This window comes from Rhizobium sp. WYJ-E13, from assembly GCF_018987265.1.
In the GTDB taxonomy this organism is placed as follows: domain Bacteria; phylum Pseudomonadota; class Alphaproteobacteria; order Rhizobiales; family Rhizobiaceae; genus Rhizobium.
In genome coordinates this window covers 1494586-1609928 of the sequence record NZ_CP076854.1, presented here as the reverse complement: position 1 = coordinate 1609928, position 115343 = coordinate 1494586, and the positions used below count along the sequence as shown (strand labels likewise).

Genomic DNA, 115343 nt, shown 5'->3' with positions numbered 1-115343 from the left:
TAATTGACCGGGATCAAACTGCGACCATTCATGCGGGCGTGCGTCTCTCATTTCGCTTTCCTGCTATCACAGTCTGAGCCTCGGCCGCGGGGCAGCAGGCTCAGCGCGACATATTTTCGAGGCCTTCTGACGCGGCACGCTTCGGCGGAACGGCTGATAATTGATCGCGGTCAAAGACGATTGCCGCGCAAATGCCAAAAGGGAGACATTCCAGTCCAGGAGACCCTCACCTTGATGATTGCCGCACACGACCGATCCGCCGCTCCGCCCGCCGACGTGACTGCGGGCTCCACACCGCAGCCGCGGAAAAAGAAGCCTGATGTCTCCGGCCTCGTCCGGTTGCTGCCCCTGCTGCGGCCTCACCGGGGCTTGGTGCTCTTGGCAGTGATCTCGCTCGCGGCCGCTGCGCTGATCTCGCTTGCGCTGCCGATGGCGGTCCGCCGGATGATCGATCATGGTTTTGGACAGTCCGACGGTGGCTTCATCAATAGCTATTTCCTGATGCTTCTTGCGCTTGCTATCGCGCTCGCCATAGCAAGCGCCTGCCGCTATTATTTCGTCACGACGCTTGGCGAGCGCATCGTCAGCGATCTGCGTGTGAAGACCTTCCGAAATGTGACGCGGCTGCCGGCAAGCTTTTTTGACGCCAACAGATCCGGCGACATCGCATCGCGACTGTCCGCGGATGCCGCACAGATCAAGTCCGCATTGAACCTCGCCGCATCGGTGGCCCTGCGCAATTCGCTGCTGTGCCTGGGCGCGCTGGTGATGATGTTCGTCACCAGCCCTGGACTTTCCGCCATCACATTGGGTGCCATTCCGCTCGTGATCGCGCCGCTCGTCCTTTTCGGTCGCTCGGTCCGCAGAAAATCGCGGGCAGCACAGGACGCTCTTGCGACCGCATCCGCTTTCGCCAGCGAAATGATCGCCGGAAGCCGGACGGTGCAGGCCTTCAACGGGGAGGCAGCGGCGAGCGAAAGATATGCTCGTGATGTCGAGGCGTCCTATCGCAGCGCCGTCTTTGCCGCCCGCTCGCGTGCGCTCTTGACCGCCGTTGCCATTGCCCTGATTTTCGGAAGCGTCGTCGGGGTTCTCTGGATCGGCGCGCATAACCTGCTTTCCGGGACGCTGTCGGCGGGGAGTCTGAGCCAGTTCCTGCTCTATTCCGTCATTGCGGCAGGGTCGCTGGGCTCGCTCTCGGAGGTCTGGGGCGAACTGGCGCAAGCGGCAGGCTCAGCCGAACGCCTTTTCGAACTGCTCGATGAAGATGCCGGCGAGAGCGAGCCGGCATCGGGTGCTTCGCTCGACCAGCCCGCAAAAGGCGCGATCGAAATCCGGAACCTGCATTTCGGCTATCCGGGCGCTCTGGACAGGCAAGTTCTCACGGGCCTGTCGATGAGCGTGCGGCCCGGCGAGACAGTCGCGCTTGTGGGTGCTTCCGGCTCGGGCAAGAGCACGATCTTTTCGCTCCTGCTCGGTTTCTACAAGGATTATTCCGGCGACATTTCGCTCGATGGCTGCGATGTGCGCACGATCCCCACCGCTGCAGTTCGAGGGGAGATTGCCATCGTGCCGCAGGACTTGACCATCTTCGCGGCGAGTATCGCAGAAAATATCAGTCTCGGACGACCCGATGCCTCGCAGGACGAGATCGCGGCGGCGGCCACGACGGCGAGGGCGCACGGGTTCATTTCCGAACTGTCGGAGAGCTATCGCACCGTGGTCGGCGAGCGTGGGCTCACCCTGTCTGGCGGCCAGCGGCAAAGACTTGCCATCGCCCGTGCTGTCCTGAAGAACGCACCGATCCTTCTGCTGGACGAGGCCACGGCATCTCTCGACGCGGAAAACGAAATGCTCGTGCAGAGGGGGCTCGACGAATTGATGTGCAACCGCACGACGATCGTGATTGCGCATCGGCTTGCCACGGTGCTCAAGGCGGATCGAATTCTGGTGATCGACGGCGGCCGCGTGATCGAGGAGGGGACGCACGCCACGTTGATCCGCAAGGGCGGCGCATATTCCAAGCTTGCTGAACTGCAGTTCGACCTCTCGGAAGCAGCGACGCTCAAGGATGACGCGGCGTGAGCGTTGTTCCAGTCGATCGCCCAGGAGCCTTATCTACTCGCCGTCCCCAGAGACAGCTCGCTTTCCTTGAAGACCGAGATCGATATCGAAGATCTGCGAGCTGAGAAGCCGGCCGATTTTCTCCTAAGCGAGATCCACCAGAGTTCTGCCGAGTAAGGCGAGGGGCGGCACACGTAATGCGCGAGTCTCACAACGGCAAGCCGATGCCGAGTTCAGAACATCGCACAGAGGTTATTGGTTCCGGCTGTTCGACTCCGAGCTAGGTTGACAGAATCGCGCTTCTCGATGAGAACATAAGGCGAACAAATGGGAAGGCGAGCATTCATGATACGTTTCGCGCCGAAGATGCAGCCGGACGCTGCCTCAGCAATCAAAAAGTCGAGCGCCAACATGCGACCCGGCATAGGGCTATCGGACACTTCAACCGGTGCCGCCGAGAATGAAACCGACAAGATGGAAGGGCAGACTGCCAAGGCGATATCGGGATCTGCAGGGCCTGCCGCTGAACTCCTGCAGTTGTCAGGGGAGCCACCTTCGAAAGGCAGAAAAACAGGTTCCAGGAAGCGCAAGGAGGTTGCGCGCATGGAGCAACTCGAAGTCGGCAACCACGGTCACGAACGTGTTGGCGATTTGCTGCTCGACCTTTAACGTAGGCTTCGATTACTGGTGCCGAGACTTTCTTGCGTTTATGATTCTCTTTGAATTTTAAGGGGTCATGCCGCTTCTGCGGTAGGACCTGCGACCGATTTCATGTTGCAAAGTTCATCGATAGTCTGGCGCTGACGGTGCGGCCGATCCATCGGCCACCGTCACAACTGGTCGATATTTTCGGGGCCGATTTGGCCCGGCAAGCAGGGTTGATCGAAGCCCGGCTTGCCGCCCTCATTGATCCCCAATGACGTCGTGGAGGCAGACGAGGTCGAGCGGGTCACCGATGCCCGTCACGCGTAACTAGTTCAGCACCGGTTCGCCAGCAGTGATGCGCTGCTCACCTTCGTCAAACAGGTGAACGGCATCATGGAGCGGAGCGATCCGCAGCACATCGCCAGGGGCCGCCCTGATCCGCTCCCGAAAGACGCAGCTGATCGTTTGCGTGCCAAGACGCGCAATCACCAATGTCTCGGATCCTGTCGGCTCGACGACGGCTGTTGTCACCTCGATGCCGTTGGGGTCGAGCGTGATATGCTCGGGGCGAATGCCGTAGGTGACGGCGCCGGAAGGGTGCCGCTCGCTCGGCAGGATAAACCCGTCTGCCGTCCGGAAACCTTCATTCGTCATGTTCCCCTTGATGAAGTTCATGGCCGGAGAGCCGATGAAGCCGGCGACGAAGAGGTTGTTCGGGCGGTCGTAGAGTTCGAGCGGCGAGCCCGACTGTTCGATCACGCCGTCCTTCATCACGACGATCTTGTCCGCCATCGTCATCGCCTCGATCTGATCGTGCGTGACATAGATCGTCGTGGTCTTCAGCCGCTGATGCAGTTCCTTGATTTCGGATCGCATCTGGACGCGCAGCTTGGCGTCGAGGTTCGACAGGGGTTCGTCGAAGAGGAAGACGGCAGGATCCCGAACGATGGCGCGACCCATCGCAACACGCTGTCGCTGGCCGCCTGACAGTTGCTTCGGATAGCGTTCGAGAAGCGCCTCCAGGCCGAGGATCTTGGCGGCATTGCCGACACGTTGATCGATCTCCGTCTTCGGCATGCGCTTCAGCCGCAACGAGAAGCCCATATTCTTGGCGACCGTCATATGCGGATAAAGGGCGTAGTTCTGGAACACCATGGCGATGTCGCGATCCTTTGGCGCCAGCTCATTGACGATATGCTTGCCGATCTGGATCTCGCCCGAGCTGATGCCTTCCAGTCCGGCGATCATTCTGAGAAGGGTGGATTTGCCGCAGCCCGAGGGACCGACGAGGACCACGAACTCGCCGTCGCGGATATCGACCGATACGCCTTTGATGGCTTTGAAAGCGCCATAGTCCTTGCGTGCATTGTTCACTCTAACATGAGCCATTTTTGTCCTCCCGGGTCGCGCTCAAAGCGTGTTCAAGACGTTTCTCAGGTAAGCGAGGCCGAGGCGTTCGCCCTCCTTTCTGGCCTCGAGATCCTTGCCCGGCCATCCGTAGGCGGGGTCCTCGTGCTCGATCGAAAGTGTGCCGTCGAAGCCGTTGGTCCGCGCCTGGCGCAGGAAACGCTGCCAGTCGAGAAGGCCCTGGCCCGGCAGCTTATACTGCCACCAGCCCTTGCCGTGATAGCCGACTGCCTGCTGCACGACCGCATCGATTGCAGTATCCTTGGCATGGAGAATGGCAATGCGATCCTTGACCGCGTCCATCGCGACATAGGGGTCTACGCCGATGCGGATGAGGTGCGACGGGTCGAATTCAAGACCGAAGCGCCGGTCGGGAATCCGCCTGAAGAGTTCCTGCCAGCCCTTCGGCGTGGTTCCGATGAAGTTGTCCTGGGGCCCCGGCCAGTTTTCGATCGCGAAGACGAGGCCGCTTGACGTCGTCCTGCTGATCAGCCGATTGGCGAATTCGGCAAAATCATCGTAATTGGCTTCGTCGTCGGCACTATCATCACGTCCGGGAAAGATCACGAAGATCGGCACGCCCGCTTCGCCGATCGCCTCGGCAAATTCTTCCGTGCGGGTGCGAAGCTCGCCGCGCTTGCCGCTATTGGCATCAAGCTGGTTGCCGAAGTAGGTGATCGAGGAAACGAAGAGGTTATGGTCGCGGGCAAGTGCCACAGCAGCCCGCACCCTGTCCGGCGTCTTGATATGGCCGCCGACATCGATTTCGATCGCATCGAAACCGGCAGAGGCAGCGAAATCCACCACCTCCTCAAGCGGCCGGTCGTTGAATGTCGATGTATAAAAACCAATTCTCATCAATATCCTCCCAGCGGTCCTGCCGGCTGTTTTAATTGTTCAAGCGATCCATGAATTTGAGAGGCGAGCGGGTGCGTTGCACGGCGTCGGCGGATGCCAGCATCAGGGACGCCGCCATTGGCATCGCCGCAGCACCGAGTGCTGAAGCGTCCTCGCCGATCGAAGCACGATGCAGCGAAGGCAGAGTGTTGTCTCCGGCCGTCAGATGTTCGTGAACGTAGCGCAGCAACTCGTCGATCATACGGATCGGCAGTCGGCCGCCGATGATGATGGCGTCGGGATCGACGATCATGCCGATATGCTTGACCGCAACGGCAAGGGGAGCGCTCATTTCCTTCAGCCACTTTGACACAAGGGCTTTGCCGCGGGCGTCGAGCGTCAGGAGGTCCTGCGGCACGCTCGCATCGACGCCGTGCTCTGCAAGGAACTTGTAGAGGAAAAATATCGTCACCATCTCGCCAAGAAGATCGACCTTGGGGGCGGTCTTGTCCCGGTTGTCGGCGATCGGCAGCCAGCCGATTTCGCCGCTCAGCGCCATGGCGCCGCGATGTCCATTGCCGTCGAGCACCAGGCCACCGCCCAGACAGGCATTGATGGCGATATAAAAGAAGCTGCGGCTTTCCGCGCCGAGGCCATAGTCAAGCTCGGCAAGCGCTGCGGCATTGGTCTCATTTTCAATGAAGACCGGATGCTGCGTCAGGTTTTCGAGTGCTGCGCGCACATCGAATTCCGTCCATTCGGAATAGTCGTCAGGCATGCCGAGGAAAGGAATCTCGCCAAGCCAATCCGGCATCGCAAGCCCGATGCCGGCCAGATGCGCATCATCGATCAGCCGGCTTCGCTGAAAATGCGATATGGCATCGGCCGTCAGCTGCATGAATTCGGCCGGACGGACGTAGCGCTTTTCGTGGTGCACGCGGGCACGCACGTTGCCGACGGCATCGACGGCGACGATCGTCAGATGATCGCGATCGATATTGATGCCGATCGCGAAAAACGCGTCGGGGTTGATCTCAAGCTCGATGGCCGGCTGCCCCCTCAGCCCGTGCCGCCGGCGCGCCTCGATGATCAGGCCTTCGTCCAGCAGACGATCGACGATCCGGGCGATCGCCGGCTTGGTGAAGCCGGTCTGTCTGGCGATTTCGGCACGCGAAATCGGCGCCTGCCGATGGACACAACGCAGCACGACGGCTCTGTTATGCTCGCCTGCATCCTCGACATTGGCCCCCGTCAGATCAGGAGACAATCTGGCGCCGGTCATCTGGTTCATGGTCGGGATCCTCTATCTGCCACGGACACGCAAACCGACCTTACCCTTTCACCGCGCCACTGGTCATGGCGCCGAGGATCAGCCGCTGGAGCGACAGGAACGCCACGATCGCCGGCACGACGGAAATCAGGCAGGCGGCCGCAAGCAGCTGGATGGACGAGTCGGTCTGCATGCCGCGGAAGTTAAAGATTCCGACGCCGATCGGCATCAGGTCATTTTTGGTCAGCAGCAGGAAAGGCACCAGAAATTGCGACCAGCCGGCAATGACGGTGATGATGAAGACCGAGGCGATGCCCGGCGCCGACAAGGGCAGGATGATGCGCCAGAAGACCGAGAAGCGGTTGCAGCCGTCGATCATGGCGGCTTCGTCGAGGCTGCGCGGAATGCCGTCGACGGTGCTCTTCAACAGCCAGGTCGCCAGGGGAACGCCGAGTGCGATATAGACCATGACGACGGCGAAATGCGTGTCCAGCAGGCCGAGGCGGTTCATGTAGCGGTAGAGCGGCACCATGATGACGAGCGGCGAAATCATCTGGAAAAGCAGCAGCCCCATCATCGAGAGGCCCTTGCCGCGGAACTGGAAGCGAGAGAAAGCGTAAGCGGCGGGCAAGGCGACAATCAGCACGCCGAGCCCGCTGAGTGCCGCAAGCTTGAGGCCGTTCCAGAGATAGATCGGAAAATAGCTGTTGTTGAGAACGGTGATGAAATTCTGGATAGTGGGATTGTCGGGAATATAACGCGCCGCGCCGCGATAGACCTCACGCTTGTCACGCAGCGCCATCGACAGGAGATAGGTGAGGGGGCCGGCAAAGAAGATAAACATCACCAGCATGAAGAGATAGCTCATGGCATCGCCGAGCCGTGTTCCGGTGCGTCCGCTCATTGCTCTTCCTCCTTCGGCAGGAACGATGCGTAGACGAAGGCGAGCCCCAGGCTGATGATCAGCATCAGCACCGACAGCACGCTGCCGCCGGAGAGATCGTAGTTTCGGAACACGATATTGAAGACGTAGAGTGAGATCACCTCGGTCGCGCGCCCCGGTCCGCCGCCGGTCAGAGTGATGATCGCGTCGAAGGTGTTGACCGTCTGGATGGTGATCAGGATCATGTTGACGAGGATGGCGGCGCGCAGCTGCGGAAGCGTCACGAAAAAGAACTGCTGCGAGGCGCTGGCGCCGTCGACCTCGGCCGCTTCGTAGAGCGAGGGATCGATCGATTTCAGCGCCGCATACATGACGACCATGGAAAAGGCCGTACCGCGCCAGATGTTCGAGATCAGCGTCGACCAGGGCGCCATAGCTGGGTCCGAAAGCCAGGCAACAGTCGGCATGTGCATGAGCCTCAAAATGCTGTTCAGCGCGCCATAAGGCGCTTCGGAAAACAGCATCTGCCAGATGATGCCGCCGGCAATGCCTGGCACGACCCAGGCGACGAGCGCCGTCGTCCTCAGGATCGTGGTGCCGAAGAGGCCGCGCTTTTCGCCGCGGATGACAGTGACAGCGACCGCAAGACCGAGAATCTGCTGGCCGATGACGCTGCCGCCGACGAAGATCAGCGTCGCCCAGAGAATGTCGGGCAGTTGCGGCGAGCCGAGCGCATTGGCGATCGACCCCAGCGTATAGTCCTGGTTTTCGCCGATTAGCGTCGCATTGGTGAAGGAAAGCCGGAAAACGTCGATGACGGGATACAGGTAGAATATGCCGATGACGACGATCACGGGCATGATCCAGGGCAGGGGCGCACCGGCGAACCGACGCATGAACGTTCTGCTTTGAGGCGGGCTGTCAGCCTCGATGGCAATAGGGCTCATTGGCTTCTCTGTCCGGGTTTGGCACTGTCGGCGGCGCCTGGGACCAGGCGCCGCCGCGGTCGGAAGCGTTGAAAACGCCCGGGATCAGAGACGCTTGTAAGCCTCCATCGCCGCGCTGAAAGCGGCATCCAGGGCTTCTTCCGGTTTCTTCGTTCCCGAGAGCACGTCGCCCATCATGATCTGGATCTGGTTCGAGATCTCCGGATAGATCGGCACGCCGGGACGCGCCTGGCCGTCGACCAGCGCATTGGCGAAGGTCTTGTTGGCTTCCGTCGAGAAGACCTCATACTTGTCGAAGAGCGACTTGCGGGTCGGCAGCTGCTGCTGCAGCGCGTTTGCCGGACCCATATAGACGTCGCGGGCAAGATTGGCGCACATTTCCACCTTGTCCTTGTCCTTGCTGAAGGACGCGATCGTCCATCCGCCGGTGCCTGTGGAACGCTGATCGGCGGTCGGGCCGGGGATCGGCGAGAAGGTCCAGTTCTTGAATTCCTCTTCGTCGAGGGTCGCCTTCAGCTGCGCATATTGCCAGTTGCCGCCGATGAAGAGCGCCGTCGTCGCCGCTGCTGCCGCCGCGTTCATGTCATCGTAATTGGCGATGGTGGTGACGCGCTTGGGAGCCGCACCGGAATCGACGAGATCCTTGAAGTAGTTCAGCGCTTTTAGGAATTTCTCCTTGTTTTCGCCCTCGCCGAAGACCGGCTTGCCGGAATCGTCGACGAGCTTGCCGCCGAGCGCCCAATAGTTCGCCAGCCAGTCGAAGGTGGTGCCTTCCCAGCGCCCGCCGTTGAAGAGGACGCCTTCCATGCCTTCCTTGGTGGAGGCTATAGCGGCCTTCTTCAGATCGTCCCAGGTCTGCGGCGCGTCGGCTACAACAGACTTGTTGCGGTAGAGGACGCGAAGGTCCGTATCCCACCACCAGGCGCGGATCGTCTGGTCCTTGTCGGTGATGCCGCTGCGGATGAAGGGGAAGAGATCGTCGACTTCTTCCTTGGAGAAATAGGGCGTGAAATCCGCCAGCACTTTATTGACCATGAACTGCGAGAGCACGAAGGAGTCGACGGCGGCACAATCCGGCGCATTGCCGGCCTTGGCCTGCTCCAGCATCTTGGCCTGTTCCGTGCCGATGTCGGAGGACATGAACTGCATCTGCAATTTCCAGTCCGGGTGTTTTTTTATGAAGTCGACAAAGAGCTTCTGGTAACCCTCTGCGATGTTGGGGTCGGAATTGTTCGGACTGTCGTTCGTGAGCCGAACCACAAGGGTTTTGGGCGCATCTGCAGCGCCGATCCTGTCCTTTGTCGCCAGCTCCTGGGCAAATGCGGCAGGCACTGAAAATAACATTGTGCTCAGCGCTAATGCGCTGACGAACGCTCTCTTCATGATGGGTCTCCTCCCCATTTTCAACGGATACAGCCTGGTGGTCGATTGACCTCTCCTCATTTCCATGCTGCATTAATTAGATTAAGTTACTTTGATTTGATGTCAAGCCGCAGCTTGGGAGGATTGAGATGCCGGCGACATTCAACACAAGTTAGCGGACCGCCGCCGCACGTCCAGATCACAAAAAATCCAACCACTCCGGGCATCCGCGATGGCGTGGAGAGGTTTTGCCTCGGATACGTGAGATGGCCGAACCTGACATCTATGGAGGATCCGATGCGCTTACTCATTCTCGGCACTGGCGGTATGGCCAACCAGCATGCTGCAAATTTCAAGGCGATCGAAGGCGTCAGCGTGGTGGGCGGGGTCGATGTCGTTCCCGAACGGCTGGCGGCCTTTTGCTCGGAGCACGGCATTCCCAACCATTTCGGCACTCTGGAGGAGGCGCTGGTCTGGGGCGAGTTCGATGCCGTTGCCAATGTCACTCCCGACCGCATTCACCACCCGACGACGCTTCAGGCGATTGCGGCGGGCAAGCATGTCTTTTGCGAAAAGCCGCTGGCGACGGATGCCGTCAAGGCAATGGAAATGACCGATGCCATCGAAAAAGCGGGCAAGGTCGGCATGGTCAACTTCACCTATCGCAATTCGCCCGCGCTGCAGAAGGGCCGGCAAATGGTCCTTGCCGGCGAGATCGGCGAGGTGCGACATGTCGAGGCATCGCACCTGCAGAGCTGGCTTGTGGGGCGTCATTGGGGCGACTGGAAGAGCGAGAGCAAATGGCTGTGGCGCCTCAGCAAGAAACACGGCTCGAACGGCGCGCTCGGCGATATCGGCATCCATATCGTCGATTTTGCGTCCTATGGTTCGGGGCTCGATGTCGCCCACGTCTTCGCGCGGCTGAAAACCTTCAACAAGGCTCCGGGAGACAAGATCGGCGAATATGATCTCGATGCGAATGACAGCTTCACGATGAATGTCGATTTCACAAACGGCGCGATCGGCACCATCCAGGCGACGCGAACGGCCGCCGGCCAGATGGATCAGCTGCGTCTCAGGGTCTATGGCGAGACCGGTTCGATCGAGATGATCTACGACACCGGGAAGTCGACGCTTCGCGCCTGCCTCGGCGAAGATGTTCACACCGCAACATGGCGCGACATCCCCTTCGATCCGGTCGAAACGAACTATCAGCGCTTCGTGCAGGCCGTCAGGGCAGGCAGAACGCAGGAACCTTCGTTCCGCAGGGCGGCGAATATCCAGAAAGTGCTCGACAAGGCGCTTGCCTCGGATGCCAGCCACACAGACGAGGCGCTTGCCTGATCCGCTAAGCCGGGGTCAGGCGGAAACCGGCGGCAGCAGGGTGTTGAGGAAGGGCAGCAATGCCGCCCCCAGCGCGACGCCGCCGCCGCTGAAGCTTGCCGGTTTCATCGGCGAAATCCACGGCGTCAGAAATGGTCGTTTGGATGTGTCGCGGCGTTCGACGGAAAGCTGGTGGATCAGCGCTTCGATAACGCTTCGCGGTAGGTCGCCGCCGATCATGATGACACCTGGCGCAATGAAGCCGGCCATCGCGATGATCGGGTCGAGCAGGTGACTTGCGGCATCACGGATCCACTGCGTCAATTGAGGGGACGACGGCTCCTCGCCCGCAATGAGCCGTTTGAATTCCTCATCGCCGACCAGCGCATGCAGGGCGCCGAAGCCGACCACGGTGTTCAGCCTGACGTTGTCGGGGCCGGTCAGCATGTCGCCGATGCTGCCTGCGCGTCCATGCACGCCGGAATACGGAATGCCGCGGACAAGGAAGCCAGCTTGCACATCCTGGTCAATGATGATCATCGCCAGTCCGCCTTCCGGGGCAGGCGCGCCGATGGTGCGCTCAGCGAGCAGGCTTGCGGTGCATTCGTTCTCGACGTGGCTGCGGAGAAGCGTCGACGTTGCGTCGAGTTCATCGCTTTCTTCTGCGCTCCAGTCGTTTGACCCGATTCCCAGGCCGATGATCGGCAGGTCGGCATGCCGCCCGATGATGTTCTTGGTCACCGAAAGGATTGACGGCACGCGCGTTGTCGGGGTGAGGGGAAAATATTCGCGGTCATGGACCTGACCACTGAGATCGATCAGGACGGCCTCGCCCCTGTCTTGGCGAACCCTGACGCCGATCGAAAACGCGCCATCGGGCCGCAAGGCGAATTCGGTAGCGGTTGCGCCGCTACCTGCGCCAGTGCGGCGATGCGACGTCACCAACCCTCCGTCGCTGAGACGGCGCAGAATGTTGGTGATTCCAGGCCCGGTAAGACCGGAATGCTGGCCGAGTTCCATGCGGGTCAAGGGACCGTGCCGGCGGATCGCCTCCAGGATGACGCGGATATTCCTGTCGGCGATTTCTCCCGATCGCAGACCGATTGTCTTATTCCGCGTAACGGCCGTTTCCTCTGCCTGACGTCGCCGCGGCCCGGATCGAAGATACCGCATGACCGTCTTCCCTAAGCACCTGAATGCTTGTGTATCACAGCCAAAACTCCCGCAACTTATTTCTTGGGCGCTTGACGTGAAAACAAAGTTACTTAATCTAAGAGCGGCCACGCGCCTCGGTTGGAGGAGACGGGACGCGGCGCCTGCGGCCTATTCGCGCGACCAGATTTTCTCCCCGTCCGTCAGTTGCTTATTTTCCAATAGGACCCGCCATGTCTCTCACTATCGCCCAACGCCTCGATCGTTTGAAGGTTCGTACAGCCGAGCTTGCTCACTGGCGCGACAGGCAAAGCGTCGTGATTGACGGCTGGACCTTCGACGGCGAGCCGATTGCCCATCATCAGGATTGGCCGCACCGCAAGGGGATGGTTCATTTCGCGGCATCGGCCACAGTGCCGCGCGACTGGCCGATCGATGAGGTTCGCTTGCAGCTCGATCTCGGTGGCGAGAGCCTGATTACATTGCATTATCCGGGCGGTCAGGCCGAGACATTCGGGCTTGATCCCTACCATCAGGAGTTCCCGATCAAGGGCAGGGAATTCTCGATTGCCACTGACAGCGTCGCGCGGTTTCCCTTTGGTGAGCCGAATAGGGCACCGCGGCTCAACAAGGCGAGGCTGATCTGGCTGGATGAACCGGTGCACAAACTGCACCTCCTTTTGCGGCAGATCGGCGAGGCCGCCGTCGTGCTCGAAAGCCATGAAGTGGTGTCGCACTTGATCGAGGCGGCCGAACGTGCGCTGCGCAGCCTCGACTGGCCCTCGGACACGCCAGCCTATATTTCGCGTATATCCGGTGCAGTCATGCAGCAAAAGATCTGGGAACTGCCGGAGCTTCAGGCAGATCCGGCAGGCCTGACTGAAGCGCAGAGTGCTTCGGCAGGTGCCGCCTATGATATGCTGATCGCACGACTGAAAGAGCTTCAAAAGCGTTTTCCGCCGAACGGCGAACTGCTGCTGACCGGCCACGCCCATATCGACCTCGCCTGGCTCTGGCCCTATGGCGAGACGCGCCGGAAGATGCGGCGCACCTTCAATACCGCGCTGTCGCTGATGGAGCGATCGGACGACTTCCGCTTCAATCAATCGACTGCCCATTATTATGCGCAGATGGAAGAGGATGATCCCGAGCTTCTCGAACGGATCAAGAAGAAGGTCGCCGAGGGCAAGTGGGAAACGGTCGGCGGCATGTGGGTCGAGCCCGATACCAATATGCCGACGGGCGAAAGTCTTGCCCGACAGGTGCTTTACGGGCAGCGCTATTTCGAGAAGCATTTCGGCTTGCGTCATACGGTCTGCTGGCTGCCGGACTGCTTCGGCTTTTCGGGGGCCTTGCCGCAGATCCTGCAACTCGGCGGTATCGACAGTTTCTTCACGATCAAGGTGAACTGGAGCGAGACCAATCACATTCCATCCGACCTTTTCTGGTGGAAGGGGTTGGATGGAAGCAAGGTGCTGACCCATACTTTCGACAATCCCATGCAGGGCTACAATGGTTTCGTGCAACCGGATTGCTTCGTGCCGACCTGGAAGAATTTCCGCGGCAAGGCGCAGCACGACACGTCGCTCTTGGCCGTTGGCTATGGCGATGGCGGCGGTGGCGTGACACCCGAGATGGTCGAACGCGAAGTGCAATTGCGCGACTTCCCGGCGATCCCCAAGGCGCGCTGGGGCACGGTGAAGGGCTTCTACGAAAAGGCTCACCGGACAGCGGCGGAAAAGGAGCTTCCCGTCTGGGATGGGGAAATCTATCTCGAACTGCACCGCGCGACGCTGACGTCGCAAAGCGGCGTCAAGCGCAAGCACCGGCAGGCCGAACGGGCGCTGATTACGGCCGAGACGATCGCTTCGCTCGCGCATCTGCTGGGTGCTGCCAAACCGCAAAGCCTGGAAGCGGACTGGCGCGTCGTCCTGAAGAACGAATTCCATGACATCCTGCCGGGCTCGAGCATCCGCGAAGTCTATATCGATGCCGAACGGGAGCTCGATGGCGCCATCGGCAATGCCAAGGCGGAACAGGACAAGGCGCTGAAGGCGCTATCGGCCCAGCTTCCGGCGGGCGGGGTGGCGGATGCGCTGATTGCCGTTAATCCGTCGCTCGCGCCACGGCCCCTGACCGCCACGCTTTCTGATGGAACGGTCTTGTCATCTGCCGATATTGTCGCTCCGCTTTCCGTCTTGGTCTTCGATCGCAAGGCATTGAAGCCGGCCGGCATGCTGAAAGCCGATGCGCGCAGTCTCGAAAACGAACATCTGTCCGTCGTCATCGGCGCGGACGGCGCCGTTTCGAGCCTTATTCACAAGGCAACCGGTAGGGAGGCTATCGAGGGTTCGGCAAATCAGCTCTGGGTCTACCCTGCCGACAAGCCGCGCAACTGGGATGCCTGGGATGTCGATGCCGATTATGCCGAAAAGGCTATCCGTCTCGACAAGCCTGAGAGCATTACGCTTGCCGAACAGGGGTCACATCGTGCGGCCATCCGTGTCGTTTACCGATACCGGAACTCGACGGTCACCCAGCTTTACGTGCTGACCGCCAATGCCCGCAGGCTCGATATCGAAACAACGATCGACTGGCATGACCGGCGTACCCTGCTCAGGACGCTGAACCCTGTCGCCGTGCGTTCCCGCACCGCCAGTTTCGAATGCGCCTTCGGTATCGTCGAGCGCCAGACGCACATGAACACCTCCTGGGAACAGGCGATGTTCGAAGCTGCTGCGCACCGTTTCGTCGATCTCAGCGAGCCGGGCTTCGGTGTCGCGCTGCTCAACAACGCCAAATACGGGCACAGCGCGCGCGGCAATGTCATAGGCATGAGCCTCGTGCGCTCGCCGATCTATCCCGATCCGCTCGCCGATGAGGGCGAACAGAGCTTCACCTATGCGCTGATGCCGCATGAAGGCGCCTGGCATGAAGGCGACGTTCTGCAGGAAGCGATCGATCTCAATCAGCCGCTCGTCACCCTCGAGGCTAGCGGGCTCTCGGCGGGCACGCTCTCGCCGCTCGGCGTGAAGGGTATACCGGTTGCTTTTTCGGGGCTGAAGCCGGCAGAGGAAGGAGACGGCCTTATCTTGCGCCTTTACGAGCCGGCGGGTCGGCGCGGCAGGCTTTCGCTCGCCTTGCCCTCGGGCTGGCAGGCTTCGGGGCCTTTGAACATCCTCGAAGAGCCGATCGAACGTGCGGGACCTGTCGACATCATGCCGTTTGAAATCCGGACCTGGCGGCTGCAACAAAGCTGATCGCGATGCGCAGCGCTTGTATCGAGAGGATGCGGAAAAGAGGCCGCGGCGGCTGCATGACGAGCGGATGATGACGTTCTTGGTCGGATTTCAACATGTCGCAGTAGCCCAGCTCGCATCGGGCACTATCTTCGGATCTGTCCTTTCACCAGACCCGAGGAAACGATCATGACGGAATCCGTGAAGTCCGTACCGGCGCCCCGCGATCAACATCTGCGCGACATGGCCAATTGCATCCGGTTTCTCTCGATGGATGCCGTCGAGAAGGCCAAGAGCGGGCACCCCGGCATGCCGATGGGCATGGCCGACATTGCCGTCGTGCTCTTTTCCGACTTCCTGAAATTCGATGCCGAAGACCCCTACTGGTTCGATCGGGACCGTTTCCTGATCTCCAACGGGCACGGTTCAATGCTGCTCTATAGCCTGCTCTACCTGACCGGCTACCGGGATATGACGATTGACCAGATCAAGAACTTTCGTCAAGTCGACAGCAGGACGGCAGGTCATCCCGAATATCGTCATGCCACGGGTATCGAGACGACCACCGGTCCGCTCGGCCAGGGCATTGCCAATTCGGTCGGTTTTGCGCTCGCCGAACGCATCATGAACGCCAAGTTCGGCGATAGTCTTTCGAACCATTATACTTACGTCTTCCTCGGCGACGGATGCCTGATGGAGGGCATCAGCCAAGAGGCCATATCGCTCGCGGGGCACTTGAAGCTCGGTAAGCTGATCGCATTCTGGGACAACAATTCGATATCGATCGACGGGGCGACAAGTCTGGCGGAATCCGACGATCAGCCGGCGCGTTTCCGTGCATCGAACTGGCATGTGCAGGAGATCGATGGACATGATACCGACGCGATACGCAATGCAATCGTCGAAGCTCAGCGGGTCACCGATCGCCCCTCATTGATTGCCTGCAAGACCATTATCGGTTTCGGCTTTCCGACGCGCGCCGGAACGCAGAAGGCCCATAGTGACGCGCCCGGCGAAGAGGAGATCGCCGGCGCCCGCAAGATTTTGGGCTGGACCGCGCCTCCCTTCGAGATCCCGTCCGACCTGCTGGAAGCCTGGAGGAAGATCGGCGCCAAGGGACGCAACGCCCGGATGGCCTGGGCGGTCCGGGTTCAGACGGCCAAGGCGGATATCCGCCAGGATTTCGAGCGCCGGATGAAGGGAGACCTACCCTCGGACTGGACCGCAGCGATCGAGGCAGCAAAACAGGAGCTTCTGTCGAGCGACAAGGACCTCGCCACCAGGCAGGCGAGCGGGGTTGTTCTCAACCACCTTGCCGAAGCCCTGCCCGAGCTTATCGGCGGATCGGCGGACCTCACGCCGTCGAACAATACAAAAGCCAAATCCATGATCGAGATCGCACCGGGCCAGTATAATGGATCCTATGTCCATTACGGCGTGCGCGAACATGGGATGGCAGCTGCCATCAACGGCATTGCCCTTCATGGCGGGCTGATCCCTTACGGCGGCACCTTCCTGACTTTTTCCGATTACGCTCGTCCGTCCATTCGGTTGGCGGCGATGATGGCGGTGCGTTCGATCTTCGTGATGACGCATGATTCGATCGGTCTGGGCGAAGATGGACCGACGCATCAGCCTGTCGAACATCTGACGGCACTGCGCGCCATTCCGGGTCTCGCCGTGTTCCGTCCGGGCGACCCGATCGAGACGGCGGAATGTTGGCAGGCCATTCTCAATGCCCCGCGGCAGGCAGCGCTGATCGCTCTGTCCCGCCAGCCCATGCCGCTTCTGAGAAAGCAGCCGGGCACTCTCAACCTGTCGGCAAAGGGCGGATATGTACTGCTTGAGGCCGAAGGTGGCGCGCGCGAGCTGACGATCATGTCAACGGGATCGGAGTTGCACCTTGCCGTAGAGGCAAGGGCGAGGCTTCAGGCGGAAGGCGTTCCGACCGCGGTCGTTTCCATGCCGTGCCGCCTGCTGTTTGAGGCGCAGGCGGCGGACTACAAGCGTGAGGTTCTGGGAGACGGAACTGCGCGCGTTGCGGTGGAAGCAGCAGTCCAGGATAGCTGGGACCGATATCTCGGGCTCGACGGCCGGTTCGTCGGCATGCACAGCTTCGGCGCGTCCGGCAAGATCAACGACGTCTACAGGAAATTCGACATAACCACCGATGCAGTTGTGAAAGCCGCGCAAGGAGCACTGGGTCTTCGCTCTTCGCCAAGGAGGTGAGAGCCGTTTTCAAATCGGTACGCTGACGATGTCGAAACAAGTGGTCCTCATTTGAGGGCCACCCACTGGCCTCGCCGCCACGCTGCGTCGTTTATGATCGCCGCGACCTCGGACATAAACCTCGTCCATGCCCCCGGCTCGAAAACCGGCATCAATGCCCTATACTTTGATCCACTTTCCAACTTGCGATCGGACGTAATAATCTTCCGGTAGCAATGCTTAAGCGTTTCAGTTCTCGACTTTTATGGAGGCTTCATGTCCGTCTCAGATGACCAGATACTTACGCTGCAAGTGGCAAATATGAGGCCGCAGGATGCGGGAACAAGCATTGCGCGGCTGTCTTCGGCAGCAATGGGCAAGCTTGGTATTCGAGAGGGTGACCTCATCGAACTCGTCGGCAAGCGTCATACGGCTGCGGTCGCCATGCGCCCTTATCCCGACGACGAAGGACTGAACATTGTGCGCCTCGACGGCCTGCAACGTGTGAATGCCGGAGTGACGAGCGGAGACCATATCGAAATCCGCAAAGCCGAGGCGCGTCCCGCGACAAAGGTCGTTCTGGCGCCAGCGCAGAAGAATTTGGTGCTACAGGGATCAGGTGAGGCTCTGCAGCGAACCTTCCTCCAGATGCCGATGGTTGCAGGCGATGTCGTGTCGACTTCGGTGCAGCAGCGCATAAGGGACCCGCGGTTCAGTCTTCCGGCTTACGGTCTTCAGGAAATCAGGCTCGTTGTCGTCTCGACGCAGCCTCGCGGCATCGTCCAGATGACGGAGCAGACCACAGTCGAGCTGCGTCCGCAGTTCGAGGAGCCGAAGGAAGCCCGCCGCGCGGATGTCACCTATGACGATATTGGTGGTCTCGGCTCGTCTGTCGAACAGGTCCGCGAGATGGTGGAGCTTCCCTTGCGCCATCCGGAGCTCTTTCAGCGCCTCGGCATCGATCCGCCGAAGGGTGTTTTGCTCTACGGGCCTCCGGGAACCGGCAAGACCCTTCTTGCCCGGGCGGTGGCGAACGAGACGGAGGCCAACTTCTACCATATCGCCGGACCGGAAATCATGGGAAGCCGCTACGGCGAGTCGGAGGAACGGTTGAGGCAGGTCTTCCAGGAAGCCTCGCAGAACGCTCCCTCCATTATCTTCATCGACGAAATCGATTCCATCGCGCCGAAGCGTGAACAGGTCACCGGCGAGGTCGAGCGGCGCATCGTTGCCCAGCTCCTGACCTTGATGGACGGGCTGGAACCCCGGCAGAATATTGTCGTCATCGGCGCGACCAATAGGCGCGATGCGATCGACGAAGCGCTGAGGCGTCCAGGACGTTTCGATCGCGAGATCGTCATCGGTGTTCCAGACCAGAATGGACGGCGCGAAGTCCTGGCCATTCACACACGTGGTATGCCGCTTGCGGAAGATACAGATCTCGACGAAATCGCCAGAACGACCTACGGTTTCGTCGGCGCGGATCTGGGGGCGCTCGTTCGGGAAGCCGCCATGGATGCGTTGCGGCGCGTGCTGCCCGACATCAATCTTCGGGAAGGGATCCCAAGCGACGTTCTGGAGAAGCTGACGGTTTCACAGGATGACTTCATGTCGGCGATGAAGCGTATTCAGCCATCAGCTTTGCGTGAAATCATGATCCAGGCACCCAACGTGCGCTGGGATGACGTCGGCGGGCTGGACGAAGCACAGATGAAGCTGAAAGAGGGTGTGGAGCTGCCGCTGCGTGCGCCGCAGTCCTTCAAGCGCATGGGCATTCGTCCGGCCAAGGGTTTCCTGCTCTTCGGGCCTCCGGGAACAGGCAAGACACTGCTGGCGAAAGCCGTGGCGCGCGAGGCTGAAGCCAATTTCGTGGCGACGAAGTCATCCGATCTTTTGTCGAAATGGTATGGCGAGTCCGAACAGCAGGTTTCGCGCCTCTTCGAGCGCGCCAGGCAGGTCGCCCCGACGGTTATCTTTATCGATGAGATCGACTCGCTTGCTCCGGTCCGCGGCGGAGGCTTGGGTGAGCCGGCGGTGACGGAACGTGTGGTCAACACGCTTCTGGCAGAAATGGATGGCCTGGAAGACATGCAGGGTGTCGTTGTCATGGCGGCAACCAACCGGCCAAACCTTCTCGATCCTGCGCTTCTGAGACCGGGCCGTTTTGACGAACTGGTCTACGTTCCGGTCCCTGATGCGAAAGCACGGCTAAAAATTCTCCGTATCCATACGAAGAAGATGCCGTTGGCAAAAAATATCGATTTGGATGAACTCGCCGAACAGACCGTACGCTTTACAGGAGCCGACCTTGAGGACTTGACGCGTCGCGCAGGTCTCATTGCGCTGCGCCGATCGCTCGACGCCTCCACTGTGACCAAGGAGGATTTCTCCAAGGCTCTCCACGAAGTCCGCCCGTCCGTCACCCCGGAAATGGAGCAGGAATACGAGGAGATGCTGCGGACGCTGAGGCAAGAAAGCCCGCAGCGACGACAGATCGGTTTCACGCCACTGCGGCAGGCTGCCGAGTAGAAACGATAGAGGCGACTTAACCGAGTCGCCTCCAATCTCTTTGGTCTGATGCGCAAACCGCTGGAGCGAAGCCAAGGAAGCCGGCTGCAGGCCTAGCATCGGCTTAACTGCGCGATCAAGTAGCGCATCGCCAATTTGATAAATTCCTGTAGCCAGGCGTTTTGGCCGGGCTGTTTCCACTCAGTAAAAAACGAACTTGTCTGACGAGTTTTTTCCGAGCCGATGATGCTGTGCCGAATCGAGTCTCGGGGCTCATTTATCGGACTTGGCACACGTGTGCATTTTCTTCGCTTTTGTCATTCCGATGTTACGCGCCGGAGCTAGCAAGTCTCAGAGCTCATCTGAGGCGCAGCCTCGATAACGAAGGGAGACAGGTATGAATAGGCGCGAATTTCTGATCACCTCATCGGCGGCTGCGGGTCTTTTCGCCCTTCCGCGTTTTGCCTCAGCCGCCGCGGGCACGATCGACCTCTACAGCGGCTCTGATGCCAATATTATCGACCTCTGGAACAACATCATCCGTCCAGCCTTCGAAAAGGCGCATCCTGACGTCGCGCTGAAGGTTACCGATGCCGGCGATAATAACGGCCTTCGGGCCATCGGCGACCGCGCGCTCGCTGCGTTGAAGACCAAGACCGATCCGCAGGCCGACCTCTTCGAATCCTTCGATCCGCGCCTTCCGGCCGGCGGCATCGATGCGGGTCTCTGGGTGAAGTTCTCGGCTGAGAATGTGCCCGGCTTCGAGAACGTCAATCCGCTCGCGATCGACACGCCCTACGCGCTGCCCTATCGGGGCTCGCAGGTTCTGCTGGCCTATGACAAGACCAAGCTTGACCCGAAGGATGCGCCGAAGACCTGGGAACAGCTGACCGCCTGGATCAAGGCCAATCCCGGCCAGTTCATCTACAACCGTCCGGACAAGGGCGGTTCGGGCCTCAATTTCGTTCGCCGCGCGATCCACGAAGCCAATGGCCGTGATCCCAAGAAGTTCAAGATCGACAACTTCACCGCCGAGTTTGCCGAACAGTCGCTGGCGCCCACCTGGAAGATCCTCAACGATCTCGCGCCGTCGCTCTATCAGAAGGGCGCCTATACTGCGGGCAATACACAGTCGATCCAGCTGCTCGCCCAGGGCGTCGTCACCATGGCTCCGGTTTGGTCCGACCAGGTTCTGCAGGCGATCTCGCAGGGCGTCCTGCCTGAGACGACCGGCCTCGTGCAGCTCTCCGATCTCGCGCTCTGCGGCGGTTTTTCGGCCATGACGATCTTCACCAACGGCGCGAACAAGGACGCCGCCCTCAAGCTCGCCGCCTTCATGTTGACGAGCGAGATGCAGGAAGCCATCATCACCGAAATCGGCGGCTTCCCGGGTGTTTCCTGGGATCACATTTCCGAGGACCTCCGCAAGAAATATGCCGATGTCATCCCGGCGACCATCCCGACCTTCCCGGGCGGCGATTGGGAAAAGGCGATCAACGACGGCTGGTACCGCAACGTCGCTCCCGGCATCAGCCGCACCTGATGGTGGTCGAAACGACACAGCCTGCGGTCGTCGACCGCGCTCAGCCTCTCAGCAGGGGGAGCCTTTACGGGCTCCTCCTCGTCGGCATGCCGGTCTTTCTGGTCGGCTGGCTGATCATCTTTCCGATCTTCTCGGCGGTCGCGACAACCATTTTCGTGCGCCAACCGGACGGGACGACCGCATTTTCGCTCGCCTCCTACCGTTTCTTCTTCACGGATGGGTACAGCCTGAACAATCTCTGGCTGACGCTCTGGACGACCCTTGTCTGCGGTCTGCTCCTGCTTGCGATCGGCCTTCCGATTGCGCTTTATCTTCGCTTTTCCGGAAGCCGCCTTGCCGGCTATGTGCAAGGTCTCGCGATCTTTCCAATGTTCGTGCCCTCGATTATTCTCTCCTATGCGCTCATCCGCACGATCGGACCGAACGGTACGGTCGACATCCTGCTCAATGCCGTCGGCCTGCCGAAACTACCGAGCCCCTATCTGACGCCCTGGGGACCGGTCATCGGCCTCGTCTGGGACAATCTGCCTTTGACCGTCCTGATGCTGACGGCTGGCCTCTCTTCCGTTTCCAACAGCTCCATCGAAGCGGCCCGCGATGTCGGAGCGACGCCTCCAAGGGTCTTCATCTCGATCATTTTGCCGCGCATGGGCAATTCGCTGCTGGTGACGGCTTCTTTCGCAGTGCTCGGCATATTCTCGGCCTTCACCTTGCCCTACGTGCTCGGCCCCGCCTCGCCGGAGATGATGGGGCCCTTCATGCAGCGCACGTTCGCCGATATGAACGACCCGTTGAATGCGCTGACGCAGGCCGTCATCAGCTTCTGCTTCTGCCTCCTCTTCGGTGTCTTCTATGTCTGGTCGATCGCCCGCAACCGCGAGGGCCGATGATGCGCCAGTCGACCGCCTTGAAATTCGATTGGATTGGCCTTGCCTTCTCGCTGCTGCTGACGCTCTTCATCGCGCTGCCGCTGCTGGTCGTTGCCACCTGGGCCTTCACCGAGATCTGGCGCTACCCTTCCGTCATTCCCCAGCAGTTCGGCCTGCGTTTCTGGTCGCAGACGCTGGCCCGCAAGGATGTCTGGGATGCGCTTTTCCTCAGCCTGCGGCTGACGGCGACGGTAACGATGTTGTCGGCGATCATCTGCCTGCCTGCGGCCTATGCCTTTGCGCGTATGCGCTTTCCCGGGCGCAACGTCCTCTTCCTCTCATTTCTCGCCTCGCATGCCTTTCCCAAGTTTGGGTTGCTGGTGGCGATTGCCGGCATCTTCCTGCAGCTGGGGCTGATCAGTACCTTCTGGGGCGTGGTGCTGATCCAGCTCGTTGGTACGCTTATGCTGATGATCTGGATCCCGGTCGCCGCCTTCCAGAATGTCGACCGGCGCATGGAGGAGGCCGCGCGTGACGCCGGCGCGACGCCGCTTCGCGTCTTCTGGTCGATCACATTGCCGCAGGCTGCGCCGACGATCTCAGCCGCCGTGCTCCTGACATTCGTCGGCACTTTCTATGAGACCGAGGGTGCCTGGCTGATCGGCGCGCCCGAGATCCGCACCATGCCGGTGTTGATGATCAGCTTCATCAATAGCCAGATCGTCGTGCAATACGGCGCGGTCCTTTCCGTCATGCTGTGGGTGCCGTCCTTTGCGGCATTGATGTTTGCGCAGCGCGCTATCGGGACTGGCGCCTTTGCGCGGGGCTTCGGCGCCTAGCGCCGATAGAAAGGATTTAACAATGGCACATCTGGCGATCGAAGGCGTTTCGAAGAGCTTCGGCCACACCTTTGCCGTCCGCGATTTCTCGCTCGAGGTGGGCGATGGCGAACTCGTCTGCCTGCTCGGCCCATCGGGTTCCGGCAAATCGACGTTGCTGCGGATGATCGGCGGCTTCGAACGGCCGACGGGCGGCAGCATTCGCATCGATGCCAAGGATGTGACCACCCTGCCGCCGGAGCGGCGCCCGACCGGCATGGTGTTCCAGAGCCATGCTCTCTGGACCCATATGGATGTCTTCAACAATATCGCCTTCGGTCTGAAGTTGCGGCGCCTGCCGACGGCAGAGATCCGTCAGCGTGTCGAGGATGCCCTCGTTCTTGTTGGCCTTGCCAATTATGGACCGCGTGCCGTGACAGAGCTATCGGGCGGCCAGCAGCAGCGCGTGGCGCTTGCCCGCTCGCTCGTCCTCGAACCGAAGATCCTGCTGCTCGACGAACCCTTTGCCAGTCTCGACCAACATCTGCGCGAGCGGCTGCGCGAGGAAGTGCGCGATATCCAGCAGCGGCTCGGCATCACCACGCTATTCGTTACCCACGGCCAGGACGAAGCCCTCGCACTTGCCGACCGCATCGTCGTCATGCGCGACGGCCGCACCGAGCAGGTGGCTCCGCCGAGCGTTATCTATCGCGCGCCGCAGACGGCTTTTGTCGCGGGCTTTATCGGCTCGATGAATTTCGTTCAGACCGAGATCCGCAACGGGGTCTGCACGCATCCGCTTTTCAGCTTCCCCGTCCCCGTTGCAGACGGGAAGGTGACACTGGCGATGCGTCCGGAAGCATTGACGGTTCGTTCCTCCAACCGGCCGGCAGAGGCGACGGTCCACCGCGTCACCGATTTCGGCACGCACAAGATCGTCGATATCGACCTTGCCGGTGGTGTCAGGCTGAAGGCGATGGTTGCGCCGAGCGACATGATCAGGGCCGGCATGCACATCACTCCGAGCTGCTCCGGCTTTTTCGCCTTCCGCGACAATGCCCTGATCCACCAGTCAGGATCTGCCGAAGCGGCTGCAACCGTGCAGCCGCTCTTCACGGCCTGACATGCCTCAGGCTTTCGACTGAAAGCCTTCCTGGAGCCAGGGATAAAGTGTCTTGCTTGCCGCGAGGATATCGCCTTTGCCCTTCACATCGGCGCCGGAGAAGCGCGTGACGATGCCGCCCGCTTCCTCGACCATCAGCGCCGATGCGCCGAAGTCATGAACCGCGAGGCCGTCCTCGAAGAAGCCGTCCAGCCGGCCGCAGGCGACATAGGCGATCGAAAGCGCTGCCGAACCGAGCCGACGCACACCGGCGGTATTGGCCATAAGACGTTTGACGGCATCAAAATAAAGCTCTTCCGGGATCGCCTTGACCTGGCCGGGGATCGGCAGGCCGGCGCCGACCAGCACGTTCTGGATATCGGCCACCTCGGCGCAATGGATCCGCTCGCCGTTCAGCCAGGCACCGCCGCCAGCCTCGGCGCTGAAGAGCTCGTCCTGCATGGCATCATAGACGACGCCTGTGACGACGCGGCCGGCCTCGGCGACCGAGATCGTCATGCCGAAATGCGGGATGCCCCAGGCGAAATTGGTCGTTCCATCGATCGGGTCGATATAGATGACTGGCGCATCCGTGCCGCCCGGCCTATTGCCGACTTCTTCCTCGCCCTTGATCGCATAGGTCGGGAATGCGCTCATCATCTCCTCGACGATGATCCGTTCGACCGCAATGTCGATTTCCGTCTGGTAGTCGCGCGGAGCCTTGTGGACCATCTCCGTCGCCGTGCGTCGTCTGAGTGCCTTGCGCGCCGTTTCGCCTGCCTTGAGGGCGGTTTCGGCGAGCACGAGAAGGCGGGGCGAGGCTGCTGGCGACAGGCGCGCGGCGGTCGAAGACAATTTCATGAAGACAATCCGTGTGATGACTGGAGGTGAGGGGCAGTTCTGCCATTCCCATTACAAATGTGCATGATGTTTTTATGAAGCGGGCGCAGTGGCATGCGCCACGGCGCTGTCGCGGCTAAGCCGGTCGTCTGCATAATCGGCTTGGTCACAGCCGCCGATGGGGCTCTTCCCACAGGCTGTTGTCGTGGCGCCCACCGGTTTGAGACACAGCGTCCGACGTCAGCGAGACAGGAAATTCGAGACCGTCAGGTCGACGAGCTCGTCTCCGCGGCCGTTCATCACCGCGCGAATGGCCCAAAGACCGAAACCCTTCACTTGCGCTGCTTCGATCCTAGGCGGCATCGATAGTTCCTGCGTATTCGTGACGATGTCGAGCAGTGCCGGGCCGGGATGCGTCAGAATTTCCCGGATGGCACCGTCGAGTTCGCCGGGATCTTCCACGCGAATGCCATGCACGCCGGCTGCCCGAGCAACCGCCGCAAAATCCGGATTCTTGAGTTCGGTTCCCGTCTCAAGGAAGCCTGAAGCCTTCATTTCCATCGCCACGAAACCGAGAACAGAATTGTTGAAGACGATAACCTTGACCGGCAGGTTCTGCTGAACGAGCGTCAGGAAGTCGCCCATCAGCATGGTAAAGCCGCCATCGCCGGACATGCTGATGATCTGGCGCCCCTTGTATGTCGCCTGTGCCCCTATCGCCTGAGGAAGTGCATTGGCCATCGATCCGTGAACCAGGGACCCGATCAGGCGACGCTTTCCGTTCATTTTCAAGTAGCGTGCCGCCCAGATCGTCGGGGTTCCGACATCGAAGGTAAAAACGGCATCGTCGGATGCATGCTCGCTCAGAAGGCGTGCCACATATTGCGGATGGATCTTGCCGCCCTCTCGGCCTGTGGCGAGATCGTCGAGACCCTCACGCGCCTTCCTGTAGGCGGCAAGACACGCATCCAGGTGATCCCTGTCGGCTCGCTCCTTAAGCTTCGGCAGCGCTGCTGCCAGTGTCGATTTGACGTCGCCGACGATTGCGAGATCGAGCGAAGCCCGGCGGCCAAGATTTTCCGGCCGAATATCCACCTGCACGATCTTTGCGTCGGTTGGGTAGAACTGCCGGTATGGGAAATCGGTGCCGAGCATAAGAAGCGTGTCGCATTCCAGCATGGCCTTGTAACCCGAAGAGAAGCCGATCAGGCCGGTCATGCCGACATCGAACGGATTGTCCCACTCGACATGTTCCTTGCCACCGAGCGCGTGGACAACAGGCGCCTTCAGCCGATCCGCGAAGGCGATCAATTCGTCATGCGCCCCTTCGCAGCCGCGTCCGCACAGAAGGGTGACTTTCGAACTCTCGTTGAGCAGCGCTGATAGTCGATCGATCTGATCGTTTGTCGGCACAATGTTCGGCTGGGACAGCGTGAGTGCAGCAGGTGTTGAAATCTTGGCTGCAAAATCGGTCAATGCCACGTCGCCGGAAATGACCACGATGGCAACGCCGCGCTTTCCGATAGCGGTGCGAATGGCCGTTTCGATGACACCAGGCAATTGCTCTGGATGGCTGACAAGCTCACAATAGTGGCTGCATTCCCGGAAAAGCTGGTCAGGGTGCGTTTCCTGAAAATAGCCTCGGCCGATTTCGGCCGAAGGTATCTGCGCGGCAATGGCCAGCACCGGGACCCGCGAGCGATGGCAGTCGAACAGGCCGTTGATAAGGTGGAGATTGCCCGGGCCGCAGCTTCCGGCGCACACGGCCAGATCGCCGCTGAGATGGGCTTCGGCCCCTGCCGCGAAGGCGGCTGTCTCTTCATGGCGGGTATGGACCCACTCGATGTCGCCTCTCTTTCGCAACGCTTCCGTGAGCCCGTTAAGGCTGTCGCCGACCACCCCATATATCCGCTTGACCCCGGCCGAATGCAGCACCTCTGTCAGGACATCAGCTACCTTGGATTTCATCGAACGGCTCCGGGCTTTGGGTTTCAGGTGGACGGTAAAAGGAAGCTAGGTTTCGCTCTGCGCTTCTCAACCCGGAGAATTATCAAAGTGGCGCAGACACCCAACTGTACCTTGGTATAGGGGCGGGCCGCGAAAAGCCCGCTTGCCTGAATCCCACGCGGCGGGCTGCCAGCCGAGCGCATGGGCCCGCTCGGCTCTCTCCTTTGGCGTCCTTTTACCGCGACTTATGCCTCGATCCGTTCCCGCCCCTTCATCGCTTCCGCGATAAGTTTCATGAAGCGCGGATCCTGGCGCAGGTTGTCCAGGTCTGAATCATGGATGAACCATTTGATGTGGTAGACCGAGCTGCGGGGCAGCAAGCCCTCCAGGATATTGATCGCACGTTCCACATGGCCGAGCACGGAGTGGACACAGGCAAGATTATATTGGGCGACGATATCATCGGGATCGATGGCGCTCGCCCGTGCGGCCCAGTCGCAGGCCCGCGCTGCTTCGCCGAGATGGGCAAGGGCAAGCGCGCCGCGATGGGCGGGACCGGAATTTTCCGGGTTCTGATTGAGTGCCCGCTCGGCTCTTTCAATGCCTTTTCGCGCCCAGCTTTCCCGGTCTGCCGTCCGACCGAGAGAATGGTATGAGGACATCAGATGGATCGGCGAAACATAGTCGTCGGGGCGGATTTCAGCGGCACGGGTAAAGTAGTGCACCGCCTCGGCGAAATTCCCGCGCATGAAGAAGATGCGGGCATAGTGGAAATTTGCTTCATAGAGGTTGGGATCGAGCGACAGCGCGCGTTCGAAGCACGCTGTTGCCTCGTCGTCATCGCCGTTCTGATGCAGCGCCAGGCCACGGGAGGCATGCGCCTCGGCAAGGTCGGGATCGAGTTCCAGGGCTTTGGCGCTCATGGCGAGGATACGCTCCAGAGGCACGTCGTCAGGCGCCCAGTCACGGATCGCCGCATCGCAATCGGCAATGCCTGCATAGGCGCGACCATAATCCGGATCGAGTTCGACGGCCTTGTAGAACATGCGCTGGGCAAGCTGCAGGTAGGACTTGGTCCAGGTGTGGGAGAGCTGCCGGCCTCTCAGATAATAGGTGTAGGCCTCGACATTGGCCGTCGGCTCGACGGCGATCGCCTTGCGCTCCTCCGGCAGCAGTCGCACCTTCAACTGGCTGACGATCGCGTGGGTGATCTCGTCCTGGATGGCAAAGATATCGGTGAGGTCTCGGTCATAGCGTTCGGCCCACAGGTGATCGCCGTTCATCGTATCGATCAGCTGGCCGGAAATGCGTACCCGCGACCCGACGATGCGCACACTGCCTTCCAGCATATAACGCACGCCGAGCTCCTGGGCGACCTGCTTCACCTTCACAGATGTGCCCTTATAGGTGAAGACGGTGTTGCGCGGCACCACATGCAGGCTGGAGATCTTGGAAAGATCGGTAATGATATCTTCAGTGATGCCGTCGGAGAAATAATCCTGATCTGCATCGCCGCTCATGTTGGTAAAGGGCAAGACGGCGATGAAACAGGTGTTTCGGTTCTGCGCGACGAGGCGAGCGGAACTCGGCTTCTCGATGGAAACCGTGTAGACCTGCACCGGCTGACGGATATTTTTGAACACGTGTTCACCCAAAAACTCGAAGCCGAGATTAAGGCGGGAACCGACCTGATCGCGCACGATCGACGAGACGGCAATGCCGCCGGCCGGAGCGATGCCTTCCAGACGCGCGGCAACGTTGACGCCGTCTCCGAAAATATCGTCATTTTCCACGACGACATCGCCGAGATTGATGCCGATGCGGAATTCGACGCGCTCTTCCTTCAAAACGTTTTCATTGCGCAGCGCCATGCTGCGCTGGATGTCTGCGGCGCAGGCAACGGCGTTCACGACGCTCTGAAATTCCACAAGGATGCCATCGCCGGTGAGTTTGACGATGCGGCCCTTGTAATCGGAAATGCGGATGTCGACCAGTTCGCAGCGATGCCGGTTCAAAGCCTGCAGCGTGCCTGTCTCGTCCATGCCCATGAGCCGGCTGTAACCGACGACATCGGCAGCGAGGATGGCACTCAATCGCCGCTCCATGATCCTCTCCATGGATTGTCTCATGTCAGTGTCTCGCTTTTTCCAGATTTTGACCGCGCTAGGGCTCCCTCCCTTGCAGCCGATATCTTTCGATTCGGCATGCTGTCACGGCGGCGCAGAGCCTATATCGTTACGGCGCAGCATCAATACTCCGAACGGGCGAAGATTGCGCCAAAAGCTAGCTATTTCGGATTAGACAAAACCCTGGTGTGGCAAGACCCACAGTTTTGAGGCACGAACCGCACGGTAATCGCCTGTTCGTTAGGAAGGCACACGCAGCAGCCATCCCTGATTCGAAGTAGATCCCACAATTGTACCACATTTTGACTCGCGAAAAGCAAGTCGCGTCTCTGCGGAAAGACCTGGTTGCATAAAAGGATGCCGCCCGTAAACCGAAATAGTTAAGATATACACTCTCATTTTTCGACTATAATTTAAAGCTGCATATCAACGATCCCCATAGATTTGATCCTGGCAACTTCTCGAAAGGGCAAGCCATGTATCGCAACGCGCGCCGGTGGGCTTCGCGCTCACTTCTAGTGGATTCGTGGGTTCCCCAGTGGCTGACTGTCGGTGGAAAGGTAAGGTCGCGAAAGACTGCCGATCGGCACGGGGAGTGCTCGCCAGCTTTCTGGGAGCCGGCAAGACGACGCTTCTCAGCCACATCCTGAACAATCGCGAGGGTCTGCGGGTCGCCGTCATCGTCAACGATATGAGCGAAGTGAATATCGACGCAAGTCTCATTCGAGATGGCGGCTGCAACCTGTCGCACACGACGGAGACTCTGGTCGAGCTCAGCAATGGCTGCATCTGCTGCACCCTGCGCAACGACCTGCTGACGGAAGTACGACGACTGGCAGAGGAAGAACGATATGACTACCTGTTGATCGAGGGCACCGGCATTGCCGAGCCGCGCCCGATCGCGGCAACATTTTCCTTCCGCGATGATAAGGGCGTTTCGCTCTCCGATTTTGCCAGACTGGACACGATGGTCACTGTGGTCGACGCCGCGAACCTATTAGCCGACTACAGTAGCGCCGATCTACTTGCCGATCGTGGCCTGCAGCGCGACGGTGAAGACCGGCGCACCCTCATCGATCTGCTGGTCGACCAGATCGAGTTTGCCGATGTTGTCGTGATCAACAAGATCTCGGACGCGACCGAAGAGGTCCGCGCGGAGGTCCGCAAGATCGTTGCGTCCCTCAATCCCGATGCGCGCCAGGTGAAGACGGATCTCGGCAGGGTTTCTCTGGCAACGGTCCTCGATACCGGTCTTTCGACGAAGAAAAGGCGGCCGCGCATCCCTTGTGGCACAAGGAACTGTATAGTCCAGGCGAGCATGTTCCGGAGACGGAGGAATACGGGGTCTCGAGCTTTGTCTATCGCACGAGGCGTCCCTTCGACCCCAAGCGGTTTCGCGCATTCCTGGACGAGCCCTGGCCAGGAGTGCTGCGCGCCAAGGGCCATTTCTGGCTTGCCACGCGCCCGCATCATGTGGGTCTGATGTCGGCTGCCGGGGTACAACGGCGCTGCGAGCCCATGGGGCTCTGGTGGGCGGCCGTTCCGCGACAAGACTGGCCGAGCCATCACCAGTTTCATCAGCACCTGCAGAGCCGATGGGACGGCGCCTGGGGCGACCGCCGGCAGGAACTGGTGTTCATCGGCGTTGGCATGGACGAGACAGGTGTGCGAGCCGCGTTGGACGACTGCCTCGCCAGTGCGGACCCACGCGACTGGTCAGCTCTCGAAGATCCGTTCCCGGCCTGGTAGCGCGGGGGGGCGCAAGGTTTGCGCCACGAACGCACCAAGGCGGGAGTTTACTTCGTGCTGCCGAAAGCTCTCATTCGTCGAGATAGCGTTCGGTCAAGCGTGCCCACATCGCGGCACCGACCGTCAGGGATTTGTCGGCAAAGTCGTATTTCGCGCTGTGCAGGATCGCCGAGTCCACACCGTTGCCGAGCCGCAGGAAGCTGCCGGGCTTGTGCTCGAGGAAGTGCGAGAAGTCTTCGCTGCCGGGGATCAGATTGCAAACGGATACCTTCTCCGCACCGACGAGCTCTTCTGCGACCTTGCGGGCGAATTCGGTTTCGGCCTCTGAATTGACGACCACGGGGTGCCCGCGCGTGTATTCGATCTCCGCCGTTGCGCCATAACCATCGGCAATTGTTTCAGCGAGCCTGCGGATCCTGGCCTCCAGCGTGTCGCGCACCTTCGGGTCGAAGGAGCGGATGCTGAGCAGCAGTTTTGCGCTTTCGGGGATGACGTTCGCGGCCTCGCCGGCATGGATCGCCCCGACCGTGACGACAGCGGTCTGTGTCGGATCGATGCTGCGGGAGACGACCGACTGAAGGCTGACGACGAGGTTGCAGGCAACGACCACCGGATCGACGGTGAGATGCGGCCGCGAGGCATGGCCACCCTTGCCCCTGATGATGATCTCGGCGCTGTCGGCAGCCGCCATCAGCGGTCCCGACCGCATCAGCCAGGTGCCCTCCGGCGCGCCAGGATGATTGTGCAGGCCGAAGATAACGTCGAAGGGAAAGCGTTCGAACAGCCCGTCGGCGATCATTGCAGGCGCGCCACTCAGCGCACCGGCCTCCTCGGCCGGCTGGAAAATCAGATTGACGGTGCCGTTGAAGCGGCGCGTGCGCGCCAGATATTCGGCCGCACCGAGAAGGATCGTCGTGTGGCCGTCATGTCCACAGGCATGCATCTTGCCTGCAACCGTGCTGGCATAGGGGCGACTGGTTTCCTCGGTGATCGGCAGGGCGTCCATGTCGGCGCGGATGGCGATGCTCTTCTTCCCGGCGCCGACCGTCATACGCGCAACCACGCCATGGCCGCCGAGGTTCCGGGTCACCTCATAACCCCAGGTTTCCAGCTTTTCGGCAACGAAACGCGCGGTCTCGGCCTCCTCGAATGAGAGCTCGGGATGGGCGTGGAGATGCCGGCGGATGGCCGTCAGCTCCGCTTCCATCGGTTCGAGATCGGAGAGGCGGGCAAAATCATTGTCGAGGGACATGGCAGTTCCAGTTTCATGGGCGTGGTATCGCCGGCCGGCTCACGGTAGAGCCAGCCCGCAGGGCAAGAGCATGGGGAGCTGCCGCGCTAGATGAAGCGCGACAGGAAGCTTCTGGTGCGGGGGTGCTGCGGGTTGCCGATTACATTCTCCGGCTTGCCCTGTTCCACGACCTTGCCGCCATCCATGAAGACCACGCGGTCGGCCGCTTCCCGCGCGAAACCGATCTCGTGGGTGACGACGATCATCGTCAGACCCTGGTTTGCAAGATCCCGCATGGTGGCGAGAACCTCGCCGACCAGTTCGGGGTCGAGTGCCGAGGTCGGCTCGTCGAAGAGCATCAGCTTCGGCTTGATGGCCAGCGCGCGGGCAATCGCCACGCGCTGCTGCTGGCCGCCGGAAAGCTGGCGCGGGTAGCTGTCGGCCTTGGCCGAAAGCCCCACTCGCTCCAGGAGCCTCAGTGCATTGTCGGTCGCGACCTTTCGGCTTTCGCCGTGTATGCCGACAGGTGCCTCGATGATGTTCTGCAGTGCCGTCATATGCGGGTAGAGATTGAACTGCTGGAACACCATGCCGATCTTTCGCCGCTGCAGGGCAATGGCGTGGTTTGACAGCTGCAGCAGCCGATCCTTGTGCAGGCGATAACCGATCTGTTCGCCGTCTACCTCGATCGAACCCTGGTTGATGGATTCGAGGTGGTTGATACAGCGAAGGAACGTCGACTTACCGGAGCCGGAGGGGCCAAGGACGACGACGACCTCACCGGGTGCCACGTCCAGGTCGATTCCCTTCAGCACTTCCAGATCCGCGAAGGACTTGTGGACATTGCGTGCCTTGACGAGAGGCTCGATAGTGGCGATCTCGTTCATGCACCTGCCTCCGTTGCCTGTGTCATGACGGCCGTTTCCTTTGCCGGCTTGGCGGCGCCCGTGCGGCGATCGCCGCGGCTGTAATAGCGCTCGATATAGGCCTGGCCGACATTCAGGACCGACGTGATGAGCAGGTACCAGAGGACGGCGACGAGCAGCATCGGCACGATCTCGAAAGTGCGGTTGTAGATCGACTGTACCGAATAGAGCAGATCAGCCATGGCGATGACGCTGACGAGCGAGGTCGCCTTGATCATGCTGATCAGCTGGTTGCCGGTCGGCGGAACGATCGAGCGCATGGCCTGCGGAATGATGATGCGGCGAAGCGCGCGGATGCGCGTCATGCCGAAGGCTTCCGCCGTCTCGTACTGGCCCTTGTCCACCGAAAGCAATCCGCCGCGGATGATCTCGGCCATATAGGCGGACTCATTGAGGGCGAGACCTGCGATCGCAGCCGTCATCGGACTGATCACCGAATTCGTATCCCAACTCATGAAAGTCGGGCCGAAGGGAATGCCGATCGAAAGCGTCGGAAAGAGCGTCGAAAGATTGTACCAGAAGATCAGCTGCACCAGGAGCGGTGTTCCGCGGAAAAACCAGATGAACAGCGAGGCAAGCGAACTTGCCAGCCGGTCGCTGGACATTCTCGCGACGGCCAGCACGAGACCGAGAGCGATGCCGATGATCATCGCGACGACCGTCAGACCGAGCGAGACGTAAAGGCCGCTGATGACGGTTGGGTCGAAGAAATAGTGTGCGACGACCGGCCAGCCGAAGTTCTCGTTATGCGCGACCGACCAGGCGCAGTAGGCGGCGATCGCAAGCGTAGTCAGCCAGGCCGCGACGCGACCTTTGGGGAAGGGCTTGTGGGCATGGGCCACGTCCCGGCTTCTCGCATCGCCGGAGGGCGATGCGAGTGTTTGTCGTTGTGTGCTCATTTCGGAAGCGTCCCGCCGAGGTTGATGCCTGGCTCCTTGATCATGTTGTTCTCGAGGCCCCACTTCTTCATGATCGCGGCATAGGTGCCATTGTCCATCAGCACCTTGACCGCATCACGCAAGACCGGGCCGAGTGGCGAGCCCTTTGCGACAACCGCGCCCTGATAGAGGTTTTCGAAGCCGTTCTTCTGTCCGACGCCGGTCAGCTCCAACTGGCCGTTGGCCTGCGACACGAAATAGGTGAGCGGCGCCTGGGAGGAGAAGAAGGCATCCGAACGCTTGGAGCGGACGGCAAGGATCGAGCTCGGCTGGTCGGTGAAGGACTGCACTTCGATCGCGCCCTTGCCGTCGGTCTTGCACTTTTCGGCCTGCACCTGGATGACCTTCTCAGCCGAGCCGCCAGCCATGACGGCGATGCGGTTACCGCAGGCGGTATCGAGCGAGGTGATGCCCTTCGGATTGCCCTTCTGCACCGAGAAGACCACGAATTCCTGCACCCAGTCGACAAAGTCGTTGGACTCTTCGCGGCTCTTGAAGTCGCCGACCGGACCAAAGGCAAACTGGTAACGACCGGAATTGACGCCGGCGAGCAACGCCGGCAGGCCACCGACAGTCTCATGCTCGATCTTGACGCCGAGAACCTGACCGAGCGCGTCGGTCAGATCGGCACTGGCGCCGCTCATCTCGGTACCCGTGACGATTTCATAGGGAGGAAACGAGCCATTGTTGACGGAGATCATCTTGCCGGACGTGCGGATCGCTTCGGGCAACTGCGCATGAAGCGCGTCGTTGACCGAAAGCTTGGGCAGGGCCGCGTCTTCAGCGAAGGCCGTTCCCGAGATCACCACGCTCGTCAGAGCAAGGCGTGCAATTTTCATGATCGACATTGTTATTTCCCCTGTTTGGTTCGAATTCATGCGTTTCGTGTTGCGCTCACCCGACGCGGCTACCGTCGACATCGAAGGAGAAGAGCTCTTCCGGCGTCATCAGCTGCGGCAGGATGCCCTGGACGTGAAGCTCGCTGGCGAAATCAGCGATCATCTTGCGGTTGACCGCAAAGCCGCTGGCGTCCCAGCCGACCGGAAGCTCGACCGCCGACTTCAAAAGCTCGTCCATCATGAAAGGCGAGGTGTCGGCGTATTTGCGGCGCTTGCTCAGCCACATCCGCTGCGATTCATCGATCAGCTTGCTGAGTTCTTCGATCACCCACGGGTTCTGCGCGACGATGCCCGCTTTGATGCCGATCAGATGCATGCCGGGAACATAGCCCACATCAGCGAAATATCGACGTTCGGCGCCTCTGAAATCGGAAACGACCTGCCGGAACGGCGATCCTCCACCGAAATAGCCATCGGGCATGAAAGGCGTGAAGATCGCGTCCAGGAAACCTTCCTCGAGCAGGTCGACCATGGGCCGCTCGCCGGGAGCCGCTTCGATGCGGCCGGGCCGGCCGAACCCGTCGAGGCGATCGACGACCGGATGCGCTTGCGTCAGGCGGCCCGCATACCACATGGCATCCTCAACGCCGACACCCTCGCGGCGCAGCGCCGCTCTGGTCCAAATGTTTCCGGAGTCGCGCCACCCGGTGACGCCGATACGCTTTCCGGCGAGCTCGCCGAGTTCGGTGATAGGGCCGTCCTTGCGGGTGATGACGCAGCGGTGACGGAAGCCGCGCATGATGAAGTTCGGGATGCCGACGATGCTCTCGTCGCCGTCAATGCGCAGCTGCGTATAGCGGCTGAAGGACATTTCCGCGACGTCATAGTCGTCGCTCTTGCCGAGATGCGAGAGCAATGTGCCGACACGATCGACCTTGATGTCGAGCTTGGGGGAGGAGACATCGCCGAGAACCAGGGGCGTCATGTAGTCCCAGTCACGCAGGGCAAGTCGGAGGCTAAGGGGCATCGGCATTCACTCGCAAGGACCTTGTTTTCGGAACAATTAAATGTTCAAATTTTCCTGATCAAATGTTATTACGTTATTGAACATTAAAAATGGCCATTAAATGAGCGATGTTGTCGATGCGGCTTGGTTTGCCCAAAAATTGACCGATCGGACAATTCGAGGAATCGCAATTGAAACCAGTGCCTTGATCCGGGCCGGGGCACTTCCCGTCGGAACGAAGCTGCCGCCGATCCGCGATCTTGCCTTTGCGCTTGGGATCAGTCCGGCGACGATCTCCGAGGCCTGGAGTGAGCTGAGACGCCAGAAGATCATTACCGGCAGGGGACGGAACGGCACCTGGGTGAGCGGCGACCGTTTCGTGGCAAAGCCCGAACGGCTCGGCAGCTCCGGTCGTTACGGAGCCGACGTCCTCGACCTGACCGCAGCCGTGCCGGATATCAGGCTTTTGCCGAAGCTTGAGGAAGCCATGGCTTACGGGGCGTCGGCGGAAAATCTCAACAGCTACGAGCGAAGCCGCATCCTTCCGGAACTCGAAGAGGGTGTCCGAAAGACCTGGCCATACGAGCCGGACGCATTCTTGGCAACGAACGGGGGCTATAACGCAGTCTACACGCTCATCCAGGCACTCGTCATGCCCGGTGCGTCCGTTGCGATCGAGGATCCGACCGCCATGCGGCTTCTCGATATTCTGGAGGATCGCGGCGTGCGGATCCTTCCGGTCCAGTGCGATCGCGAAGGGCCGCTGCCTGCATCTCTCGAAGCTGCAATGAAGCTGCGGCCCGTCGCCTTCATTTTCCAGCCGCGGCTTCATTCTGTGACCGGTCAGACTGTCAGCGGCGAGCGGTTGCAAAGGCTTGGAGACATTCTCGACGGCACCGACACCTTGATCGTCGAGGATGACGGTGTCGCCGATATTTCCACGGCTCCGCGTCATTCGCTCGGCGGTCGGTTTGCCGACCGGACAATTCACATTCTCTCCTATTCAAAGACGCATGGTCCGGATCTGAGGCTTGCTGTGCTCTCGAGCTCGCGGACGATCGTCGAACAGATCCAGTCCTACCGCAGCTTCAGCGCCGGCTGGACAAGCCGCATTCTTCAGGCGGCCACCGCATGGCTTCTGCGGGATCCCGCCACACAAACCTTGCTGCAACGCTCTCGCGATATCTATTTCCAGCGTCGGGCCGATCTGGTCGATGCGCTGGGAGAGCGTGGGATCGACGTGCAGCATGGCAGCGGCCTGTGTGCCTGGGTGCCGGTCGCATCCGAACCCTTCGCGATGGTCACGCTGGCGGCGCGAGGTATTGCGGTTCATCCGGGCGCAAAATTCTCCATCCTTCCAAGCGCACATCTTCGCGTGGCGACGGCCATATTGTCCGATCGGGTAAACGACGTGGCCGACTCGATTGCGCTGGCCGCCAGCCCGGCCTAGTCGTTGGTGCCGCTCCAGTTATTCCAGCACTTCATCGTGTTTGGAGACGTCAGCAGATCCGCGGTACTGCGCCGCGAGCTTCCGGCAGGCGCGCAGGGTCAGGGCCATGACGGTCAAGGTCGTACCCGCCGTGCCGCCACCGGGAAAGGCGCTGGCATCGGTCACGAGAAGATTGGGCACGTCCCAGCTCTGGTTCCAGCCGTTGAGGACGGAATTTTCAGGCGAGGTGCCCATGCGTGCGCCGCCGCTTTCATGGATTGCGGCACCCATGCACATCGTCTTTCGGAACCATTTGCGGAACAGGAAACGGCTTAAGGGGTCGGCATCCGGGAAGGCCCCACGGCCCATTTCCGTCAGGCCAAGCGGCGATCCGATGAAGTCGAGCTCCCCGCCGGCACCTTTTACCATGTCGATCAGGGTCTTTTCCTGTCTGCGGATCAGCGCCTGCTCCGGCTTATGCATGACGCAGCGGATGTGCGGCACCGGAATGCCCCAGGCGTCCCTGCGGTTGGCATCAAGGGTAATGCGATTGTCGGCATGCGGCAGCATCAGGCCGAAGCCGAAGAAGGCAAGGCTCGACGGCTCGTTGTCGCCGACCGGCGCGCGGCCGACGCTGCCCTGATAGGCGAAGTCGCCGCGCGGCGTCTTTCCCTCGATATTGTCGAAACGCGGCACGAAGATCCCGCCTGACGGATTGTAGAATGGGTCCTGCGGTGCCGAATCGTCATGCGACCAACCCCGGGCCTGCGGGAAGGTGCCGAAGGCCAGGCAGGGCAACTGATCCATGAAGTAGCGGCCGAGCGTGCCCGAGCTGTTGCCAAGCCCGTTCGGGTGCTTCTCCGAGGCAGAATTCAAGAGCAGTCGAACGCTTTCGATCGGCGAGGCGCAGAGGACGACGTTTTCGGCACGCACAGCGTGAACGGCGCCGGAGTTGCGATCGATATATTCTGCGCCAGTCGCCCGACCCGTCTTCGCATCCGTAGTAATGCGGCGCACGATCGCATCGTGACGGATTGTCAGATTGCCGCTTGCAAGCGCCTCGCGCAGCGGGCGCGGCATACGCTCGGCGTCCGGTGCGATATAACGCCAGGACACGACATGCCGTTCCGGCGCCTGGCTCTCGACGGTCTTCTTGAAGAGCTCTTCGGCCGGCGTCAGCTTGGCGGGGCGGGAATAGACGCCGTCCGGCAAAGTCGAGACATGGTCCTGATTGCCGTAGAGGCCAAGATGGCTTTCGGCTTCGGCATAGAAGGGAGCGAGTTCGTCGTAGGAAACAGGCCAGTCCACGCCGCGGCCGCTTCGGCTCTCGATCCTGAAATCGTCGTCGCTCCAGCGCAGCAGCACGCGGCCGAAACTGTGCAGGCGTCCGCCCGACTGCCGGCCGCGGATCCACAGGAAGGGTTCGCCGCGCGGCGTGGTATAGGGGTTCTTCCGGTCGTTGACGAAGAAGCGGCTGAAACGCTCGGTGAAGAAGGCGGCACGCGCCTGAACCGGCTGACCCTTGAGGGTTGCCCGCGCCCGCTCCCAGATGTTGATGGCGCTTGCCGGCGGTTTCTTACGCGTGGGATCGAAGTCTTTCTTGCCGATCTCAGGCCCGGCTTCGAGAAGCAGGACGGATAGACCATTGGCCGTCAGTTCCATGGCGGCAAAGGAGCCGGCCGCGCCGGAGCCGATCACCAGCGCATCATACACTTTCTCAGACATGTCGTTCAAAACCTGACTTCATCAATGGAATGGGGCGGCAGCGCGATCTCTCTGCTGCCGGGAGAGCAGGGCTCAGAGGCGATTGCCGTCCTCTCCGAAAAGAGATGCTTTGGAGAGATCGAGACCGATGCCGATGACATCGCCCGGCTGGAGCGTGAGATCGCCCATCACCCGTAGTGACAGGGGCGCGTCTTTCCAGGTGAGCCAGACAACCGTATCGGAACCCATCGGCTCCAGGACTGAGACGGTTGCCGGAAGCGCGGGGTCTGCGACATCCGGTCGGATGCTCAGGTGTTCCGGACGCACGCCAAGCGTTACCGGGCAGGCCTGCGGCCTTGCGGCAAAAGCATAACCAGACATGTCGAGGGTGAGATCGCCAGCCTTGAACAGCACCTTACCGCCGCCAGGTTCGATGCTGCCTTGAATGAAATTCATCGAGGGAGCGCCGATGAAGCCTGCGACGAAAAGGTTGGCAGGCCGGTGGTAGATCTCCGCCGGTGTGCCCAGCTGCTGGATCACGCCGTCCTTCATGATGGCAATGCGGTCGGCAAGGGTCAGCGCCTCCACCTGGTCATGGGTGACGTAGATCATCGTATTGCCGAGCTGCTGGTGCAGCTTCTTGATCTCGACGCGCAACTCGTTACGCAATTTGGCGTCGAGGTTCGACAGCGGCTCGTCGAACAGGAAGACATCGACTTCGCGCACCAGCGCGCGGCCAATCGCGACACGCTGGCGCTGGCCGCCCGAAAGCTCGGCCGGGCGGCGATCGAGCAGCTTTTCCAGATGCAGGAGCGATGCAGCCCGCTCGACCCGGCTTTCGATCTCCGGCTTCGGCAGGCCCGCGACCCTGAGGCCGAAGGAGAGGTTCTTGCGCACCGACATGCGGGGATAGAGCGCATAGGACTGGAACACCATGCCGATGCCGCGGTCTTTCGGCTCTTCCCAGGTGACGTTTTCCCCCGAGATCCAGATTTCTCCGTCGGTGATGTCGGAAAGGCCGGCGATCGCGTTCAGCAGGGTCGACTTGCCGCAGCCGGACGGGCCGAGCAGGACCAGAAATTCCTTCGGCGCGATATCGAGTGACATCTGCTCGATCACCGTGTGATCGCCGTAGCTGATCTTCAGGTCCTTGATGGAAACAGCAGCGTTCATTCAGCCTTACCCTTTGACGGCGCCGGCCGCGATCCCGCGGACGAACCAGCGTCCGGACAGGAAATAGATGGCGAGCGGGATGATGGCGGTGAGGATGGTGGCCGCCATGTTGACGTTGTAGTTGCGCTCGCCCATCGTCGTGTTGACGATGTTGTTGAGCTGTACTGTCATCGGCAGTTTGTCGCGTCCGGCAAAGACGACGCCGAGCAGGAAGTCGTTCCAGATACCCGTGAACTGGAACATCGAGGCGACGACGATCATCGGCAGCGCCATCGGCAGCATGATCTCGACGAAGATCCGCCAGAAGCCGGCGCCGTCGACGCGCGCTGCCTTGAAGAGCTCTTCCGGGATCGTGACGAAGTAGTTGCGGAAGAGCAGCGTCACCAGCGGCAGGCCAAACAGCACATGCACGAGAATGATGCCGCCAAGGCTGTTGTAGAAGCCCATCACCGCCATGGCCCGCACCAGCGGATAGAGAAAAATCTGGTAGGGCACGAGCGCGCCAGCCATCAGCAGGCCGAACATCAGGCGCCCCGCCTTCGGCCGCCAGAAGGACAGCGCATAACCGTTGACGGCGCCGATCAGTACGGAGATCACGACAGCCGGCACGGTGATCTTCACCGAATTCAGGAAGCCCATGCGCACGCCGGTGCATTCGCTGCCGGCACAGGCGCCGGCCCAGGCCGTTTGCCAGGCGGTAAAATCCAGGTGCAGCGGCAGCGCGAAGATCTGCCCCAGCCGGATCTCGTCCATGGTCTTCAGCGACGTGACGATCATCACGTAAAGCGGCACGGCGAAGAACAGCGCAGCGGAGATGAGAAAGGCATAAAGGCCGATGCGCGCTGCGGTGATCTGCGTCGGCCTGGGGCCACGGGGATGGGTCATAGCGTACCTGCCTGCCGCCGGGCGCGAATATGTTGGGCATAGCGGAAGGGCGCGACGATGATTAGCACGGTCAGAAGCAGGATCGTCGCCGCGGCCGTCGCAAGGCCGAGATTCTGGCGTTGGAAAAGATTGTCCATGATGAATTTCGCCGGCACCTCGGTCGCCGATCCCGGCCCGCCATTGGTGAGCGCCACAACGATATCGTAGGTCTTGATCACGCCCATGGAGAGCAGCGTGCCGGCGGCGGCAAAGGCCGGCGTCAGTTGCGGCAGGATGATCGACACATAGGTACGCCAGACAGGAATGCCGTCGATGCGGGCGGCGCGCCACTGCTCGCCATCGATGCCGCGCATACCGGCCAACACAAGGATCATGACGAGGCCGGCACCCTGCCAGAGGGCCGCGATCACCACCGCATAGATTGCAAGATCGCGGTTGATGATCCAGTCGAAGGTGAAACTCTGCCAGCCAAGCGCACGCACGCTTGCCTGAACGCCGAGCGTCGGGTTCATCATCCATTGCCAGATCAGGCCGGTGACGACGAAGGACATGGCATAGGGATAGAGGAAGATCGTCCGGAAGGCGCTTTCAAAGCGTACCCTGCGATCGAGAGCGGCGGCAAGCAGGAAGCCGACAAACAGGCAGCCGAAGACGTAAAGCACGCCGAAGATGATCAGGTTCTGGAAGGAGACCAGCCATTTGGCGGTCTGAAACAGCTTGGAATATTGCTCGAACCCAACGAAATTCCACGATGGGAACAGCCGCGAATTCGTGAAGGACAGGGTCACCGACCAGACCATGGTGCCGAGATAGACGACGATCACGGCAGCCCATGTGGGGGTAAGCGCAATGAGCGCCGCTTTCGAGCGGGTATGCTTCCGTTTCATCAGAGCGTCTTTGAGAAGGGGCTTCGAAAGTCGCCTGCACCGGTGTTGCAGTGTAGGCGACAGGCTTATCGATCTTACTCGAAGATCGCCGCGAACTGCGCGACCGACGCATCGATATCGGCGGACGGGTTGGCCCAAAATTCTCCGATGAAATCGGTCAGGGCGCCTACTTGCTCCGGCGTCGTGGTGATGGCGTGTTCGGGAACGATCTTGCCTTCGGCCATGAAAGCCATGCCCTTCTGGGTGCAGGCGTCGAACTTGGACTTGTCGACATCGATGCGGGCCGGGATCGAGCCTTTGTTCAGCGAGAATTCAACCTGAACTGCGGGGTCCATGACGACTTCGGCCAGCAGCTTCTGCGCTGCATCCTGGTTGGCATCGTTCGTCTTCAGGTAGCCGAAGGCGTCCGCGATATAGATGAGCCCCGGGGAGGCGGGGGAGATGGCGCAGCCGAAATCCTTGTCGGCGACTTTGCCGGCAGCCGTGAACTCACCCTTGGCCCAATCACCCATGAACTGGACACCGGCCTTGCCGGTGATGACCATGGCGGTTGCGTCGTTCCAGTTGCGGCCGGCAGAGCCTTGATCGACGTATGTGCGCATCTTGCCGAAGATTTCGAGAGCCTTCTTGACACCGTCGGAGGTCAGGGCTGCCTGATCCTTTTCGACATAAATCTTCATGAAGCCGTCCATGCCCACCTGGGACAGGAGAACCATGTTGAAGACCTTCACCTCCTGCCAGCCTTGGCCGCCCCAGGCGATCGGCGTCAGGCCCGCAGCCTTGAGCTTGTCCATATCGGCGAAGAAGGCGTCCCAATCCTTGGGCTCTTCGGTAATCGCGGCCTTGCTAAAGGCGTCCTTGGAATAGAACATCCAGCTTTCACCATGGATGCCGGTCGGCGTCAGATAAACCTTGCCGTCATAGGTAATGTAATCATAGAGCGCCTTCGGAAGTGCATCCTTCCACTTGCCGGCTGCCGCCACGTCATCCATCGGGTTCATCAGGCCCTGCTCGATGAATTCGGCCGGGTCCTTACCGACGACGACCTGCTTGGCCGTCGGCGGATCGCCAGCGACGAGGCGGTTCTGGAATGCGGCATTGGCATTTTCGAAGCCGGCAATCGTGGAGCTCTCCCACACGCCGCCGCGCTTTTCGAATTCCTTCTTGATGGCATCGACGGCGCGGCCTTCGCCACCCGATGTCCAGGAGGTGAAGACCTCGGCCTTCAGCTTGTCGTCAGCATTGGCAAGGCCGGCAGCACCAAGCAGGATTGTGCCGGCAAGCAGCATCGTCATTCTCTTCATTGTTCCACCTCTTGAATAGGCCCTCTTTGTGGAGCCGTTTGGTTGCAGGGATCGGTTAGCGATAGATCGGCAGAAGCGCCTGCCGTACGAGTGTCAGGCCATTGGCGATATCGCCGACAGGATCTGCGGCGGCGTCGAGTTCCAGGATTGCCCAGCCGCTGAACTGGCGATCGCGAAGCAGGCGGATCCAGGCCGGCCAGTCGACGCGGCCAAGGCCGAAACCGCAAAAGAAGGGACGGTGGCGCTCGTGGATGTCTGCGCCAACAGGCGTGTCGGCCGGCATTTTGCCGATCGCATCCTTCCAGTGGGCGATGATGACGCGCTCATGGTGTCGATCGACGAGCTGGATCGGATCGGAGCCCTCGAGAATGATATGGGCCGTGTCCGGGCACATATGTACGTAAGACGGGTCCGTCAGCAGCATCAGAAGGTCGACGTCGCGGGCAGCGGCAAAGATGGAATGTGCTTCCGTATGCACGGCGAGCTTGACGCCCTTCTTGTAAAGGATGGCACCTAGCCGATTCAGGAAATCGGCGATCACCTTGGCTTGGTCGAAATCGCGAAAATGCACTGGCTCTTCACCTGGTGTCTGGCGCATTGGCACACCAATGACCATGACGTCGCCGCCGCAGGCCTTGATGAAATCGGCATATTGTTCGGCCTTGGCGATGATGGCTGCCTGTGCGGCAGCCGCGGTAAAATCGCCGGAAGCCTCCAATTCCGCGAAGAAGCCGGAAGCCAGTTGAAGTCCGCGAGCAAAAAGCTCAGCGCTGAATGCCTCCACAGACCCGTAGGTCCTGATCGCGTCCTGCCAGTTGAAGGGGGAGAAGGTGAGCTCGACGCCGGTCACGCCCGAGGCTTGTACGCTGTCGAGGATCTTGTCCCAGAACTGCCGCGGCTGATCCTTCGCATGTTCGACGATTGCGTCATAGCTGTCGACGCCCCAGAAGCCCGGATGGAAGAAGGTAACCAAGTCCACACCAAAACGCAGGTTATCATGCGCAGCCATTTTTCATTCCTTGAATTGAGCACAATCAGCCAATCGCGGAAACGCTTTCCGGCGTCGAGCTTTATTAAATAATGTCAATGCGTTGCAATTAGGCAATCGATTGCCATGACGCGATATTAGGCAGGCTGATAAATTATGCAAGTCTTTTCTTCGAATTTTTGGCAATCGTTTGTTATAACGAGAATCACGCAGTGACCTGGGACTTGGTTGCCTTGCGCTAGGTGGATGGATTGATGAAGAAAACCGAAGACAGCCTGCCCACCGAGGGAGCGTCCACTCTAATGGCGGACGTAGCACGGCTAGCGGGAGTGGCGACTTCCACAGTCAGTCGCGCGCTCGCCAATCCCGGGCGGGTCAACGAGAAGACAAGGGCAAGGATTGCCGCTGCGGCAAAACAGCTCGGCTATACGCCGAATGCTGCTGCTCGCAACCTACGGGTCGGGAGGTCGAATGTTATCATGATCATCTTGCCGGGTTCGCCTCATTACGGCGCCTCACAGATCATCCCCCAGGTGCTAGAAGCCGTGAACCGCACCGTCATCCGCAACGGCTATAATTTGATGATTGCCAACCTTGACCGCGACGAAAGTTCAGAACGGCATATTCTCGACCTTGCATTCGGAGGGACGGTCAGGGGCGCTTTGATCCTGTCCTCGCAGCTGCCGGTCGTCGACAACCGGTCGCTGGCCGAAGCAGGATTGCCGATCGTATCGCTTCTGCTCGACGTGAGCGGCACGTCCGTTCCAAGCATCATCACCAATGACAGAATGGCTGTAAAAGAAGCGGCAATAGAGCTCCTGGCGCTTGGCCATCGCCGTTTCTTTTATATAGCAGGCCCGAGCGGAAACTACCACGAGCTCGAGCGCTATGCCGGTCTGGTCGAGGCCTTGCAGGAGGCCGGCCTCTCCGAAGGTCACATCACGCGTTCCGGCGGAGATCTCACCTTCCAGTTCGGTTTCGAAACCGGCCTACAGGCTGCCGAGGACTTTGCAAGGCTCGATGAAAAACCTACCGCGGTCGTGGCAGCGAGTGACGATATGGCGATTTCCTTCATGAGCAGGGTTCAGAAGATGGGCTGGCGCGTGCCGGAAGACTTGTCGGTCGTATCGTTCGACGGCTCACCTGTCTGTGAATATTGCGCGCCTCCGCTCTCGACGATCGAGCAGCCGATGGAGGCTCTCGGAGAGACCGCGACAGAATTCCTGATTGCCAGGATGGAAAAGTCGGATGAGATGCGAGAGCTGCGCGTTGTGATTCCGAGCCGGTTCATTCGCCGTGAAAGTATCGGAGTGAACTCAAAGTTTGCGACATGATTTTATTCGATACCCAGACGCATCCCGACCACCACACGCGACGGGATTTCGGCTGAAATAAAGGCAACCGTCATGCGAGACCAATAATTTCCATCCAGTGACGCTCGTCCTTAATTTGTGCAACTATAGAGAGAAAATTTCGCCTTTATTGATTGAAGTGCAATCAAAACACGAAAACGCCGCATTAGTGTGGCATTCTTCCCGTCGTAACTAATCCATTCAATCGCAGTCTGGCCCAAGGGGCTGCGCGAAAGGCGAAGGCACTATGGCAGTTTACTACGTGAATTCAGCAACAGGATCCAATAGCAACACTGGAACAGGCGAGAATTCGGCTTTTGCCACATTGTCCAAGGTAGAGTCCCTGAGACTGCAGCCCGGCGACAGCGTGCTTCTTGCTGCCGGAAGCGTCTTCAACGAACAATTCGATCTCAAATATTCCGGCAGCACTACCGCTCCGATCACGATCGGCAGCTACGGGGAAGGCGAAGCGCCTGTTATCCACAGCAGTGCCGGTAATGGCATTGCCAGCCAATATACGTCGAACATCGTTATCGAGAACATCAAGATCGCCGATACCGCAGGCGCGGCTATCTGGGCCAGCAATGTTTCGAACTGGACGGTCAACAATGTCGACGTCGAACATACTGGACTGTCCGGTTCCGGCTCGATCACCTTCAGGACCGGCCAGAATATCACGATCGAAAACAGCAGGATCAGCGACGTCAACAGTGACGGCATGTGGATCGAAAAGGTCACCGGCGTCAATCTCATCAACAATACCGTCACCAATAGCCACGGAAAGACGGCTGATGCCATTCAGCTGGACAACAGCAGCAATGTCCTCATCAGCGGCAACACCCTCGATCAAACAAATGCCGCCAGTCCAAAGGGCGTCCTTGTGCTCGGCACGGTTCAAAATGCCGTCGTCGAGAACAATACGCTGCTCGGTGGCGGCTTTGGGATCAGCGCGCAGGCCGGCACGAATATAGATATCCACGGCAATGATATCTCTGGTTATGGCGGCTATAGCTGGTCCTATGCTATCGGTCTCGGCGATCAGGGGGATGCGAGGGACTACACAATATCGGACAACCATATCCATGATGGTGGCTGGGGGGTTTCGATCAGCGCTGCCACCACACTGCCCTATATCCGCGAAGGGATCGATATTTACGGGAACACCTTCGATCATCTGTCGAACGCGGCGCTGAAGGTTGACAGGCCCGCATCAGGCTCTTTCCATGACAATCTTATCGCAAGCGATGTGACGCCGACCTACATTTCTCCGACGATCGTGGCCGCAGGCACATTTTCCGTCAGCGATAACCAGACGTTTGATGCGACCCAAACCCAGCTTGCATCTCTCGATAGTGCCCTTACCGCTGATGCAGCCCACGCTTCCACGGACCCCACGGCTGCCTCCTCCCATGAAAACGCGAAGATGTCGCCCGACAAGGCCGACGGAGATCACAAGGGTCTTGCCGCCGACAAGATGAGCCACGACGTCTTTGACTTCCAGCACTTTGCTAGCGACGATTCCGATGCACGTGGCCCGAACTCAACCCATGTCAATCATGGCGGCCCGCACATGGCCTTCAATCCCTCAGGTCTCGATGCTGGCGTCAACAACGTCGAGCATTCCCACCACCAGATCCCTGACGTGGCCTTGCAGCAGATCGACTTGCATACGCCCAACGCTCCCTTTGATGGGGACGGCCTGTTGCTCTGACAATAGCCGGAAATATAGGTATGGGAGGTTAATCCTATCGGATCGAGGCGATGAACAAGCCGGAGGTCATTACAGCGGGATAATCGTTTCCTGTCTTGAAAGGAACTACGGCGGGCATTGGAGTGCCCGCCTCGTTGGCGCCTGCTGAGCGCCTTCCGGAATTCTTCAGGTGCAGCCATTTGGCTGATCGCGTCTGCTTGCCGACATCTTGCTGCATCGAACAACGACTGAGACACCAGCCGCAGCACCGATCAGTGCAGCTCGATACTCACGTCCGCGAGCAGCGGTTCCAGACCGGGAAGATCTGCATCCGTCGCCCTGCGCAACTCCCGCGTAACCGCCGTCAATGCCAGGTCGAGAGACTGAGCGCCCAGTTCGATCTTCAAATCTTCCGCTAGCGCCCTTGCATAGGTGATCATTCGAGCCAAAGCTACCAGCTCGTCAAGATTATCCATATCTGCCGCCGCTGCGTGCTGAAGCTTTCCCGACCCTATGACCGTCATATCAATTCTCCAGATTGCGTTGATGACCATAGGGACAGTTCGGTACTAAAGTGCGTGAAAAACGCGTGAAACACTTTATGGGTGCAATGTGGTCTAAACCTTTGAGCGGGCTAGTTGTTCTGACCAAAGCGTCGTTTTCCTGAATTCCCAATGGCGATTTCTGGGCACGCGCTGATCATCTGCGCCGCCAACAGCGTCGAGAAGCGCCAGGGTATCGATCCGTTTCTGATCGACCGTGTGGGTCTTCAGCATGTCCAGCCAATACTGCTTTTGGGACGCCGGTATTGCCGCACATGCGCGAACGATGAGAGCCCAGCTTCTCTTCTTGAAGAAGAGGTTTGCAGCGGTTTGTTCGAGAGCCAGGCGAAAGGCTTTATCGAAGAGCTGCTGCCTTTCCATCTCGTCCAAAGTGCTTCTGACATTGACCATGGGTACGGTCAACGCTCTGCCACCCAGCTCCATCGGCTCGTGTAAAAGCGCGACATCGGCGTCGTCGACGGTGGTTCCACTGACATAGTCGTTGAAAATCCGTCCAACGCCGATCATTCCAAACGCTTGGCATTCGGCGGCACGCAAGGCGCCCATGCTGGCGGCGCCCAGCACCGTGACATCGAGCGAGAGCGCAAAGAGGATTTCCTTATGCCAAACCGGCGCGGTATTTTCAAAGCCACCGTCAACCAAGCCTATGACGTTGGCGCCATCTTCCACCGCTCTTAACACATCGCCCTGAATGGCGGGTGGCCGGAGAACGATGTCGCCGGAGGCGTGGCTTGCCGCATCCGGCAAGCTTGGACCGATGAAAACGACCTTCACCAGCGCATCGCCCTTGCAAGGGCACGTTGGCCGAAACGATGGAGCCTGTTGCCCTCGGGATTCTCGAGATCGGGAATGAAAATCTTCACCACCGAAAATGACCGGTCCTCAGGCATGAGAGGCAGGGCGATGACCGAACCGATGCCGCAAGCGCGAAGTCTGGCCAGCAGTTCATGCAAGAGGTTCGACACAGTTCCGACCGGTTTCGCGATGGTGGCGGCAGATACGGGCGCAGGGACGGCAAGAAAGGCGCTGCGGGTCTGTGCCGGAAGAGGCGTCGTGAACAGTTCGGGCCAGACATCGTCGCGGGCGCCGCTGATATAGGTCAGTCTCGACTGAAGCGCTTCCGTCACGGCGCGGATTGCCGCCCGCACGGCCCACGGATGAGCGCCGCTTCCTGCGGTGACCTCAACGAACCGGAGCGGCGCCTTGCTGTTGGCCGCTGATGGGGCAACGAGCGCGGTATAGCAGGGAATACCGATATCGCTCGTGATGTCGAAAAGTTTCACGACAAGCCCGGCCGCCTCGATCCTGTCAATCAGGCCCGAGAGTGCGGCGTCGGCAAAACTCTTGGGATCGACACAGCATGAGTCGCGCCTGTCTTCGCTGGCAATCTGCCAAAGCACATGGGCATCGCGCTCGATGCGCTCCAGAATGCCATGGAATATTGCTTCATCCATGGTGTTGCCCGAGGCAAGCCCGTCAGACGACATCCAGAACCGATTATGTCTTGTTCGGTCGAGGACGGCGGCATCCTGCGGAACATGGATCGGCTGGTCGTGCAGCAATTCCGTTGCCAGGCTCCAGGCCAATTCCTCGTCTTCGCCCACGACCCGCTCGCCGCTTGCGATCAGGCAATCGAGCGGTTCGACGCGATCGCCCCGGCGTTTGAGGTCTCGTGCCGACGACACCGTGGTGACGGTGATGGGGTCGCCCGCCACCGCACGTTCCAGGGCCTCCATTGCCGCCGAGACTTTGGCGTCGATATCCTCAAGTCCCTTGCCTTGGGCGATGACAATGGAGCGGGAGTTCGGTGTATAGGCGCACCAGACCGGAAGACCGACACAATCGAGATCAGTCTGTCGTGACAGGCGCGTGATGCCCATCGCCTCTAGATAAGGAGCGACACGGGACAACGTGTCCCGCGGCGCAATCGTTCGGTCAGAATAAGGATCGGAATGACCGGTCAGCGTCGCTCGCCTTCAGCCATCCACGTGGCCGGAGAAAACCGTCTGCGCTGACGAGACGGCGACCGCGAAATCGACATTCTTGATCAATGTGCCGCCGGCCTCTCGTTGCTTGACGGCTGCCGCCAGATCAGTGCCTGCTGGCACCTGCAATGGCGTCACAGTCCCCGCGTCAATGTCCACCAACCAAAGTCCCTTGTCGCCCGATACACCCAATACAACAACTTTTGCCATATCATTCTCCCGTTAGGTTTTTGAAAATCCGGCCTTGAAAAGACCGTCCCGGTAAAGCTCTTTTTGCCATTGCTCCTTGAAGGGCACCAAGGCGAGCCATTTCTCGACCTCGAAAGTAGGGTTGAGCATTTCGGCGCGTTGCCGGTAAAACTGTGCCCGTTTTCGATCGCCGATCATCGCGCAGCTGGCTGCTGCGATGCGGTAGGCCGGTGCCTTGTCTTTCATTTGATCGACATAGGCGAGCGCCTCCTCGTAACGTTCAAGGAAGTAGCTCGCCCCAGCCGCGCACCAGAGGTAGGCGTCGGGTGCGATCGGATTGAGTGAGATCGCTTTTTTGATTTTCTCCAGCGCATCTTGCGGCCGCGACGCATGGACCAGCGTATCCGCATGGCTGTAGATGACGTCGGCATAATGCGGGCTGAGGCTTTCGGCGAGCTCAAGTGCCGCAACACTGTCATCGACAGCACTCTGGTAGAGCTTCGTCACACCGAGTTCTCGATGCCCGGCTGCCGATTCTGAATCTCTTTCTATCGCCCGGAGCGCCTGATCTTCCGCAAGCTTCAGCAGGGCGGGATCGCCTTGCGTGGTCAACAGCCACTCGCTGGTGAATGTCCGCGACAGGCCTGTGAAAGCAGGGGCATAATCCGAAGAAAAATGCAGTGCGCGCTTGAAGGATTTCCGTGCACGCCGGATATCCGGCAGGCTAAGCTTGGTGAGCAAGCCGGCACCGACGAGATAGGAATGATAGGCTTGCGGGTCAGCCTCGTTGCGAAGGCGAGTGCTTTCGTTGCGCTTCAATTGTCCCGAAACCGCATCGGCAAGTTTCTGGGCGATCAAGCGCCTTTGCGTCGGCAGCGTCTCGACTGCCATTTCAAATCGGGCCGCCCACAAAATCTCGTCGGTCGGGAAATAAATGAGTTGCGCATAAAGCCCTTCTCCAGAAAGCCGTGTGTCCAGGAGGTAGGAAATCGAGTGCCGCTGAACGATCGTGGCCTTGTCGGAGTCGCGGCGGATCTGCTCGGCTGTATGGGGCGCGACGACGGATATGTTGCGTAGCGCGCAGAGCTCGATCGTGACATCCTCGATAAGGGCGTCGGCAATAGCCGCCTGCCGCGTCAAGGCCGCTGCGCCTGGAGGCAAGAGAACAAGCCGTGGCGCTGGTGTCGCGGTTACGATCTGCGGCAGGGTGGTGTCTTGTTGCTCCGCGATGGGGCTGCTTGCGACTCCTACGGATCTCGTCGCCCGCAGGTGGCGTTGCGAATGATCATCCGCCGTGCCGCGAAGGATGGAGCGGATCTGCTCGTCGTTGGGAAAGGTTTCAAGAAGTTGAAGTCCCGAGCGGCGCAGAAGGCGACGTTCCTCATCATCGCGAATGTGATCCGCAGCTCTGACGAAGATGTCCCTCAGGGTGAGCACTTGCAGCTGCCGTTCGCGCTCGATCCATCCGTCGATTGCCTTGGTTGATGCGCTGAGACCGGGAATGAAGCCGCGTTGCACAAGGTCGCTGACGACGGCCAGTTGCGCCACTGGCTGCTTTTTCGTTCGCAATATGTCGAGATCAACCGATATGGCGGCCTTGTTTAGGGTGACGAAAGGCGGCCCGAAACTCAGGATCTGTTCGTCGGATACGGTCGTTGTATCGCGAATGCGTGAAATCAGCTTCCGCAAATTGAGATCGGCAAGATGATCTCCGGTCTCGTTCCACAAGAACCGCGCAAGCTCTTGTCGGCTGCGCTGATGATCCGGCGAGCAACACAGATAGGCCAGCATCACCAGAGCCTTGACCGGATAGCGGATCGGCGCGCCCAGGCCATCTGTCAGTCGCAACTCGCCAAAGGTCTGGAGATGAATCACGAAAAGTCCTCAGGCGCCGGCCTCTGGATGGATGACGTCATCAATGTCGGAAGTCGTGTTCCTGGCAAGGCTCTTGGCCAGGGCGATGAGCTTCTGCCTGATCTCTGAGCTCTCTATCGCCATGAAGGCGCGATTGAGAGCCTGGGCATCCTTCGACATCAAAAAGGCATTCACATCATCACGGCCGTTGCTGACAAGGCTGTAAGCGGCAGGCTCGGTGTGATTTTCGAAGAAGAATTGAACGGGTACACCCAGTGTTTCGGCGATCGTCTGCAGCCGGCTCGCGCCAATGCGATTTATGCCTTTTTCATACTTCTGGATCTGCTGGAAGGTGACGCCGATCCGTTCGGCAAGACCGGCCTGCGATAGCCTGAGCAGCTTGCGGCGCGCTCGTACTCTGCTACCGACATAGACATCAATCGATGTGGGCGATTTGGCCTTCATGGCTGGTACCTCCGATCATGGAATGATCATTGCGGGGTTTGCGCGAAAATGCAACCGAAAGTAATATAATAGTTTTTATAACAGGCCGCGGCGCACGCGTGCGCAATTTGGGCACCAACCTGTGCCAGGCCCAAGAGCGTGCACGGATCAGCATGGCACGTATTGACCGGTTTGGGCTTGGCGAACCGATTACCCTCTCTTGCACCGCCAGGCGAGAAGCCCTTCCTCTCGGGTGACGATGGAAACATCCAGGCTCTTTTTGTAGACCTCGGACGGAGCGAACATGTCGATCGCCGGAAGGTCGTCGGCGACAAAGTGCTGGACGTCGTAGGACAGCCACCGGGATGGCAAACCGTTCACTGCCGGGCGTCGCATATTCGATCAAGCTCCTGAAGCAAGTCCATCCACGCGGATGCGGCACCTTCATCAACGCTTTTTCAAATCAGCACCTATCGCGACAATTGAAATTGCTGCTCGCCGTGCTAGTTTAAATTGTCAAGCCGTTGGCGTCGATGCGTCGGTCGCGATGCGCATGCCGCCAGCTCCGCTGTGACTGAAGACCCGGACACACCTGAATGATTGACCGTCTCCGGAAAGGTCCAAGAAAAAGAGATCGCGATCACGTGCCCACCGTTCGAATGACGCACGCCTAAAAATGCTTCATCGCCGCTGGGCTGAGCTCATCATCGTTCGGTAAACCGCCACACGGGGGTAGAAAATGTCTAAGCATGAACTGGTTGTTGTGGTTACGCTTGCATCTCTGTTTGTGGTTCAGGCTGCTCATGCAGACGGTCCGGGCGGCGTAGCCCGTGGCCTGAAGACGGCGCCGGTATTCAGCTATATTTCCGAAAAGCGCCGGACCGCAGCACCTTTTGCGCATGTAATGTTCTGCGCCCGAAATCCGGATGAGTGTACTGCTCGCGGCGACGCGTCCGAAATCTCCTTGAGTCCCCTTGCGGACAAGCAGCTTCACGCCGTCAACACCTCGGTCAACCGCTCGATCCGCCCAGTGGACGAACGGCCCGATCAGGGCGATGTCTGGCAGGTGAACGTAAAGTCAGGTGATTGCGAGGATTTTGCGCTGACGAAGCGCGACCACCTCATCGCTATGGGCTGGTCGACGAAGGCACTGCGGATCGCCGTGACCAAGACACCCACGGGCAAGGGCCACGCGGTTCTCGTCGTCAAGACCGATCGTGGCGATCTGGTCCTCGATAATCGCATGAATGAGATCAAGAGCTGGAAGGATACGGATCTTCGGTGGCTGATGATCCAGTCAGGCGATGATCCGCGGATATGGTACGAACTTTAGATCTACCTGTATGGTCTGATCTCCGACGCATGTGTGGTGTGCAGCTCTTTCGACGGGAGGGCCACGGCTTCGACGGAAGGGCCATGGCTGCTCGCCGCTCGGCCAGGAAGCCATCCGACAAATAGCCCGGCCCGCGTGAGCGCTGATCGCCGACCCGAAAGATCACATATCCGACTCCCGCGATTCCAGCCATCGGCGGTGTCACAAAGCTTCGTCAAAACAGTAGTCTCAGTCATCAATCAATCTCGGACATTGGTGAACCGTCAGCCGAGGAGATAGGCTGCCGTCCGCTCGCTTGGACCCTGATCTCAGGCCGCTGCACTCATCAGTGCTGTCGGCGCCCTGGCTGTGGCCAACCCGAGCGCCCACTTTCCAGCCAGCACGCCTGTCACCGGTCGCCTGATGAGATGGTTGCGGCGAGGGTGTGTCCGTCCTTGTGGTTTGAGCGATTTGGTACGGTTCTCGGCGTATCGTCGACTTACATCTCAATGCCCCGCTGAGATTGCAGTATCACAACTCCACCAGCCAGGCCGTTTGATTCACTAAATTTGCTGGTCATTTGCCCGTGGGTGTTTCTCTGTTGCTGCAGCGCTCCAGATATGAGCGAGGCGCAGGCATATTGATGCCAGGAAGCGCCAATTGAGGGAAACGTTCCATGACTGCACCGCATCCTCCAAGAACCCATATCGGCAATCATCCCCTGCATCCGGAAACCCAGATGCTGAACTACGGCTATGATCCGGAACTCTCCGAAGGTGCGGTCAAGCCGCCCGTCTTCCTGACGTCCACGTTCGTTTTCAACTCCGCCGAAGACGGTCGCGATTTCTTCGATTACGTCTCGGGTCGGAAGGAGCCGCCGGAAGGAAGAGGGGCAGGTCTCGTCTATTCGCGTTTCAATCATCCAAACAGCGAGATCATCGAAGATCGTCTGGCGGTCTACGAGCGAGCCGAAAGCGGCGCGGTGTTTTCATCGGGCATGTCCGCCATCGCGACGATCTTGCTTGCCTTTGTCCGTCCGGGAGATGCCATCCTCCATTCGCAGCCGCTCTATGGCGGGACGGAAACCTTGCTTGCGAAAACCTTCCTCAATTTCGGCGTTTCCGCAGTCGGTTTTGCCGATGGCGTGAGTGAAGCCTCGGTAAAGACAGCGGCCGAGGAGGCGATGGCCAAGGGCCGTGTCTCTGTCATCCTCATCGAGACGCCTGCAAACCCGACCAACAGCCTTGTCGACATCGCGATGATCCGGCGGATTGCCGATGCAATCGGTCAGAAGCAGGGCCATATGCCTGTCGTCGCCTGCGATAACACGCTGCTCGGTCCGGTCTTTCAGCGCCCGATCGAGCATGGCGCGGACATTTCTCTCTATTCCCTGACCAAATATGTCGGCGGCCATTCGGATCTGATCGCCGGGGCAGCGCTTGGCAGCCGGGCGCTGATCAAGCAGGTGAAGGCGCTTCGCGGCGCAATCGGCACGCAGCTCGATCCGCATTCATGCTGGATGCTCGGGCGTTCACTCGAAACGCTGCAGATCCGCATGGAGCGCGCCGACAGCAATGCCAAGGCGGTAGCCGACTTCCTCAGGCAGCATCCCAAGGTCGAAACGATCCACTACCTGCCATATAGCGATCCCGATTCCGCCGTCGGCAGGACATTTGCGGCCCAGTGCAGCGGCGCCGGTTCGACATTCTCCTTCGATATCAAGGGTGGCCAGCCGGCCGCGTTCCGGTTTCTGAACGCGCTGAAGATCTTCAAGCTTGCCGTCAGCCTCGGCGGAACGGAATCCTTGGCATCGCATCCGGCAACCATGACGCATTCGGGCGTGCCGGCCGAGGTGCGCCAGCGCATCGGCGTCCTCGATGCAACGATCAGGCTGTCGATCGGTATCGAACATCCAGACGACCTCATTGCCGATCTCACCCTGGCGCTCGATGCAGCATAAGCCGCGTCGTCAACCCGCAACCATATTGGGCCGCTCAGCGCCGGCCCGATACCGCTCGGCTGACGTGTTCGGGATTTGAGATGCAGACAGTGCCGCCACAGCCATCCGCTTGCGGTCATTTGCTACTGTCCATCCATCGCGAGGCCCCTGTGAATCCTGACGGTCGGATCGTCTCGCAGCACTAACCGCCCAAATTGTCGGGCCTTTCGACGAAGGCGTCGCCTGGGCCATCAGCGGCAGCTCTGCTGCCCGACATCTTCTGCGCCAGGCGTTTGATCGCATCGCCGAGGTCGGCGATCAGGACGTGGCTTGCAGGAACGACGACGAGCGAAAGGACCGTTGAAACCGTCAATCCGCCAATGACCGCGACCGCCATAGGCGCCCTGAACTCGCCGCCGATCTCGTGGCCGAATGCCGCCGGCACCATGCCGGCCACCATTGCCAGCGTCGTCATGACGATCGGGCGCAGTCGTTCGGCACAGGCCTCGATTGTCGCTTCGATACGTGACAGGCCCGACCGCTCGAGCTCGATTGCAAAATCGACAAGCATGATCGAATTTTTCACGACGATGCCCATCAGCATGAGGATCCCGATGACGACCGGCAGCGACACGGGATGGCCGGTGACGATGAGGGAGGCAACGACACCTGAAAGCGCAAGCGGAAGAGGGGTGACGATCGTCAGCGGCGTAAGCGGGCTGCCGAACAGCAAGATGAGCACGACCACCACAAGGCTCAAGCCCGCGATCATGGCGAAGGCAAAACTCGCAAAAACGCTGTCCTTGGAATCGGAATCGCCGGTAGCCCGCATTTCGACTTCCGCTGGCAGCGCCTTGACGGACGGCAAGTTCTTGAGCGCTGCAATGCCTTCGCCTTGCGTGATCCCTGCTGCAAGGTCCGCGCCGATTTCGACCCGACGCTGACGCTCCATGCGATGGATGACGGACACGCTTTCGCTTTCCTCCAGGCGTGCGACTGCCTCGAGCGGCACGAGGGTTCCCGATGACGTCACCACCCGCAACTGTCGCAGCTTCTCCGACCGGTCTATCCCGGCATCCTCGACGAGCGTGCGGATCGGGATCAACCTGCCGCTGTCCTTGAACGATGGCAGCCTGGAATCGGCATCGCCCAACGTCGCAACCCTGATTGCTGTCGCGACCTCTCTTGCACTGACGCCAAGATCGGCAGCTCGCTCCGGCGACACGACCACCCCGAGTTCCGGCTGGCGTGTCGCTTCCGACGAAGCCGGATTGACGAACATCGCGTTGGAGCGCATTTCGGTCAGGATTGCCCGGGCGGCCCTCGACGCCTGCTCACCATTGGCACTCAGGATTGCGAACGAGATATCCCGGCCGCCGCGGTCGTTGATGAATTCGAAGCGAAGGTCGGGAATGGCCTTCAATTGAGCCTCGACGCTTTCCTGGATTTGCTCAAGTGAAAGCTTGCGCTGGCTGCGATCTGCGATGGACATCACGATGACCGACTTGCGGATGTCAGGCACGCCGTCGGACCCTGATCCGGCGCGCACGAACACCGTCTCGATATCCTCGATCGTCTTGAGGCGACGGGCAACCAGATCGCTCACCTCTTCATTGTCGGTAAGGGTCGAGCCTGGCGGCAGCTCGATCGAAACCGTCATCCGACCGGTATCCTGCGCCGGCAGAAACGCGCTCGGCAGGAAACCGGCAAGCAGGAGCGTCATGGCAAAGAGGCCAGCCGCCAGCCCGGCTGTGATCCATCGCCATCTGATGGCCACGCCGACGAGCGCGCGATAGCGCGCGACTAGGCGCCCTTCCGCAGGCGCCTTGCTTGGCGACGTCAGGAAGTAGGCTGCAATCAGCGGGGTTACCAGGCGTGCGACGAGGAGCGAGAAGAAGACGGCGATCGCGACCGTCAGACCGAACTGCCGGAAATATTGACCTACTTCGCCGGGCATCATCCCGACAGGGGCGAAGACGGCAATGATGGCGGCCGAGATCGCAATGACGGCGAGGCCGATCTCGTCGGAGGCGTCGATCGCAGCCTTGTAGGCGCTTTTGCCGAGGCTTTTGTGACGGACGATGTTTTCGATCTCGACGATGGAGTCGTCGACGAGAATCCCTGTCACCAGGGTGATCGCAAGCAGGCTCAGCATATTGAGCGAGAAGCCGGCCAGTTCCATGACCCAGAAGGTCGGGATTGCCGAAAGCGGCAGGCTGATGGCGGCAATGACGGTGGCGCGCCAGTCGCGCAGGAACAGGAAGACGACGACCACGGCAAGAATGGCCCCCTCGATCAGCGTGCTGCGGGCAGACAGAAAATTGGCGAGCGTCAGCGTGACGCTGTCGTCGACGATCTTGAACTCCGTTCCGGGCCTTGAGTCGGCCATCTCCTCAAGGGCTGCGGCAACTTTTTTGGCGACGTCGACGTCTCCTGCGCCCGTCGCCTTGTAGACCGTAAAGCCGATCGCCGGCTCGCCGTCGACGCGCGCGAAATCCTGCCGCTTCTCTCTCGTGTCGGCAACCGCAGCGACATCGGAGACAGAGACGCTCTTTCCCTGCGGCAAGGCAAGACGAATGGCCCTGAGCTCGTCGAGGGAAGAAACGGCCGCCTTGGTTGCCACCGTCATGTCCTGCGTATCGACGCTGCCGCGCCCGGACGGCAGATTGAACTGGCTTGCGGCGATCTGATCGCTGACCGAGGCAGCCGTCAGGCCGAGAGGGGCGAGCCTATCCGCCTTCAGGAGAACATGGATTTCCCGATTGACGGTGCCGACGAGTTCGACGCGGCCAATTCCGGCCAGTCCCTGGAGTTTTCTCACGACGACGTCGCTGATGAAAAAGGACAGATCTTCCGCCGACATCGAGCCGTTATGGGCCGAGTAGGTGACGACCGGCTGGTTTTCGGGATCGATCCTGTCGATGACAGGTTCATCGATGGCCGCCGGCAGCCGATCACGGATCTTCGTGACCGCGTCCCTGACGTCGGAGACGGCCCGGTCGACCGGCACGCCGATTTCAAACTCGACCTTGGTCTCCGATCGACCTTCCGAAATTGTGGACTCGATATGTTTGATATCGGGAAGGGCCGCGACGCTGTCCTCGATAAGCCTGGTGATCTGGATTTCGATCTGATCGGGTGCTGCCGCGGTCTCTTCGACGGTCACACCCACTGCCGGGACATTGATGGCCGGAAAATAGGTGATCGGCAGCGTTGCGTAGCTCTTCAGCCCGAGGCCCGTGAGGATGACGAACAGGAGGATGACGGGCAGCGGCGTGCGGATCGCCCATGCGGAGATGTTCATCGGATAACCTCAGTTGCTTTCGGAAACCGGGCCTGCATCGGTCTGCACCACGACCGGGACTGCGTGATCGCCGGCCTCCATGAAGCCGCCCGACTTCGTCACCACCAGGTCGCCTTCGTCGACGCCGGAGCGGATCTGAACGAAACCGGCTTGGCGAAAACCGAGCGAAACCGGCTTTCGTTCGATGCTGTTGTCCTTGAGGATCTTGATCGACGGTTCCTCGCCGGAACCGGCAATCGCCGAGGCGGGCAGGAATATGCTTTTGCTGCTTCCGATCTCGACACGTGCAGAGGCAAAGGCGCCGATCGGGGCCGCCAATCCACCGGGCAGGGTGATCCGGGCGCGTCCGAGCCGTGTCCGGTCGGCAAGCGCCGGCGCGACGAAACGGACGATGCCTGTCAAACCATCACGACCGTCGCCGAGAAAAACATGAGCGACGGCGCCGACGGGTACGACATCGAACTGGGCCTGCGGGATTTCCGCTTCCAGTTCGAGCTGGTCGTCATTTGCGATGGTGAAGAGCTGCTCGCTGGATGAGGAAGCGGTTGCACCGACCTTGGCGGACCGGTTGATGATCCGGCCGGCGACAGGCGCGACAATTCTCGCATAGCTCAGTCGCAATTCAATATCCTTGCGCTCCGCTGCGACAGTTTTGGCGGCTGCTTCTGCCGACTGGACAGCCTGCCCGCTGGCTCGCACCGTCACCTCTGCGCGCGCGAGCGCCTTTTGTCGCTGCTCAAGCGCTTCTTGCGACATCAACCCCTTGGGAACGAGCTTTTGCGCGCGCGTAAGATCTGCCTCTGCTTCCTCCTGCGAAATCAAGGCATTGTCGAGCGCGCTTGAGGCCTGCCCGAGTTGTGCTGCCGCGCTCGCCGCCTGCGCGTCGTTTTGCATAAGCTCGACATCGATCCTTGATGTATCCAGTGTCGCGAGCACTTGTCCGCGGCTGACAAGATCGCCTTCTTCGGCGGCGATCGAGACTATCCGGGCTCCGGACAGATCGGTATTGACGAGCGTCGTTTCCATCGCAACGATCGTGCCGACGACGGAAACGCTCTGTTCGAGAACCTGGGCTCTCGCAGCGATGACCGACACTTTCGGCGCCTCCATGTCAGCGGCGAAACCGTCGATCGGCAGCCCCGCGGTCGCAGACAGCAGGGCGATCGATACCAGGCGACCCGTTCTGGAGTTTTGGAACGGTCGGTCGCCCTGCGACAGGCAGAGCGTGCGAGAGAGCGGCATGAAGGAGGTCATCTATTCATTCCCTGCGCGATTCTTGTTTGATTGCCGGATGTTCAGGGCCGCCGCGTCGGCGACCCTTCGGGTTTTGAACAGGATGCTTTGACCGGCCGAGGTCAGAACCGGTAACCCAGCATCAGCATGGTTTTCGACTGGATCTTTTCCTTGACGATTGGGCTGTCTGCCGCGTCTCCGACCAGGAAGCCCACGCCTTGCTCACCCCTGACCACCCAGTTCTCGTTGATCAGGTAGGTGGCCGAGGCGGAGAGATCGACGCTCTTGATCCCAGCCCCGGCCTTGTATTGCGGATGGCCGGAACGGGCCGATTGGGCCGCGTCGACACCGAAATAGGCTTCCATGTAGTTGTCGTCCGCAAAGGTGGCAGAGGCCTCGGCGCCGAGGATGAGATGCTCCGACAGGGGCTGCGAGATTGCTGCGCCGGCGGTTGCCAGCAGGCCGTCGCTTCCGCCGATCGTCTTGTCGACCGAGACGAAGAGATTGGCAGGCCCGAACGTGTAGGTGCCTTTGCCGCCGACCGTCACGCCGAAATCGATATCGCCCATGCCGCGCAGCGCGTCGGCATCGTCTTCGTTACGGCCCGAGTCGTAGCCGACATTGACGTCGAACCGGAAAGCATCCTTCTCGAAGGCGTTTATCTCGATGCCGCTTGGATCGATGGTGATCCGGTCGAAGAATTCGGCCGATATGAACGGGAACGGCGAGACTTCAAACTCGTCGCTTCCCTCATATTTCGGTTTGAAGGCAGCGCCGGCGCCGATGACGACGTGCCAATCGTGCAACGCCTGGCGGACCGGGCCGAAACGCTCCGGGTCCGGCGGTGGCGGTTCCTGCGCGGTCTGCCCGTCGCTTGTGAAGTCGGCGGCTTGCGCGGCAAAGGGCGATAAGAACAGCGACGCCACGGCGATGGAAAGCAGCCGGGACCGATCGACGGCCAGTTTGTTAGAGGCAGACATGAATGCTCCGAGGTTGACTTCGCGCGCATCCCCCGAAACCGACCTGGAAGCACGCCACGCCTCAGCAGTGCCATGCACGACGGGCATTGCGTGTTGGATGTTGTTAAGAATTGTTTCTGCTTGGGCGGGCCGCACTGCGCCATGGAAACAATTCTTCATAAATCGCGGGAGAGGAAGGCCTCGCCCTTCATGGTAAGGATGGAGCCGAAGAACGGAGGTGGCGTGATTGGTTGATGAGCGCGCACGAGCGGCCGTCGAACGGCCGAGGATCCTGATCGTCGAGGACGATCGTCAGATTGCCGAAATGCTGCGGGACAGTCTCCTCGAGCAGGGTATGGATGCGGAGCTCGCAGGCGACGGCGCAGCGATGGATGCGAAGATGCGGGCGATGCCCTTCGATCTCGTTGTCCTCGATGTCATGCTGCCGGGCGAAGACGGTTTCAGTCTCTGCCGGCGCCTGCGCGCAGGTGGCGGCATCCCAATCCTGATGCTGACATCCTTGAGCACCGACATCGACAGGATCGTTGGGCTGGAGATCGGTGCGGACGACTACGTCACCAAACCCTTCGTTCTGCGTGAGCTCCTGGCCCGGATCAAAGGCCTCCTGCGCCGGTCGGGCTTGTCGGCACAGCGGGAGGCGAGACCTGCGCCGCGATTGTTGCGTTTCGAGGGCTGGCGGATTGATCCGGCCCGGCGCCAGGTCCACGATCCGGCCCAGGCCAGGATTGCCATGACCACCCACGAGTTCGATCTGCTCCTTGCCTTTTGCCGCAATGCCGGCCGGGTTCTGACGCGCGAGCAGCTGCTTGCCGTGACGCATGCGGGGCTCGCCGGTCCGATCGAGCGCAGCATCGACGTGCATATCAGCCGGCTCAGACAGAAGATCGAGAAGGATCCCCGCGATCCGCTCCTCATCAAGACGGTCCGGCTTGGCGGTTACGTGTTTACCGCGCGGGTGGAAGAGGCCGATGTTTAAGCGCCTGCATCGTGTCACGATGACGATCCGCGGCCAGATCACCATCATCATTCTGGTTGCGCTGGTGACGATCATCACCATGGGCGATGCGGTGGAGCGCTGGGCCAGGGAAGATCTTGCCGCCCCGGATCTCGAGAATATCGCCGAAAAGCTGAACGCCATCGCCGAGCTTCTCGGACCCGCCTCGCCTGAAGACCGGCAGATCATCCTCGCCAACGCACGTCACGCCGGCTGGGACATCGAACTCACGCCGACGGCGACCGCGAGCCGGTTTGTACAATCTTCGAGCCACCAGAGCTTTCTTGACATCGTCACCGCGCGGTTGTTTCCACCAGACAACGAGCCGCCCATCGGCGGTTGGCAGACCTTCCTCGATGACCGGCGGGTGATTGCCGCGCGTGTCGACGACGGCACGATCGTCATCACGTCGGGTTTTCCGGATTCCATGCTGAGCAGCGCGTTCCTGGGACGCGGCCCCTATTACTTCGTCGCTTTTTTCGTCTTGATCGGTTTTTTCTTCATATTCGCAATCAGAGCGATCACGGAACCCATACAGCGCATTGCCCATGCGGCGGCGGTTTCCGATATCACCACCGGTTCGCCTGTTTTCGAGGAGAGGGGAACGATCGAGATCGTTGCATTGGCCCGGGCGCTAAACGGCATGCGTCGGCGCATCCGTCTGATGATCGAAGGCCGGACCCGGATGCTGCGCGGCATCGGCCACGATCTGCGCACGCCGCTGACGCGACTGAAACTGCGTGTGGAGCGGATGGGCGACGGCGGTCAGAAAGACGCCCTGCTTTCCGACATCGATCGGATCGAGAGCCTTCTGGTGGAGAGCCTGAACTATCTTAGAAACGACTATGCGACCGAGATGATCGAGCTCGTAGACGTCGCGAGCATCCTGCAGACGGTCTGCAGCGAGTTTGCCGATATCGGCCACGCCGTCCGATACACTGGGCCGAACCGGCTTCTGGCCAGGTGCCGGCCGCTTTCCATCACGCGCGCGGTCACCAATCTTTGCGACAACGCCGTTAAATTTGCGGGCAAGGTCGAGGTGACGATGGCAGAGCGGCCGGAAACCGTACTGATCATCGTTGAAGATGACGGCCCCGGTATTCCCCAGGAATTTAGAGAGCGGGTCCTTGAGCCGTTCTTCAAGTCGGACCAGTCTCGTGCTGGAGGCGGCTTTGGCCTTGGTCTATCGATCGTCGCAGATATCGTTCACGCCCACCAAGGCACATTGGAGCTGCGGCAGCGCAATCCGGCTGGCCTCAGCGTTGTTGTCGCGATACCGAAATGAAGGATGAAGCGGTGATCTGCTGTCGAAGGTTCTTCAACGATCGCCATCCGACGTGCATGCTCGATGTTGAAGATCAATTGCTCCTTGATCTATGGGCCCACGACAAAGGTGTCGTGCTCGGTGTCTCACGCGGCGGAAGTGTGAGCGTCAGGTTGTGATGCGAGCTCGTTGCAAGGCCTTAAAAGCCGTTGCTGTTGCGAGCCAAATTGAAACATTCTCGCTGGTTCAGTTGTCGTTGATAGGAATTCGTTACCGCTAGCCAAAGCGCATTCGCAATTATGCTAATATTTGGTGTAGATTGCCGTCGGATTTATGTTGTTGGCCAGGGCGGCAATAGAAAAAGAAATAGAACATTCGCCTTCTCGCTGCTGTTTGGCGAGAAGGTCACTATTCTTTCCTATCTTTTTCTTTGTGGTCGAATTGTCTTTCTTTTTTCGTGAATTGGTGGCTCCGGGCGCAACTGCCCGGGCATATGTTATTCTATCACTGCGGGGAGGGCGGATGATGGTAAAACGACCGATCAGGGCGGGAGCGCAGTCTCCGTCTCTCACTCAAATACGTGCGGAAGGCCTGGACGCCAGCACGAGCGTGCTGACGGGTGCGCCAGGCACAATCGTCGGCCCCGTGACCGGTATTGATTTGGGCACGATATTCGTCCCGCGCCCGCTCGATTTTGTCGGCAATCTCTTTGAGCAAAACCGGCCGGGCGATGCGGTTGTCAGACCCGATGACCTGGTTGCGCTGCGTATCGAGACGCGCAATCTGACGATCGTTGCAGGAACTCCGCCCCGACTGAAAAAGCAGGCTTCGGGAGCTGCCAACATAATCTTGCATTTTCCGCCCCAGTCGATCACCGAGGAAACGTTTTTCGAGACCCGGCCCTCCGGAACTCAAAATCCTGCCGCGCAGCGGCCTGACGAACAGGTCAAGCAAGACCCCGCGGGTGGTTCCGAAACTCCGCGCACGCCTCCGATCCGGGCACGCATTGCCGGGGAATCGCGACTGGTGTTCCAGGTGCCGGATGGCTTTGATGTTCCCTATACTTTGGAGGGCGTTCTCGACGCCTGTCAGGCTCTTAGTCTAAAAGTGGCGGCAAATGCGGGACCTCGCGGGGCGGGGCGGCGCGCATTCACCACGACCGATCTATTCGATAGCCGCAGATTGGCCGCCTTGCCGGCCGCAAAACGCGCCGCCTTGGCCAGTTTCGCCATCAGAAGCACTCAGATTGCCGCCGTCCAAAGTGATTTCGCAACATTGAGAGCGCGCCAGTTTTCGGGTGGCACCGCGCTTAAGGCGTTGCCACGGGATCGTTTCGATCTCGATGTTGTCGTGCCGTCCAGGCCGGGCGCGCCTCGTCCTGTGTTGCCGTCGGCGCTAACGACGTCGATCGAGTTGCCGTGGCGGCTGATCCTGTCGCCTCATGCAGCGGAAAAATGGCGCCACGCCACAGCTCCTGCAACCTCCCCGGCGACAAGCCGCACCGAACTCTGGCATTCCAGGCTCGTCGCTCCTGATGCCGACGGCAAGACGATCGAGCCGCCCTATGACGATCCCAACCGCACCGTGCGGGCCATTTGGGCGCTGAGCGGCGAAGGTTCGACCAAGTCCATGCAAAGCGGCTGGCCCGTCCCTGTTGCCGCCGCACTGCCCGCGCCGAGCACCGCTCCCTTCCGTATGCCGCTCGACGATTACGATCGGTTCCAGATTGCGCATCTTTCATCGAACTTCTCGGTGTCGAACTACACGCCACAGCCCGTCGATACCAATCTGATGATGCTGACGGCACTTGGCGGCTGGCTTGAATCACGCGGCAACTGGGATCCGTCGGGTCTTTCTGTCGAGGAGTGGGGTCATCGTGCCAGCATGGGGCGAGACCACTATGTGCGCGTCGTTTATCGCGGCTTCCTGTTCCCCTTTGGCCATCGTGTTTCCCTGGTCAAAGTCAGCGAGCGCAAGTTCCACAACGGCGCCAAGGACGGTGAGGGCAAACCGGTCATCGAGCAGATGCCGGGCAATGCTGCATATTTGCGTCAACGCCTGTTTCTCATCGTACGAGAACGCGAGCGCAATTATGTGGAGCCTGGTGCAGATCAGCTGCGAAACAATGCGGGCAATGTGTTCTATTCCCGCCAGTTCCCATTCACCAGCATACGGGTTCTCACGCAGGTAACGCCAAATCTCGATCAGCCAACGGCTTCGGACGTCGCCGGATTCGGGCAGCTTATGTTCTGGCCCAACGTCAATGGCCAGCCATTCAAATTCCAGTTCGTCGCAACCGATCTCGATGGGCGGCGCGTGGCCTTTGATCTGCCGATGATTTTCATGGACAACACCCTGGCATGTCCGCGGATTCTAAACCCGGGCAGCACCAAGCTCGTTCCCGATTTCGCCGCTGCGGAGACCAATGCGGCCATCGCGAACCAGGACTATGCCAATGCCGGCGCCAAACATACCGCGACGCTCAATCTGCAGCGTGTTGCGATGGCCACGAGCGTCAAGGCCGGCGATACATCGGTCCAGGTCGAGGAGATCGATTTTGGCGGCGAGGTTGAGGCCAACAACCAGACACTGCGCAATTTCAGCAACGGGCTGAACCGGCCCGTATTTTTCCCCAAGGTCTCCGAGACACGGGCTCGCATCGGTGCGCTCGCCCATCTCAGTGGCAGCACCAAATCGAACGCCCTGGTCTGGAACGCGTTCTATCTCAAGAAGGGCTTCGACACCAATGTCGGCGAGATCTTTGCCGACGTAAAGAACGATCCCAATATGGCCAAGCTCGACTTTTCGTCGCAGGGCGATCGGTCGGGCGGTTTTGTCCAGCCCAATTTGAAGCCGAACGCCTTGTCCCGTTTTGCCGGTCCGGTCATGGGAGATGTCGGCCAGTTTATCGACGGCAAAGTGCCTGCCGGCGGTGGCTTCCCGACGTCGATCAGCGATCTGCCTTTGCCTTTGCTCTTCGGCTGCATTCCGCTCGGCGAAGTCATCGAGGCCGTTGCAAATCTCGTCGACTCGCCGGAAAAAATTCCGAAGTTCGGCAGCGAAGCCAGCACCCAGGTCGAATCCTTCATCAACGGCCTGGTGCGTCTCTATGCGTTCATTGAAGGCATCGCTTCGCAGCCAAGCAGCATCGGCAATGCTGCAATGTCGGCCTTCAAGGCGTCGCTGAACGACCTGCTTGCGCAGGCAAAGGCCTATGCTGCCGCGCAAATTGCCCCTGTAGAGGCAGCCGCCAACCAGTTGATGACGGCGCTCAACGATGTCGCAGTCAAATTGCAGGCTCTCGCCTCGCTCGTCGTCAACGGAGCCGCCACAGCTCCGGATCTCACCAATATCCCGGCGAGCATCGCGACGGCCCGTTCGCACCTAGCCGACCTCAAGACCGCGGCTAACGCGAATATCGGCGGCGTCAATCTGCCATCGGGTATCCGCCAGAGCCTTCTCGGCTTTGTTGCCCAGCTCGACGCGGTTCTTGAAGACCTTCAGACCCTGCCCGTGCTCGTGGCACAGGGAAAGGCGCTGTTCGATGCGCTTGATGCCATCGTTGGCGATCCAAGCCAGATCGAAGCCCTGTTCTCCGATCCGGCGACGCTGAAAACCCGGGTCGAGGCGGTGGCTGCTGCGATCGGTCCGCTCAAGACGACCGTGGGCGGCTTCGATCTGCTTGACGGTGCCCCGCGCAAGGTCATTGTCGACGCGATGACCGCCGTCGAAGAGGTCCTGGGTGGCATTGCCGATCTGCTCAAACTGATAGAGGGGCTTGTCGGCGAAGAGCTGACAATTCGCTTCGACTGGAACCCGGAAATTGACAGCTGGTGGCTGCCGGGAACGGCACACACGCCTGACAAGGCGCTGTTTCGAGCCAACGATAAACATGGTTTCCTGATTGCCGTGGAAGCCAAGGTCAAGAAAAACGGTGCTTCGGCACCCAAGATCAGTGTCTCCTGCGGCCTCAAGCATTTTGATCTCGTGCTGATTGCGCCGGCCAGCTTTCTCGAGCTGAACTTCGAGAAAATTGAATTTTCCATCGACAGTGCCGCCAAGATGGATGTCGATGTGCTGCTCAACGACATCAAGTTCGTCGGTCCGTTAAGTTTTGTCGAAACCTTGCGCGACCTCATCCCACTCGATGGTTTCAGCGACCCGCCCTATCTCGATATCTCGACCAAGGGCATCGATGCCGGCTTCTCGGTCACATTGCCCAGCATCAGCATCGGGGTGATGAGTCTCAGCAATCTGGGGCTTGGCGCCGGGTTTACCGTGCCCTTCATCGGTCAGCCGCTCAGCGTCCGCTTCAATTTCTGCACCCGTGAGCAGCCGTTCTGCCTTACGGTCTACATGTTCGGCGGCGGCGGCTTCTTCGGAGTCACCATCGATCCGCACGGCGTCCAGATCCTCGAAGCGTCGTTCGAGTTCGGCGCCAGCATTTCCATCGATCTCGGTGTCGCCTCGGGTGGCGTGCATGTGATGGCCGGGATTTATTTCCGTATGGAGCAGGACGCCGCCTCGCTGACCGGCTATTTCCGGCTCGGCGGCCATGTGAGCGTGCTCGGCATCATCACGGCGTCGCTCGAACTCTATCTGGAGCTTCGTTACGAGTTCCAGTCGGGCAAATGCGTCGGCAAGGCGCAACTGACGATCGAGATATCGGTGTTCATTTTCTCCGGTAGCGTAACGATAACCTGCGAACGCAAATTCTCGGGCGCCAATGGCGATCCGAGCCTGCGCGAAATGCTCGGCTTTAATCCCACTGTCCCGCTGGATCAGGAACTCGGCCAGATCGATGCCGATACTGAATATGCATGGCGCGACCATTGCGAAGCTTTTGCCTGAGCGGGGAGGAAAATCGATGGCAACCCAGACACTTCTTTGGACGGTTCTGCCTCATGGGCGTTTTACCGACGGGCCGAATGCCGGCAGGCGCCGGGTGACGATATCCGTTTCTCCAAGGCTTCGGCCGCAGGCAGCCGACGAGCAGGTTCTCAAGGCGTTTCCGGAGTTTCTCGACTGGCCGGCGCTGATGGCGGATGCGAAATTCGGGCTTAGGGTAGGGCCTGCCGAGGTTCCCCTGAGACCCTTGAATCTGGGCGATTCCGATCTTTGGAAGCAACTGTTCGGTACCGCGACCCCGGTGGCGGGTTTCCAGTTCAAGGACATGAGCAAAGTCAATCTGCGTTCGTTCCAGGTCCGCAACGTGCTCAAATTCCTCCGACGCCACTATGGGCGGCTTGCGGTGCAGGCGGCCTCGAACCATCCGACCTTGCTGCCCTGGAAAGACGCACATCCCGACCTCAAGGACATGCTGACCGGCATTGGCACGCGAACGCAGAAATTCAATCTGGGCGATCGCCCGATCGAAGTTGCCTTGCCCGGATTTTCGCGCTTTTTCGGCGAGGCCGAAAACGGAAGATCGATCGAAAGCTTCCTGAATGACGCGGTCTTCGGACCGGGCGGACAATATCGCACCCCGGTTGCCGCGATCGATGCAGAGGAAACCGGAAGTCCTTCAGTGGCCGGGCAAGTCGTGCGGCGTACCCTGCCGGCCGACTGGTTCAACCCACGGCCCGGCGGACCCAACACGCCGCTTGTCGGCGCGCCGGACGCTTCGCTCATGGATCAGTTCGCCAGCGCGGACGAATATGCCTACTATCAAGCCAATCGTTTTTACAACCGTGAACCGCCGAGTGCGGCCGAGCGCGCCATGCGCCGTCCGTCCTATGCCGATATTCCGGCACCGCCGAAAGTGCCCGATTTCGATTTTCACCGGATCGTCGCTTCGTATGCAGACTATCCGTCCCTGCTGCGTGCGCTCGGGCTTTTGATCGATTGCGTGATCGAAGACGATGAGCCATTCGACCAGGCCATCGCCGCCGGCGGCGGCATTGGCAAGGGGCTGATGTCGCTGCTGGTCAGTCTGCCGGGCGGCCACGACCCGAATGACGATACCACGCCACGCACGGCCTGGCAGGACGACAAGGAGCGCTTCTTCACCCGGCCGCGCAGCAGTGACTTCCAGCGCGGCCTGCTCAGGCTCGAGGCCTCCGACGATAACTGGGGTCTGGTTGAAAAGGACAAGCCCGGCCTGTTCGACGTCTATCAGGTCGATCCGGATGGGGCCGTGCACAAGACGGTGGGCTTCACTCTCAGCGCACAGAACCTTGTCGGCAAAAGTCTCAGCCTGCGCCAGATCGATGGCGAGGTGACCTATACGACCGGCGACAAGCAGGCTGTTGCTGCCTTGCGCTCCGGCGGCCTCGGCGTGTCTCGTCACGGCCGGGCGGCACAAGTTGCCGCCGATGCCGCCGCCGCCGCCCTGAAAAATCAGGCTGTCGAATCTGCCAATGGCAACAGAATCGTGTTTTTTGCAGAGGACGTGATACGCGGCTTCCGGGTCGATGTCTCTCCCGTCAAGGATGAGGTTACCCCGGGCAAATGGTTCTCGCTTTGCGCCCGCGTCGGCGACTACCGGTTGATCAAATCCGGTACGTCGCTGCCTCTACCTCCAGACGAAGGTTATGTCTCAGGCGCGTCGACAACAAGCACTGCGAGCGACGGAGTAAATCCCGACGATCATTATCTGCACGAGTCGCTGTTTCGCTGGACCGGCTGGAGCCTCAGCGCCCCGCGTCCGGGCCTGGTGCTGCGATCCGCTCCGGTCAAGGATACGCAGCTGCAAAGTGAGCAGCACGCCGTGATCACCGACGAGGCAGCCGACGGCAATGGGATCGCCGCCCAGTTCAAGGCCGCCAGGGGCTCATTGCCGAAGCTGCGGTTCGGCCAGCTCTATCGTTTCCGGGCTCGTCTCGTCGACAGCGCCGGTAACAGCCTCGACAAGGACGATCCGACCCTTGGTGAACTCGAACAGGCAACCGATGCCGTCGGTTACTGGCGCTTCGAGCCCATCGATCCGCCGGCGCTGGTGCAGCGTCACCGGGTGAGCGAAGGTGAATCTCTCGAACGCATGGTGATCCGCAGCAACTTCGACAGCGATACGGCTGCCTATCTCGGCACGGCGGATTTTTCCGCGGCCATCGCCAAGCCGGAATCGCAGGACTTCGAATATAGAGCACGCAACGAGCGTCACTTGGTGCCGCCGAAATCCTCGCAGCAGCAATGCGAGCAGCACGGTCTTTTCGACCCCTTCTTTGCCGACCCCCTCACCATCAAGAAAGGCTACGAAATCGCGGCTCGCGAAGCAGGTACGCTTTACGATGCCGAAGCCGGCGCACAGGTCGAACTGATCACACCGACCTCACTTACCGAAATTGCCAAGACCAACGCCGTGCCGCCGGCACTGCCCGGGCCGGACAATCCCGAAGGCGACCGCCTTTCCGCCGGCCAATATGTCATTCATCGTGAAGCAACGGTTGAAACCCCTTATCTGCCGGACGCGGCGGCGGCCGGTATCGCGCTGCGGGCCGCGGCCGGACACGCGCTGCCTGGCGTCGCCACCGAAATGATCCTCGGGCCAAGCTGCGTCGTGCGCCGCGCTCCCAATCAGGAACTGGTGCTCATGGTGGCGAACCAGGAGGATTGGCCGCACAGCCGCGGTTTCCGCCTGATTGTTGCGGAGAGAAAGGCGGATCTGACGGAATTGCCCTGCAAGGAAGCATTCCTTGACGACGGCGCGCCGAAATGGGACGAGAACGAGAGAACGCTGACGTTTTTTGTTGCCAAGGGACGGATCGTGCGGCTCGTCTATTCGAGTTTTGCGGATCCCCATTTGATCGAAACGTTCGGTGTGCCCCGTTGGACGCTGAGCACGGCGGAGCGCAAATTCGTTTCCGGCATGGCCGTCATGGGTGCCAATTGGCTCCTGACGCCGTTCCGCAATCTGGTGATGGTGCATGCCACGCAGCAGCCGGTCTGCCTGCCCGAACTCATTGCGTTCTCCAACTTTCGAGAACCGGGCTCGAAATTCACCGATCTGCATTCCCGTATCGTTCGCCTGCACGGGCCTTCGACCGGCAAGTTCGAGATCGAGGCGGATTGGCACGAATGGGTCGATGACCTCAGCAAGCCCGCACCGGAGCGGATTGTCGGCAAGGGCCAGCTCGGCGAGATCCAGCTTGCTGAGAACCACGACAATGAATTCAATCTCGATGATGCCGTCAATAGCCAGATCCATGATCCGGCTCGGCCGCGAGCCCCGGCGAACCGCCATGAGTTCGGCGACACGAAATTCCGGTTGATCCATTATCGCCTGCGCGCCACGACGCGCTTCCGCGAATATCTGCCGCCGTCGCTCTATGCCGTGCGCGATCTTGTCAGCCGCCTTGGCCCGATCGCCACCGGCGCACCCGTCAAGCTTGCCGCTGACGACGATGCGGGTGCTCCTGTGTTGACCGATCCGGCAGGCGATACCGGCCAGACACTCGTACTCGCCAGTGCGCCACCCGATGATCCGCGTGTGCTTTATGTCGTGCCGACGTTCCGCTGGACCCGCACAGGTTCCGGTAGCGCTCAGCAGATTACCCGCATCGGCAACGGCCTACGCGTCTGGCTCGACCGCCCCTGGTTCAGCTCCGGAGACGGTGAACTTCTCGGCGTCGTCATCTTTGGCGAGAATGCCCGCTTCACAGACATTCCGGCCAAGATGCAGCCGGTCGTGACCCAATGGGGCCTGGACCCGATCTGGGATACCGATCTGCCGAAGACCAAGACAAGTGCCAGCGATTTCGCAGCACGGGTGGCGTCCGAGCAGCTCAAGCTTCAGGAACATCCGGACGGCACCTTTGTCGAAGTGATCGGCCATCGGGTCCACTGGGATGCAGACCGGCACCTGTGGTATTGCGATATCGAACTCGATCCCGGCATTGCCTATACGCCCTTTGTGCGGCTTGCGCTGGTGCGCTATCAACCCAACGCGTTGTCATCCGCCAAGATTTCAAAAGTGGTGATGACCGAATTCGCCCAGGTTCTGCCCAGACGCAAGGCCAGCCTGCAAATGACCGGCAACCAGATCAGCCTCAAGCTCACGGGCAGGGTGCCTCATTTTGGACCGATGAAGTTTCCGGTCGATTCGGAGTACACAAATATATCGTTCATCGGCGGCGTCCACGAGACCGGACGCAACCGCGTCGAACTGGTGCTTCAAACCCGTGAACCCGAGATCGATTCCGATCTGGCCTGGCGCGACCAAAGCGTCCTGGCGAGCGCGATTGTTGGTGGCGACGCGAGCGACAACCCGTTGGTGACGCCAGGCATCAATCCGGGCGGCATCTTTGCCCTTCCGGCCGCTGCCGCACCTGGCGCGCGGACGGTGGAGCCGCGTGCAGGCAGCGCCATCTCGCTGTCGTCGTCGCTGGACCTTTCGGCAGCAACAGTTGCAGTGCTTGACCCTACCATCATGCTCCCGGGCTTCCTCGATCCGGAAATATGGTCGGTTTCGCTGACGCTGCCCAATACCGGCGGCAAACCGGCGCGGCTGATGCTGCGTGAATTCGAACGCTATTACACCGACAGCACCGTTCCGGAACGGCGCGGCAATGCAGTCTTCAATCGCCGGGTGATCGAAGAACGGCTGGTTTATGCCGCGCTGTTCGAAACAGGCACCTGATCGGATGCTCATCGGCGGCACGCAATGGAGCGCCTCGGCCTCCGTTCGATGCTCGCTGCCCTCGCATGATATCGACAATGACGTGCGCAGCCCGGATGCGGGGAAATGCCCCTCCTATTCGCTGGTTTTTTCCGTCGACCGTTCGGCAATCGATCTGATACCACTCATCAAAGTGGCCGTTGCGGCAGCGGCATGCAGCTGGTTTTCAGTGATCGCGGTTCGGGTTTCCCAGTTCTGACTGCAAGCCACCGGGTTCAGGCATTCGGCGGGAAATTCGAACGTCAGAATACGGAGGGATGATTCAATGGATATTGCTGTTGTGGGCCTTGGCTCGATGGGAATGGGCATGGCCAGATCGGCTCTGGCGCATGGAGCCTCCATACGCGGTTACGATATTCGAGCAGACGTCCGGGCCGCCTTCGAGGCCGCAGGAGGAAGGACCGGCGACACGTTGGCGAGCGTGGTTCGGGACGCAGACGTTGTCTTCCTGGTTCTCGTCAACGCGAAACAGACCGAAGAGGTGATTTTTGGCCCTGATGGCATCGTCAAGGATTTGAGCAAAGGCGCGGTGATCGTCGCCTGTGCTACGCTCGCGCCGAAGGATGCGCGAGACTTCGCCGCAAGGGTTGAGGAAAAAGGGTTTCACTATCTCGACGCGCCGATCAGCGGGGGAGCCGCGAAGGCGGCGGAAGGCAGGCTGACGGTCATGGCGTCCGGATCTCCGCAGGCTTTCGCAGCGGCAAAACCGGCACTCGATATGGTCGCCGAAACCGTCTACACGCTCGGTGACGAGGCGGGCATCGGAACATCGTTCAAGATCGTCAACCAGCTTCTGGCGGGCGTGCATATTGCTGCGGCATGTGAGGCCATCTCCTTTGCCAAGAGGCTTGGTCTGGATCTGACGAAAGTCTACGAGGTCATCACCAAGTCGGCCGGTAATTCCTGGATGTTTGAAAACCGCATCCCCCATGTGCTTGAAGAGGACTATGCGCCGCGCAGCGCCGTCGGCATATTCACCAAGGATCTCGGCATCGTCGGCGACATCGCCCGAGAATTGCGGTTCCCGACGCCAATGGCAGCAGAGGCCCTGCAGCTATTTCTGATGACGGCCGCTGCGGGAATGGAGCGAGACGATGATGCCTCGGTCGCACGTCTCTACAGTCTGATCACGGAACTGCAGTGAAATCGTGGGAGCAATTGCGCGACACTGCCGACGGACGAGACACGGGGGAACGATCTTGACGAGTTCAACCGGGTTGCTGCCACCGGCTTCTTAACCCCGGTGGAAATTGTGACCTTGTGCCAATGGCAACCGTGTCGCTTATCTTGCGCTTTCGGGGAAGGCCGGCAGGCGGGAGATATGGGTAGGATCGTGCTGGATGACGAGCGTTGCGTTCAGCCCGGCTGCAATCGCCTGGAGCCGTTCCATCGATGCGAGCGTGTCGGCACGGTTTTCATTGAAACCCGGCACGCCGCGAGTGACGAGATTATCCTCGAAATGCACGACATCGCCGGAAAGCAGGACCGGCCCCATCTTTGCAAGCTTTACCAGGAGGGCGGCTTCCCCTTTCGTATGACCGGGCATCGACAGCATCATCACGGAACCGTCGCCGAAGACGTCACGGTCGCCGCTCACGAGGTCGAGTTTCGCCTTGCCATCGAGCCAGGGTTTGACGAGATCCGGTACGACCGCGAAGGGCAGAGGATTGTCGTGAAAAGTCTGCCAATCGGCAGCACCGATCATCAGCGTGGCTTTCGAAAAGGTCGCGGCCTGTCCGAGATGGTCGAAATGGTTGTGGCTGATGCCGACGGTTGCGATTTGCTCCGGTTTGATGCCGATCTCTTTCAACTGGGTCGGGATGTCGCTTCTGAGCGAGACGCCGATCTGTGCATCCTGATCCGGTGCCTTGCCGATGAGGCCGGCAGGAAGCCCGGTGTCCCATAGCAGGTAGTCACCGCCGTGGCGGATCACGTAGCAGCTATCCGTCAGCACGCCTTTCTTGCCGGCAGAAGCGAAGGTGTCCGAAAACATCGACAAATCCTTGACGACGACATCGCCGCAATCCAGACGCCAGAGCTCCAGGTCCGGAGCAGCGCGTGTCGGCGTGGAGGCGAAAGACAGCGATGCGACCGTTGCCCCGATCGCAAGCGCAAATTTGAAGGTCTTCATGAAGGTCTCCTTGTCTTGAAGACCCTCCTTGTGCCGTCCTCCGTCGCACGCTATGCGCCGGATTTGTGATCACTTGAGCCCGAAACGCTCACCCGCGGTATTTTTTCTTGCCGCGCCTTCTCATACATTGCGCTCATGAACATGATGATACGCGACCGACGTTCCGAGCTTTCTCGCCGCCTGCTCGATCGGCTCCGCCCCATGGTGGCGGGAAAGCTCGATGTGGGAATGCATCCTTATGGCGAGCAGCTTTTCGCCTATTGCTGCTTCGACCGCGAACGGGTGGCGGCTCTTCGGCTTGATTGTCCCATGATCTGCGTCGTGCTTTATGGCCAAAAGGACGTGTGGCTTGGCGATCGCACCCGGTCCTTCCCGGCCGGCTCGCTCTTCGTGTTGCCCGGTGGTGTGCCGATGGACGTCGTCAACATTCCAGACGATAAAACGGGCGTCTACGCAGCGTTGCGGCTCGACGTGCCGCTTCTGCCGGAGGGCATCCCACCGCTGTCCGTTGCGGAGCGCGCCCATAGTGCCGTCGATCTCGACGCCGTGCCGCTGAGCATCGATCTCGTCGAGACGATTGGCCACGCTGCATCCACGATCGCTGACGTCAGCGTCGGCGAAACGATCAAACGGCTCAGGCTGACGGAGGTTCTGGCGCTGTTGCGGCCACTTGCCGAGGCACGACCACTCTTTAGACAAAGCCTGTCGGACGACATCGCCTGGCTGATCGCAACGGCCCCTTCGCAGGCTTGGAACGTTCATGATGTCGCAGGAAAACTCGGAATTGGAGCGTCCACCCTGCGACGTCGATTGGCCGCAGACGGCACCTCCTTCCGTGCAATCTTGCGGCGCGAGCGTCTGAAGGCTGCGCAACATGCAATCACATCCGGCGCGACGGCAATTGCCGCCGCCGAGGCTGCGGGCTACGTGTCGCGCTCGCACTTCTCGCGCCGGTTTCGCGAGAGCTTTGGAACCAGCCCAACAGGGCGGGCATAGCATCCAAAGTCTGTAAACTGCGCAGCCGTCTTGGGAGCCGCGCCGTGCAAGGTGGACGGAGCCTTGAGCCCTGCAGCGCCTCGTGCGAACACGAACGCTGATGTCGCTACCGATCACTGGCCTCTTCGGTCCAAACGGGCAGATTTCTGGATCGACTTCTGACTACGGCGAACGTCATCGTCACCTTCAGCGGTCTTCGCGGAGGCAGGAACCATTGTCATGCGGGGCGATCTCTAAATCCCTGACCCGTCGAGGTTCTGGTCGTCATCGCCTTCCCAGGGTGAGGGCATTGAGGTGCGATTGAGGTTGGCCGACGGCATGGGCATCCAACACTTCAATTCCGGCTCGGCATATTCGATGACCTGTCCGGGCGAGGAATCCGATGCGCGCCAGCCTTCTCCAGCAAATTGATCGCCTTTCGACCAATACGCGAGGTCAACTTCTGCCGGCCCCTGTTCGGATGGGCGTATCGTGACGAGGATTCGACTGCCGTCTTTTGGTGCGCTTGCCATATGGCGCCAACTGTCCGACTCGCCCATCGTTTTTCCTCCTGCCTTGCCACAGGTTGCGAATGTCGCCTCGCCATCGGAAACGGTCAACTCAAACTTTAATAACGGTGTCTTCACGCGCAACGAAATCGTCTGGCGCACGCAGCCACGGGCAGGCAATAGGATGCTCGCCGACAGGCTGGGCGAGTTGCGTCCCTGTCCGGCATCGATTACGGCCATGTATTTGAGGAAGCGCGTTTCGGCATTGAAAGCGGTGACATTGCCCTGGACAATTGGAAGCCGGCTTTCGGGCGGGACGGTCAGCGCCGACCTTGGATATTCCCACATCTTCAAGAGCACCGCCGATTCCAACATGTGGGATCTGTTTTTCGTGAGCGCCTCGCTGCAGTTCTGAATGATCAGATCGGGCCAACGTTTCGAGGTTCGGCTGTGCTCACGCGCAAGGGCATGAGCAATCGCGAGTGTAATTCATGATGGGAAACTGCGGTTTCATTGCATGTTAAATTGAAAAAATCAGGCTTGCGGCGCCTATCAATCCAGCATGGCTCCCGAGTTGCGCCGGCACCACGGGCACGTCGCGATAAGCGGGCATCACTCGCTCGTGAATGGTAGTCTCAATCGCTCGCCGAAGGAGATCGTATCCGTGGGAAATTCCACCGCCCATGACGATCATGTCTGGCGAATAGAGATGGAGCAGATTGGTAAAGCCGATGCCCAGCCAACGGGCTTCCTGGTCCATCAGCGCGAGTGCCGTTTCGTCGCCGGCGCGCGCCGCCTCGACAACATGTCGACCGGTCACCTCGCCGTCGTGGGACAGCATTCGCAGCGCCGAGCCGTCGCCTGTTCTTGTAAGAGCCGTCGCACGCCGGCCGAGTGCCGTGCCTGACGCCACCGCCTCGAAGCAGCCCACCGCCCCGCAAAGGCATCGTTCGCTCTCGCTCGTAATGGTCATATGGCCGATTTCGCCTGCGAGCCCACGGCGCCCATGCACGATTCGGCCATCGGAGATCACCCCGCCGCCGATGCCGGTGGACACGGTGACGAATACCAGCGAGGCCGCGCCGCGGCCGGCGCCGAAACGCCATTCGCCGAGAGCGGCGGCGTTCGCATCGTTCTCCAGCCGCACCGGCAGGTTCAGGCGGTCCTCAAGAAGGCGCGCCAGGGGTACTTCACGCCAGCCCGAGAGGGTCGGTGGTGCGGTGAGAATGCCAGCGACCGGATCGAGCGGGCCGGGCGCTCCGATGCCAATGCCGAGCGGCTTGGCGTCGGGAACGTCCGAGCAGATTTTTTCCGCAAGCATCGCGATCTGCTCGATGACCGCATTCGGTCCATCCCTGGCGAGCGTTGGCACGGACGCGAAGGCCAGCAATTTGCCGCCGTCGCCAACCAATGCTGCGCGCAACTCCGTTCCACCCAGATCAAATGCAAGCGCAATCCTGCTCATCGGGGCTCAGTCTCCAGAGCATGCAGCCAGGCGATACGGCCCGGCAGATCCGTGTCACCGAACGCCAACGATCCGAGCACAACCGTCTCGGCGCCTGCTGCCCGCAACAGTGGGACCGTCTGTTCGCGGATGCCGCCATCTGCTGCAAGAACAATCTCCTGTTCGCGTCCGATACGCTTCATCAGCGACCGCGCCTCGCGCAGCCGGTCGCAAGCTTTATCCGAGAGGCTTTGTCCCTTGACGCCGATCGAGGTCCCGAGCAGCGTGAAGAAGGCGACATCTGCGAGGAACGGTTCTGCCTCGGCGACCGGAGTTTCCAGCCGCAGAACGACGCCGGCTTCGGCGCCGAGCTCCTTTGCGAGTGCCACGGCGCGCAGGCCGGCTTCGCCGTTCTCGGCATGGACGCTGATGAGATCGGCGCCCGCCTCGATGAACTGGCGTGTCTGCGCCTCGACGATCTCGGCCTCGACCATCAGATGCACATGAATTGGTTTTGCCGTCAGCTTGGCGATGCGGGCGACGAAATCGGGAAAAAACAGGAAGCCGGGCGTGAAGCGTGCATCGGCAACGTCGATATGGTGGAGATCGACATAGGGCTCGATGCGGTGAAGGTCGCGCTCCATATTGGCAAGATCTGCGGACCAGAGCGAAAACTCGCCGAGCAGTCTGTGCCGGGGTAATGCGGCGATGACGCCGCCCGGAAGAGTTTTCGATGTCATGGCTGAGCGATGCTCCGATGTTTGAATTCTGTGTCGAGGAATTGCAGGACGACCGCTCGGACAGCGGCGAAATGCGCTTGCGCACCCGCTGCCTTCGCAGGCACTTCGAGGAAATGCGCGTTTGGTAGTGTGTCAGCCATCACTTGTGCGACGGTGAGAGGGTGAATGGCATCCTGCCGGTTGCCGAGGACGAGAGCGGGAACAGCAAGTTTTGCCGCGTCCTCTTGCGAAACGCCCGTGCCATCCGAGGCGATGTCGTCAAGCACGTCGGCAAAGGCTAACGCATCCGGGCGTTCGAAATAGCCGAGCAGGGAAGCGAGATTGTCTGGCGCGTCCATCCGCAGACGTTCCGCCGTCGCCGATCTGGCAAAAAGTGTCTGGCCATCGGCACGCGAATGAGATCGAAGCAATGCCGCGATCTCGCGGATCGGCGCGAGATTGGCTGGGGCGCGGGCAAAAGACCAGGCCGGGCGGACCAGGATGAGGCCGGCAACGCGCTCGGGGTGCGTTTTTGCCAGATGAAGCGCGATGGCTGCGCCCATGGAGATACCGCCGGCGATGAAGCGGTCTACTCCCTTTTCGTCTGCTGCGGCGATGACGTCGGCAGCAAACATCGCAATCGAGAAGGGGCGTCTCGTGCCGAGCGTCGAGCTGCCATGCCCGCGGCACTCGGTCGTGATCCGCCGCCAGTCGAGCGCCTCGGGGATAACCTGTGCGACCTGTGCCTCATTGCCGCCGAGGCCGTGTTGAAAGAGCAAGGCTTTGCCTGTTCCGCAGTCGTAGACTGAAAGGTCGGCATCGTCTCGTCTGAAGGCGAGGCGCGTTTTCATCGGATCAGATCCGAAAGAAATCTGGCGACGGCGGGTGCTTCTTTTGCCGTAAGACCGTGCGTGACGAATGCACCGCTAAAACCGGTCGCGCGCAGGCCGTCGATGAAGGCGGGGAAATCGACGATGCCCTGACCCGCCGTCGCGAAGCGGCCATCGGCATAACGATCCTTCGCGTGGGCCATCGTCACGTACCCGGCCGAGATATCGATCGCCTTGGCGACGATGTCGGACACTTCGGCCGGTGTCGCCTGCTCGAAGAGGTTCGCTGGATCAAGCACGATGCGCAGGCGCCTCGAACCCATCTCTCCGATCAGCCTCACCGCATCGGCGGCGGAGGTGACGATATTTGCCTGTTCCGGCTCAATGCCGAGATCGATGTCGTGCCGCTCGGCAAGTTCCAGCGCTTTTTCCATTTCGGCAGCCATATCGGCCCAGGCGGACGGAAGCGCATTGTCCGGATGATACATCCATTGGTCCTGGGCATGGCGGCTGCCGGTGCAGAGCGTCACGAGCGGAATCTGCAAAGCCGCTGCCGTTTCGATCACCACGCCAAGCTGTTTGAGCCCTCTTTCCCGCACGAATTTGTCCGGATGGGCCATGTTATAGGTGCCTGAAAGTGCCGCGAGCGAAACGCCGGCCACTTCGGCTGCCGCCCGGATCGTTGTAATCGTTTCCGGCGCCACTGCATCCGGCATCGATGGCAGACCGACGCAGGCGAGATTGAACTGAGTCGTCGCAAATCCGCTGTTACGCACGGCCGAAAGCACTTGCCGGGGATCGGTGCCGGGGAAGGTCTTTGCAAAGATGCCAAGCTGCATCAGACCGATCCCGTGACGGTTGCGAGTTCGACACGTTCGCCCGTTTCGACCGAGCGGGCGATGGCGACCATGGCGCGGATGGAGGCGATGCCGTCCTCTATATCGGCGCCGCGCATCGGCGCGCCGTTCAGCACGGTATCGGCAAGCCCTTCCAACTGCCGGCGGAAGAAGTGCCCGTCGGCTCCGAGCGGCTTGCGGGTCGTTGCGTCTTTTTCGTGAAAGATCTCGACTTCACTCGCCCTGAAGTACCAGGGATTGAAGGTCTTGGCGATCACCGAACCATGTTCGCCATAGAGTTGAAAACCCTCATGCCAGTCCATGCGGACGGCGACCGTCAGATCGAGATGACCGAGCGCGCCATTGGCGAATTCGGTTTCCACGAACCAGCAATAGGTGCCGGCACGCTCGAGAAGGCGGGCTCGCACCGCGACGATCTCGCCACAAAGGAAACGGGCGGTATCGACGAGATGCGAGCCATGCGCCAGCATAAAATACTGGCGCAGGTCAGCCTTGGGATTTCCGGAGGGTTTTCTGGCGAATTTGCTGGTGATCGGCAGCGGCTGGACCGCATCGGTATTGGTGTAGCGGTGGGTGGAGTCGCAGTACCAGGCCTTCAGCGCGAAAATCTCGCCGATATCGTCACGGACGAAATCCCGGGCAGCCTCCAGCGCCGGGTCGAACCGCTTCATGTGACCGACCTGCAGCACCTTGCCGGAGCGCTTGACGGCGTCGGCGAGCGCCTGGCCTTCCTCGACCGTAACACCGGTGGGCTTCTCGCAGAGCACATGCTTTCCAGCATCGAGCGCTTTGATGGACATCGGTACGTGATAGGCATCGGACGTGGCGATGATGACGGCTTCGAGCTCGGGATCGGCGAGCATCGCGTCATAATCGGCGTACATCTTCTGAGGCTCGTATGTCGCGCCCATGCGCGCGAGCAGGTCAGGTGCTGCGTCGCAGATGGCGTAAAGGTCGGCATTCCCAGCCTTCACGCAGGATTCGAGATGGGCGAACTGTGCGATCGGGCCGCAGCCGAGCACACCCACACGCAGCCGTCGGTCTTCCTTACGGATCATATCTCTTCCTCAGGCGCCGTAGCGGCGCATCGTTTCGCGGTTCGTCCTGACGGCTGTCGCAGGGTCGGCAGCGGCCGTGTCTGATTCCTCTTCCAAGACCAGCCAGCCATTGAAGCGCGGCGCGGCAGCGACGATGTCGATCACGGCGGGCGTATCGCAGACTCCTTTGCCAAGCATGGCCCATTTGCCCTCTGCATCGACGTCCTTGAGGTGCAGATAGCGGATACGGTCCTGATAGGTTCGCAGCGTATCCAGAATATCGTCGTGGCCGCGCAGGATATGGCCGGTATCCGGCACCCAGCCGACGAGGTTCTTGTCGATAAGCGAGAAGATCCGGTCATAATCGGCACGGTCGAACAGCAGCGTATTGTGGTGCGAACTCGGATGCATAGCGATATCCACGCCGGAAGATCTGCCCAATTCGCCGGCCCGATTGTAGAACTCCGCGGCGATTTCGAATTTCGCTTCCCGAGGCCCTTCAGAGACAACCGTCGCCGAACCGATCGAAACGAGGGCGCCGGAAATGGCGGCCGCGAAATCGATCCAGCGTTGTGTGGTCCTGAGGTCATTCTCGATCTCTTGCCTGAGGGTGAAGCCGCTTTTGGATCCCATCGCAAAAGATACGAGCATCAGGCCATGTTTCTTCAGGCTCGCGGCGAAATGATCGGGATGATCCGCGTAGCGGCCGATCATCGTGTCGGTAATCTCGATGCCCGCATAGCCGCCCTCCGCAATGGCCTCCAGCAGATCGTCCGGGCCGCCATTCCAGTTTTTCCCGAGCATTTCCCAGGTGAATGTCTGGCAGCCGACTTTCAGGTTTTTGATACTCATGCCCATTCCTTGACTTCGTCTTGCGTAGGCCTTCGTTGATATGCCGCCGGACCCGCATGACTGCATTCTTGGCATGGCGGTGGAGTGGCGAACCTCCCCTGGCAAGCCGCATGTGACGTCGGATCGCTATTTCCGCATGGTTCATAAAAATTTATCGCGCGTCAACAAATAAAATGTTCTATAGCGGTTGTGGCGGCAGCGATGCCTGTCGATGATGGGCGAAACATCTGAAATTGGTGGGGAGGCCAATTCATGAGAGCATATCCGGGAACCAGGCTGGGCATCGGTGTCATCGGCTGTGGCAATATCTCGATGACCTATCTACGTAATGCCGCCCTGTTTGCCGGGGTCGAATTGAGGGCCTGTGCCGACATCTCATCCGACGTGTCGGCGCTGAGGGCGAAGGAATATGGCATCCGGGCAATGGAGGTCGATGCGCTCCTGGCAGACCCCGGGGTCGATCTTGTCCTGAACCTTACGATCCCTGCCGTCCATTTCGACGTGACGATGTCGGCGCTTTCCGCAGGCAAGCACGTCTTCACCGAAAAGCCGCTCGCGACGTCGGCCGCTGAGGGACGGAAGCTTGTGGCCGAGGCCAAAAGTCGCGATCTCTTGTTGGGTTCGGCTCCCGATACATTCCTCGGCGCCGCCGGCCGGCGGGCGCGAGGCCTGATGGATGCAGGTGCGATCGGCCGCCCGGTCAGCGGTACCGCCTTCATGTTCGGCCGCGGCATGGAGCATTGGCATCCCAATCCGCAATTCTATTATCAACCCGGTGGCGGGCCGATGTTCGACATGGGTCCCTATTATCTGACCATGCTGGTCAATCTGCTTGGCCCGGTGAAAAGCGTCATGGCGATGGCGACGAAAGGCCAGGAAGAACGGCTGATAACGGCTGATGGCCCCTTCAAGAACACGACGTTCAAAGTGGGTACGCCGACGAACGTGCTCTCGCTTCTCGAGTTCCAGTCGGGCGCGACGGTGAATTTCGGTACGTCGTGGGATGTCTTCCGGCATTCCAATCATCCGATCGAATTGCACGGCACGGAGGGTTCGTTGCGCCTGCCTGATCCCGATACATTCGGCGGAACGGTCTCGCTTTCCGAGCGCGGCGCGGAATGGAAGGATTTCGAGAGCGAATGCGAGCTGTATGGCGCCCTGAACTGGCCGTATAGCGCTCCCGACCGCGCCAACTATCGCATGCTGGGCGTTGCCGATCTCGTCCGCGCGCTTGGCGAGGGCAGGGCGCCGCGCGCCTCCGGCGATTTGGCGCTTCATGTTCTCGAGATCATGGAGGCGACCCTGGCATCCAGCGAGGCGAGGAGCGCGATTGCGATTGCGGGAACAGTCACGCAACCGCCGCTGCTTGGGGACGATGAAGCTCGCAGCCTGCTTGCTTGAGGTGAAGCGATGAAAGATCGATTGGATCCCGGCGCCGCGCATGTCCTGGCGCTCGGTCGCGCCGCAAACCAGCCGCCCTTTGAGCGGGGGACAGTAAACGAGGCCCGCGCTGCCTATGACTTGGGTTGCCCGACATTGCAGGGCGATCGTGAGCCGGTCGCGGCCATCGAGGACAAAACGATCGCTGGGACGGGTGGCCCGATCCGTGTCAGGATCTACCGAGGCGTGGGCGCTCCGACTAAGGATGCGCCGGCACTTCTCTATCTTCACGGCGGCGGCTGGGTCGTCGGTACGCTTGAATCCCATGACGAGATCTGCCGTTGGTTTGCAAATATCGGCGCCTGTATCGTATTTTGCCCGGATTACCGGCTGGCGCCCGAGCACAAGTTCCCGGCCGGACTGGAAGACTGCTTGTCGGCGCTAGCCTGTGTAGTGGAGCAGGCAAGCGCGCTCGGTATCGATCCAGAACGGATCGCGGTTGCGGGCGATAGTGCCGGCGGCAATCTGGCTGCTGTCCTATCGCTTCTCTCGCGCGATGGCGTTGCGCGGAAAATCTCGGCGCAACTTCTGCTCTATCCCAACACCGATGCCGGGCAGACGACCGACAGTTTTGTCAGGTTTTCGGAAGGATACGGTTTGACGGCCTCGACGATGCGCTGGTTCCGCGATCATTATGTCCGCGACGCGGCCGATATCGCTGATTGGCGCGTCTCTCCCCTGCGCGTCGGAAATGTCGCGGGTGTGCCGCCAGCCTTCGTCGCGATTGCGGGCCAGGATATCCTCGCAGACGAAGGCGAATCCTATGCCCGCCGGCTTGCCGAGGCGGGGGTCCCTGTAATCCTGCGGCGCTGGCAGGATCAGATCCATGGCTTCGTTTCCATGGGGCGGCACATTCCGGCGGCGCGGCGGGCGGTGGAAGAGGCGGTTGCCGGATGGCGCAGGCTCATCGATCACGCCGACTGACGCATCACCAATGTACCGTCGAGGATGATTTTTCGTGCAACGACCTGCGTGGTGTCATCGTCTTCGTCCAGCATCGAAAGCAGTGTGTCGACACTGCTGCGCGCCATGGCGGTGAAGTCTTGCGCCATCGTGGTCAACGGCGGGCAGGTATAGCGGCTGAGGGGGTGGTCGTCATGGGCGGCGATGCGCAGATCGCTGTCACTCCTGCGGCCGATGTGAAGGCCGCGCGAATGGGCGGCTGCCATCGTACCAAAGGCGAGGCGATCGTTCGCGCAGAGGATCGTCCTACCCGGAAGCGTACCAGCCGCGATCATTGCGTCGGTCTGCTCATATCCCATATGTTCGAAGTCCCAGCCGTAACTCTCGGTGTCGCCAAATACGACCGGTTCGAAACCGAGCGACCCCATCGTGGCGATATAGCTCGCCAGCCGCTCTCCGGAATTGTGATTGACATGCGGAATGTCGAAATATGCAGGCGGCTCGCCCGATCGGCAGAGATAGTCGACAATGGTCGCAACGCTTTGAGCGTTGTTATTGCCAATGAAGGGCGTGTCGCCTTCGATGAACGTATCGAAATAGACGATGGGAATGCTCTCCCGGAGTTTTTCGAAGATGCCAGGCTCAGAAGAAAGCCCCAGAGGCGCGATGATCGCGCCGGCAGCCTTCAAGGACAGAAGCGTGTTCACAGCCTCGGCTTCAAGATCTGGCAGGCCGTGGGACGAAATGACGATTGGCCAGTAACCTTCACCACGGACGAGCAATTCCAGACGGTTGACCATTTCGGCGTAGAATGGATCTGTGATGACGGGCACGAGAATGCCGATGTTCCGTGTCCTCTTGCGATTGAGGTTGCGCGCATAGAGATTAGGACGGTAATCCGATGCCGACAGCGCCTCCTCGATACGTTTACGCGTCACCGCCTTTACGCTGTTCGGGTCATCGAAATACCTCGAAAGCGTTGGACGGGAAACGCCACAGGACCGGGCGAAATCGTCCATGGTTTTGATCGTCATCTTGGCCATTGGCAATTCTGGTTGCACTGCGCCAAGGATCGTCTGTGTCAGCCGATATCGCAAAGGCGGTCAGTGTGAGGGCTTTCGAATTGCGTTGTAGCCTGACAATGTCGCATGCGCAAAATTTTTTGTTACGTGAAGCACAAACGGCAGCGTAGCCGCGCCCTACACGTAGCGCACTTCGACCCCCAGCTTGTCCAGCCGACTGCGAATCCCATGTGGCATACCGGTGTCGGTGATGATCAGATCGACACGTGAAAGCGAAAATGCCTTGGACGAGGCGCCAATATCCCACTTGCTGGAATCCGCCACGAGGATGACACGCCTCGCCATTCGGACCAGATTACGTTTTGTGCGCGCAATGTCCTCCGAGACATCGACGACATCGAATGCGTGATCGATGGCATGAGCACTGAGGAACGCCTGGTGGGCGACAAGGCCGCCCACGGCCTTGTCGGAATCAGAGACGATCGTGCTCACTGTACTGGGAAAGACCCGGCCGCCGATCATATGCACGTCCAGTCCCGGCCGATACATCAGATGCTGGGCGATGTTCATGGCGGTTGTGGCCACCACGACATTGTTGACCGGGGGCATTTGCATGGCGACCTGCAGCAGTGTCGAGCCGCTGTCGAACACCACGGACTGGTTGTCGATGATCTGGCGCGCCGCCATCTGCGCGATGCGTCGCTTGGCATCGAAATTGCGGTTCATCCGTTCTTCGAAGGCTGCCGCGGGCGAACTGGCCGGCAGTGCGATCGCGCCGCCATGTGTCTTGATGAGCTGCTTCTTGGCATCCAGAATTTCCAGGTCGGATCTGATGGTCACCTCGGAGACGCCGAAGTTTTCCGCCAGCTGCGTCGTGCGCGCTTGGCCGGTCCGCTGAAGTTCCAGCATGATCTGATGTCGCCGTTGTTCCGCAAGCATGTCTTACCTCGAATTCCTTTAGTGCCGGTACCGGAGCTTTCGAAAATCGAAAATACACGGCAACCATTGTGGTCAAAAGACGCGATGAAGGGCGGTATCAGCATATGTCCGGCCCACATTACAGCCATCTTAAATCAAAACGAAAGAAATCGAAATATTGAACATTCGTTTATTTTCGAGTTAGGGTCTCAGCGCGAAATCAAACTTGTAGAGGGACAGCATCGATATGGGCCTTGGAACCAAAATTCGCCTGTCACGGCTGTTTTCACATCCGTCGGGGCATTTGTTCGGTGGCGCGGTCGACCACTTCGTTGGTTATGGCAACGTCCGTGAGGGCGGCCTGGCGGATCTGCCGGGCGCTCTAAAGCGGGTGATGGCCGGAGAGCCGGACTATATCAGCATTCAGCCTGGTGCTGCGCGCCACTTGTGGCCCGCCTATGCCGGCAAGGCCGCGTTGGTCATTCAAGCCGGCTGTTTTACGCCGGACGACCGAATCCGTCAGTTGATCGCGACCCCTGAGGATGCCGTGCGCTACGGTGCCGATGCTCTGGCCGTTGCCATTCCGGTGCGCGGCAATACGGAAGGCGAATATATTCGCTGGCTCACCGATACCGTCAACGCCGCCGCTCGCTTTGAAATGCCGGTCGTTGCCCATGTCTATCCCCGCGACTATTCAAACGGCGGCAAGATCGTCTTCACCCCCGATGAAATCGCCTATGCCGTGCGGATCGGGTTTGAGACCGGCGTTGACGTGATCAAGGTCGGATACACCGGGGACTTCGATTCTTTTCGGGAAACCGTTGCCACTTGCCCGGTTCCCATCGTTATTGCCGGCGGTCCGAAAACGGAAGATCTGCTCGGTGCTCTGACGCAAACCTTCGATGCCTTGCGTGCGGGGGCAAAGGGTGCCGTGGTGGGGCGAAACCTTTGGGGGCACGGCGACACGACGATGGCGGCACGCGCCTTCAAGCTCGTCATTCACGGCGGTATGGCGCCGCAAGAGGCGCTCGCTGCGGCGGGCGGTTGACAGGTGGCACACAACCTTCAGGTTCTGGGCTTCGGGGCCTTGGCGATCGACGATATCATCTATGTTGACCGCCCACTGAGTGCCGGCAAGGGGAAAGTGACAAATCGTACCCAGGATCACGGCGGCAATGTCGCGACGGCCCTTGTCGCGGTCGCAAAGCTGGGGGGGCGGGCCGGTTTCATCGGTTGGCTGAGTGATCAGCCTCTCACCGATATCAGCGCCCGCGAGCTTGAACGGCACGGGGTCGATATATCCTTTGCGCCGCACCGTCCCGATGCCAAGCCAATACGGTCGGTGATCATGGTCGGGCCTGAAGGCGACAGGTTTATCGCCTATGACGACGACGTGCCGCACGGAACCTCGGAGTCGCTGGCCGACAGCATTCTTGCGCAGGCCCAGGTGCTTTTGATCGACGGTTATGCCACCCACGCCGATACGATCGTTGCGCGCGCCCGCAAGCTGGGCTTGGCAGTGGTGGCAGACATTGAATGGACGATCGGGCCGGCAACCGAACGATTGATGAGCCTGTCCAACCACTTGGTATTGCCATTGAAATTTGCGCAGGCCTATTCCTGCGAAACCGATCCGACGTCGATCCTGCGCAAGCTGTGGTCTGACGACCGTAGCGCAGTCGTTCTAACCGACGGTGAGCGAGGATCCTATATCAGGCAGACGGGAGACGCCGTTTTGTGGCACGTTCCGGCCTACGAGGTCAAAGCGGTCGACACGACGGGCGCCGGAGATTGCTTTCACGGCGCTTATGCCTTTGCGCTGACACGGGGAAAGCAGCCTGTCGATTGCGCCGTCTATGCAACTGCCGCAGCCGCGATCTCGGTGACTGGCCCCGGTGGCCGCATGGCCCTGCCGGATCAGAGCGCTTGTCTCGCATGGATGGTCAAGGAAAATGCGCCCGTGCCTAGAGCGATTGCGCCAGCAGACTGAGAGTTCATCACCGGTGTCCTGGACGATCGGCCTAGCGCTGCGCAGATGACGGTTTCGGTTCGATCTGAAGCGGTGCCGGGGAGGGGCTGTCCTGAGGATGGGATGGCGGTGACAATAAGGGAGGAAGTGCCGTGGCCGTTGTTGTATTGGACAAGATTTGCAAGACCTTTGGAACGAAATTCCACGCGATCAAGGATCTTAGCCTGACGATAAACGATGGTGAGTTCCTCATCCTCGTGGGCCCTTCGGGATGCGGAAAATCGACGGCATTGCGCATGATCGCAGGGCTGGAGGAGATCAGCAGCGGAACCCTGAGCATCGGCGGAGAGAATGTCGAGGACCTCGCGCCGAAGGACCGGGATATCGCGATGGTCTTTCAAAACTATGCGCTCTATCCGCATATGACAGTGTTCGACAACATTGCCTTTTCGATGAAGCTTGCGGGTAAGAGCAAGGACGAGCGCACGAAGCGGGTCCACGAAATAGCAAAGATCCTTCAATTGCATACGCTGCTCGACAGCAAACCGGCAGCGCTCTCCGGTGGCCAACGACAGCGGGTTGCCATGGGACGCGCAATGGTGCGGGAACCGGCGGCCTTTCTCATGGACGAGCCCCTGTCAAATCTCGACGCCAAGCTGCGCGTGCAAATGCGCGCCGAAATCGTCAGCCTGCAAAGGCAGCTCGGTGTGACGACGATCTATGTGACACATGATCAGACCGAAGCCTTGACCATGGGCGACCGGGTTGCGGTCTTGAAGGGCGGTGTCCTTCAGCAGGTCGACACGCCAAAGACATTGTATAGCCGGCCGGTCAACGCCTTCGTTGCGGGTTTCATCGGCTCGCCGTCCATGAATCTGTTCGAAGGCCGCTTGCAGAACGGCAGGATCGATCTGCCGAGCTTTTCCATACCGGTCGCGACAAGTGCATTTGAGCACTCTCCCGGTCTGGCGGCATTCGAGGGCCAAACGATCATTTTCGGCATTCGCCCGGAAGATCTTTACGACAGCGGTCTGGAATCGGGATCACGCTACCCGACGATACCGGCCCTTGTAAAATCGATCGAGGAATTGGGCTCTGAACTGATCGTTCATTTGAAGATCGACGCGGTGCGGATCGATTCCGGCGATCCCGATGCCGTCGAGGACTTGAGCGGTGCGGCAAACGCCGTAGCGAAGTTCGAAGCCGTCAGCCCGGTCCAGCCGGGCGCAATGATCAACCTGGCGATCGATACGTCCAAGTTGCACTTCTTCGACCCCCGGACGCATTTGGCAATTTAACCCGGAAACGCTCCAGGATGAACCGCGATAGCGGAGCTGGTCGGTGGCGATCGCAAGATCGCACGCTTGCTTCGTTGCTCGGACGTATTCGTCGCCAAGCTCCTTGCTTTTTGCGTAGCGGCTTGGCGCGCTCTCGTATCGAGATCGCAAGATCTCGCACCGTCTCGTAACCTTGTGACCGTGCAGCCATAGGCCAGGTTCCCCTGGTGCTCGTTGGTGCCTGAATGCAGCTTTAAAGCCGTATGTCGACGGCGAGCACGACGCAGCTTGGCCCCCCTTTTCGTCGCCCGCCAAGCCTTTCATTTGTTTTCCTTTGGGCGCCGCAGCTTTCATTTGTTTACGAAAGTAAAGAAAAAATGAGACACGAGAAAATGTCTTAGAAAGAAAAAACATCTCAAAGTCTGAGGTTAAAATCCAATTTAATCAATAGCTTATCTTAATTTTTCTTGCTCCTGCAGCCTTCTTGCTTTTACCGATTGCAGTTCTTCATTGACAGCCAGACCCCTAAGGGAACCTACTTTGGTCTCGATCGGGAGGATCGAGTGAAATATCGTTTTCAGGGAGGGAAACATGAACGTCAGAAGATTTATCGTGGCGGCTCAATCGGCTGTAGCCGCCTGGGCACTATGCGCCACCTGCGCCTTTGCCCAGACCAATCTCGAGTTTATCCAATGGTGGGAGCCAGAAATGCCCGCCGGTGCTCTGAGAGGCATCATGGACGACTTTGAAGCCAAAAACCCCGGCATCAAGGTGACGCTCGTCAGCGGTCCCTATTCTGCCACCCATGATCAGATCGTCGTTGGTGCGGCGTCCGGGACACTCAGCGACGTCGTCGGCCTCGACGGCGCATGGGTGAACGGCTTGGCAAAGCAGGGTGCAATCGCCTCGATGGACAGCCTGATGGCTGATGCCAAATATGATCAGAGCCAGATCGCCGACATCATCAAGGTCAACGGGCAAAGCGTCATGTTCCCGCTTGCCTCGTTCGTCTATCCGGTTTTCGTCAACCTCGATCTGGCAAAGGCCGCCGGCGTCGAAAAGATGCCGACGAACCGCACGGAGTTCGCCGCTGCCGCAAAGAAGATGACCAATGCGGACAAGAACCAATATGGTTGGGTGCTGCCGCTGTCGCTGCAAAATCCCGGCGGCATCCAGAATGACGTGATGTCCTGGGTCTGGGCATCTGGAGCATCCATGCTGAAGGATGGCAAGCCCGATCTGGAAAATGCCTCCGTCGTCGGCACACTTGAATACATCAAGTCGCTGCAGGACGCCGGCGTCATCTCGCCCGGTATTTTTGCCAAGAAGGAGCAGGACAAGGTCGAAGAATTCGTCAACGGGCGTGTCGGCATGATGATCGACTCGTTGGCTCACATCAATCTCATCCGCCAGCGAAACCCTGATCTGAAGTTCGGCATCTCCGCCCTTCCGGCCATCGACGGCTATACCGGCAAGCGCGGGCTGCCCTATGCTTCCTGGGGTATCGGCATCAGCGACAAAAGCGAGCACAAGGCGGAAGCCTGGAAACTCGTCGAATATCTGATGAGCCCGGAAGTGAACAGCCGCCTCGTGTCGATCGCCAACGCCTTCCCGGGCAATATCCACGCCAAACCCGATTTCTCCAAGTCGGACCCGCTGTTTGAAGAAGCCTTCAAGATATTCCAAAGCGGGAAGCTGGCCAACGAATTCGTCGGATTGCCGGTGGCCGAAGATCTCATGCGCCAGATGAACGTCGAAGTTCAAAAAATGTTCGACGGTCAGCAGACCGCAAAGGACGCGGCTGCCAATACGCAGAAGCAATGGTTGGTCGAATTTAGCAAGTAGTCTCCCAAGACGGTGGCGGCAGCGTGACAGACTTTTGTCACGCTGCCGCCGCATCGCGACGAAGCAATGCGTTACGACCAGGGAGAAAATTACCTCTCATGAGCCTCGCCACAGAAACCATGATCCGGACGCAATCAAAAACGCGCAAGCACGGCCTACTCTCTTACAAAGTAAGAAAGAGGCTGGTTCCCTACTTTTATGTTGCCCCAGCGACGTTTTTATTCTGCCTCCTGATGCTGTTTCCCATGATCACCGTTCTGCGCTATTCGCTGATGGACGGAGCGATCACGAAAAAGGACGCGTCCTTCGTCGGATTGCAGAACTATGTGACGATCTTCAGAGATCCGGTTTTCTGGCAGTCGGTCGGGCAGACCCTCTACTTCACGGTGATGAGCGTCATCTTCCATCTGCTGATCGGTCTGGCCTTCGCCCTTTTGCTCAACAGCCAGCGTGTCGATCCGCTGATCAGAAGCATTCTGCGGGTTCTCTACATTTTGCCGTGGCTCTTCACAGCTGTCATCATCGCCATCATCTGGCGGCTGCTGCTGGATCCCAACGGCGTCGTCAACAGTATCCTGATGACGCTGCATATCATCGACTTCAAGGTCGAGTGGTTCTCTTCGACGAAAACCGCGCTGCATGCGCTGACCTTTGCGAATATCTGGGCAGGATACCCGCTCTACATGGTCAGCCTTCTCGCTGGTCTTCAGGGCATCCCCAAGGATCTCTATGAGGCCGCCGGCATCGACGGTGCCAATGAGTTCCAGAAATTCCGCTACATCACCATCCCGCAACTGATGCCGATCATCATCAGTATCGCCTTGCTTGATTTCATCTGGACAATGCAGGTCTTCCCCCTCGTGTGGATGACGACGGGAGGCGGTCCGATCTATGCGACCGAGGTACTCAGCACCTACACCTACAAACTGGCGTTTTCGAGTTACGAATTTTCGCGCGCGTCGGCGAGTGCAATCTTCATTCTGATCATCTCGATGGGCGCCACATATTTCTACATCAAACATCAGAAGGCCAGGTAACCGGCAATGGCAAAACGCTCTCTCAGTCGCACCATCGTACCGACCCTGCTGACATATCTCGGGCTGGCGGTCGGGCTGGTCTTCGCGGGCTTTCCGATCCTGTGGATGTTCTTCACGTCCTTGAAGTCGAACACCGAGATCTTTGCCCTCCCGCCGCGGCTGCTGCCCGACCGTTTCACCAGCGTCGCCTATCTTGCGATCTTCAACGACCCAACGAAGGTTCGCTTCTTTCTCAACAGTTATCTCGTCGCAGGAGTGGTAACGGTTCTGACCGTGCTGATCGCCATCCTGACGGCCTATGCTTTCAGCCGGTATTCATTCCGGCTCAAGAAAACGCTGAATGTGTTCATCATCAGCACGCAGACCGTGCCGCCGATCACGCTTTTGATCCCCTATTTCGGCATGGTCGTCGCATTCGGTATCTTCAACACCTATTTTGCGCTGATTTTGACCTACATGGTCTTCACCTTGCCTTATGCAATTCTTCTCATGACCGGCTATCTCAATACCCTGCCAAGGGAGCTCGATGAGGCAGTGCTTGTCGATGGCGGGTCAAGCTGGACGGCGCTGTGGCGTGTGATCATCCCCTTGTCGGTGCCTGGCATCGTGGCGACTGCCGTCTATACGTTTCTGTTGGCATGGAACGAATTCCTCTTTGCCCTGACTTTGACGAAGTCGATGGACATGCGGACTGTTCCCATCGGCATCGAATTGCTCATGGGCCAACATGCGTTTGAGTGGAACCAGATGATGGCGATGAGCGTGCTTGGATCGCTCCCACTTCTGGTCCTGTATCTGATTGCGCAACGCTACTTTCTCGCGGGAATGGCCGCCGGATCGGTGAAGAGCTGAAAACGAACCATTCTCCGGCCTGGTCCAAGGCTCAGTCGAGAGACTGATGAACTGTGAGCTAAGGTGATGTCACGTCGTCTTTATCCCTTCGATCGTTAAGCCGCAGACGACGTGACACCACCCAGCAAGCCACCGGCCTTGATCCTCATTCGTCGCCTGGGATGCCATAGGACGGCGCTGCCGAAGGGGCCAGCGCGCGGGTGACACAGGCGCTCGCCTGTGGCTGACAGCTTTCCCAAGCGCGTCCAACAGCAGCCACCGGGCAGCCATCGTCCAGCCAGTCGACCCGCAGTTCCGCATAGGGCCAGCTTTGGCTGTCGACCACAACCAGGCCGCCGGGATTGAGACACATGTCTCGCCGGATCTGCATCTCATTTCGTTTCTACTGGAATGAGTAATCAGCGGGCACCATCTGCGTTTCTATGGCGAAGGTGACGACGTCACCAAGTTCGGGTATTGCGAAATCCATTCCCCATTGGCTGCGGCGGATCCTGCCGGTCGCCGAGAAACCGATCTTCGGGACGCCCATCATCGGGTGCTCGGCCATTGAACCGTTGAACGTGACGTCGAGCGTTGCCGGGTGCGTCTCACCGCGGAAGGAGAGGAGGCCTTCGACGGTGCCGGTCTTCTCGCCCGTCACGTGGATCGTCTTGGAGACGAAGGTGATCGGCTTGGCTGCCAGGAAGGCCTCCCCGCTGCCGATTTCCGCATCGAAGTCGACCTTTTTCGGCCAGGGATAGTCGGTGCGGACCGAGAGCGGATCGATTGTAACGGAGAGCGTGGAGGTTTCCGGCTTTTCCGGCTTCCAGTCGAGCCGCGCATCGACTTTGGTGAAGCGCGCGGTGTAGCGCGACAGGCCGGAGTGGTTGAACGACCAGCTGAAGCTCGAATGCGAGGGGTCGGTCTTATAGGCCCCGCCCGGCGCCGGATCGGTGGCAAGGGCGGGGATCGTGCTCAAGGCAAGAGCAAGGGCGAATACAGTTATGCGAAGCATGGAGTTTCCTCAGGCGTGGAATGTTGCGGGGTATCGGCTCAGGCCGCCTTGTCGCGGCTGATGGCCTGGAGGCGCTCCCAGACGCGGTCGGGTTGTGGAATGTCGAGGGCGAATACGGTCTCGAACGTGTCGCAGAGATGGTCGGCGCTCGTGATGCGCTGCTCGCTGAGGCTGTTTGCCGTTACCCGGCGCAGGCGGTCGTTCTGAAGGGCGACATAGCCGTCCGCCGTGTGCCGCAGGACCGCGAGCGCATTTGTGAACGGCGAGCCGGGATCCTGCATCAGCCAGCCATGCGCTGCGGCCATCGCGGCTTCATCGCTATATTCGGGCTGAAAGTCGAAGCTTTTCGCGATGCCGCGCACGTGATTGTTGAAGCGCAGCCAGCGACCGTCCGCCGGCATGATCGAGAAGTCGAAACCGCGCTGGCTGATCGGCCCGGCGGCGATCGGCACCGGCTCGACGATGGCGTCCGCCACGCCGACTTCGGCGAGATAGGGACGGTCGAGGTCGACACGCAGCGTCAGATGATTGCCGATGGCGATGTCGCCAAGCTTTTCCCGGTCGACGCCGCCGCAAAGACGGGTCACACGGAAGCCGAGTGCTGCAAGCGCGGCGCCGAAGAGGCCGTTCATCTCGTAGCACCAGCCGCCGCGCCGCCCCTCGACCATCTTGGTGAAGGCCGCAGCCGGGGTGATCGCGGAGGGCCATCCCATGAAGGCGTCCAGCGTCTCCCATGTAAAGCTCATGAGATGGGCGCGGTGCAGCTGCGACAGGCTGCCGATGTCGAGACGCGACGGGCGCTCGATCCCGATCCGGGCCAGATAGGCATCGAGCTGCGTTGCTGTCAGGGTCATTCCGTTTTCATTCGAAGGGACATGTGTCATCCTTCGGTCTCCTTTCGATGGACCGTTGTTCAGGTTCTGGTGATGCGACGTAGAAATCCGTGCCGCGCTCCGGTATGCGGGCGGTGCGCCGATGTCTTTCGCCTGATGGCACGAGGCCGCTGACGACGGGCAGATGATGATTTTGAGGCCGTCCAGCCGGTGCGGCGCTTCTATAGCGCACCGCGAAAACCGCCGTTCCTAAATGAATGTGCAAGCCGTGCCGAATATCCTAAAAGTTTGCTAAGAAGACCAGGGATAGGCAACAGGGGACGGCTATGAAGGTCGACGACAGGCTGCTCGATTTTTTCAATCGGCCGCTGATGTGCATCATCGCCGTGGCTGACGAGACCGGCCGTCCTTCGGCAGGACGCGGCGTCGGCTTCCATCTGCTGGAAGACCGCGAGACAATCGACGTCATCTTTTCTGCCTGGAAGTGGCCACGGCTCGAATCCTGTATCCGGCAGACCGGGCGGATCGCGGCCACCTTCGTCAGCCCGTCGGATTACGTCAGTTTTCAGCTGAAAGGGTCCGCCGAGATGCGAGAAACGGAAACACCCGACCTCGATCGTGCCGATCGTTTTATGACCGCGGCGACGGACGAGCTCGAATCCCTCGGCGTGCCGCGACGCCTTATCGCGCCTTGGCTGACGGCGCGCCAAGCGCGGGTCGCCCGGCTGGTGATCAGTGAAATCTACGTCCAGACGCCCGGCCCGCTCGCCGGCATGCTGGCAGGCACGCAGGCTGGCGCGAGGTCTCAATGAACCTGCGGCTTTCCGATCTTTCCGCCTGCTTCGAGGGTGTCATTCCCTCCATCATCGCCACGGCCTCGGCCGATGGCATGCCGAACATATCCTATCTCTCCCATGTGGTGCGGGTCGATGAGGAGCATGTCGCGCTCTCCAACCAGTTTTTCGCCAAGACGGCGGCGAATGTGCGCGCCAATCCCAAGGTCACGCTGATCGTCGTCGACGGGTTCACTGGAGATCAGTTCCTGCTCGATATCGGTTTTGTGCGTTCCGTCGATGCCGGCGCACTGTTCGACAAGATCGCCCGCCAGCTCAAGGCGAGCAGCGCGCAGGTCGGCATGTCGGATGTCATGCGGCTCAGGAGCGCCGATATTTTCCGGGTGCACGGGATCGAAAAGATTCCCTCGCCGGTGGAAACGGCTCCGCCCATGACCGGCCGCGCGCCTGTCAGCCTTCCCGCCCTTTCCGAGGCGATCAAGGCCATCGAGGGAAAGGCGGAGGCCGATGAGATCATCGAAAGCCTGCTGTGCGGCGTCCAGCACGTTCTCGGATACGATAATGCGCTCGTGCTGATCCATGACAACCATCGCGGCTGCCTCACCACGACCGGCAGCATCGGCTACGAGCGCTCGGGCCTCGGATCGGAAATCGCCGGCAGCGAGGGATTGATCGGCGCTGCGGCAACGAGTGGCCAGACGATCAAGGTCAGCGATATGAGCCGCGTGCGTCGATTCGGCGAAGCGATCGGTCTGGAGGCGGACGGGGCTGAAAATGTCACGCGCATCGTCGCTTTCCCACAATTGCCGACGGCTATGAGCCAGATTGCCGTTCCCATGACCGTCCGCGGCACGGTGACGGGCGTACTCTTCGTCGAGAGCACGGAGCGGCTCGCCTTCCGCGAAGAGGACGAGGCTGCTCTCGAAATTCTGGTGGGACAGGCCGCCCGCGCCCTCAGGGACAGCGAACGGGAGGCGGCAGCCGCCGAATTGAAACCGGTGGTGAGTTTGTCCAAACCTGCTGCCGCTGGGCGAGAAGTCCGCGTCGTTCATCACCGCTTCGACGACAGCGTTTTCGTCGACGGTGCCTACATAGTGAAGGGCGTTGCCGGCACCCTGCTGCGGCTGATGCTCGATTGGCATCTGAGCGACGGCAGAAGCGAATTCACGAACCGGGAAATGCGGCTCGCGGCGGGTGCCCGCATGCCGGAGATCAAGGACAATCTCGAAACCCGGCTCCTGCTGTTGCGTCGCCGCCTCGAAGAGAAGCAGGCGCCCATACGCCTCGTTCGCGTCGGAAGAGGTCGGGTAAAGCTGGAGGCAGAAGGACCTCTCACGCTCGACGCGACCGCAGGCGATTATCCATGAACTGACAAATCAGGCAGGCAATTCTCTCTCGTGCTGAAGCTGGTGTCAGAAACCACAATCGGGATAAAATCGACATCGCCCATCAGCCTAAGCTGAGACGTTGAGCCGCTATTGAGGCGAGAACCGACAAGAGAGTTGACAGTAAAAGAATGCAGGATGTTGCAATTAGAGAACCTGTCGCGCCTGGTTCTTCCACAATTCCAGCAACATGACTGATGAGGGAGGCAAATGCTGCTGCCATCGCGACTACGGTTGCCGCACTGAGGAAGATAACGACGGCTACCAAGCCGTCCAGCACAACTTCAATAAAGGGGTTTCCATCGTTCACGATTGAACCTCCACGCTCGCTGCGCCATAGGTCGCCACCCATCTTCCGCGAAAAGTTTACAAGCTGCAACCCTGAATCGTTAGGCTGATGTGGTACGGCCGATGCCTCATCAAAGGTGATTCGGCGCGTCTCCAAATTTCGCGCATCGCAGCAATGGCTTCAGTATCTGAAGTATGGTGCGCCCTCCTATCGCCGTCGACGGCCGTCGTCGACCGCGAAGTTCCTTCAGCTTCTCGTGATGATCCTCGGCCGCTCGGCGAGCCTCAGGCGGAGTCAGCCCAGCCTTGCTGCTGCAGGTCAGCCACGCTGCTGGACGTGTAGCATGCGCTCGCGTGTCGCGAACCATTCCTCGGCGTAATCGTCGTTCCTGTATTCGTCGAAATAGGGTCCGCCATCTGTGAAATGCACGATCTTGGCGTCATCGCGTTTGTCATATTCGTTGACGAGATAGTTCCAGATAATGGGTAGCTCGCCGATCAAATCGTCGCCGTCGAGCCACTTGAACTGGTGCAACTGCAGCCCGGTCGCGGTGTTGACATAATCAGGCGTCAGCGCCCTGCATTTCGCGTTATTGAAGAGGATCAGGCTCGACCAATTCTTCTTTTCGTATTTCGTCTGTACCTGGCCGAGAAATTTCGTTTCGACCTTCGGCTGGTAATCGTGTTTTACGCACATGACGGAATAGCGCTCATCGCGCAGCACCCAGAGCTCGGCAATATCCGCGCGCGCAAGCATGTCGCAATCCATGAACAAGCTCCATCCCTCATACCGACTGAGATAGGGCGTCAGGAAGCGTGAGAAGGAGAACTCCGTCGACTGCAGGGCGTTGCGCTCACGCGTGAATATGCTTGCGATATTGTGCAGGTAGATCGGCGTGATCCTCACCGGCACGCTCGATTTTTCCAGAATGCTCTGTGATAGCACGTGATGGGCGACAACTTCCTTTGAATCAAAACCAACATAGATGTTGACGATATCGGTCATATCAATTTCTCCGTGGGACGAATTCTGTGTTGCCTTCAGGAAGCTTGCTTCTTTTGGCGGTCGAGTGCGCGCTGCTTGCGGGTCTTTGGCCGCGCCTTGCGGAAGGCCTGATCGAGCGCCCGCTGCCATTTGGTTAGCGACATCAGGCCGTCGATGAGGGTCAGCGCGTGATCGAGACGCGTCGAAAGTGCGTCGTTGATCGCCCTCTGGATCTCCTCGCTTTCCGCATCCGGAAATTGCCGGGTCAGAAGATCGAAGCGTGACGGCCCGGCATGTTCGGCGCTGGTGATGATACCTCTTCGCGCCAGAATCCCGAAATAGATCCGCTCGAATGTCCAGTCATGAACGTCGAAGACCTTCCAGCGCGCACTCCGTTTCCCGGAAAATCCGGCGAGCACGATCTTTGGTGTCACCTCAAGCTCGCGCATCCACACAACCAGCGCAAAGCCGCTCGTCGGAATCTTGTCCGGCGGATAGTGCCCCGACATCAGCATCTCGAGATCACTGTACATGACTGTCGCACCCTTGAATGCGCCGACCGGGCTGAAGCGTTCCTCGGGTGCCGTACGGATATTCAGAACGCCGAGGAACTTGTCAGACGTGAAGAATTTCAGGACCTCGTCCACCTCTCGCCGATGGACGATATTGGCGCCCATCATTCCGCTGCGCGCCACAAGAATGGCATGCCCGGGAAAACTGTCGTCGAGAACCTTGTAGACCTTGTTGAAGAAGACGAACAACGTATCTCCGGGAAACTCCGTCCGCATCGACTGCGGATCGAGCGCCTCGCTATTGGCGACCAGAACGATGTGCGAGTAGCGATTGAAGAATGCGCGCCACGCATCGGCGCCCTGCGTGTGAAAGACGGGGCTTCCGGAATTTTCGGATCCGGGGCTCCTGTCAGCACTAGGGACCTCACTCGCGCCAAAATGTGCTTTCAGTTGTCGTGCGCGGTTCATCGCGCCGGCGCGCTTGCCGAGCGCCAGGAGATGGTCGGCTGCCTTTCGGAAGCCACTGCGCTGGCTAACAAATCCCGACCACGGCGTTTTCGAAAGCATGTTCTTATAAATATCGGCATAGTCCGACTGTCCAGCCTGCACCGAAAGATGCCACGGCTTGCGACGTCCGGTGAAATGCAGGAGCACAGCATTGTGGATATACGGCATGATACCGGTCTGGACATTCCAGCGGTTGTCCAGCCTTTGCCACATCCCACGAAAGGCAATATTGAGAATATCCTGGTCGTTGGAGGCAAAGGATCGCCCTGATCTGAGCAGGGAACGCGCCATCTCGAAAAAGCCGCCGGCCCGGATGGCGGCGCAATCCATGAGAAGGACGCCGGCATTGAAATATCCCGCCCCCGGGTCGAGGCCAAGCTCCCGCTCCAGCTGTCTGATCTTGTCGGGGAAGGCAATGCGGTAGTCGTCAACCGCGCCGATCGCCTTGCCATTGAGATCGACATCGAAGAGTGGATCGACATTGGCGACGGCCAATATATCCGCGTCAAGGTAAAGAACGCGCTCGAGTTCCTCGCCCATCAGCTTGTCGAGATAGAGGCGCGCAAGCGTCGACTTGTGCCAGCGGCCTGCCGTCTCGGGCGTATCGGTGGGAAAGGTGAAATCGACGACGTCGATATCGATGCCGTTGACGGCGTTGAAGGTCGCAATCCGAGCTTTCTGGTCCTCAGGCAAATCGATGCCGACAATGACCGGCTTGATATCGTTCCTTTGACTGTTGCGTCCGACAGACAGAAGCGCGCAGCAGGCTGCCGGAAGCATTCGCGCATCCGTAAACAGGTATATGGCCTTGCTGCGTATAGGAACCGACATCCCACCTCCTGAGATATGCAGTATTCAACGACAAAAGGAGCCTTATTCGAGATTGGATATTCAATGAAAATTCGGAAAAGTCATTTCAACTTAACCACCTCAAGGCCCAAACATTGTGCGCAAGAGAGTTTTGTCAATGCCATCAGAGGGTTTTACCTCTTTTGGTATTCGCGGCAGCCTCGCCGACAACCGGCACGGTGTGGAGCCTACGGCCTCCGTGATCGCAGGCGTCAAGAGCAAGATCGGCATCGACAATCTGCGCGGTGAGAAGATCATCTCATTCTCACGTTTTGACGCTGACTTGGAGCGCCTCGGCAGCCTCGCTAACCGAAAGCATCGACGGTTCCTGGTGGAGCGATGCTGTGGAGCCTTCAGCCTATTGTCAGGATTCGATGTTAACGTTTTGTGACGCAATGGGCCGGGGAAAGACGCGCCCGATTTCCATTCATTGAACACCGGAGCGGATATGACCGAACAGTCTAACCGTCTAATATTGCATACCAATTCGCGAGACGAAGTTTTCGCCGAAGAACACGATTCCGTTGCCGACTTTTCGTTCAATTCGACCGTCGCGAATGTCTTTGACGATATGGTCAGCCGATCGGTTCCTTTTTATGGCGAGATGCAACGGATGGTCTGCGAGCTTGCCAGGGATTTCGCGCAGCCCCAGTCGAAGCTCTATGATATCGGCTGCTCCACGGCCACGACCCTTCTGGCGCTGGACCGTGAAGTTGACAATCACATCGATTTCGTCGGAATCGACAATGCTCCGGAGATGCTGAAGAAAGCTGCAGAAAAGATCGCGGAGTCCGGAACCAACCGCTCCATCGATCTTCACACGGTCGACCTCCATCGCGGATTCTCGATTGAGAAGGCAAGCGTCGTAACGATGGTGCTGACGCTGCAGTTTGTTCGGCCTCTCTACCGCGAGCGGGTCATGCGGACAATTTACGACGGGCTCAACGAGCAGGGGTGCCTGCTCCTGGTTGAAAAGCTAACCAGCGAAGACACGACATTCAACCGCCTGTTCATAGAGCATTATTATGATTTCAAGCGACGGAACGGCTACTCCACAATCGAAATTTCGAAGAAGCGGGAGGCGCTGGAAAATGTCCTTATTCCTTACCGGTTGGACGAAAACATCCAGCTTCTTCGTGAGGCTGGCTTCAAAAGCACCGAGGTCTTTTTCCGCTGGTACAATTTCTGCGGGATCGTCGCAATCAAGTGAGCATCATGAAATACTTTATGCTGAGGATCGGCACGTTCTTCTTCAAATATCGCAATCAGGCTTTCCCACTGATCATTATCGCACTCTTTGCCGCTGTGCCGCCCTCGACCGCGCCATTGGGAAATCCTGCTCTCGAACTGCCGAAGGACATGGTGGCCCTGCTCATCGTGCTCAGTGGGCTGATTTTGAGGGCGAGCGTCATTGGCTATGCCTACATCAGGCGGGGCGGCTTGAACAAACGTGTCTATGCCGATGACCTTGTCACCGAGGGCATGTTCGGCGTCTGCAGAAATCCGCTTTACGTGGGCAACATGCTGATCTACGTCGGACTGTTTGTCTTCCACGGCAATCCGTTCGTGATCGCGGTCGGATGCACTCTCTTTGCCTTTATCTATCAGTGCATTGTCTACGCCGAAGAAGCGTTCCTGCACGATAAGTTCGGCGCCGCTTACAAAGCCTACTGCCGAGATGTCCCGCGATGGGGATTGAAGCTCGACGCCTTCGACGAATCGACGAGAGGGATGGCGTTCAATCTGAAACGGGTCGTGGCAAAAGACTATTCCACGGTGTCGTCAACCTTTATCGCGCTGTTGGCAACCGAGTTTTATAGGGTCGCACTCGGCTCGATTACGGAACAGGAACGAGCCTTTGCAATCGTGCTGGGATTGCTTTTTGGGGCGGTTCTCGCCCTCACGGGATTAGTCAGTGCCTTCAAAAAGCGTGGTGTATTTGAAGAAATCAAGACTGAAGGTATTCAATGAGACCCGACTTGCGCCTTTCCACCTCGCTTCTGGCAGGCCTTGCGTTTTCCGCTCTTGTATCGATTGCCGGCACGGCTTCCGCCGAAGATCTGGAATTTTCCATTTACGGCGGTTACCAGACGGCACCGCACAGCCACGTCGACGTTTCCGACGGCACATCCTTCAGCGCCGGCTGGGAAGGCAAGTCCTTCGGCAGCCCGCCCTATTACGGCGGCCGTGTCACCTGGTGGCTCGGCGACTTCAACCTGCCGAACTGGGGCGTGTCGCTCGACTACACCCATGACAAGGTCTATGCCGACGACGAAACCATGGCGCGTTCGCCGGGCTGGACGCATTTCGAATTCACCGACGGCCTGAACCTTGTGACGGTCAACGGCCTTTACCGCTTCAAGGACCCGGCGCGGCCCTGGACACCCTATCTCGGTGCCGGTGTCGGCGTGAACATTCCGCATGTCGAAGTCACCCGTCCCCAGGGCACGACCTTCGACTACGAATTCGGCGGCATGACCTTCCAGGCGCAGGCCGGCGTCGACTACCGCATCACCGACAACTGGTCGACCTTCGTCGAATACAAGGGCACCTATTCGCGCGTCGACGTTCCGATCGACAGCGGCGACCGCCTGAAGACGAACATCGTCACCAACGCGGTCAACGTCGGTATCTCGTACCACTGGTAGTCTATATGGCGCGGACAGCCGTGACCTCCGCACGTTGGTCGCTCTTGGCGATATCTGACGGCGGCTTAAGTTCTTGTAAGGCGTTGGCTCCATGCTGTCTGTCGCGTTGCAGACCAACATAAGGTTTGCGCGAGCTTGTCCGGAGGCGCTCGCGGGTCCAAAGCCGGTCCATCGACACAGGCACCGTGCGCGCTCTACATTGAACTAAGGGGGTGGATCGTGCGCATACTCTTGGTCGAAGACGACGACCTCATCGGCGAGGCCGTCCGAGACCACACCAACACGGCCGGCTATGCGACGGACTGGGTCCGCACGATCGTCGATGCCGAGGCCGCGAGCAAATCTGTCGAGTACGGCCTCGTCCTCCTCGATCTGCAGCTTCCCGACGGCGACGGGCTCGTTCTCCTGGAGCACTTCCGGGCGCGGGGAGGCGATGCACCGGTAATCGTCCTGACTGCGCGCGATCAGATTTCCGACCGCATCGCCGGTCTTAACGCAGGCGCTGATGACTATCTGATCAAGCCGTTCAACCTCGATGAGCTCGAGGCACGGATCCTTGCCGTCCGTCGTCGCTACGAGGGACGTCCGCAAAACATCGTTCAAGTTGCTGACATCGTGATTGAACGAGCAACCCATTCGATAACAGTCAGCGGACAGGACGTTCAGTTGACCCCACGCGAATGGGCGTTGCTCGATCTGCTTGTCCAGAGGCCGGGAAAGTTAGTGACGCAGAAGCGGATCGAGGAAGCCCTCTATGCGTTCGGCGAGGAAGTCGAGAGCAATACGGTGCAGGTCTACATCAGCAGGCTGCGCAAGAAGATCGGGATGGAGAAGATCAGGACAGCGCGCGGCATCGGCTATATGCTGGTGGTTGAATGACGAAAAACCGCAGCATCATCTGGCCGCTCATGACCGCGCTTTCGGGCGTCATGGTCGCTTTCTGGCTTGGGGCCATCGGACTTGGCATCCATGTGATGCGCTCGGAGTTTGACGAGGTCTTCGATAATGCGCTCGAGGAAACTGCCGAACGACTGTTGGCGATCGTCGAGGAGGGGCGGATTCCGGATATTCAGGACAGCGATCAGCAAGAGCGGGCGCCGGCGACCCCTCCCGCCCGAGAATATCTAGTCTATCACGTGCGCGCAGCAGATGGGCACATTCTCTTCCGCTCGAAAGACGCTCCCGCGGAGCCCTTCGACGTGCCGCTGACGGTCGGCTTTCATGATTCCGAAAAGTACCGTTTCTACACGGCTGCCAGTACAAATGGTGCGATATTCCTGCAGGCCGCCGACAAGTTCAGCAATCGGCGCGAAGCAGTCCGCGAAAGTGCGGTGACTATGCTCATCCCCCTTGCCGTCTTGCTGCCGCTCAGCTTGCTCTTGATGGCGTGGATTACAGGAAGAGCGGTGGTCCCTATCAATAAGCTGCGCGAAGCGATCTCGGAAAAGAACGGGGGAAACCTGTCGCCGCTCGAGACTGAGACGACGCCTCGAGAACTGAAACCGATCGCCCAGTCGGTCAACCTTTTGCTTCAGCGAGTGCGTGCCACGATCGATGCCGAAAGGGAGTTTGCCACCCACAGCGCGCACGAACTGCGTACGCCTGTGGCTGGAGCCTTGGCGCAGACGCAAAGGCTTCTGGCGGAGCTGCCGGACGGGGCCTTGAAGGCGCGGGCGCGCAATATAGAGCGAGCACTCACCAAGCTTGGACACACGTCCGAAAAGCTCTTGCAGCTCGCACGGGCGGAGGCCGGCCTTGGGCAGACCGCGGTCATGACCGACATCCGGCATGTGCTCGATCTGATCATAGGCGACTACAGGCACGATTCAGCAACGACGCAGCGGCTCGTTTACGCAAGTTCGACCAAACCACTGATGCGTGCTGTCGATGTTGACGCGCTTGGCATTGTCGTAAGCAATCTCATCGAAAACGCAGTTGTTCATGGAGAGCCGGGTGGCCGGATCAGGATTTCCGTCGACGATGAAGGTATCATTGGCATCGCCAACGACGGTCCGGCGCTCTCTCCGACCGATCTCAAAGGCTTGAAATTGCGGTTTCGTCGCGGTGCGACCTCCGCCAAGGGTTCGGGGCTTGGCCTCGCGATCGCCGACACGATCGTCCGGCAGATGGGCGGGGTACTCGAGCTTCAATCGCCTGCAAGCGGTCGGGTGGATGGATTCGAGGCCCGAATCCTCCTTCCGTGATGACGGTTGGCGTCGTGGCGTCCGGCGGGAACGAGATTGCTCCTCGACGAAGGAGGTGACCTTGTCGCTCCCGCGCCAGAGATTCATTTATAACTGGCGAAGTCGAAATCGGCTCCGCTCTTCAGTGTGGCTTGATGTCGGAGGAGGTAATCCACACCCGTCCATCATATGCCAGTTCGCCGTCTGAGAACTTGCGATCGGCGATATCCTCATAAACATGAAGATACTGAAGGAGCCCTTGCATAACGTCGCCTTCACCGGCAGGCATTGCATCGTCGGTGATGCATACTGCCTGGTGCAGGTTTCCTTCCGTCATGATCAGGATAGCGTGACCGCCATAGAGGCGAATTTTACCGGGCACGGTTACGAGCGACATGGCACCCTCCTCGAAAATAGCCGGACAATATTGTTCACTTTCCGGACGCTAAGGAGCCATGGTTAATGAAAGGTTAACGCTTAGCAATTCTGCAATCAGGAGAGGCTGCCACACTAAAAGGTCGTAACATATTCTCCGGTAGCGACCAACCAAACGCGCGCAGCTCTAGGGGGAGCGTTGGCAGTTTCGCCCGCGTTCAGAATGGGTTGGTGAGTTCGATCTGGCGATCAGCCACAGTGAACACCGCGCGGACCACGCAAGAGGGACCAAAACCGTGGCTAGTCCCGCAACTGTAGTCCGATTGCTTGTCATCTGAGTAGTGGTTGTCTGCCGATCATGGCCGAAGACCCAAAGGACACGCCACTGCACCGCCACTCACCCTTGATGCCTCAGCTGAGACTATTGGGGCACGCTACTCATCTTCCAGGAATTTCCTGAGCGGCACGCCACGCCGACAAAACGTGTCATTCCATCAAGAGTTTGCTGACTGGTGACGAAGCTGCGGCATCCCTGCCCACCATCGCTGCTAGCATCGATCTGATCAATGACGCCGGCGCTGCCCGTCGAAGGATTCGCCCAAGCGAGAGGACTTGAGCCAACTGTCCCCTGGCCAACCGCGTCCGCAATTACCGCTTGGTCGGTTTGCGGAACGGCCTTCGAGACGACCGGTGACGTGATCGCTGTTTCGAGAGGCTCGGAGTGAGAACAAGCATTGAGCGCTGGGATCACGATCAGACAGACGAGCGCTACTCGGTAAATATTGGCAGGCATATATGTTGCAACTCTCTTTTGATTTTCACCTGCCATCCAATTGTGGCAAGGTCCGGACGAAGATGGAAATCCATGTCGGCCCGGCCACGGATCTCGCCGCAACTTCCTGACATTCATCGTGCACCGGTGAACTCTTGACTTTGGCAAGAAAGAGAAATTGCGTTAAAAGGCAGCAGCAGTGCCCTTCCGAAAAGGGATTGTCGCTGACGCTTGAAGCGCGGAGTAGGGCGTATATGGTCTCGTCGGGCAGGGCATCATTTCGCGTGGCGGCGGTATCGTTGCCGCTGATATTTATGGGTTTTCACCCTGCCTCGAGCCAGGATGCGAAATCCTCCAAAAGCCAGTGGATCATAACACTTGGAGGTTCCATCGAGTACGGTCCCTCTTTCGAAGGATCGAAGCACCTTTCCTTCAGCGGGATGCCGTCTTTCGATTTCAGGCGCCTCGGCGAAGCGCCTGAGTACAGCGCGCCGGACGATAATATCGACTACGGGCTGTTCAAAATCGGCGGCGTGGAAATCGGCCCCGTCGTCGGCCTGAGAGGCGGACGGTCGGCATTCGACGATTCTGAACTGCAGGGTTTACATCCGGTCCAGTGGAATCTGGACGCCGGGGTCTTTGCGCAATACTGGCCGATAGAGGATCGCCTGCGTGTGCGGGCGGAAACACGTCAGGCGCTGTGGGGCGGCGACGGTCTGCTTGCAGATCTTTATCTCGATTGGTTCCAGCCGGTCGGCGATCGCTGGCTGCTGTCTGCCGGTCCGCGCCTGTCTCTGGCAAACGGCACCTATATACGCAACAATTTCGCGGTTTCCGCCGAGGAAGCCGCCAATAGTGGTCGCGTCGAGGCGTTCGACGCGAATGGCGGTCTCAAATCCATCGGTTTCACAGTGGCCGCCACCTACACGCTCTCACCGGCCTGGAGCGTGCAGATCTACGACAAATATAGCCGCCTGGTGGGCGATGCTGCCGACAGTCCGATCACCTCTAGACTTGGCTCAGCTGATCAGAACGTCATCGGTATCACGCTCAACCGCTCCTTCCAGATCGGCTTTTGAGCTCTGCGCTGTCGCTTTCTCATGCTGGCCGATATAGTCCCGCGTCACGGGAATGACATCGTTGGGCTTGCTTAACTGGATCTGGAAAACCACCAGATCTTCGTAGTGGAACGCGGCTTCGGCGTTTGCAAGGTAGAATTCCCACATGCGGCAGAAGCGTTCGTCGTAATGTGCGGAAGCCTCTTGCCGGCGCGCCAGGAAGCGCTTTCCGTCGGATCCGTCGCTGAAGGAAAGCTACGGCTCATTGGATGTGGTGTCGTTGAGGCAACCGCGGGTGACGATGCGTGAGTGCACGCTCCAGGACCCAATTGCTGAACACCGACGCAGCCGCCTTACCATGGCGGAGAATGAGATTTTGCGTTGGCCGCATCACCCATCCTTGTCGGCGTTTGCATGCGGCAGGATCGGTTCAACATCATTGTCACTGACGGAGCCCGTTTTTTCCGATGCGCCGGCGATCAGCCAGACACCGGCGAGGATCAGACCGCTGCCGACGATCTGAAGGCCGACGATCGGTTCACCGAAAGCGAACCAACCGGCGGCAATGATCAGCACGTAGCTGATGCCGGAAAGCGGAAAGGCCTTGCTGAGGTCGAGTTCGGCGAGCACCGTCATCCAGATGAAGAAGCAGACGATCTCGACGACAACGGCTGCCAGGATCCAGTGCGAGGTCAGCGCATCCTCTAGCCAGGTCGCTCCCTCGGTATTGCCGAGTTGCGTCACGCCAAGCTTGGTGAAAATCTGGAACAGCGTGTTGAGCACAGGCACGGCGAGCCATATCAGTCGCATCGACGTCATCACTTGGCCTCCTCCTGCGAAAAGAGCGGGGAGACCAGCCGTAACAGCGCCTGCAGCAGCCGATTGCGGTGGCGGAAGAACATGGTGTTTGCCGTGAGCCGGCTGCCGAGCCGCACCTTGTTTTCATAATAGGCCTGCCCGCTCTGGTAGCGGCGAAGGCCATGATCGAGGCAATAGCGCAGATTGGTGAACCAGCTGAGGAAATAGAGGTTGTAGAGCCGCCCTTTCTCGCCATCCATGCAGAAGAACTTGTCGATCGCAAGCCGCTCGTCATGAACGATCAGGTTGGCTGCGAGCAGCTCGTCGCCGACGAAATAAAGGGCGCAGAACGAGCGGCCCGCCATATGGGTGAGAATCCCCTCAAAATAGGCCAGGGTCAGCTCCTCGAACTGCCATTCGCTGCGATTGCGCGTGTCATGATAGAGCGTCATGACACGGGGCAGCAGATCGCCGATATCGGTCCTGATTTCGACCCTGACGGCATCAAAGGATTTCAGTTTTCGCCGCATGTCCTTTCGGGTGCCGGCCGACAGCCGGCCCATGTAGTCGTCGATGGTCCTGAAATCGATATCGAGCCAGGCGGACGGCAGGCCGCCGATGGCAGCATAACGGCGTTTTGAAAATAGCGCGCCGAATTCGGCGGCAACCGGTGCCGGAATATCCTTGATCCCCATCAGCGCGCAGCCTTCTTCGGCCGCAAGGGCCTCGAAGGCGGTGAGCAATTCGCCAAAAAGCGCCTGGCGGCGCTCCTCCGGCACGTCGGCGTGAAAGCCGATCGCGCCGGTTTCGGTGCAAGGCGAGCCAAGGCAGGCAAGCCGCAGAACGAGAAAACCCGATGCATGCTGCCGCACGCGACGTATGAGCCGGCGCGGCATGCCTTCTTCCAGCGTGGTATCCAGCGGGTAAGGGCATAGGAACGCCGGCATGGCGGCGCTTATTTTTCCGTCTTCCACGACGGTCAGGTAACGCCACTCGAAGTCGCCGATGCCGGCGCCTTCTATTGCCAGAAGGCAATCATAATCCTCGACATGACCGCGGAAGCAGGCGTTCCACGCCTCGCGGCCGATGGCGCGGATCGTGTCGTAGACCTGTGTGACCGGCTCGGCGCTCCCGGGAAAGGGACGTTTATGCGCGAATTGCAGCATGGCTTGCCTCGAAAAAATCCGCCGTAAACGCTGCGACCTGCCGATGCTGGCGATCGAGATGGATCATGTGGTAGCTATCCTTGATCCACCTGAGCTCGTGCGGCCCGCCAATATGCTCGCAAATGTAGCGGGCGTGCCTCGGATTGCTGAGATCGTCTTCTTCCGCATGCAGGATCAGCGTCGGTGTCTGGATCTGCGGCAGGGTTCCGCGAAGCGCCTTGCCCAGCCGGTACATTTCGACGATGCCGCGTCCGGGGAACTTCTCGAGCATGCCTTCGCCTGCCATGCCTTCGACCATGCGCCGCATCCGCTCGTCCTTGATGCCGAGCGAGCCATTCTCCCTGAAATTGAGACGGTCGAGGAAAGGAATGCGCGACAACCATCCGATATGCGGTGATAGCAGCGTATAGTGTCTGGGAACATCCCAGCCGTCATAGCGGAAGCAGGGCGAATAGATAGCGACCGCCTTGATCAGGTCCGGCCGCTGTTCGGCGGCAAGCAGTGACAGTTTGCCGCCGACGCAGATGCCGGCCGCAAATGTCTCCTGCGTTCTCTGAGCCAGGAATTCGGAGGCCTGTATCACACTTGTGAGCCAGTCTTCCCAATGCGTCCGGCGCAATGTCGTGATATCCTCACCATGACCGGCCAGCAGCGGCGCATGGACGCTGTAGCCACGACGATTGAGCTGGCGGGCGACAAGCTTCATTTCGGCCGGCGCTCCGGTCAGGCCGTGGATCAGCAGCACACCTTTGCCATTCGTGCCTTCCAGGAAGAAACTCAATTCCTCAGACCTCATGGCGAAGCTCCGGCTCGCGGTTTTCCGGGGCCATGAAGCCGAATGCATGGCAGGTGCTGATCACGTGGGTGCCGGCCCTTTCCTGCTCGTCCTTGATCTGCTCGTGCAGGGCCGAGAGCTTCGTCCAGTGGATGCGTGGCCGGTAATGATGTTCGGCATGATAGCCATTGCCGAACCACAGCCAGTTGTAGAAGGGCTTGTGGCTGCTCACACCCCAGGCAATCGGTTCGTCCGGATCACCGTGAAGATGCTCATAATAGCCGTTGAGCGACGAGAGGCAGTTGCCGGCGTAATAGAAGGGTATGAAGAACAGTACGGCCTTCCAGTCGTAGGTCAGCGCAATCGCCGCCAGGCCGAGAAAGGCCAAAAGCTCGAAACGTCCCCATGCGGCATCGAAGGGACGCCGCTTGGCGATGGCCTTGTGGATATCGCCGAGACTGTCGCGGAAGAAGCTCTTCAGCGTATAGGACCAGACGTTTTCCGGCTCGCCGTTCCGGCCGTGGCGATAGATCGACAGAAGATCGATCGTCTCGCCCTTCTCGTCCGGCCGGTCACTGTTGCCGGAATGATGGCGCATATGCACCCAGTGGTAATAGGTCTGGGAAAAGCCGATCGCCACCGACTCCATCAGGCTGAAGGCGTAGTTCATCCAGCGCGGCTTGAAATAGGGGGTATGGATGAAATTATGCGAGATGCTGTTGATGTTCCAGGATATCGACACGGCATAGAGGCAGCCCAGGATCAATGAGGCCCAGAGCGGCCGGCTCTGGAAGCCGGCGATCAGGTAGACGTCGAAAACGAGATGCGCCACGGCGGCAAGCACGGGGGCAGCATCCCACCTGGTATGAGCAAAGATCTTCATAGTCCGGTTGCTCCGACACAGGCCACGCCGGCGGTAACGAGAAACACGCCCGTCGCGTGACGAAGGTTGATATTTTCCCTGAAGATGACGGCGCCGGCGACGACAGTCGCCACATAGCTCAGCGCCATCAGCGGAAAGGCGATGGTGAGCGGCACGCTGGCAAGCACCGCCGTCCAGGCAAGCAGTTCGATGGCCCAGAAGACGATGCCGAGCCAGGTCAGCGGCTTGGTGAGCGTCGCCAGTACGGGGCTGTCGCTGGCAGCCTGCTTGAAGCAGACCTCGCGCACCGTTTCCGCCAGCACGCAGAAGAGGATCAGGCCGAGCATCGGCAGTGTAAGGCTGCTGGTCATCCCATCGATTCCGCCAGGATTTCCAGCAATGCGTGATTTGCAGCGCTATTGATATTTCGCACCGCATCGGCCGCTTGCCGCAGACGCGGTTGATCGATGAAGATTTCGGCCTGCTTGAGCAGGCGGGTGGTGAAGCCGCCGGCATAGCTCGGCACCGAATAATCGCCGATGACATCGGCGCCGATGATGCGATGGCGGCTGCCGATCTCGCTGATCAGCGCCATCAGATAGGGCAACCGCATGCGCCCCTGATCCCAGTTGGTTACGGCGTCATCGGCAGCGAGCACGTCCTTGTCGATTGTGACATAGACTGCTTCGGTACCTATGCGGCTGAGGATCCGGTCGATGAAATTGTCCTCGCCGATCTCGGAGATGGAATTCCAGTGCAGAGCGCCATTGTCCTGGCGGTAGCTCGCGCCGCTGCCAAAGTCGGCCTTCACGCGGCTCGGCGGATGCTCGTAAGGGTAAAGCTCCAGCTTGCCTTGCCTCAGCCAGCCGAGATTGGCTCCCTTGCGCTCGGGATTGCGCAGATCGCGGCTGCAAACCCCAACGGTAACGACCCTTTCGATATTGGGGTTTGAAAGTGCGCTGTTGACCCATGAGCCGCAATGCATGCCGCCCTCGAAGTTCACCCAGTCGGGGTGATTATCGAAATGAACGAGCGTGGTCGAAACCGGTCGCCGTTCGAGAGCGGCATCGAGCAGCAGGGCGGTCACATGGTGGAAATCGCCCGAGCCCATGAAGGCAAGCTGCGGCCCTCTGGCGCGCGGCGGCAGCGATCTGGCTATGTCCCGGCCGAGTTCGGCAAGCATCTTCTGCCTGCCCCACAGTCTGATCGCCTTGCCGCTCAACTTGTCGACATGGTGGCACGCGCCCGCAAGCGTGCAGGCGCGCACGAAGTCCGGCTGCAACTCCAAAGCATCGTCGAGATGAAGGAGGAGGAGCTGCACCATTCTACCTCCGGACCGCGCGCGTGAAGAGTTGGTCGAGCAGCGTCAGCGCCAGGTCGATCTCCTCGCGGGTAATCAGCAGGTTCGGAGCCAGCGTAATGACGTTTTTGTGGTAGCCGCCGACGTCGAGAACGAGGCCATAGGTTTTGTTGCCAACCCTGAGATCGCCCTTCATTCCCTCGTCGCACAGCCAGTCCATCGTCGCCTTGTCCGGCGTGAAGCTGTCTTCCTTGCAGATCTCGCATCTGAGCGCCAATCCAAGCCCGTCGACGTCGCCGATGATCGCATGGCGTTTCTGGAGCTGTTTCAAGCCATCGAGGAAATACGCCCCCTTGGCCATGATCGTTGCGCCGAAATCCTCCTCTTCCAGCATCTTCATGGTTTCGAGCGCTACGGCCGTGCCCATCGGGTTGCTGGCGAAGGTGGAATGCGTGGAACCGGGCGGGAAGATCGTCGGATTGATCATTTCTTCCCGGGCCCAGACGCCCGACAGCGGATTGAGCCCGTTGGTGATCGCCTTGCCGAAGACGAGAACGTCGGGTGAGACACCGAAATGTTCGATCGACCAGAGTTTACCAGTCCGGTAGACCCCCATCTGGATCTCGTCGACGACGAGCAGGATGCCGTGCTGGTCGAGAACCTTCTTGAGTTCGGCGAAGAAATTCATCGGCGGGATGACATAACCGCCGGTGCCCTGGATCGGTTCGATATAGAAGGCCGCGTATTCGGCGCTGCCGACTTTCGGATCCCAGACGCCGTTATATTCGCTTTCGAAGAGACGGGCGAACTTGCGCACGCATTGCTCGCCATATTCCTCCTTCGTCATGCCTTTCGGGCCGCGGAAATGGTAGGGAAACTCGACGAACTGCGCCCGTTCGCCGAAATGGCCGAAGCGGCGGCGATAGCGATAGCTGGAGGTGATCGCCGAGGCGCCGAGTGTGCGGCCGTGATAGCCGCCTTCGAAGGCAAACATCAGGCTTTTGCCGCCGGTATAGTTGCGCACCAGCTTCAGCGAATCCTCGATCGCCTGCGATCCGCCGACATTGAAATGAACGCGTCCCCTGTGGCCGAATTTGCGTTCGGCGTCCTGCGCGATCATGGCGGCCAGTTCGACCTTCTCGCGATGCAAATATTGCGAAGCGACCTGCGGCAGCCGGTCGAGTTGGCGATGAACGGCGGCATTCAGTCTTTCGTTGCGATAGCCGAAATTAACGGCGGAATACCACATCTGCAGATCGAGAAACGGCGTTCCCTTGGCGTCGTAGACGTAGGAGCCTTCGCATTCTTCGAAGAATTTCGGTTCCGCCATATAGTGGACCGTATCGCCGTGCGAGCAATAGGTCTCCTCCAGCAAGCGCAACTCGGCTTCCGATCGCTCGGACAGCAGCCTCTTTTCGTTGAAGGTTTCGACGTTCACAATGTTCATAAGGTGGGCCTCTTGCTCTTCTGGTTCAGGCGATTTTGGATTGCAGCACCGCGCGGTGCTGACGCGCGATTCCTGGAATGACGGCTTTCATCTTGGAAAGCAGGTCGGTGAAATCATCGAAGCCGATGAAGGGGATGTTCTTGTCGCCGCAGTAGTCGGCGAGCCTGTCCTTGGCGAAGACAAGGTCAGCTCTGCCAGCGACGCAGAAATCGCTCCGTCCGTCGCCAATGTAGACCTGCGGCTCCATGCCGGCGACGACCCGGCATTTGCACACGCCCGAGCCGGATGAACAGCCGGCCGCGTTCGGGGCGGGGGCGAGGGTGTAAGTCTCAAGGCCGCCGACGACGCTACTGTGAAGCAGATTGGCGACGACGGGCAGATCGGTGATGCCGTTGCGCCTGAGCACATGGCGGATGAAATAATCGACGCCGTCGCTGACGATCGTCAGGGCCATGTCGTTGAGGCGGCAGTAGTTGCGGAATGCAGGGAAGCCGGGATCGATGGCCACGGTGTCGAGGATCGCATCGAGTTCGCGGCGGCTTGCCCGGATGAGGGCGACCTGGCGGCGCATGCACTCTGCCGATCCGATCAGACCGTCTTTCCAATGCCGCTCGATGTCTTCCCATTCGGGCTCGGCAAAACAGGACAGCACGACATCCGTCACGTCCTGAATGGAAATCGTGCCGTCAAAATCAGAAAATACCTGCATCAAATAGTCCTTCGATCTGCCTTGCGGTCGTGTTTACCGACGGCCGATGAGGCAGACCTGAGAGGAAAATGATGCGAAAATGAAAAATGACGGAGCCGTTGCCGCTGGCTGGGATCGCGGCTGTCCGTGCCACGTCAGTTCTTGGGTAGTCGCAGCTCGACCCGCAGGCCGCTACCTCGGGACGGTGTGGAAAGCTGTACGGAAGCGGCAAGCCGGTCCGCCGTATCGGCAACGATTGCAAGCCCGAGGCCTGCCCCTTCGGCATTCAGCGTGTCGAGGCGATAGAAGCGGTTGAAAACGGCCTCCCGCTCCTCAGGCGGTATGCCCGGTCCGCTATCGCTGATCGATATCAGCCAGAACTCGCCCTCGGAGGCGAGGATGACCTCGATCCTGCCGCCGACCGGCGTATATTTGATGGCGTTGTCCAAAAGGTTGCTGATCATCATCTGCAGCAGCGATTCATCCGTCCTGATCTCCGCCGATTCGGGGCCTTCCAGCGAGACGTCGAGGTTGCGGCTATTGATGATATTGCCGAAGTCCGCCAGGGTCGTCGCGATCATGTGATAGAGCGGAACCGGCATCGGGTTGAGCGGATGGTGGCTGACCCTGGCAAGGCGC

At 59.8% G+C, this 115343-nt stretch carries 95 protein-coding genes and 2 pseudogenes (1 of these 97 running past the window's edge); 40 read left to right on the top strand and 57 right to left on the bottom strand.

Translation table 11 applies throughout. The features are described from left to right. Window positions 1-234: 234 nt before the first annotated feature. The 3 genes and pseudogenes from KQ933_RS28825 to KQ933_RS28820 all read left to right on the top strand — a co-directional run bounded on the left by KQ933_RS28825 (window position 235) and on the right by KQ933_RS28820 (window position 2733). Window positions 235-2085, top strand: a complete 1851-nt coding sequence (locus KQ933_RS28825; protein ID WP_216760855.1) for an ABC transporter transmembrane domain-containing protein — start codon at window positions 235-237, stop codon at window positions 2083-2085. 6 nt (window positions 2086-2091) lie between these two features. Further along, window positions 2092-2193, top strand: a pseudogene (locus tag KQ933_RS33860) (LysR family transcriptional regulator); the annotation flags it as partial. 216 nt (window positions 2194-2409) lie between these two features. Next, the gene (locus KQ933_RS28820; protein ID WP_216759403.1) at window positions 2410-2733 is read left to right on the top strand and encodes a hypothetical protein; all 324 of its coding nucleotides are present in this window, start codon (window positions 2410-2412) and stop codon (window positions 2731-2733) included. 303 nt (window positions 2734-3036) lie between these two features. On the opposite strand, the gene KQ933_RS28815 is transcribed toward KQ933_RS28820, so the two are convergent. The 6 genes from KQ933_RS28815 to KQ933_RS28790 form a co-directional block, all read right to left on the bottom strand. Beyond that, the gene (locus KQ933_RS28815) at window positions 3037-4098 is read right to left on the bottom strand and encodes an ABC transporter ATP-binding protein (protein WP_216759402.1); all 1062 of its coding nucleotides are present in this window, start codon (window positions 4096-4098) and stop codon (window positions 3037-3039) included. Between the two features lie 21 nt (window positions 4099-4119). Further along, entirely contained in the window at window positions 4120-4974 is an 855-nt protein-coding gene (locus KQ933_RS28810) for a sugar phosphate isomerase/epimerase (RefSeq protein WP_216759401.1), read from the bottom strand. A 31-nt stretch (window positions 4975-5005) separates the two neighbouring features. Beyond that, on the bottom strand, window positions 5006-6244 hold the full coding sequence (locus KQ933_RS28805) for an ROK family transcriptional regulator (protein WP_216759400.1): 1239 nt from the start codon (window positions 6242-6244) through the stop codon (window positions 5006-5008). Window positions 6245-6284: 40 nt separating this feature from the next. Continuing rightward, window positions 6285-7127 carry a carbohydrate ABC transporter permease gene (locus tag KQ933_RS28800; protein ID WP_216759399.1) on the bottom strand — a complete coding sequence of 281 codons (843 nt, stop codon included), beginning with the start codon at window positions 7125-7127 and terminating at the stop codon, window positions 6285-6287. Then, window positions 7124-8053 (bottom strand): carbohydrate ABC transporter permease, encoded by a 930-nt coding sequence (locus KQ933_RS28795; protein ID WP_216759398.1) that lies wholly within the window; start codon window positions 8051-8053, stop codon window positions 7124-7126. Before KQ933_RS28795 ends, KQ933_RS28800 begins: the two co-directional genes overlap by 4 nt. 84 nt (window positions 8054-8137) lie before the next feature. Next, a complete protein-coding gene (locus tag KQ933_RS28790; RefSeq protein ID WP_216759397.1) occupies window positions 8138-9436 on the bottom strand; it encodes an ABC transporter substrate-binding protein in 1299 nt (432 codons plus the stop codon). A 276-nt stretch (window positions 9437-9712) separates the two neighbouring features. On the opposite strand from KQ933_RS28790, the gene KQ933_RS28785 reads away from it, so the two are divergent. After that, window positions 9713-10759, top strand: a complete 1047-nt coding sequence (locus KQ933_RS28785; RefSeq protein WP_216759396.1) for a Gfo/Idh/MocA family protein — start codon at window positions 9713-9715, stop codon at window positions 10757-10759. A gap of 15 nt (window positions 10760-10774) precedes the next feature. Here KQ933_RS28785 and KQ933_RS28780 read toward each other — a convergent pair whose 3' ends face one another. After that, the gene (locus KQ933_RS28780; RefSeq protein WP_216759395.1) at window positions 10775-11911 is read right to left on the bottom strand and encodes an ROK family transcriptional regulator; all 1137 of its coding nucleotides are present in this window, start codon (window positions 11909-11911) and stop codon (window positions 10775-10777) included. A gap of 212 nt (window positions 11912-12123) precedes the next feature. On the opposite strand from KQ933_RS28780, the gene KQ933_RS28775 reads away from it, so the two are divergent. The 7 genes from KQ933_RS28775 to KQ933_RS28745 all read left to right on the top strand — a co-directional run bounded on the left by KQ933_RS28775 (window position 12124) and on the right by KQ933_RS28745 (window position 24198). Then, the gene (locus tag KQ933_RS28775) at window positions 12124-15150 is read left to right on the top strand and encodes a glycoside hydrolase family 38 C-terminal domain-containing protein (protein WP_216759394.1); all 3027 of its coding nucleotides are present in this window, start codon (window positions 12124-12126) and stop codon (window positions 15148-15150) included. Window positions 15151-15318: 168 nt separating this feature from the next. After that, complete coding sequence (gene tkt, locus KQ933_RS28770) at window positions 15319-17358, top strand: transketolase (protein ID WP_216759393.1); 2040 nt, start codon at window positions 15319-15321, stop codon at window positions 17356-17358. A 255-nt stretch (window positions 17359-17613) separates the two neighbouring features. Beyond that, window positions 17614-19866, top strand: coding sequence for a CDC48 family AAA ATPase (locus KQ933_RS28765; protein WP_216759392.1), 2253 nt, complete (start codon window positions 17614-17616; stop codon window positions 19864-19866). A 376-nt stretch (window positions 19867-20242) separates the two neighbouring features. Then, window positions 20243-21388 carry an extracellular solute-binding protein gene (locus KQ933_RS28760; protein WP_216759391.1) on the top strand — a complete coding sequence of 382 codons (1146 nt, stop codon included), beginning with the start codon at window positions 20243-20245 and terminating at the stop codon, window positions 21386-21388. Between the two features lie 2 nt (window positions 21389-21390). Next, entirely contained in the window at window positions 21391-22278 is an 888-nt protein-coding gene (locus KQ933_RS28755; protein ID WP_216760853.1) for an ABC transporter permease, read from the top strand. Further along, complete coding sequence (locus KQ933_RS28750; protein WP_216759390.1) at window positions 22275-23096, top strand: ABC transporter permease; 822 nt, start codon at window positions 22275-22277, stop codon at window positions 23094-23096. Before KQ933_RS28755 ends, KQ933_RS28750 begins: the two co-directional genes overlap by 4 nt. A 22-nt stretch (window positions 23097-23118) precedes the next feature. Continuing rightward, entirely contained in the window at window positions 23119-24198 is a 1080-nt protein-coding gene (locus KQ933_RS28745; RefSeq protein WP_216759389.1) for an ABC transporter ATP-binding protein, read from the top strand. A gap of 6 nt (window positions 24199-24204) precedes the next feature. Here KQ933_RS28745 and KQ933_RS28740 read toward each other — a convergent pair whose 3' ends face one another. The 3 genes from KQ933_RS28740 to KQ933_RS28730 form a co-directional block, all read right to left on the bottom strand. Further along, a complete protein-coding gene (locus KQ933_RS28740) occupies window positions 24205-25038 on the bottom strand; it encodes an inositol monophosphatase family protein (RefSeq protein WP_216759388.1) in 834 nt (277 codons plus the stop codon). A gap of 219 nt (window positions 25039-25257) precedes the next feature. Further along, the gene (poxB, locus tag KQ933_RS28735) at window positions 25258-26985 is read right to left on the bottom strand and encodes a ubiquinone-dependent pyruvate dehydrogenase (protein ID WP_216759387.1); all 1728 of its coding nucleotides are present in this window, start codon (window positions 26983-26985) and stop codon (window positions 25258-25260) included. Window positions 26986-27209: 224 nt separating this feature from the next. Beyond that, the gene (locus tag KQ933_RS28730; RefSeq protein WP_216760852.1) at window positions 27210-29069 is read right to left on the bottom strand and encodes a tetratricopeptide repeat protein; all 1860 of its coding nucleotides are present in this window, start codon (window positions 29067-29069) and stop codon (window positions 27210-27212) included. Window positions 29070-29666: 597 nt separating this feature from the next. Between KQ933_RS28730 and KQ933_RS28725 the strand changes: the two are divergent. Then, window positions 29667-30839 (top strand): annotated as a pseudogene (locus tag KQ933_RS28725) (GTP-binding protein). A 70-nt stretch (window positions 30840-30909) separates the two neighbouring features. Here the strand turns inward: KQ933_RS28725 and KQ933_RS28720 are convergent. From KQ933_RS28720 to KQ933_RS28700, 5 genes are all read right to left on the bottom strand, one after another. Further along, window positions 30910-32091 carry a M20 aminoacylase family protein gene (locus tag KQ933_RS28720; RefSeq protein ID WP_216759386.1) on the bottom strand — a complete coding sequence of 394 codons (1182 nt, stop codon included), beginning with the start codon at window positions 32089-32091 and terminating at the stop codon, window positions 30910-30912. 86 nt (window positions 32092-32177) lie between these two features. Next, complete coding sequence (locus KQ933_RS28715; protein ID WP_216759385.1) at window positions 32178-32957, bottom strand: amino acid ABC transporter ATP-binding protein; 780 nt, start codon at window positions 32955-32957, stop codon at window positions 32178-32180. Next, on the bottom strand, window positions 32954-33895 hold the full coding sequence (locus KQ933_RS28710) for an amino acid ABC transporter permease (protein ID WP_216759384.1): 942 nt from the start codon (window positions 33893-33895) through the stop codon (window positions 32954-32956). The genes KQ933_RS28715 and KQ933_RS28710 overlap by 4 nt, the downstream gene beginning before the upstream one ends. Further along, a complete protein-coding gene (locus KQ933_RS28705; RefSeq protein ID WP_216759383.1) occupies window positions 33892-34782 on the bottom strand; it encodes an ABC transporter substrate-binding protein in 891 nt (296 codons plus the stop codon). Before KQ933_RS28705 ends, KQ933_RS28710 begins: the two co-directional genes overlap by 4 nt. 46 nt (window positions 34783-34828) lie before the next feature. Further along, window positions 34829-35800: a nitrate ABC transporter substrate-binding protein gene (locus tag KQ933_RS28700; RefSeq protein ID WP_216759382.1), complete on the bottom strand. Its 972-nt coding sequence runs from the start codon at window positions 35798-35800 to the stop codon at window positions 34829-34831. 100 nt (window positions 35801-35900) lie between these two features. On the opposite strand from KQ933_RS28700, the gene KQ933_RS28695 reads away from it, so the two are divergent. After that, complete coding sequence (locus tag KQ933_RS28695; RefSeq protein WP_216759381.1) at window positions 35901-37229, top strand: PLP-dependent aminotransferase family protein; 1329 nt, start codon at window positions 35901-35903, stop codon at window positions 37227-37229. An 18-nt stretch (window positions 37230-37247) separates the two neighbouring features. On the opposite strand, the gene KQ933_RS28690 is transcribed toward KQ933_RS28695, so the two are convergent. The 6 genes from KQ933_RS28690 to KQ933_RS28665 all read right to left on the bottom strand — a co-directional run bounded on the left by KQ933_RS28690 (window position 37248) and on the right by KQ933_RS28665 (window position 44170). Next, on the bottom strand, window positions 37248-38933 hold the full coding sequence (locus KQ933_RS28690; RefSeq protein WP_216759380.1) for a GMC oxidoreductase: 1686 nt from the start codon (window positions 38931-38933) through the stop codon (window positions 37248-37250). A gap of 72 nt (window positions 38934-39005) precedes the next feature. After that, window positions 39006-40085, bottom strand: a complete 1080-nt coding sequence (locus KQ933_RS28685; RefSeq protein ID WP_216759379.1) for an ABC transporter ATP-binding protein — start codon at window positions 40083-40085, stop codon at window positions 39006-39008. 6 nt (window positions 40086-40091) lie between these two features. After that, a complete protein-coding gene (locus KQ933_RS28680) occupies window positions 40092-40970 on the bottom strand; it encodes a carbohydrate ABC transporter permease (RefSeq protein ID WP_216759378.1) in 879 nt (292 codons plus the stop codon). After that, window positions 40967-41857, bottom strand: coding sequence for a carbohydrate ABC transporter permease (locus tag KQ933_RS28675; protein ID WP_216759377.1), 891 nt, complete (start codon window positions 41855-41857; stop codon window positions 40967-40969). The genes KQ933_RS28680 and KQ933_RS28675 overlap by 4 nt, the downstream gene beginning before the upstream one ends. 74 nt (window positions 41858-41931) lie before the next feature. Beyond that, window positions 41932-43161: an ABC transporter substrate-binding protein gene (locus KQ933_RS28670; RefSeq protein ID WP_216759376.1), complete on the bottom strand. Its 1230-nt coding sequence runs from the start codon at window positions 43159-43161 to the stop codon at window positions 41932-41934. 55 nt (window positions 43162-43216) lie between these two features. Beyond that, complete coding sequence (locus KQ933_RS28665) at window positions 43217-44170, bottom strand: sugar phosphate isomerase/epimerase (protein WP_216759375.1); 954 nt, start codon at window positions 44168-44170, stop codon at window positions 43217-43219. A gap of 233 nt (window positions 44171-44403) precedes the next feature. On the opposite strand from KQ933_RS28665, the gene KQ933_RS28660 reads away from it, so the two are divergent. Together KQ933_RS28660 and KQ933_RS28655 are read left to right on the top strand one after the other, a co-directional pair. Then, window positions 44404-45483 (top strand): LacI family DNA-binding transcriptional regulator, encoded by a 1080-nt coding sequence (locus KQ933_RS28660; protein WP_216759374.1) that lies wholly within the window; start codon window positions 44404-44406, stop codon window positions 45481-45483. A 265-nt stretch (window positions 45484-45748) separates the two neighbouring features. Beyond that, on the top strand, window positions 45749-47212 hold the full coding sequence (locus tag KQ933_RS28655; RefSeq protein WP_216759373.1) for a right-handed parallel beta-helix repeat-containing protein: 1464 nt from the start codon (window positions 45749-45751) through the stop codon (window positions 47210-47212). Window positions 47213-47463: 251 nt separating this feature from the next. Here the strand turns inward: KQ933_RS28655 and KQ933_RS28650 are convergent, their stop codons facing one another. The 6 genes from KQ933_RS28650 to KQ933_RS28625 form a co-directional block, all read right to left on the bottom strand. Continuing rightward, a complete protein-coding gene (locus KQ933_RS28650; RefSeq protein WP_216759372.1) occupies window positions 47464-47745 on the bottom strand; it encodes a hypothetical protein in 282 nt (93 codons plus the stop codon). A 63-nt stretch (window positions 47746-47808) separates the two neighbouring features. Further along, a complete protein-coding gene (locus KQ933_RS28645; RefSeq protein WP_216759371.1) occupies window positions 47809-48528 on the bottom strand; it encodes a TfuA-like protein in 720 nt (239 codons plus the stop codon). Then, window positions 48525-49682 carry a YcaO-like family protein gene (locus KQ933_RS28640; protein WP_216760851.1) on the bottom strand — a complete coding sequence of 386 codons (1158 nt, stop codon included), beginning with the start codon at window positions 49680-49682 and terminating at the stop codon, window positions 48525-48527. The genes KQ933_RS28645 and KQ933_RS28640 overlap by 4 nt, the downstream gene beginning before the upstream one ends. Window positions 49683-49730: 48 nt before the next feature. Continuing rightward, a complete protein-coding gene (locus KQ933_RS28635; protein ID WP_183734128.1) occupies window positions 49731-49949 on the bottom strand; it encodes a hypothetical protein in 219 nt (72 codons plus the stop codon). A 12-nt stretch (window positions 49950-49961) separates the two neighbouring features. Next, window positions 49962-51803 carry a peptide antibiotic resistance protein gene (locus KQ933_RS28630; RefSeq protein WP_216759370.1) on the bottom strand — a complete coding sequence of 614 codons (1842 nt, stop codon included), beginning with the start codon at window positions 51801-51803 and terminating at the stop codon, window positions 49962-49964. Between the two features lie 9 nt (window positions 51804-51812). Further along, entirely contained in the window at window positions 51813-52247 is a 435-nt protein-coding gene (locus KQ933_RS28625; RefSeq protein WP_216759369.1) for a helix-turn-helix domain-containing protein, read from the bottom strand. A 718-nt stretch (window positions 52248-52965) separates the two neighbouring features. Between KQ933_RS28625 and KQ933_RS28620 the strand changes: the two genes are divergently transcribed. Together KQ933_RS28620 and KQ933_RS28615 are read left to right on the top strand one after the other, a co-directional pair. Further along, window positions 52966-53559 carry a transglutaminase-like cysteine peptidase gene (locus KQ933_RS28620; RefSeq protein ID WP_216759368.1) on the top strand — a complete coding sequence of 198 codons (594 nt, stop codon included), beginning with the start codon at window positions 52966-52968 and terminating at the stop codon, window positions 53557-53559. Window positions 53560-54214: 655 nt separating this feature from the next. Beyond that, a complete protein-coding gene (locus KQ933_RS28615) occupies window positions 54215-55498 on the top strand; it encodes a cystathionine gamma-synthase family protein (RefSeq protein ID WP_216759367.1) in 1284 nt (427 codons plus the stop codon). A 181-nt stretch (window positions 55499-55679) separates the two neighbouring features. Here the strand turns inward: KQ933_RS28615 and KQ933_RS28610 are convergent, their stop codons facing one another. The 3 genes from KQ933_RS28610 to KQ933_RS28600 form a co-directional block, all read right to left on the bottom strand. Then, window positions 55680-58781 (bottom strand): efflux RND transporter permease subunit, encoded by a 3102-nt coding sequence (locus KQ933_RS28610; RefSeq protein WP_216759366.1) that lies wholly within the window; start codon window positions 58779-58781, stop codon window positions 55680-55682. A gap of 9 nt (window positions 58782-58790) precedes the next feature. After that, complete coding sequence (locus KQ933_RS28605; protein ID WP_216759365.1) at window positions 58791-60035, bottom strand: efflux RND transporter periplasmic adaptor subunit; 1245 nt, start codon at window positions 60033-60035, stop codon at window positions 58791-58793. A 101-nt stretch (window positions 60036-60136) separates the two neighbouring features. After that, a complete protein-coding gene (locus KQ933_RS28600) occupies window positions 60137-60994 on the bottom strand; it encodes a MipA/OmpV family protein (protein ID WP_216759364.1) in 858 nt (285 codons plus the stop codon). A gap of 226 nt (window positions 60995-61220) precedes the next feature. Here KQ933_RS28600 and KQ933_RS28595 point away from each other — a divergent pair, with 226 nt between their 5' ends. From KQ933_RS28595 to ltnD, 5 genes are all read left to right on the top strand, one after another. Then, window positions 61221-61970, top strand: coding sequence for a response regulator transcription factor (locus KQ933_RS28595; RefSeq protein ID WP_216759363.1), 750 nt, complete (start codon window positions 61221-61223; stop codon window positions 61968-61970). Further along, the gene (locus tag KQ933_RS28590; RefSeq protein WP_216759362.1) at window positions 61963-63273 is read left to right on the top strand and encodes an ATP-binding protein; all 1311 of its coding nucleotides are present in this window, start codon (window positions 61963-61965) and stop codon (window positions 63271-63273) included. The genes KQ933_RS28595 and KQ933_RS28590 overlap by 8 nt, the downstream gene beginning before the upstream one ends. A 501-nt stretch (window positions 63274-63774) precedes the next feature. Next, the gene (locus KQ933_RS28585) at window positions 63775-68103 is read left to right on the top strand and encodes a hypothetical protein (RefSeq protein WP_253958358.1); all 4329 of its coding nucleotides are present in this window, start codon (window positions 63775-63777) and stop codon (window positions 68101-68103) included. A 16-nt stretch (window positions 68104-68119) separates the two neighbouring features. Beyond that, on the top strand, window positions 68120-72829 hold the full coding sequence (locus KQ933_RS28580) for a hypothetical protein (RefSeq protein ID WP_216759361.1): 4710 nt from the start codon (window positions 68120-68122) through the stop codon (window positions 72827-72829). Between the two features lie 304 nt (window positions 72830-73133). After that, window positions 73134-74012 (top strand): L-threonate dehydrogenase, encoded by an 879-nt coding sequence (ltnD, locus tag KQ933_RS28575; RefSeq protein WP_216759360.1) that lies wholly within the window; start codon window positions 73134-73136, stop codon window positions 74010-74012. A gap of 138 nt (window positions 74013-74150) precedes the next feature. Here the strand turns inward: ltnD and KQ933_RS28570 are convergent, their stop codons facing one another. Beyond that, on the bottom strand, window positions 74151-74999 hold the full coding sequence (locus tag KQ933_RS28570) for an N-acyl homoserine lactonase family protein (protein ID WP_216759359.1): 849 nt from the start codon (window positions 74997-74999) through the stop codon (window positions 74151-74153). A gap of 135 nt (window positions 75000-75134) precedes the next feature. Here KQ933_RS28570 and KQ933_RS28565 point away from each other — a divergent pair, with 135 nt between their 5' ends. Continuing rightward, window positions 75135-75995 carry a helix-turn-helix domain-containing protein gene (locus tag KQ933_RS28565; protein ID WP_253958357.1) on the top strand — a complete coding sequence of 287 codons (861 nt, stop codon included), beginning with the start codon at window positions 75135-75137 and terminating at the stop codon, window positions 75993-75995. A 233-nt stretch (window positions 75996-76228) separates the two neighbouring features. On the opposite strand, the gene KQ933_RS28560 is transcribed toward KQ933_RS28565, so the two are convergent. The 7 genes from KQ933_RS28560 to KQ933_RS28530 form a co-directional block, all read right to left on the bottom strand. Further along, window positions 76229-76534, bottom strand: a complete 306-nt coding sequence (locus KQ933_RS28560; RefSeq protein ID WP_183734098.1) for a hypothetical protein — start codon at window positions 76532-76534, stop codon at window positions 76229-76231. A 469-nt stretch (window positions 76535-77003) separates the two neighbouring features. Then, window positions 77004-77948: an ROK family protein gene (locus KQ933_RS28555; protein WP_216759358.1), complete on the bottom strand. Its 945-nt coding sequence runs from the start codon at window positions 77946-77948 to the stop codon at window positions 77004-77006. Beyond that, window positions 77945-78667 (bottom strand): ribulose-phosphate 3-epimerase, encoded by a 723-nt coding sequence (locus KQ933_RS28550; RefSeq protein WP_216759357.1) that lies wholly within the window; start codon window positions 78665-78667, stop codon window positions 77945-77947. The genes KQ933_RS28555 and KQ933_RS28550 overlap by 4 nt, the downstream gene beginning before the upstream one ends. Further along, window positions 78664-79497: an alpha/beta fold hydrolase gene (locus KQ933_RS28545; protein WP_216759356.1), complete on the bottom strand. Its 834-nt coding sequence runs from the start codon at window positions 79495-79497 to the stop codon at window positions 78664-78666. Before KQ933_RS28545 ends, KQ933_RS28550 begins: the two co-directional genes overlap by 4 nt. Further along, window positions 79494-80315 carry a sugar phosphate isomerase/epimerase gene (locus KQ933_RS28540; protein WP_216759355.1) on the bottom strand — a complete coding sequence of 274 codons (822 nt, stop codon included), beginning with the start codon at window positions 80313-80315 and terminating at the stop codon, window positions 79494-79496. The genes KQ933_RS28545 and KQ933_RS28540 overlap by 4 nt, the downstream gene beginning before the upstream one ends. Continuing rightward, a complete protein-coding gene (locus KQ933_RS28535) occupies window positions 80315-81391 on the bottom strand; it encodes a Gfo/Idh/MocA family protein (protein ID WP_216759354.1) in 1077 nt (358 codons plus the stop codon). The genes KQ933_RS28540 and KQ933_RS28535 overlap by 1 nt, the downstream gene beginning before the upstream one ends. Window positions 81392-81400: 9 nt before the next feature. Further along, complete coding sequence (locus tag KQ933_RS28530; protein ID WP_216759353.1) at window positions 81401-82222, bottom strand: sugar phosphate isomerase/epimerase; 822 nt, start codon at window positions 82220-82222, stop codon at window positions 81401-81403. Between the two features lie 252 nt (window positions 82223-82474). Between KQ933_RS28530 and KQ933_RS28525 the strand changes: the two genes are divergently transcribed. Together KQ933_RS28525 and KQ933_RS28520 are read left to right on the top strand one after the other, a co-directional pair. Then, on the top strand, window positions 82475-83623 hold the full coding sequence (locus KQ933_RS28525) for a Gfo/Idh/MocA family protein (RefSeq protein WP_216759352.1): 1149 nt from the start codon (window positions 82475-82477) through the stop codon (window positions 83621-83623). A gap of 9 nt (window positions 83624-83632) precedes the next feature. After that, window positions 83633-84586, top strand: a complete 954-nt coding sequence (locus KQ933_RS28520; protein ID WP_216759351.1) for an alpha/beta hydrolase — start codon at window positions 83633-83635, stop codon at window positions 84584-84586. Here the strand turns inward: KQ933_RS28520 and KQ933_RS28515 are convergent. Then, window positions 84574-85608: a LacI family DNA-binding transcriptional regulator gene (locus KQ933_RS28515; RefSeq protein WP_216759350.1), complete on the bottom strand. Its 1035-nt coding sequence runs from the start codon at window positions 85606-85608 to the stop codon at window positions 84574-84576. The genes KQ933_RS28520 and KQ933_RS28515 overlap by 13 nt on opposite strands. A gap of 156 nt (window positions 85609-85764) precedes the next feature. After that, window positions 85765-86526 (bottom strand): DeoR/GlpR family DNA-binding transcription regulator, encoded by a 762-nt coding sequence (locus KQ933_RS28510; protein ID WP_112542647.1) that lies wholly within the window; start codon window positions 86524-86526, stop codon window positions 85765-85767. A gap of 226 nt (window positions 86527-86752) precedes the next feature. Between KQ933_RS28510 and KQ933_RS28505 the strand changes: the two genes are divergently transcribed. The 6 genes from KQ933_RS28505 to KQ933_RS28480 all read left to right on the top strand — a co-directional run bounded on the left by KQ933_RS28505 (window position 86753) and on the right by KQ933_RS28480 (window position 93485). After that, window positions 86753-87553: a class I fructose-bisphosphate aldolase gene (locus KQ933_RS28505; RefSeq protein ID WP_216759349.1), complete on the top strand. Its 801-nt coding sequence runs from the start codon at window positions 86753-86755 to the stop codon at window positions 87551-87553. Window positions 87554-87556: 3 nt separating this feature from the next. Further along, entirely contained in the window at window positions 87557-88495 is a 939-nt protein-coding gene (locus tag KQ933_RS28500) for a PfkB family carbohydrate kinase (protein ID WP_216759348.1), read from the top strand. A 131-nt stretch (window positions 88496-88626) separates the two neighbouring features. Beyond that, window positions 88627-89772, top strand: coding sequence for an ABC transporter ATP-binding protein (locus tag KQ933_RS28495; protein WP_216759347.1), 1146 nt, complete (start codon window positions 88627-88629; stop codon window positions 89770-89772). Between the two features lie 570 nt (window positions 89773-90342). Beyond that, window positions 90343-91596, top strand: a complete 1254-nt coding sequence (locus tag KQ933_RS28490) for a sugar ABC transporter substrate-binding protein (RefSeq protein ID WP_216759346.1) — start codon at window positions 90343-90345, stop codon at window positions 91594-91596. Between the two features lie 119 nt (window positions 91597-91715). Continuing rightward, window positions 91716-92633 (top strand): carbohydrate ABC transporter permease, encoded by a 918-nt coding sequence (locus KQ933_RS28485; RefSeq protein WP_216760846.1) that lies wholly within the window; start codon window positions 91716-91718, stop codon window positions 92631-92633. Window positions 92634-92639: 6 nt separating this feature from the next. Beyond that, complete coding sequence (locus tag KQ933_RS28480) at window positions 92640-93485, top strand: carbohydrate ABC transporter permease (protein ID WP_216759345.1); 846 nt, start codon at window positions 92640-92642, stop codon at window positions 93483-93485. A 145-nt stretch (window positions 93486-93630) separates the two neighbouring features. On the opposite strand, the gene KQ933_RS28475 is transcribed toward KQ933_RS28480, so the two are convergent. Genes KQ933_RS28475 through KQ933_RS28465 form a run of 3 tightly spaced genes read right to left on the bottom strand, consistent with a single transcriptional unit; the run spans window position 93631 to window position 95363 of the window. Beyond that, entirely contained in the window at window positions 93631-93855 is a 225-nt protein-coding gene (locus KQ933_RS28475) for a DUF1028 domain-containing protein (protein WP_216759344.1), read from the bottom strand. Between the two features lie 12 nt (window positions 93856-93867). After that, complete coding sequence (locus tag KQ933_RS28470; RefSeq protein ID WP_216759343.1) at window positions 93868-94479, bottom strand: YceI family protein; 612 nt, start codon at window positions 94477-94479, stop codon at window positions 93868-93870. A gap of 38 nt (window positions 94480-94517) precedes the next feature. Then, window positions 94518-95363: an arylamine N-acetyltransferase gene (locus KQ933_RS28465; RefSeq protein ID WP_216759342.1), complete on the bottom strand. Its 846-nt coding sequence runs from the start codon at window positions 95361-95363 to the stop codon at window positions 94518-94520. Window positions 95364-95638: 275 nt separating this feature from the next. On the opposite strand from KQ933_RS28465, the gene KQ933_RS28460 reads away from it, so the two are divergent. Next, window positions 95639-96124, top strand: a complete 486-nt coding sequence (locus KQ933_RS28460; protein WP_216759341.1) for a pyridoxamine 5'-phosphate oxidase family protein — start codon at window positions 95639-95641, stop codon at window positions 96122-96124. Continuing rightward, a complete protein-coding gene (locus KQ933_RS28455) occupies window positions 96121-97473 on the top strand; it encodes a GAF domain-containing protein (protein ID WP_216759340.1) in 1353 nt (450 codons plus the stop codon). The genes KQ933_RS28460 and KQ933_RS28455 overlap by 4 nt, the downstream gene beginning before the upstream one ends. An 82-nt stretch (window positions 97474-97555) precedes the next feature. Here KQ933_RS28455 and KQ933_RS28450 read toward each other — a convergent pair whose 3' ends face one another. The 3 genes from KQ933_RS28450 to KQ933_RS28440 all read right to left on the bottom strand — a co-directional run bounded on the left by KQ933_RS28450 (window position 97556) and on the right by KQ933_RS28440 (window position 100614). After that, window positions 97556-97801, bottom strand: coding sequence for a hypothetical protein (locus tag KQ933_RS28450; protein ID WP_216759339.1), 246 nt, complete (start codon window positions 97799-97801; stop codon window positions 97556-97558). Between the two features lie 297 nt (window positions 97802-98098). Continuing rightward, window positions 98099-98785, bottom strand: a complete 687-nt coding sequence (locus KQ933_RS28445) for a glycosyltransferase (RefSeq protein ID WP_216759338.1) — start codon at window positions 98783-98785, stop codon at window positions 98099-98101. Window positions 98786-98820: 35 nt separating this feature from the next. Continuing rightward, window positions 98821-100614, bottom strand: a complete 1794-nt coding sequence (locus KQ933_RS28440; protein ID WP_216759337.1) for a glycosyltransferase family 8 protein — start codon at window positions 100612-100614, stop codon at window positions 98821-98823. Window positions 100615-100750: 136 nt separating this feature from the next. Here KQ933_RS28440 and KQ933_RS28435 point away from each other — a divergent pair, with 136 nt between their 5' ends. From KQ933_RS28435 to KQ933_RS28410, 6 genes are all read left to right on the top strand, one after another. Then, on the top strand, window positions 100751-101023 hold the full coding sequence (locus KQ933_RS28435) for a hypothetical protein (protein ID WP_216759336.1): 273 nt from the start codon (window positions 100751-100753) through the stop codon (window positions 101021-101023). 57 nt (window positions 101024-101080) lie between these two features. Beyond that, window positions 101081-101842, top strand: coding sequence for a carboxy-S-adenosyl-L-methionine synthase CmoA (gene cmoA / locus KQ933_RS28430; protein ID WP_216759335.1), 762 nt, complete (start codon window positions 101081-101083; stop codon window positions 101840-101842). Between the two features lie 5 nt (window positions 101843-101847). Further along, a complete protein-coding gene (locus KQ933_RS28425) occupies window positions 101848-102603 on the top strand; it encodes an isoprenylcysteine carboxylmethyltransferase family protein (protein ID WP_216759334.1) in 756 nt (251 codons plus the stop codon). Then, complete coding sequence (locus tag KQ933_RS28420; protein WP_216759333.1) at window positions 102600-103280, top strand: outer membrane protein; 681 nt, start codon at window positions 102600-102602, stop codon at window positions 103278-103280. The genes KQ933_RS28425 and KQ933_RS28420 overlap by 4 nt, the downstream gene beginning before the upstream one ends. 219 nt (window positions 103281-103499) lie before the next feature. Beyond that, a complete protein-coding gene (locus KQ933_RS28415) occupies window positions 103500-104159 on the top strand; it encodes a response regulator (protein WP_216759332.1) in 660 nt (219 codons plus the stop codon). After that, window positions 104156-105484 carry an ATP-binding protein gene (locus KQ933_RS28410; protein WP_216759331.1) on the top strand — a complete coding sequence of 443 codons (1329 nt, stop codon included), beginning with the start codon at window positions 104156-104158 and terminating at the stop codon, window positions 105482-105484. The genes KQ933_RS28415 and KQ933_RS28410 overlap by 4 nt, the downstream gene beginning before the upstream one ends. Before the next feature lie 121 nt (window positions 105485-105605). Here KQ933_RS28410 and KQ933_RS28405 read toward each other — a convergent pair whose 3' ends face one another. Together KQ933_RS28405 and KQ933_RS28400 are read right to left on the bottom strand one after the other, a co-directional pair. Next, complete coding sequence (locus KQ933_RS28405) at window positions 105606-105860, bottom strand: hypothetical protein (protein ID WP_216759330.1); 255 nt, start codon at window positions 105858-105860, stop codon at window positions 105606-105608. A 399-nt stretch (window positions 105861-106259) separates the two neighbouring features. Beyond that, the gene (locus KQ933_RS28400; RefSeq protein WP_216759329.1) at window positions 106260-106631 is read right to left on the bottom strand and encodes an RT0821/Lpp0805 family surface protein; all 372 of its coding nucleotides are present in this window, start codon (window positions 106629-106631) and stop codon (window positions 106260-106262) included. Between the two features lie 233 nt (window positions 106632-106864). Here KQ933_RS28400 and KQ933_RS28395 point away from each other — a divergent pair, with 233 nt between their 5' ends. After that, window positions 106865-107689: a MipA/OmpV family protein gene (locus tag KQ933_RS28395; protein ID WP_216759328.1), complete on the top strand. Its 825-nt coding sequence runs from the start codon at window positions 106865-106867 to the stop codon at window positions 107687-107689. A gap of 369 nt (window positions 107690-108058) precedes the next feature. Here the strand turns inward: KQ933_RS28395 and KQ933_RS28385 are convergent, their stop codons facing one another. The 9 genes from KQ933_RS28385 to KQ933_RS28345 form a co-directional block, all read right to left on the bottom strand. Beyond that, the gene (locus KQ933_RS28385; protein WP_216759327.1) at window positions 108059-108487 is read right to left on the bottom strand and encodes an EamA family transporter; all 429 of its coding nucleotides are present in this window, start codon (window positions 108485-108487) and stop codon (window positions 108059-108061) included. Continuing rightward, window positions 108487-109632 (bottom strand): GNAT family N-acetyltransferase, encoded by a 1146-nt coding sequence (locus KQ933_RS28380; protein WP_216759326.1) that lies wholly within the window; start codon window positions 109630-109632, stop codon window positions 108487-108489. Before KQ933_RS28380 ends, KQ933_RS28385 begins: the two co-directional genes overlap by 1 nt. Next, the gene (locus tag KQ933_RS28375; RefSeq protein WP_216759325.1) at window positions 109613-110428 is read right to left on the bottom strand and encodes a carboxylesterase; all 816 of its coding nucleotides are present in this window, start codon (window positions 110426-110428) and stop codon (window positions 109613-109615) included. The genes KQ933_RS28380 and KQ933_RS28375 overlap by 20 nt, the downstream gene beginning before the upstream one ends. Further along, complete coding sequence (locus tag KQ933_RS28370) at window positions 110418-111290, bottom strand: fatty acid desaturase (RefSeq protein WP_216759324.1); 873 nt, start codon at window positions 111288-111290, stop codon at window positions 110418-110420. The genes KQ933_RS28375 and KQ933_RS28370 overlap by 11 nt, the downstream gene beginning before the upstream one ends. Next, window positions 111287-111640 (bottom strand): permease, encoded by a 354-nt coding sequence (locus KQ933_RS28365; RefSeq protein ID WP_216759323.1) that lies wholly within the window; start codon window positions 111638-111640, stop codon window positions 111287-111289. Before KQ933_RS28365 ends, KQ933_RS28370 begins: the two co-directional genes overlap by 4 nt. Beyond that, window positions 111637-112590, bottom strand: coding sequence for an arginase family protein (locus KQ933_RS28360; RefSeq protein WP_216760844.1), 954 nt, complete (start codon window positions 112588-112590; stop codon window positions 111637-111639). Before KQ933_RS28360 ends, KQ933_RS28365 begins: the two co-directional genes overlap by 4 nt. Window positions 112591-112594: 4 nt before the next feature. Further along, window positions 112595-114016: an aspartate aminotransferase family protein gene (locus tag KQ933_RS28355; protein WP_216759322.1), complete on the bottom strand. Its 1422-nt coding sequence runs from the start codon at window positions 114014-114016 to the stop codon at window positions 112595-112597. Window positions 114017-114041: 25 nt separating this feature from the next. Then, window positions 114042-114725: an MtnX-like HAD-IB family phosphatase gene (locus KQ933_RS28350; protein ID WP_216759321.1), complete on the bottom strand. Its 684-nt coding sequence runs from the start codon at window positions 114723-114725 to the stop codon at window positions 114042-114044. A 134-nt stretch (window positions 114726-114859) separates the two neighbouring features. Then, a protein-coding gene (locus KQ933_RS28345) for an ATP-binding protein (RefSeq protein ID WP_216759320.1) crosses the window boundary here: on the bottom strand, window positions 114860-115343 show its final stretch. 893 nt of this gene lie beyond the right edge of the window; only the last 484 of its 1377 coding nucleotides appear in the window; its start codon lies off the right edge, out of view; the stop codon is at window positions 114860-114862.

Bases quoted from the DNA above. Each gene is read 5' to 3' on its own strand.
- KQ933_RS28825 (WP_216760855.1), top strand. From the start codon at position 235: ATGATTGCCGCACACGACCGATCCGCCGCTCCGCCCGCCGACGTGACT.
- KQ933_RS28820 (WP_216759403.1), top strand. From the start codon at position 2,410: ATGATACGTTTCGCGCCGAAGATGCAGCCGGACGCTGCCTCAGCAATC.
- KQ933_RS28815 (WP_216759402.1), bottom strand. From the start codon at position 4,098: ATGGCTCATGTTAGAGTGAACAATGCACGCAAGGACTATGGCGCTTTC.
- KQ933_RS28810 (WP_216759401.1), bottom strand. From the start codon at position 4,974: ATGAGAATTGGTTTTTATACATCGACATTCAACGACCGGCCGCTTGAG.
- KQ933_RS28805 (WP_216759400.1), bottom strand. From the start codon at position 6,244: ATGAACCAGATGACCGGCGCCAGATTGTCTCCTGATCTGACGGGGGCC.
- KQ933_RS28800 (WP_216759399.1), bottom strand. From the start codon at position 7,127: ATGAGCGGACGCACCGGAACACGGCTCGGCGATGCCATGAGCTATCTC.
- KQ933_RS28795 (WP_216759398.1), bottom strand. From the start codon at position 8,053: ATGAGCCCTATTGCCATCGAGGCTGACAGCCCGCCTCAAAGCAGAACG.
- KQ933_RS28790 (WP_216759397.1), bottom strand. From the start codon at position 9,436: ATGAAGAGAGCGTTCGTCAGCGCATTAGCGCTGAGCACAATGTTATTT.
- KQ933_RS28785 (WP_216759396.1), top strand. From the start codon at position 9,713: ATGCGCTTACTCATTCTCGGCACTGGCGGTATGGCCAACCAGCATGCT.
- KQ933_RS28780 (WP_216759395.1), bottom strand. From the start codon at position 11,911: ATGCGGTATCTTCGATCCGGGCCGCGGCGACGTCAGGCAGAGGAAACG.
- KQ933_RS28775 (WP_216759394.1), top strand. From the start codon at position 12,124: ATGTCTCTCACTATCGCCCAACGCCTCGATCGTTTGAAGGTTCGTACA.
- tkt (WP_216759393.1), top strand. From the start codon at position 15,319: ATGACGGAATCCGTGAAGTCCGTACCGGCGCCCCGCGATCAACATCTG.
- KQ933_RS28765 (WP_216759392.1), top strand. From the start codon at position 17,614: ATGTCCGTCTCAGATGACCAGATACTTACGCTGCAAGTGGCAAATATG.
- KQ933_RS28760 (WP_216759391.1), top strand. From the start codon at position 20,243: ATGAATAGGCGCGAATTTCTGATCACCTCATCGGCGGCTGCGGGTCTT.
- KQ933_RS28750 (WP_216759390.1), top strand. From the start codon at position 22,275: ATGATGCGCCAGTCGACCGCCTTGAAATTCGATTGGATTGGCCTTGCC.
- KQ933_RS28745 (WP_216759389.1), top strand. From the start codon at position 23,119: ATGGCACATCTGGCGATCGAAGGCGTTTCGAAGAGCTTCGGCCACACC.
- KQ933_RS28740 (WP_216759388.1), bottom strand. From the start codon at position 25,038: ATGAAATTGTCTTCGACCGCCGCGCGCCTGTCGCCAGCAGCCTCGCCC.
- poxB (WP_216759387.1), bottom strand. From the start codon at position 26,985: ATGAAATCCAAGGTAGCTGATGTCCTGACAGAGGTGCTGCATTCGGCC.
- KQ933_RS28730 (WP_216760852.1), bottom strand. From the start codon at position 29,069: ATGGAGCGGCGATTGAGTGCCATCCTCGCTGCCGATGTCGTCGGTTAC.
- KQ933_RS28720 (WP_216759386.1), bottom strand. From the start codon at position 32,091: ATGTCCCTCGACAATGATTTTGCCCGCCTCTCCGATCTCGAACCGATG.
- KQ933_RS28715 (WP_216759385.1), bottom strand. From the start codon at position 32,957: ATGAACGAGATCGCCACTATCGAGCCTCTCGTCAAGGCACGCAATGTC.
- KQ933_RS28710 (WP_216759384.1), bottom strand. From the start codon at position 33,895: ATGAGCACACAACGACAAACACTCGCATCGCCCTCCGGCGATGCGAGA.
- KQ933_RS28705 (WP_216759383.1), bottom strand. From the start codon at position 34,782: ATGTCGATCATGAAAATTGCACGCCTTGCTCTGACGAGCGTGGTGATC.
- KQ933_RS28700 (WP_216759382.1), bottom strand. From the start codon at position 35,800: ATGCCCCTTAGCCTCCGACTTGCCCTGCGTGACTGGGACTACATGACG.
- KQ933_RS28695 (WP_216759381.1), top strand. From the start codon at position 35,901: ATGAGCGATGTTGTCGATGCGGCTTGGTTTGCCCAAAAATTGACCGAT.
- KQ933_RS28690 (WP_216759380.1), bottom strand. From the start codon at position 38,933: ATGTCTGAGAAAGTGTATGATGCGCTGGTGATCGGCTCCGGCGCGGCC.
- KQ933_RS28685 (WP_216759379.1), bottom strand. From the start codon at position 40,085: ATGAACGCTGCTGTTTCCATCAAGGACCTGAAGATCAGCTACGGCGAT.
- KQ933_RS28680 (WP_216759378.1), bottom strand. From the start codon at position 40,970: ATGACCCATCCCCGTGGCCCCAGGCCGACGCAGATCACCGCAGCGCGC.
- KQ933_RS28675 (WP_216759377.1), bottom strand. From the start codon at position 41,857: ATGAAACGGAAGCATACCCGCTCGAAAGCGGCGCTCATTGCGCTTACC.
- KQ933_RS28670 (WP_216759376.1), bottom strand. From the start codon at position 43,161: ATGAAGAGAATGACGATGCTGCTTGCCGGCACAATCCTGCTTGGTGCT.
- KQ933_RS28665 (WP_216759375.1), bottom strand. From the start codon at position 44,170: ATGGCTGCGCATGATAACCTGCGTTTTGGTGTGGACTTGGTTACCTTC.
- KQ933_RS28660 (WP_216759374.1), top strand. From the start codon at position 44,404: ATGAAGAAAACCGAAGACAGCCTGCCCACCGAGGGAGCGTCCACTCTA.
- KQ933_RS28655 (WP_216759373.1), top strand. From the start codon at position 45,749: ATGGCAGTTTACTACGTGAATTCAGCAACAGGATCCAATAGCAACACT.
- KQ933_RS28650 (WP_216759372.1), bottom strand. From the start codon at position 47,745: ATGGTCATCAACGCAATCTGGAGAATTGATATGACGGTCATAGGGTCG.
- KQ933_RS28635 (WP_183734128.1), bottom strand. From the start codon at position 49,949: ATGGCAAAAGTTGTTGTATTGGGTGTATCGGGCGACAAGGGACTTTGG.
- KQ933_RS28625 (WP_216759369.1), bottom strand. From the start codon at position 52,247: ATGAAGGCCAAATCGCCCACATCGATTGATGTCTATGTCGGTAGCAGA.
- KQ933_RS28620 (WP_216759368.1), top strand. From the start codon at position 52,966: ATGTCTAAGCATGAACTGGTTGTTGTGGTTACGCTTGCATCTCTGTTT.
- KQ933_RS28615 (WP_216759367.1), top strand. From the start codon at position 54,215: ATGACTGCACCGCATCCTCCAAGAACCCATATCGGCAATCATCCCCTG.
- KQ933_RS28610 (WP_216759366.1), bottom strand. From the start codon at position 58,781: ATGAACATCTCCGCATGGGCGATCCGCACGCCGCTGCCCGTCATCCTC.
- KQ933_RS28605 (WP_216759365.1), bottom strand. From the start codon at position 60,035: ATGACCTCCTTCATGCCGCTCTCTCGCACGCTCTGCCTGTCGCAGGGC.
- KQ933_RS28600 (WP_216759364.1), bottom strand. From the start codon at position 60,994: ATGTCTGCCTCTAACAAACTGGCCGTCGATCGGTCCCGGCTGCTTTCC.
- KQ933_RS28590 (WP_216759362.1), top strand. From the start codon at position 61,963: ATGTTTAAGCGCCTGCATCGTGTCACGATGACGATCCGCGGCCAGATC.
- KQ933_RS28585 (WP_253958358.1), top strand. From the start codon at position 63,775: ATGATGGTAAAACGACCGATCAGGGCGGGAGCGCAGTCTCCGTCTCTC.
- KQ933_RS28580 (WP_216759361.1), top strand. From the start codon at position 68,120: ATGGCAACCCAGACACTTCTTTGGACGGTTCTGCCTCATGGGCGTTTT.
- ltnD (WP_216759360.1), top strand. From the start codon at position 73,134: ATGGATATTGCTGTTGTGGGCCTTGGCTCGATGGGAATGGGCATGGCC.
- KQ933_RS28570 (WP_216759359.1), bottom strand. From the start codon at position 74,999: ATGAAGACCTTCAAATTTGCGCTTGCGATCGGGGCAACGGTCGCATCG.
- KQ933_RS28565 (WP_253958357.1), top strand. From the start codon at position 75,135: ATGAACATGATGATACGCGACCGACGTTCCGAGCTTTCTCGCCGCCTG.
- KQ933_RS28560 (WP_183734098.1), bottom strand. From the start codon at position 76,534: ATGGGCGAGTCGGACAGTTGGCGCCATATGGCAAGCGCACCAAAAGAC.
- KQ933_RS28555 (WP_216759358.1), bottom strand. From the start codon at position 77,948: ATGAGCAGGATTGCGCTTGCATTTGATCTGGGTGGAACGGAGTTGCGC.
- KQ933_RS28550 (WP_216759357.1), bottom strand. From the start codon at position 78,667: ATGACATCGAAAACTCTTCCGGGCGGCGTCATCGCCGCATTACCCCGG.
- KQ933_RS28545 (WP_216759356.1), bottom strand. From the start codon at position 79,497: ATGAAAACGCGCCTCGCCTTCAGACGAGACGATGCCGACCTTTCAGTC.
- KQ933_RS28540 (WP_216759355.1), bottom strand. From the start codon at position 80,315: ATGCAGCTTGGCATCTTTGCAAAGACCTTCCCCGGCACCGATCCCCGG.
- KQ933_RS28535 (WP_216759354.1), bottom strand. From the start codon at position 81,391: ATGATCCGTAAGGAAGACCGACGGCTGCGTGTGGGTGTGCTCGGCTGC.
- KQ933_RS28530 (WP_216759353.1), bottom strand. From the start codon at position 82,222: ATGAGTATCAAAAACCTGAAAGTCGGCTGCCAGACATTCACCTGGGAA.
- KQ933_RS28525 (WP_216759352.1), top strand. From the start codon at position 82,475: ATGAGAGCATATCCGGGAACCAGGCTGGGCATCGGTGTCATCGGCTGT.
- KQ933_RS28520 (WP_216759351.1), top strand. From the start codon at position 83,633: ATGAAAGATCGATTGGATCCCGGCGCCGCGCATGTCCTGGCGCTCGGT.
- KQ933_RS28515 (WP_216759350.1), bottom strand. From the start codon at position 85,608: ATGGCCAAGATGACGATCAAAACCATGGACGATTTCGCCCGGTCCTGT.
- KQ933_RS28510 (WP_112542647.1), bottom strand. From the start codon at position 86,526: ATGCTTGCGGAACAACGGCGACATCAGATCATGCTGGAACTTCAGCGG.
- KQ933_RS28505 (WP_216759349.1), top strand. From the start codon at position 86,753: ATGGGCCTTGGAACCAAAATTCGCCTGTCACGGCTGTTTTCACATCCG.
- KQ933_RS28490 (WP_216759346.1), top strand. From the start codon at position 90,343: ATGAACGTCAGAAGATTTATCGTGGCGGCTCAATCGGCTGTAGCCGCC.
- KQ933_RS28485 (WP_216760846.1), top strand. From the start codon at position 91,716: ATGATCCGGACGCAATCAAAAACGCGCAAGCACGGCCTACTCTCTTAC.
- KQ933_RS28480 (WP_216759345.1), top strand. From the start codon at position 92,640: ATGGCAAAACGCTCTCTCAGTCGCACCATCGTACCGACCCTGCTGACA.
- KQ933_RS28475 (WP_216759344.1), bottom strand. From the start codon at position 93,855: ATGCAGATCCGGCGAGACATGTGTCTCAATCCCGGCGGCCTGGTTGTG.
- KQ933_RS28470 (WP_216759343.1), bottom strand. From the start codon at position 94,479: ATGCTTCGCATAACTGTATTCGCCCTTGCTCTTGCCTTGAGCACGATC.
- KQ933_RS28465 (WP_216759342.1), bottom strand. From the start codon at position 95,363: ATGACACATGTCCCTTCGAATGAAAACGGAATGACCCTGACAGCAACG.
- KQ933_RS28460 (WP_216759341.1), top strand. From the start codon at position 95,639: ATGAAGGTCGACGACAGGCTGCTCGATTTTTTCAATCGGCCGCTGATG.
- KQ933_RS28455 (WP_216759340.1), top strand. From the start codon at position 96,121: ATGAACCTGCGGCTTTCCGATCTTTCCGCCTGCTTCGAGGGTGTCATT.
- KQ933_RS28445 (WP_216759338.1), bottom strand. From the start codon at position 98,785: ATGACCGATATCGTCAACATCTATGTTGGTTTTGATTCAAAGGAAGTT.
- KQ933_RS28440 (WP_216759337.1), bottom strand. From the start codon at position 100,614: ATGTCGGTTCCTATACGCAGCAAGGCCATATACCTGTTTACGGATGCG.
- KQ933_RS28435 (WP_216759336.1), top strand. From the start codon at position 100,751: ATGCCATCAGAGGGTTTTACCTCTTTTGGTATTCGCGGCAGCCTCGCC.
- cmoA (WP_216759335.1), top strand. From the start codon at position 101,081: ATGACCGAACAGTCTAACCGTCTAATATTGCATACCAATTCGCGAGAC.
- KQ933_RS28425 (WP_216759334.1), top strand. From the start codon at position 101,848: ATGAAATACTTTATGCTGAGGATCGGCACGTTCTTCTTCAAATATCGC.
- KQ933_RS28420 (WP_216759333.1), top strand. From the start codon at position 102,600: ATGAGACCCGACTTGCGCCTTTCCACCTCGCTTCTGGCAGGCCTTGCG.
- KQ933_RS28410 (WP_216759331.1), top strand. From the start codon at position 104,156: ATGACGAAAAACCGCAGCATCATCTGGCCGCTCATGACCGCGCTTTCG.
- KQ933_RS28405 (WP_216759330.1), bottom strand. From the start codon at position 105,860: ATGTCGCTCGTAACCGTGCCCGGTAAAATTCGCCTCTATGGCGGTCAC.
- KQ933_RS28400 (WP_216759329.1), bottom strand. From the start codon at position 106,631: ATGCCTGCCAATATTTACCGAGTAGCGCTCGTCTGTCTGATCGTGATC.
- KQ933_RS28395 (WP_216759328.1), top strand. From the start codon at position 106,865: ATGGTCTCGTCGGGCAGGGCATCATTTCGCGTGGCGGCGGTATCGTTG.
- KQ933_RS28385 (WP_216759327.1), bottom strand. From the start codon at position 108,487: ATGACGTCGATGCGACTGATATGGCTCGCCGTGCCTGTGCTCAACACG.
- KQ933_RS28380 (WP_216759326.1), bottom strand. From the start codon at position 109,632: ATGCTGCAATTCGCGCATAAACGTCCCTTTCCCGGGAGCGCCGAGCCG.
- KQ933_RS28375 (WP_216759325.1), bottom strand. From the start codon at position 110,428: ATGAGGTCTGAGGAATTGAGTTTCTTCCTGGAAGGCACGAATGGCAAA.
- KQ933_RS28370 (WP_216759324.1), bottom strand. From the start codon at position 111,290: ATGAAGATCTTTGCTCATACCAGGTGGGATGCTGCCCCCGTGCTTGCC.
- KQ933_RS28365 (WP_216759323.1), bottom strand. From the start codon at position 111,640: ATGACCAGCAGCCTTACACTGCCGATGCTCGGCCTGATCCTCTTCTGC.
- KQ933_RS28355 (WP_216759322.1), bottom strand. From the start codon at position 114,016: ATGAACATTGTGAACGTCGAAACCTTCAACGAAAAGAGGCTGCTGTCC.
- KQ933_RS28350 (WP_216759321.1), bottom strand. From the start codon at position 114,725: ATGCAGGTATTTTCTGATTTTGACGGCACGATTTCCATTCAGGACGTG.